Origin of the sequence: Lactococcus sp. AK05 (assembly GCF_041026685.1) — a bacterium.
Lineage (GTDB): Bacteria > Bacillota > Bacilli > Lactobacillales > Streptococcaceae > Lactococcus > Lactococcus lactis.
The window spans coordinates 1-115,057 of sequence record NZ_JBFTEI010000002.1; the positions used below are offsets into that span (position 1 = coordinate 1).

Sequence of the window (115,057 nt, forward strand, 5' to 3'; positions counted from 1 at the left end):
CCTCGTCTCTTGCGACAACTATTATATTCTATCAAACCTAACTAAACTTGTCAAGAATTAACTGTCTCTTTTACGACTTTTTTTATCTTACATCCGGAAAACCCCACGGTTGTCATGTTTTCTGGTCTACAGTTTTTATAACTGATATTCATAATTGGATCAATTTTTTCACTTATTATGATAAATCCATGAACTAAATCTCACTCAAAATTCGAATTAATAATAAAAAAATAAGTACCAGTAGTTACTGACACTTATTTTTTTATTATTATATGAAATTATTTTACTTTTGCTGTTGTTGCAATAACTTCTACTGCTTTTTTCATTGCAATATCATGTTTAAGCATATCAACTGGAAGAAGTTTTTCAACTTGTTCAACAGGCATGTTGTATTGACCAGCAAGATCTTCAATTTCTGCTTTTACTTCTTCATCTGAAGTTGTAAAGTTTTCAGCAGCAGCGATTGCTTCGATTACCAAGTTTGTACGCACGCGTTTGTCAGCGTCTGCTTCATATTGTTTATGAAGATCATCTTCAGAAGTTCCAGTAATTTGGAAGTACATTTCTGGAGAGATTCCTTGTTGTTGCATTCCACCAAGAAATTCGTTCATAGCGCGATGAACTTCTTCGTGAATCATTTCTTCTGGAATTTCTTTGATTTCGGCATTAGCAACAGCAGCTTCGATTGCAGCAGTTTCTACAGCATCATCATAAGCTTCTGCTTTTGATTCTTCAAGTTCTTTACGGAATTTAGCTTTAAGCTCATCCAAAGTTTCAACTTCTTCGTCAATATCTTTAGCAAGTTCATCATCAAGTTCTGGCAATTCTTTTGCTTTTACTTCATTAACAGTTGTAACAAAAAGTGCTTCTTTACCAGCAAGGTCTTCAGCTTGATAGTTTTCTGGGAATGTAACTTTTACTTCTACAGTTTCACCAGCTTTAGTTCCAACAAGTTGTTCTTCAAATCCTGGAATGAATTGACCTGAACCAAGTTCGAGGCTATGGTTAGAACCTTTTCCACCTTCAAATTCAACACCATCAACTGAACCAACGAAGTCAATAACAACGGTATCACCATTTTCAGCAGCAGTTTCTTTTACTACAAGTTCAGCTAAATTGTTTTGAGAGTTAGTCAAGCGTGTTTCAACTTCTTCGTCAGAAACTTCTTTTGTTGCTTCTACTTCAACTGTAAGGTCTTTGTAGTCACCAAGTGAAACTGTTGGTTTTACAACAACTTCTGCAGTCAATTCCCAGTCAGAGCCTTTTTCCATTTTTGCAACATCAATTTTTGGTTGTGCAACTGGTTCGATAGCAGCTTCTTTTACAGCTGCATCATAAGCAGTTGGAAGAACAGCGTTTAAAGCTTCTTCAAAAAGTGCTTCTTCACCGTACATTTTATTAAACATTTGACGGCTGATTTTACCTTTACGGAAACCAGGAACGCTAATGTTAGCTTTTACTTTATTAAAGGCTTTGTCAAGCCCAGTTTTAATTGTTTCTTGGTCAATTGAAAATGAGAGTGTACCTTTAGTATCACTAGTTTTTTCAAAACTTACAGTCATTTTTTTCTCCTTATTTTGAGCCTGAGCTCAGAAATTCATACCTTTCAAGAATAGCATAAAATCCGCTATATTTCAAGAAAGACTAGCTTTTTTGACTTATAAATCGTAATTTTTTAACAAAATAAAAGGCCTGATTCTTCCGAATCAAGTCTTTTATTATTTTGCAGGACTAAGTTTATCCATAACTTCTTTCCATAAATTATGGTTGAAAACGTTGGAAGGATTTCCTCCACCTAGAAAACCATAACCAACCATAAGTCCTAAAACGGCGGCAAGAACTAGTAGAACTATAACAAAAATAATAATAGAGAGTCTTAGTCCTAAAAATTTTATGGTTTTCTTAAACATTAGCCTTCTCCGTCTTCGTCTTCTACACGAATAATATCAGCTCCCAGAGCTTTTAATTTTTCATGGAATTTATAGTAGCCTCGGTCTAAATGACTTAATCTTCTAACAGTTGTTTGCCCTTTGGCAACCAATCCCAAAAGAATCAATGCAGCACTTGCCCGTAAATCTGTTGATTTTACCGCAGCACCTTGTAAATTTGAATTTCCTTGAATAAGGGCTGTATTTCTAGTAATATCAACTTCCAAACCCATACGACGCATTTCTTCCAAATGTTGGAAACGATTTTCAAATACTGTCTCTACCATCACTGATTCTCCCACGGCAACGGCTTGAGCAGCTGTCATTTGTGATTGCATATCTGTAGGAAATCCTGGGTGCGGTAAAGTCTTAACGCTTGTTGCTTTTAGTTTTTCAGGCCCAACAACTCGAAGACCAGATTCTTCTTGCCTAAAATTAACACCCATTTCGCTAAGTTTTGAAATCAATGGACGGTTATGTTCAGCAATCGCATCTTTGATTAAAACATCACCTTGTGTCATTGCGGCCGCAACCATGAAAGTTCCTGCTTCAATTCGATCTTGAACAACTGAATGGTTTGCCCCATGCATTTTTTCAACACCTTTAATAATAATTGTATCTGTTCCGGCCCCCTTAACATTTGCTCCCATTTTATTTAGGAGGTTTGCTAAGTCAACAATTTCTGGTTCACGTGCTGCATTTTCAAGTGTCGTTGTCCCGTCAGCTAGTGTCGCAGCAAGAATAAGATTTTGAGTAGCTCCTACTGATGGAAAGTCAAGATAAATATGAGCTCCTTTTAATTTATCAGCCTTAGCTTCAATATAACCAGCATTTTGAGTGATTGTTGCTCCCATTTGTTCAAAACCGCGTAAATGTAAATCAATTGGTCGAGATCCAATGGAACATCCACCTGGCATTGATACGCGTGCTTGTCCGTTGCGGGCTAAGATTGGTCCCATAACAACGATTGAGGCACGCATTTTGCTGACATACTCATATGGTGCTGTTGTTTTTATTTCCGAATTTGATTTAGCAATAATTTTCTTTGCTTCTTGGTCAAAGCTAATCGCAGTCCCAAGATGATTTACCAAATTATTCATCATAAAAACGTCACTTAAAATAGGGACATTAGTAAGTACAACTTCACCCTCACTAGCGAGTAATGTCGCTGCAAGAAGAGGAAGAACGGCGTTCTTCGCTCCTTCAATTTCAACTTCACCTTGAAGTTTTGTTTGCCCACCTTTTACAATTATTTTATCCATCATTTAAATCCTATTTTTCCTCTAAATTTTATTTTATATTTTTAGATTATAACACAAAAGTACCTTCCATTTTTCTGAAATATTTCACTCTGTTTATTTTTTGATGTATTTTTGTATTTCAGAAACTAAGTATGAGGGAGCAGTGAATACTCGCTCTCTACAGTTAAAATGGGGACTTTCACCCGAAATAGTCAATGTAACATAGCCAATTCTTTCAGCAATAATACTTCCAGCTGCATAATCCCAAGGTTGAAGACTACTGAAATAACCAATTATCTTTCCTTCCAGAAGCTGACCATAGCTGATACCTGCACTACCAATGATACGAACCCCTAAAGTTTGTTGGCTTAAATCTAACAAGCCTCCACTATTAGACCTATACATATAACTATTCACTCCAAGCAAACTTTGAGCCAAAGGTCTTTCTTTGAGTTCCAATTCTTTTTGATTACAAAAGGCTTTGTGGCTATCACACCAATAAAGTCTATCCTTCATGACATCTAGTATCAGACCAAATTTACCTACACCATACTCATAATAAGCAAGCATCACGGCAAAATTATCTTTTTGAACAATAAAATTTGTTGTTCCATCAATTGGGTCTAAGACCCAGAGATGCGGAATTTCTGAATCGAACTTTATTTTTTCTTCGTCTTCTTCGGCTAAAATTTTATCTTCCGGGAAATGATGGAGAATATTGGCTACTATTTGTTCTTGGACTTCTTTGTCAAAATTTGTCACTAAGTCATCATAGCGAGTCTTTTCAGTAATTTCCAACGGAGCAGCTATATTTTCTTTTAAGAAATTTCCAGCATCTCTTACCCAATCTTTAGCTAATTCAAGCCTTGTCAGCACTGACAAATCGTTTTCCACTAGCTTTTACCTCCTTGACTGCATGATAAAGTGAGTAACCACTGCTTAGTTCAAAATCACGCCCAAGCTGTTTTTCTTGCATTTTTGAGGGAACAATCTTTTTGAAAGCATTATAGGATTCTAAAAAAACTTCTTTTTCAACTTTGCTTTCATAAAATTTTTCAACTTGATTGAAAAAAGAGAGCACTTCTGTCATTTCAGTAGTACTCCAACTTAAATCAAGAGGATAATTATAATTTTCTTTCATGTTTCTCCTGCCCGTTCAGGCTAAAAAATCTATAAAATTCAGCAAAAATTTACTGACAGAATTGTTGTCAGTAAATTTTGCTGCCTAAATCTTAATCTATTGTACTTAACATTTCTGCTCGACGATATTCACGTGGCAAAAATGCACGAATTTCATCCTCGTTAAAGCCAATTTGTAGGTGTTTTGAGTCAGTAATAATTGGACGTCTTAATAGATTTGGAAATTCTGTTACCAAGTCTAATAATTCATTAATAGTCAAATTATCAACATCCACAGCCAATTTTTGAAAAACTTTTGACCGTGTCGAAATAATATCTTCTGTTCCATTTTCCGTTTTCGTCAAGATATGACGCAAATCGTTTGTTGTCATCGGTTGTGTCAAAATGTTGTGCTCTACAAAGGGAACCTTATGGCTTTGCAACCAAGCGCGCGCTTTACGGCAACTGGTACATGATGGCGACAAATATAAATCAATCACAGTCCTATTTCCCATCCTTTTAAAATTATCAGTAAGTTTATTTTTCTCCTCATTGGATAAAAACTAATTTACATCTGCTAAGTATTATATCAAAATTAATATCGCAAAAAAAGTAACGTTATGATTTTTAGCAATTATTTTCTTCTAAAAATTACAAATCACTCATTCATTTCTTCAAAAGTTTCTTGTAAATCTTCAAAATCAAGCAAATAAACTTCATAATTAGTGTTTTGTTTCATTTTTTCAACCATATATTTTAATTTTGTCTCATTTTCTTCATCGTAAAAAACAAAAGCTCCTTCGGTGTTTTCCAGTATAAAATCATTGTACTGGCGGAATTGGCTTGGACTTTCATAAGTTTCAAAAGCATATTTCACAAAATCTACTTGCTTGAAAGCTGCCAACTTAACTTGATTACTTTCGTTCCAATTTTGGCCATGTGTTTCAAAAGAAAAAATTGTCCCAATTTGAAAGTCATAATCTGTCTGAAGTTCCTTTGCTACTTCCAACGCCCAGTATTCAAAACCCAAATTACCTGTAAAAATAATCCAACGAAGGCCTTCCTCCAAAAAATTAATTAATTTTCTTCTGATTGTTTTTTTTATTATTGATACTTTTATGTCTTTTTCATTGAAAATACCTAGGTCAAAACTTGTATAACCCATGATTAGTAGTGAATTCATAAATATTTTCCCCTTGTAAAATTTATGTTATAATAGACATTATATAACTAACTGAGAATTTTATAAAGGTAGAAGACAGAATGGTTAATTATCCTAATGGAAGGTCGCGAGCTTACAGCACTGTTCCTAAGAAAAAAAAATCACTGACAGAGCTGTCAGTAACTAAAAAAAGCACCTCAAAAACCAAAGGGATGGTTGACTTCGGGAAGCGGGGAATGAATTTTGAAGCTGAAATTAATGCAACAAATGAGTATTATCTTTCTCGTGGACTTGCAGTTATCCACAAAAAGCCAACTCCAATTCAAATCGTTAAAGTAGATTATCCACAAAGGAGTCGTGCAAAAATTACAGAAGCCTACTTCAGGCAAGCATCAACCACTGACTATTCTGGAGTCTATAAAGGTCACTACATCGACTTTGAAGCAAAAGAAACACAGCAAAAAACTGTTTTCCCTCTAAAGAATTTCCATGAGCATCAAATTGTTCACATGAATAATGTTCTCGCTCAAGGGGGAATTGCTTTTGTCCTCTTGCACTTTGCAAGGCTAAATGAAACATATCTTCTTCCATCTTCGTGTTTGATTACCTTTTATTACGAAAAAGGCGGTTTAAAGTCAATTCCGCTTTCTCATATTCGCGAAAATGGCTATAAAATTGAAACGAACCACATTCCTAGAATTCCTTATCTAGAAATTGTGAATAAACTTTGTGAGGTACAGTAAAATTTCTACTAAATCTAAGAAAAATAAACAAAAAAAACGTACAAAACGCGGTTCCGCCAAATCTAAAATGTGGACGGCAGTAAAATTATTTTTAATTGCTTTCTTTTCTTTAATTATCCTAGCCCTAGCCGCTGGGGGCGCCGTTTTCGTTTATTATGCTAAGGATGCACCTGCACTCACTTTGGACAAACTTGAATCTAAACCTTCTTCTAAAGTTTATGACTCTAGCGAAAAAGTGGTGGCAACTTTAGGAGCTGAACAAAGAAATCTAGTTAAAACTGATAATATTCCAGTAATGTTGGTCAATGCGGTTACTTCTATTGAAGACCATCGTTTCTTCAATACTCGTGGAATTGACCCCATTCGTATTGCTGGAGCTTTTGTTAATAATTTAAAAGGTGGTTCTTTAAACGGTGGTTCTACACTTGATATGCAGCTCATTAAGCTTTCATTCTTCTCAACTGATGAATCAGACCAAACTTTGAGTGTTAAAATTCAAGAAGCTTGGATGGCCTTAAAATTAGACCAAAAATGGACCAAGGAGCAAATTTTTACAGCTTATGTTAATAAGGTTAATATGGCAAATGGTTATTATGGAATGGGAACTGCTTCCCAAGCCTATTATGGTAAAGATTTAACTCAGCTTTCAATCGCTCAACTTGCCCTACTTGCAGGAATGCCTCAAGCTCCTAATACTTACAATCCATATACTAATCCTACTTCTGCTAAATGGCGCCGTGACATGGTTATCCGTGCAATGCGTCGTTATGACAAGATTACACCGGAAGAAGAAAAGAAAGCTCTGGCTACCCCAATTGATGATGGGCTTCAAACTTTAAAACCAAGTGTAACTATTCCAAGTTATGCTGATAATTTCCTCAAACAGGCAATTGCTCAAGCTAAAACTTTGGCTGGAGATGATATTTTGACTGAGGGAGCTAAAATTTATACTACTCTTGATACAACAGCCCAACAAAATTTATATAACATTGTTAACACTGGTAACTATATCACTTATCCAGATGATACAATGCAAGTTGCTTCAACTGTTACCGATGTCAAAACAGGTGCTGTAATTGCACAAATTGGTGGTCGCAATCAACCAAGCAATGTTACTTTTGGCTTTAACCAAGCCGTGCAAACAGACCGAGATTGGGGTTCGACCATGAAGCCAATTGTTGACTATGGTCCAGCTTTTGAAAACAATATTTATACTTCAACTAATGATTATGTTTCTGATTCCCCAACTACTTATCCAGGTGGAACACCTTTAAAAAACTGGGATAATACTTATTTTGGTTCAATGACTGTCAAAAGTGCTCTGGCACTTTCAAGAAATATCCCAGCTGTAAAAACTTTAATAAATGTTGGACTAGATAATTCTAGTAAATTTGTTAACGGTTTAGGGATTAATTTGGATCCAATGCAATATTCTAATGCTATTTCTAGTAATACTAGCACGAAAAACGGTGGAGCAAGTTCCGAACAAATGGCTGCTGCATATGCTGCCTTCTCAAATGGAGGAATTTACACCAAGCCTTATTATGTTTCCAAAGTTGTTTTCCCTGATGGTCGAACAGTTGAGTACAAACCAGCTCGTTCACGGGCAATGCAAGCTTCAACAGCCTATATCATGACCAATATGCTCCAAAGTGTTTTAACTTTACCACTTTCTCAATCTGTAGGTTCTTATGCAGCTGTTCCTGGCTTAGCAGCTGCTGGGAAAACTGGTACATCTAACTATACAGATAGTGAAATGACTCAAATTAATGAAAAATATGGTTCTGTTCCAGGTTTTGCTGGCTCAATGGTTTCTCCAGACGAAAACTTTGTTGGTTATACTCCTCAGTATTCAATGGCTGTTTGGACCGGTTATTCAAATCGAATGACGCCAATTTATGGTACAAGTACTCAGATTGCAACCAAAGTTTTCTCATCTATGATGACTCAACTTACTCCTGATCCTTCATCTGTTGCGACATGGACAATGCCTGAGGGTGTTAGTCAAGAAGGAACTGCTCTTGTTAAGACAGATAGTTCTGGTCAAACAATAAGTCAATCCTCCGCTAATGATAACTAAATGAAAATTGAAAAAATTGTTAATAAAATTGCTCAGGAGAATACATATCTCCTGAGCAATTCTACTTCACATCTCATTATTGATCCTGGAAGTGATTCGTCAGCACTTCTTGAACGTCTTAAAATTACTGACAAAACAATCTCCGCTATTTTACTGACACACGCTCATTTCGACCACATTATCGGACTGAATGAACTAAGGAAACATTTTCCTGATGTTCCTATCTACCTTCATTCAGATGAAAAAGAATGGATGAAAAATCCTAAATTAAATGCATCACTCTTTTTCCTAGGAACTGCTGTGACTGGCCCTGAAGCTGATTATTTTTATGAAATTAATCAGTTTTACGATATTGGTGCTTTCAAGTTTCAAGTGCTCGAAACGCCGGGACATTCTATTGGTGGAGTAAGTCTGCTTTTTACATTGGAAAATGAGTCTTTTGTATTTAGTGGAGATGCACTTTTTAAGAATGCTATAGGACGCTGGGATTTACCTACTGGAAATCAAGCGCAACTTTTAAAATCAATTCGTGAACAGCTCTTCACACTTGATGAAAATACTCAAGTCTTTCCTGGTCATGGTCCAAAAACAAGTATTGGTACTGAAAAACAAAATAATCCTTTTTTCCAATAAAAAAAAGTTACTGATTCTATTGTCAGTAACTTTTTTATTTAAATTCTAATTGTTTGTCCTGGATGAATCATGTCATTAATTCCAAATCCATTGAGGGCTGCTAATTGGTCAGCTGTCATACCATTTGCTGTGGCAATTGAATAAATGCTGTCACCATTTTGAATTGTATAACTGTTTGAAGTCATTGTGTTTGAAGTTGTTGCACTAGTACTTACAGTTACTTGCAATACTTGTCCTACTTGAAGCATTGAATTAACATCATAAATTCCATTGGCTGACATCAGTGATGAAACCGTCATTCCATATTGTTCCGCAATCGAATATAAACTATCTCCCGATTTGACGGTATAAGTAGAACTTGACGATACATTGGAAGTTGTATTGGTACTTGTTGTAGTTGTAGTTGTGCTAGCACCAGCAACTTGCAAAACTTCTCCTACATGAATATCGTTCGCATTTTCTAAACTATTTGCTGACACAAGTGCATCAACAGTTGTACCATATTGAGCAGCGATTGCTGATAATGAATCTCCCTCTTGTACTTTGTATGTGCCAGCTGAATTTGTTGAGGCTGATGAACTAGTTGTAACAGCAGTTCCTCCTGATATTTCTCCTCCTTGGTCATAAACACTTAAACCAAGTTCAGAAATCACGCTATTCAATTTAGAAGCATAAGTTGGATCTGTGGCATAACGTCCTTCAAGCCAAGCTGTCGCATCTAAGTAAGAACTTGTATTTTCACGCCAAGCCCCAGAATAATATGATGAAGCACGTAACATTTTAGCTTGGGCAACACATGCGTCATAAACTGAGCTATAAGCTTGGAAGGGTTCAACAACATTTGTCATTGTTCCATTCAAATACTCTTGTGTTGGTAGATAAACAGGTGTGCCAGAAGTGTATTTAACTCCAAAAATATTATTATAATTGCTTGCTAAGGCACTTTGTCCACCACTTGATTCTAAAATTCCTTGGGCAATCATTACTGATGGATAAAGTCCGTAGTCATTTGCCACTGGTACCGCAGCGTTAATAATTTCTTGAACGGATGCAGCTTGTGCTTTAATCCCACCAAGACTTGCCAAAGCAACAATTGACGCACCAAGCGCTAATTTATGTTTCTGTTTCATCGAGTCTCCTCTTTAATATTAGATAATTTTTTGACTAAAATATGCCAATTGTATTTTTATTGTTACTTACTAGTATAAAAATTTTCTGGCGATTTGTAAAGTCTTTTCTTTATTATTTTTTAAATTTCACATCATAAATTTTTTTTAGAGCCATGATTATAATATTAGGAGGCAAATTTTTTTATTTGAGCTATAATAAAGTAAAAGGAGCGAAAAAATGACTAAAATTTATGATAACATTACTGAATTAATCGGACAAACTCCAATTGTTAAACTTCAACATGTTCCAGCAGAGAGTGCTGATGTCTATGTCAAACTTGAAGCTTTCAATCCTGGTGGTTCTGTGAAAGACCGGATTGCCCTTGCAATGATTCGGGCGGCTGAGGCCGACGGACGTTTAAAACCTGGTGGAACAATCGTTGAACCGACTTCTGGAAATACAGGAATTGGACTCGCCTTCGTTGGTTCTGCTTTGGGTTACAAAGTTGTCATTGTCATGCCAGAGTCATTCTCACTTGAACGTCGCAAATTGATTCAAGCTTACGGGGCTCAATTAGTTTTAACACCAGCTAGTGGTGGAATGAAAGCAGCAATTGCTAAGGCAAAAGAACTCTCAGAAACAGAAGGTTATTTTCTTGCCATGCAATTTGAAAATCCCGCAAATCCTGAAATTCATGAAAAAACAACAGGAGCTGAAATTATTGATGCTTTTGGGCCAACTGGACTTGATGCCTTTGTGGCAGGTGCAGGGACTGGTGGAACGATAACAGGAGTTTCGCATGCCCTCAAAAAAGCAAATCCAACTATCAAAACTTATGTTGTCGAAGCTGATGAATCTGCTATTCTCTCGGGTGAGGCTGCTGGTCCACATAAAATCCAAGGTATTTCTGCTGGTTTTATTCCTGGGAATCTTGACACTAAATCTTATGATGAAATCATTCGGGTCAAAGGAGATGATGCCATTTTAACGGCTCGTCATCTTGGAGGAAAAGAAGGATTTTTAGTTGGAATTTCTTCGGGCGCAGCCATTTATGCTGCCCTTGAAGTAGCTAAAAAATTAGGTAAGGGTAAAAAAGTGTTAGCGATTGCTCCTGATAATGGAGAACGCTACTTATCAACGGCTCTTTATGATTTTGAGTCTGAAAAATAAATAATTTTCACTGACAGAAAGTAAAAAAGTTACTGACAGAAATTTGAGAAGATAAATCAGCTAAAAAGGTTGACAAAATTTTCTGATTTTCCTGTCAGTATTTTTTATCTAAAATCCAAACAACATATTTTTATATTTCACTATTTTAGGGTAAAGTTATTTTGGGAGCGCTTTGCTCTTGGAAAATTTTAATAAGGAAAAAAACAATTTCATGAATAAATCAAAAATTTTTGCTTTCTCTGTAATTTCACTTTCTGCTGCCCTTTTACTGACAGCCTGTGGAAATTCTGTCAGTAAATCTGAAGATTCCGCTCAAGAAGCCAAATACAGCTTTGCAAGCAATATTTTAACCCTTGACACTAGCATGGCTGCTGACGTCAATTCCATTGATGTTCTTCTCAATGTTGATGCTGGACTTGTCCGTTGGAATCCCAAAGCGCAAGTTGTCAACGATTTGGCAAAATCAATTGACATTTCAAAAGATGGCAAAACTTATAATGTAACTTTGCGTGACGGTTTAAAGTGGTCAAACGGTGCTAAATTAAGGGCTGCTGATTTTGTTTATGGTTGGCAAAGAACCGTTGACCCAAAAACTGGTTCGCAATACGCATATGCCTTAACACCTGTTGCTAATGCCAGCGAAATAATGACTGGTAAAAAACCAGTTGATACTCTTGGAATTAAAGCTGAATCTGATACGAAATTAGTCATCACTTTAGCAACACCTACTCCTTACTTCAATAAATTGCTGACACTTCCAGCTTATTATCCTGTCAATGAAGCTTTCGTTAAAAAGATGGGAAATAAATACGGAACAAGTTCAGACACCAGTCTTTATAATGGTGCTTTCAAATTTGTCAAAGGAAAAAATAATTGGACTGGTTCAAATGAAACTTTTTCAATTGTAAAAAATGATCAATTCTATGACGCCAAAAATGTTAAGCTTTCTGGAGCAACTTATCAAATTGTAAATAATCCTAACACCGCTGTTAATCTTTTCAAATCTGGAAAACTTGACGTCGCTAATTTGGCCACTCCGGAATTAGTTTCTGCAAATAAGAAAAATAAAGATTATAAAGCACTAACTTCACCAAGAATTGATGTTTTAGAATACAATCAATCTGGTAAAGTTCCCGAACTTTCAAACTTAAAAATTCGTCAAGCTTTAAACTTAGCGACAAATAGAAAAAACTTGTTAGAAATTGCGGCGCCAAGTTTTTCAATTACGAATACAGTGACTCCTAAAAAATTAGATCAAGCACCAAATGGAGAAGATTTCGCAACTTACGCTGCCCAACCTTATAAATATGATGCCAAAAAAGCCGCTGAACTTTTTAATGAAGGTTTAAAAGAATTAGGAAAAACATCAATTACTCTTGAACTTGAAGGAGCAAATGACAATTCCTTTGCCAAGGCAGCGGTTGACTATCTTAAAGGCAATCTCGAAAAAGATTTACCAGGTTTAACCATTAATGAGAAACTCGTTTCTTCAGCTCAACGTCAAAAAGATGCTCAAAATAATAATTTCCAAATTCTACTGACAAGTTGGGGTGCAGATTACAATGAACCCTCTGATTTCTTGATGAATTTTGTATCAGGAAGTACAATGAATCATGGATTAGTCAAAAACCCTAACTTTGATAAAGCCTATCAAGCAGCGACTACAGCTCCTGACGTTCTGTCAGCTGATAAACGTTATGCTCATTATAAAGATGCTGAGAATGCACTATATGAGGCCGCTAATGTCAATCCCTTAGCCACTGAATCTGTTTCTTTATTATTAAATCCAAAACTTAAAGGAATTTCAACTTATAACTCAGCCATGATTTTTGATTTACGTCATGCTGAAATCACTAAATAATAAAAAAATTTACTGACAGATTTTTGTCAGTAAATTTTTTTATTCTGTCAGTAAATTTTAAACTTCACGACGAACATGTCCTGGCTCAAAAAGTTGTCCCCAAGTCATTGTCCCTAAAACTTTCTTATTGATGACCTGATTTAAACGACTAATGCTCACTCCATCAGTACTTGTTGAGTCATGTAGAATAAATCCTCCGCCAAGATAGATAGCCGCATGTTGCTCATCCTCACTTGCATCGTCAGCTGTAATTAATAAATCACCACGCGCCTTATCTGACCAATCTTCAGCCTCGCCAGTTTGAGCTAGCAAAGAGGTTGAAGCCGCAAATTGATAAACCAAAGATTGCCCGCCCAACCGGAACATTTGAGCAATAAAACTCGAACAATCAAATTCATTGGCAGCTACCGAAGCATCAGTGCGCCCTCCACCATAAACATATGGACTTTTTCCAACCAGTTTCATTCCTGATGAAATTGTTTTTTCAATCACTGAATTATCAGATTTCAATTGGCTGGCCACCGCTTCATAAGCTTTAACCACATCATCTTTACCCGTCTTTTTTGTGAAATAGTAATAATAACCATTATTTTTTTGTAATCCATAAACCATTTTTCCCGTTTGTGGACTGAAATAAACCGTTCCACCATCCAAAGTCATCAAACCTGTCTTCATCACACCTGTTGTTGAATCAAAATAATAATTATTCCCATTAATTTTTTGAAGACCAGTTAATTTTTTTGACCCAGAGTAAGCATAAGTCTCATTTGATTTATTAACCAATTTAATTGTTGAAGCCTGAACATCTTTACTATGATATATTTTAAAGCCAACAAAGAAAATTAGAAATGCTAATAAAGCTAGAATAAGTACTTTCCCTTGTTTACTCATTTTTTTAGAGCCATTTTTTTTATAATCTCTTGTTCTTTTTTCCATATCTAGTTATACCACTTCAAGTTTAATGATAACTTAATAAGAACAATTTAAGATTTGGGTAAGAAAAGTGATTTGAAATTATCTTCAAATCACTTTTATAAAATATTTAACCACTTACTTTTTCTAATTCTTGATAAATTTGTCGAAAAACAGTCAAAAATTGTTCAACTTCAGCCATATTATTCGTTGAATCAAGAGATATTCTGACCGCACTTGTTGCTAATTTTGAAGGGACATTCATCGCAACTAAAGTTCCAGCCGCCGCATTTTTCTTTGAAGAACAAGCTGAGGTTGTCGAAATATAGATTTCATGTTGTTCAAAAGCGTGAACAACGACCTCACCTCTAACCCCACGAATCCCAAAGGTCAAAATGTTAGGAGCAAAATTCTCCACTTTACTAAAAACATGAACTTTTCGATGCTTTTCTAACTCTTCTAAAATCACCTGCTTCATTGCTCGTACTTTTTGACGTTTAAAGTCATCATCATCTAAAGCTAAACGAAGGGCTTTAGAAGTCGCAGCAATTCCAGCTAAATTTTCTGTAGTCGAACGCCAATTATGCTCTTGACCTCCCCCATGTAAAAGTGGAGTCAATCTTTTCCCTTTTTTTGCAACAACAATTCCCACACCACGTGGCCCATGAAATTTATGAGCAGATAAAACCGCGAAATCTACCCGCTCTGTCAACCAAGCCTCTAATGGAATTTTACCAATGGCCTGTACTGCATCTACATGAAAAGAAATTGTTGGCTTATCAGCAAGTAGGTCAGAAATTTCGCCAATCGGTTGAATGGTTCCGACCTCATTATTGACTGCCATGATTGAAACTAAAATCGTTTCATCTCTAATCAATTTTTCAAGCTCAGAAACAATAACAAAACCATCCCCATCAACAGGTGCAAAATCAACTTCAAAACCTTGCGTTTTTAACCATTCTGCTGTATTTTTTACAGCTGGATGCTCTACATTAGAAACAATGATGTGATTACCATAAGGACGCTTTTCAAAAGCGACACCTTTTAAAATCCAATTATCTCCTTCAGTCCCTCCACTTGTAAAAAATATTTCTCGTGAATCGACTCCCAACAGTTCAGCAATTTGTCGTCTAGAAGCCTCTAATAATCTCGTCGCTGTTGTCCCCAAACCATGTAGACTTGACGGATTTCCCATAATTTTTGTTGCAACATCTGTATAAGTTCGTAAAACCATTGGATTAACTGCTGTTGTAGCAGAATTATCAAAATATATCATTTTTTATCCTTAATATTTAAAAATCAATCTTATTTTAACACAAAAAATACCGAAAAGTTTGACTAAAATATAAGAATGATGATTAAATTACCATAAAAAACTTTTGACATTCGCTATTTCTGTCTATTAAATCTTTTGACAATTCGCCGATTTCTGACGATTGAATAAAGATATACCAAAATAAAAATGAGCAACCAAGTAATAGTAAAACTCCAAATATGATGTTGCCACGAACTGTCGAGAATCCAAGCATTAACTAATAAGTAAACCCAGGCCAGCAAATAACTCGCTAAAACTTGACTAATAAATTCAAGCAAGGCAATTGTGACATATTCATCTATCAATTTAGACATGGCCCCCTGAACAAAACCATAAACAAGAATTAGAGTCATTGATTCAAAATCAATTTCTCCACCAAAATACAAAGTAAGCAAGACTCCACATACTATAGCAATGAAGGCACCTTTGAGTCCCGAAATTACATATTTCATTTTTTAGCTCCTTCTTCTAACTTCTTGTTGATATTTGCCAAGTATCTACGACTGACAGGCAACTTTTCATCTCCGATATAAAGCAATACTCCGTAAACAAAGTCTGTTTCCAAGCGCCTTATTTGTTCAAAATTAACCAGAGTATTTCTTGATATTTTAATAAAATTCAAAGCCAATTTTTTCTCATAAAAATAGAGAGGAGATCTTACTCTTATCACTCCATCCGTCATATGGAAATCTAGATAATTTTTTTCTGATTTTAAATATAAAATCTCTCTGATATTAACAATCTCAAAACCTTTATTTGTTGCCAAATAGAGTTTTTCGTTATCTATAGAAGACAAATCTTCTAAATGATATTCTTTTACAATAGCCGAAAATTCTTCTTGCCTTCGAGCAACAATGACAATTTCCGCTTCTTCTATATTAGGGTCAATTTGTTTTTTTAATTTCACTTTTTCATTATATAAATAAATACTCACTTAAACAATTATTTAACTGACAAAAGCTAAAGTATTTAGGCCTTTCTTCGATAAACTAATAGGGCTAAGAGACAAATCAATCCGACACTTAAAGATATTCTTGACCAATTTGGAACGACTGTATAGTTGGAAGTTAATGTATGGTTTAAATCAGAAAGTAGCTGAGTGAGGAAAAAATTGTCAGCAATCTTACGAATTCCTCCTGAAAGTTGTGCTAACGGAATCATCATTCCTGAAAAGAAGAAGGAAAGAAACATCAGAGGCATAGCAATCGCACTTGCTGTTGCCGTATTTTTAGCAAGAAGTCCAATAATCATTGCTAATAAACAAAATGGAATTGAATATAAATAAAGTTTTAGATAAAAAAGAATTAATAAACTCAACTTAGGAAACTCATAATCATAAGCATAATGAGCAACTACTAGAATAACAAGCGTTGAGCAAAAGATAATAATCATAAAACTAACAATTTGTGCAATAATATAAAATAATTTTTTTATTCCTCTTTGGACAAATAATTGATAAATTTTTCCAGACTGATAATCAGCAATTTGTACTGACAGTGAAGTCAAACTAGCTGATAGAACACTGTATAATAATATTGATGCAATATTATTTTCAATATAATGTGGTATGCTTTTTCCAAAACTTGATGAAAAAGCAAACATTAAAAATAAGGGAAAGATAAATACAAAGAAAATTTGTGAAGGATTCCGATAGCGTAAACGTAGTTCAAATGTAAAATATTTTAGAAATTTCATGATAATAGTTCCTCCAAGTTGATACGGTAAGTCTTTTGATATAAAACAAGTTCTTTATTGAATTCAATGATGGCTTGTTCAGCCAATTCCTTTGGTAATTTGTACTGTTTTTCTTTTAGTTTATAGGCTTCAAATTCTGGAACTTCTACTAAAAATTCAACAAAAGAAAATTCTTCTTGAATTAAATCTGATTTTTGTAAATCTGCAATAATTTTTCCATCTTTAAGAATGATAAATCGGTCGCATAATTGCAATGCTTCTTCTAAATAATGGGTTACCAAAAGTAAAGTTGAATTTTTCACTTTCAAATTTGAAGATAAAAATTTAAAAAGCTCTCCTCTGCTCTCACTGTCAAGACCCGTTGTAATTTCATCCAAAAAGAAATATTCAGGACTATTTTGTAGTGCAGATACTAAAAAGAGTTTTTGTTTTTGACCACCAGATAAATTTGAAAATCTTTGCTTTAAATAGGATTCCATTTTAAATTCTTTGACCAGTTTTAAACCATATTCTTTAGATTGTTCATCATTTGAAAACAAAGCTAAAACTTCACTGACTAAAGCATCAGGAGGTAAGGTCATATTTTGCATGATATAACCAGTATTATTGGAAGTCGGTTTCATTTTGCCATATTCAATTTTTCCTGAAGAAGCCTTGACATTTCCATTAATAATATTCATTAATGTTGATTTTCCCGCACCGTTATTACCTAATAAAGCAACCTTATCGCCAGCTTTTAATTCAAAATTGATATCATTTAGCACTTGATTGTTACCATAGGATTTTTTTATATTTTTTATTTTCATATTGCTATTTTAACTCAATCTATCAAAAGTACTGACCAAAAGTCTGGGATAAATTAGGCAATTTTAGGGATAAAAAAATAAGAGTTTTTTTCTCCTATCTTTTCCACTTTATTTATCTTTCAACTTTTTTAAAATCACTTAAATTAAGGTTGAAATAGTCATTACAATAATATTCAAAATCTCTGTCAGAGATTTTTTGCTTCTTGATGATTCTGGAATTTTCGCTGATGACTAAAAGGTCGTTAGCAATGGTAATTTGTCCACTGTCAGTAAATATAGATAACTGTGGTTCTTGTCTAAAAGGTGAATCTGGATGTTTTTCACAATAGAATGCTGCCATGATTAAATCTTTTTCAAACTCTACTTTCTCATGAAAGGCAAATACATCTTCCCATTCATGATTATTCCGCTTATACTGCATTATCCAGCCTTGAGAAGGTGCTGCCAGATATCTAAAATCAGAATAACCATCATTTTGAATTGTATTTTCTTCAAGAAGAAGGGCTTTGCGAGAAAGAGCAATTCTGATTCCAACGTCTGTAATATAAGCAGAATCCCCAAAATCTACCCGAATAATCCTATGTCGATTTAATTGTTCTTCTTTAGGTAAACCAATTAATCGAGTGTGATAAGAACTCACTTTATAGCCAAGAGCTTTTAGTAACCACTGATAAAGTGCATTCGTTTCAAAACAAAAGCCTCCATGTTTTCTTACAATAATTTTTTCATATAAATCTTGACCATTCAATGAAATTGCTTGTCCAAATAAAATATTTAAGTTTTCATAGGGAATATATTTTAAATGATTAAATTGTAAGGCATGTAAATTTTCTATAGTGGGTTCAATTGGATAAGACATATGCAATCTTTCCAAATACCTTTTTACTTGCTCTTCTGTCAGAACAAAATTTTCTTCTATCATTAATTTATCCTCTACATTTTCTTATGTTCTTTACGGTATTGATTGGGAGCAAGTCCATAGTGCTTTTTAAAAGATTTTATAAAATAAGGAGTATTCATCATTCCAACGGCACGCGCAATTTCAGAGATTGCTTCATTTCCTTTAAGCAATCGTATTCTTGCTTGCTCAAGTCTTATTCTTGTTAGTTCTTGCTGTGGAGTTAACCCTTTTATTTTTTTATAAATATGGCGAAGATAAGACGAAGAACCATGAAGTCTTTGTCCAAGCTCCTCAAGACTCAAGTCCTCATCATAATGATTTTTTAAAAGTAAATCAATCTCTTCTACCCAAACCTCATTTGGTACAATTTTATCCATTGGTCGACATCTTTTGCAAGGACGATAACCTTCTTCTAAGGCTTGCTCGCCTGCTTGAAAAACACTTACATTCTCTCTTTTTGGGAGTCTAGAGACGCAGGAAGGTCGACAAAATATTTTAGTCGTTGCTACGCCATACCATAATTTATTATCAAAGTTTTTATCATTATTTTTAATGATTTCCCAAGTTTCGTCAGTAATTTCCAAATGAAAACTCCAATTATTTTTTTAAATGTGCTTGCTCAAGTGTCAAAAGAGTTTTTTTCTTCTCTAGTCCACCAGCGTATCCTGTCAAGGAACCATCAGTCCCCACAACTCGGTGACAAGGGATAATGATTGAAAGTGGATTATGTCCAACTGCTCCACCAACCGCCTGTGACATATTTCTTTTTTTCTCTTCATTAACCTGAAGAAGATTTGATATTTCTTTATAAGTAATTAGACTACCATAGGGGACATCACTTAATATTTTGAGTACTTTTTTTCTAAATTCCGTTACTTCTGGTTTCAATTTTATTTTTTTAAAATCAGGGTTTTCTCCTTTAAAATAAGCGTCCAACCATTCTATAGCATTAATAATTGGAAGACTCTTATCCTCTTTTGCCTGATTTAAATCATAATTGGCCGCAAAGTATTTTTGCTCTTTAAACCACACTCCTAATAAATAAGTTTCATCACTTAAAAGCGTTATTTCTCCTAAAGGTGACTGATAGTTTTTTTTAGCTAACATTTTCCCCTCCTCTTCGTTCCGACTTTTTTATATTCAATAGTATAACAAAAAAATAAGGCAGAAAACATCACTATTTGGCTTTTTCATTTTTTTGAATATCATTCTTGATAAATGATATAATATAAAAAAAAGATTAAGGGTCTGACAATGAAAGTAATACTAAGAAAAGCACTCCCAGATGATTATGAGCAAATTGCTTTTGTTCACTATAAAGCCTGGTTAGAAACATACACTGAACTTCTCCCAGAAACTTTCTTAAAAAACAGAACGCTTGAATCAAGCATTAATATTTTTAAAAATAATCTTTGTTCAAATACAGTGGTTGCCATTGTTGAAGGCAAAATTATTGGTTTTTGCGGTTGGGGTCCTCTTCGGAATAATTCTTTTGAAGAAAACTTTGGTGAAATTCATGGAATATACTTACTTGACTCCTATAAAAAACATAAAATAGGTCGAAAAATGCTTGAATTCGCCTTAGAAAAACTTTCAACAAAGAATTATCCAAAAGTTGGTCTGTGGGTACTAAGTAGCAATGAAAATGCCATTCACTTTTACAAGAAACTTGGTTTTTCTGACACAGGAATTGTTAAGCAAGAAAATTTAGGGGAAATTATCACTGAATCTTTTTTTACAAAGGAAATCTAAAAAAGCATATCCCGGGATATGTTTTTTATTTTAATGACAGACAAAAAAAAACACCGTAAAATTACGGTGTTTAATGCTTAATAGCTATAATTATTTAACTGCGTCTTTCTGATATAAATATATTTGATTTTCATAAAGTATCCTAAAACATTGATACATAAGCCTTAATAGATTTAGAACATTTTTGAAAAAGCACCAGATTCATATAGAAGTTTAAGACTTATGCCCCTTTTATGCCCCTTTTATTTTATGGTTCTTGCTGGACTCGAACCAGCGACCGAACTGGTGATTCAGAAAGTAAAAAACCAGAATTTTTGCTGGACTTATATATTCAAAACTTTGCTTTATCCACATCAGTTGCTATATTTTGATTTTGAGTAGAAGCGATATATGCAACCCACTTTCCTCCACCTTCTGTTCCTGGCTCAACTGATTGAGCTAAGATTGTACCTTCCGGTAAGTCTGCTCTATACACTGAGTCTGACATTGAAATTACAAACGAGGCATCTTTCATGCTATCTTTAAGTGTATTAGCTTGGTCCATCGTCATTCCAACAAAATTTGGAACAATTTTTGGATCTATTTTTTGATTGAGATCTGCTTTAGGCGTCGCAGCTAACTGTTTTTTTAAATCTGTTTTGGAATCTTTCAAAATGGATTTTGCTGTATTTTCAGATTTTCTAGTTTCATTTTTTTTATCTGAATTAGAACATCCAACAAGAGACAGCAAGCATACACCTAGCAATAACGAATACGCAAGTTTTTTCATAAATATTTCTCCTTTAATTTATTTCATTATATCATATAAAACAAATAAAAAAGCCACTCCGAAGAATGGCTTGTGGCAGGCAGGACGAGCCAACCGTAACTCGCCCAAGCAAAATCTTCAAAACAATTTTTGAAGATTTGTAATGTTTTGTAAGCAATTACATTGTACGATATTATTCTCAGGTTGTCAACATAAAAAAGCGCCTATGGAGTAAGGCGCTTAGGAGTAAATTTATGAAAAAATTTATCATTGGTAATTGTATTATAGATTCAGTTGCTTAACTAGAACAAAAAGCCCTATTTAAGGGCAGACGTCATCTTATATAGGTAAGATGAATTTATTCTACTACTTTTTGCATTCGTTTTCAAATAAAAAACACCGTCACTTAGTCAAAACGATGTTCTCGGAGTTATTTATAACCTTATGTAAAAGGATAGAATTATTATACAATTTACTGTTTCCGTTGTAAAGAAAAACGCCCCGGAGGGCGAGATACTTCAATTCGAAATTTCAGGTTCTAATTCGTGATGCTCAATCAAATCTTCAAAATCTACATCTAATCTTAAAGATTCTCGTTTGGCAAACAAGATTTCTTGCAAAGATTTACCCTCCAAATTTTCAAAATCTGATAAACTAAAATCAAGTATAAAGGCTCCATCTTTTAATGCTATCTTTTTTATCAATCCTTTTGAGTCTCTTTTGCGTTCAGAACCACCAGTTAACCCATTTTTTGAAATAAATATCCCCTGATCTAGCTGGGACACTCTCATAAGACTAGCAAATTTCCCAATATAGGTGACTCCCACAGGTTTTGTGTAATTCTTACACTCTACCAAAAAATCTTCCTCTAAATAGTAATCAGTATTTTCCTTCATAAGAAAACCAACATCGGTCAATCTTAAAAATAAATCTATTTCATTGGTGTTTGTTTTTAAATTCCTCTTAGTATTATAAAGACCGTGTAAATTGAAAATTATGTTTGTTAGATCCTCTAAGGCATCACCAGCCTGCTTCATATTCTCAAAATTTCCTTGTCTTATCTTTGCTATAAGACTATTTATATCGTTGGACTGCTCTTTTGTATATATAAACTCTTTTTTTACTAAGCTTGCTTTACTTTGTAACAAGCTAACAAGCCCTATTATATCATCACTCATAATTATTTACTCTAAAAAATACAAATACATTTTTTTCCTTATCTATTATTAAATCTTCATATAATTCATCATTATATACAGAACTAGGAATATCTTTTAATTGTTTATATTCCTCAGGATAAAGGGTATCATCTATTTTAATCTGGTAACGCATTCCAACAATATTTAGTTCAATAAGTTTCTCAATCACATCCAGTGAGTCTTGTTCTCTTAGTTTTAACAAGCGTTGAACAGCAGATACATATAATTTACCATTTTTGATATTATCTAACTTTTGTAGAAAATTTTCAACGTCATGCTGGGGTAGCTTCTTCAGCTGTGTGATTTCCAATAGTGCTGTATTCTTTAAGCATGGATTTAACGACATCATTCATTCCCTGCCTTCCATTTCTATGGGTATAGTAATTTAACAAAGTATAGTCTCTAGTATGCTCCAAAACAAACTTTACAGTAACCCTTTTCGTCTTTATTATATTATCCCACATCAGTGTTACCCATGGGAAATAAGACATTTGTTCAGTGTCTTGTATGAATTCATTAAGGATTTGCGTGATTTGAGGAGAATTCTCGAATAAATCGCTATTTTCATCAATCAATTGTTTTAAATCACCTAGTATAGGTAAGATAATCTCTTCTGTTTTATTAGAATCCAATGTTGCTTCAGCTCCCGATGGCATTATCATTTTTTGAGCTGATGTTTGAGGCATATCTTCTTCGTGTATGTCTTTAATATTATATACTACCTCTGAAAAATCAATTGGTGTCAACGAAATAAGATAATTGCTTTGGAATTTACGAATAATTTCATCAATCTGGTTGGTAAAGAAATCGGTCATTCCCTGTCTAAAAGGGACCCCAACATTCTCAACATCTACTTCAACAAATTTTTCTCCATTTTCAATTTCCCAAAATTTTACTACAGTTGAATACGTTGTTTTAAAATATTCTAGAGTATTATTTCCTATCCCAATTGATCTCATTCCATCTAAAAATGAAGTATAGACCACGATATTTTCTGCTTCTATAACTTCTGTATTATCTTCATTTTTTTCTTGAATTGATTTTAAAATTTCTTGTATTGCTCTTTCATCCTCCAGTTGAAACAGAGCACCGTATTTAAAATTTTTTTCAAGTATAAATATTTTTTTAGATTCTAAATAAAAATCTTCATGAGTGTCTATAATTTTTTTCAAGAGCATATCAATATTTCCTTGTTGACTACTTTCTTGAATTATAGTTTCTACATCTTCTTTTATTGATTGAAATTTATCATCTTTCAAAAGCCTTTTTATAATTTTAAGATAGTAGTTTTTTACCCCTTTGGGCATAACATCAATTTCACCTAAAACGTATTCTTTTTTCATCCAATGTACACATACTTTCTTTAAAAGTTATTATAATTATATCACTAAGTATCACCATGGTAAACCCTAATAGGTTATTTTTTAGTTACAGCTCCTGTTTTTGCATCAATTTTAACATGGAACTCATCCTCAATTTCCGTCATGTACATGGTCGAAGTTGGTAGATTCATTCTAGCACCTTTATTTTGGTACTCCGCAAGCATGCGAGTAGTGTTAACATGGTTTACATCCAATCCGTTAGAAATGAACCAGTGTTTTGGTTTGCGATTTGCGTCTAGTCCTCTGATTAAAAACATTGTAATGTCTCCTTTATCTTCTGTTTTATTTTTATTATTTTGATTTGCATTATCTGAACCAGATAGTTTGGTCCATCCTTCAGTATCAATATAGAATACTGATTTATCAAGAGGCTGAAACCAATAATATCTTTTACTCTTTTTCAGTAAAACTACCTGAGGTCGCATTTTACGACTCTAGTCAATCAGACGATTAAATTTATCATGGGTTTGAACCATAACAAAAACAAATAGGGCATAGCCTTTTGTTTTAGGTCAGCGCACTTTTGTATTATCCTCAACTATCAGAAGTCTAGGAAAGTTCATATCATCCATGAGGGAGTATTTGGAAGTAAAGCCTATGGTATAAATATCTAAACTATTTTAGACAACTCTAAAAATTAACCCTCCCCCGTCATCTCTTTTAGGAGAACCGTATACCAATAGTTCCTCCCTGAGCAAAAAAGTGATTTTTCAAAACTTTTTTTCTGGAACAGAATCGCTCAACCACAACGATTACAAGGATAATTGACCCCTAAAAGTTATGTAGTAGAAAGAAGAAAATAGGCTAAAAACTCTAAAAAAAGGCTAAAAAGGGGAAACTATTCATAGAAAACAACCAAAAAAACCCTTAACCATGCCATTTACCGATTGTACCCCCCCTATGCAAAAATTTTCAAAAATTGAGTTTTTAAACAGGGAGCCACTATTGGTATACGGTATTCCTAAAAGCGATGACGGGGGGGGTATCTAAAAATTATAGAGAAAAAATGATATAATAGGGTTAGGTAAATTATTACTACTTTTCTTTATATCTGTCCGTGAAAATTCACGGGCTTTTTTTATTTTATTGAAAGTTCATTACCTTGTTTTATAATCTCTTTCACTTGTTTAATAGCTGGGTTCGTGTGGTTTCTAACAGTACGTTCGTTTAACAGATAACGGCTTGCAACTTCTGATAGTGTCAAGCGTTCCATGTATCGCAACCGTATCAACTCTATGTCATCATCGCTCAATGAATCAAACAGCTCTGTCATTGCGTTTAATATAAAGCGTTGTGGTATGAGTTGGTCTGTGTTGTCTATCCTATCGGTCCATGACTTCATAACGCCTGTAAGATATAACCTGATATTAAACTCTAGTTCATTCATAATATAATCCTCCAAACAAAAAAGCACCCCCACAATTAGAGATACTTTCCTGAACTTATTATACCACTGCCCATCTCTGGGACTTATGATAGTTCTATTATATCATGCTTTAGATATAATTTCCTTAGCTTTCTTCATGACTTTACCTGTCTTAGCTGTTATCTGATAAGCTGGCAATCCTGTGCGCTTTGTAGTCTCTGCGATACTTAATAACTCAACGTATCTCAAACATAATAGAGCTATGCTGTCAGTATCGACTGTATCAAATATATCATCAAGATCCTCCAATAATTTAAGAAGCCTTGGTAAGTTACCTGGTTCAGCTCCTATCTTTTCAATGTAAGATTTTCTGCTTTGAGCGCTTAGGTATAACGTTCCTCTAAGATACCACCTTATAACATCTTGAGGTCTCCCCCAATAATATCTAACCATCTATTTTTATATCCTTTCGTGCTATATTATAAATTCCTAGCGAGTAGGTGTTTTCGCGGTAACAGAGTAACAGACACCTATAAACGGCTTAACCATAAGGCTAAAGCTGTCACTTCTAACAGTAACGTGTTACCGATTCTCAGTAACACTTTTATTTTTTCTGACATTAACAATAAATACCTAGCCAATAAAGACTAGGTTTTTTTATTATAATCTAATCACTCAATCCGTCAAGATAAGCTCTTACTTTTTCTTTATACTTTCGTGTACGCTCGTCTTCAAATTGTTTGATAGAACGAGTGACATTGATAGAAGTATCATCATAAGCAGGTTTACTTACGACACTTATTTCTCCTAATGTTTGAAGTTGGTTGATTGTTCGGATAGGTTTACTTGCTCCTTGTTGCCATGAATCGCCACCGTCTGCCACGACAAAACCGAAACTCATACCTTTAAGGTTCCCAGCCTTAATATTGTTATAAACGTCATGGCCAACTGTTGTATCTGGCATATCCAAAACAAAATGCAAGCCGACTTTATCAATGCTTAACTTTAAAGTTCCTGCATCAACTCGCCCTAATACATTGGCGTAGTCGTGATTATATAAAGCTAATACATCGCTTAGGTCAACATTATTGAGCGCCGATGAAGAAATATACTCAATAAAAGGTGCATTAGGCACACTTGGCTTATTAAATACAATGGCATACCCTGCAATTTGTCCAATAAACCCTGCTTTTTTATTTGCGTCTCTGATTTCTAGTTTGCTATCAATTCCAAAATTAATTTCTGTTTTTTTAGTCATTTAATCCCCTAATCTAAATCAGTCAGGATTTTTTCAGATTTTAGAAATGCCATCAGTTCTTTTTCATATTGACCTGCCATTGCTCTAACAATTCCAAAGAAAAAGTTATTTTTGTGACTTCTGTTTTTTTGACCGATTAAATTATCTAATGCGCTTCTAGAAAAAACATTTGATTTTTCTAGTAAGTAATTTCCTGATTCCTGAAGGCGATAACGTTGGTCATCAACTTCCTTGTTATATTCCTTTAGTTTTTTCTTCGTATCTTTAGACACGGTACTTTTTAATAAATCTAGCTCAATGTCACTTAAATTATCTGCTTGGCTCAATGCTTCTCTAAGAGTGTCATCAACTTCTTGAGAACTCCAGAAAATATCAAGCTCTTTCTGTTCCTCCGCCAGCCGTTTTTCTAATGTTTCTAGTAATTGCTTAGCGTTATTCAATTCAGATAAGGCTTTGAGTGATTCATCAATATCATCATTTTGAGATTGATTTTCCATTTTTTCAATTTTGTTTTTTAATTCGGAAATTAATTGATTCGTTTTATCAACTTTTTGAGTAAGTTGTTTAGCTTGTTTTTCGAGTTTGTTTTTTGCTTTTTCAATATATTTTACTTGCATGTTATTTCTCCATTTTTCGTTATTTATTATTTATCGCCATTCCAAAGAACGCCCAACTTATCGCCTAATGTCGCGATGGCTTGATAAGTTTCTTGGTCTGATTTAAGTTGGTTATCAAAGTATTCTTTTAATGAGAGAAGATTTTCAACTGCTTTATTTCTCTCATTTTCAGCGATTGGAATTTCTAAGTTTTTTATTTTATCTTTCGCCATTTTATCCTCTATTTTCTATTGGTAAATATATATTATAATCGGAAGTACAGATAAAGCCTGTAACTCCTTGTGTTCATTGCGTTAATTGCTCTTTTTATAACTGAATTAAAACAACTGCTTTTGTTGGAGACCTTGCTCGCATTTTTACTCCTTTCTTATTCTTCTAATTCAAAGCCGATTAATTCTGCAATATTATCCAAAGCGTTGATATTCATATCAGCCAAATCTTTCGCTGTGATGACTGTACCGTCTGTGAACCGTGGCACTTCGTGGATATCCTCTTTAAACATGGAATGATTGAGTGCATGCAAGTCTTGGAGCTGTGCTTTGAGTGCAAGCTCTTTATCAGCGGTTGATGGACTAAAGCCAATTTCAGGAATGCCTAGCAAGTAAGCCAAAACATCTAATTCAACCGCTAGGGTATCAGCTAAGTCGTCTATACTTCCCTGACGCTCAAAGACCGCTTCTTTTGCGTTCATTAACACACGTTTGATGGTGGTGTTAAATTCTTTTGGCTCATTATTTTCTTCTTGTTCATGTAATTTAATTATTCTCATTATTTTCTCCTATTTTTTAGGGGGCATTTGATTTCATGGGGGCATTTATTAATGCCCCCTGAAAAGCTCAATAGTACCAACGTTTAACAAGTTTTGAAAGCGATATTTTCAAAGGGGGCATTTACTTTGAAAACTTTACTATGTGTCCGTGATAAGCAAGCCCTTTTTATAATTAACACTAACTATTATTTTACTAAGATATAAATGCCCTAATGCCCCTTAGTATATCTAAACCCTTATATAATAAGGGGTTTCGAAGGGGGCATTTATGGGGGGCATTTTAATTTTAGGGGCATTTAATTTGCCCCCCTATTTTCTTTTATAACCCCTTGTCCCCTTCCGTTTAGATTTTTGCCAGCCATTCTTATTATTCATCGAGTTCTTGAACTTAGAAACTATTTTTGCACTTCCCTTACCAGTCTCAATCCCCATTGCTTCCCAATAGAAATAAGTAGCCGTCACAAATTCTCTTGGTTTAATTTCCCCTCTAAACTCATGTTTAGGTGTTTCTCCAGATTGAAGAACAAAACCAATATAGGCTCTCCGCTCGTGCATCCTTGTATTATTTCCTTGTACTTTATAGAAATCTGTAGGAATCGGAATTTCAAGATACTGTTCAAGTAATTCTTCTTGTTCATCAAAATATTCATAATCTGACCGTTCCAAATTGAGTTGCTTTTCTTCTTCCTCTGAGAGTTTAAAGCTGAACCCTTTCTTGTAGTAGTGAACCATCTCGCCCCAAACTTGGCGGACTGTGGCATCATCTAAATCAGAAACAGGATGATATTTTTGTAACTCTTTTGAACAATGAACGGGAAGAAATCGCCTTGCCCCTGTTCTGTCTTTCTGATATTCTTCATGGTTGGTTGTCCGAGCAATGACAAAGTTTTTGGCATAATTTTCTACCTTTGTGCCATAGGGCGCCCTGAAAGACAAAACTGTTTGAGTGATAAACTTCTTTAAATCCGCAAAGGGTATTTTGTTACTGATTGCCATTTCATCATCATTCACAATCAAAGCACGTAACATCATGACTAACTGGTCTTTATCATCAAAATTTTTCATTGAATCTGTGTACCACCCTTGCCCCATTTTAGTAAGAAAGGTCGTCTTCCCTGAACCTTGGCCTCCTACCAAATCCAAAACAAAGTCAAACTTATCATACGGACGATAAACCTTGCTGACAGCCCCAACAAAAAACAGTTTGGTCATTCGTTCGGTTAAATCACTTTCTTTCGCCCCCAAATAATCAGGAAATAGACTTCTTGCACGTTTGACCTTATCCCAATTTTTGTAACAATCTTCCATGAAATCTTGAACAGGATTGTATTTATTTTCGTAAGCAATTTTATTAATCACATTGACTAAAAGCCGACTATCAAATAAAACATCATATTTTTCTTCAAAATGTTCAAGAATAGCCGTAATATAAACCTCTTTTAACCCATCATTCTCAATCTCTACTCCTTTCAACTTGAAAGGGGTTCTGATTTCTATTTCTTGTGTAAAAGAATTAAACACAAATTGATTTTTTAAAATGTTGTCATTTTCTATGGCGATTCGTATGTTTTTTAAAGAATTTACTTTGGGTTTACCATACTGATTGACGGCGAAATTTTCAGCTTCAAATTTAACTTTAACGATTTTATCGCTTTGAGGTGGTTTTTGTTCTGACTTCTTACTCTCTGCTTTTGCTTTTTCTTCCTCGTAGCTGTTAATCATATTTTGAAAATCATCATCTACATTAGTCACTCAACACCTCCCTTTCTTTTTCATCAAAATATTCATCCGCAAAACTTATAAAATCAGCCAGTAAGCCTTGTTTCTGAGTCCCGTCACAAGTCGCTTCAATTTCTGAAACAGCCCACATCATGAGATATTTATAGTTATAGCCGTGCTTCTTTCCTAAAATAATAAACTTCATCATGTTCTTACTATTCAAGAAGCCCTGGTGCATCACGATTTCATCTTTGAATTTCTCGAAGGCATTTTGTCGATAAACTGTAGCGACTTTTTCAGATTCGTCACGCTGCAGCTTATTAAGAAATTTCATAAATTTATTTGATGGATGCGCTGGATGTTTATAATGCACTTTTTTATAGCCTAGTTCTTGATACTTTGAGGTTAGAAAGTTGAAAATCTCCCAGTGTTGACTCACGCTGATATCAAGTACTGAATCAAAATGACCACTAAAACTCATATTATTGGGGACAAGATAAACATATTGATAGAAATCTTCTTTTTCTAAAATCAGTGTCTCTCCTGCCCCTTTCATTAGTTTTTTAGCTACTATTTTGTTTAAACGAATCGTTAGAAACTCCATAATGTCTCCTAATCAATCATTTTATCAAGCCATTCCAAATCGGCACGCCTGTAGCCTGAAACAGCATCATGAATCGAAAAGCCCATTTCTTCTTTTTTAGTGATTCCTGCCGTGCGTTCAGCTTCATCAGTTGGGATAAAATAGCCTAATCCGTCAATCGTACCAATGGCACAACGTTTCTTTTGTAAGCTAGAAATTCGACTTTGTAGGGTTCGTAAATCAACATTAAGAGATTGAGCCAATACTTCGCCTTTTACAGCTCGGTCAATTCCTCGATGTTCAGCAAGAAATTTTATAATGTTTTGGTCTAATGTCTGTAATTCTTTAAGTTTCATAGATTCCCCTCCGCTTCGTCATACGTTCCCCACATAGAAATAATGGTCTTGATAAAACTCTCTATATCTGTGCAGCCCCTAGCGTCCGCAATTAATACATTCAGCAAGATACTAACTGCTTCGAGATTTGAAATTTCATCAAACTGGGGTGTAACTGCCAGCAAGTCTTCGCCTTTGTATAAGGCTTCAATTGTAATATTTTTTATTTCAATATCTGGTTGAGCTTTCATCATTTCGTAAGCTTTCCCGCTCTCCATAAATTCAGAAAGTGCTTGTTGTTCATCATCACTCAAATTTTTTAATGTCATTTTTTATTTTCCTTTATCTGTAATTTCATAACAGCCAGCTCTTTACCTAAATTCGGCACTAGTTGCGTGCATAAGTTGCTTTTCACTCCGCTAGGTAAGATATTGCCTGTACTTACTTCAAACTGCTGTATTAAGTCATATTTAACCGCTTGTGCATTGTAAATTATCTTAAATGGATGTTTGCCTATCGGTCTAAAACTATTCCGTCCTTGCCGTTTTATAGCCGTGTAACCTTGGTGGTGTTCAATCATCTCGCCACCTCGTCAAAGAGACTGATTTCTCCACCGTCTTTTTCGCCCTCAAAGCGGACACCGTGCTTATATTTACGAACTTTAAAGCTATAATCAACTGCGCCTGTATTTGCGTTCAATGGGTCTATTTTTTCAATCTGCTTGTCTGTCAGCTCCGTATGATAGGCTTTTAAACTTCGCATGCCTAAGCTATCAATACCAGCCACATAGGGGCAAGCTCTAATAATATTTTTCATTTCTCAATCCTCTTTGCCTTGCCTCCGTCCTTAATTCCAAAATATCGTTCTAACTTGGCTTTAACCTCCGTATCTGAAAGTTCCTCTCTAGCGACAACGATATGTTGATAATCATTTAATAGTGGCTCGGTAGGATAATCAAGGCGAGAGATATGTAGTTCTTTGCCAATATCTAGGTTTTTCTTACCATGTTCAACTCCTGTAAGATACATGGCGTAAGCCACTTGTGAGCTAAAATCTACAGTGCCTACTAATTCATGAGTTTTTTCCTGTGCTAATTTTTGAGCATAAGTATTTTTCATTTTCCAAAAGTTATCAAAACGTGTATCATCTTCCGAAATAATTGGACGTCTTCGAAAATCCTTACGTTCTTTTCTCCCTCGATTGAGTGCAACAGTGTAAATTTGCCATGCAATCTTAAAGAAGTCAATATCTCGAGGTTCTTGTAAAGGTTCAACTCTATCAGAGCATTCACGACTGATTTTTTCTGATTCCATAGCTTCATGGAATAAATCCATAAATTCTTGGCTCATTTTTTCTTTTGATGTTGCTTTGTGCATTTCGTCTAATATTGATAATAAATTCATTTTCTTTCCCCTTAACCTTTCGTCATGTATCTAGCGTATGAAGTTACGTTTCTAAACGTGCGTTCTAATCCTTGTTTAGTCCAAACCGTCCAAGTATGAGTGCTTGGGTCAAACTGCACTTGTGAGCCTGTACGTATGCCGTGGGTTGGGTAAATTACATCAATTGTATTATTCATTTTGTTTTTATTCTCCAATTTGCTATAATTAGAGTAAGAAAAGCTTTGTGAGAGCTTGCCTTACTTATAGTTTAAAGTCGTTTATCTGGGGAGATAGCCGGCTTTTTTTGTTGTAATTGTGGATTTAATAGTTACTGTATCAAGAGGCATATTTCTTCCTATTTTTTGTAACTCTTATAACGAGTTGCTTCTTTCCACTCTACAAACTCTTTGAATATTTCTTTATTGATAAATACAAGTCCGTGAGTTGGATTGAGTACACCTTTTTTAAATTCAGGTCGATCTCTCATTTCAGCAAGCCAGGCTGTTAATGTGCCTTTTGATAAGCCTTGCCAGACTTCCATAAGGTGTTTTTTGTCACACCATTCTGCGTCTTCTGCATTTTCAACAGGTAGGTATGTTATTTTTGCGTATGGCATTGCATCTCCTTTCTTAACGCAATTTGAAATCATCAATTATTTTAAGAATGACTTGATGTGCTTTAGGTGATTGAAGATGGCCTGATAGAATATCAATCATCACATTTTTAGCTACTCCATACTTGGCTGCTAAACTCATTTTTTCAATTCCTGTTTCTTCAATGAATGAATTAACAAGTCTTAGTCCGTTGTCACTTGTTGGCATTTTATACCTCCGTATATATTTTTGTATAAGAAAAAGTTAGCATATTTGAATCTAGCTCTTGACATTTGTTGTTAAATATCCTACAATAAATGCATAGTTAAAACACCTAACAAAAGCTTTATAAAACATTCTTGGCGGAGCGTTTAAAGTGCTTTTTATAGGTCTATTTGCTAACCAAAAGGCTAACTAATCTCTACAAGAAATATTATAGCATATTTTCCTACATTGTCAATGATTTTGTTGGATATTTACCTATTTATTTTTCTTGTACCCTCTGAAAGGTTGATACAAGTGGATTTATATGAAAAAATAAAAGAGCTTGCAGCTCAAAAAAATATTTCAATTAGACAATTAGAAGAAAAACTTGGATTTGCTAACGCTACTCTTCGGCGTTGGAACAAAAATAAGCCAAGCGTAGATAAAATACAAGCAGTTGCAAAATATTTTAATGTAAGTGTGGATTATTTACTTGGAAATGAAGAATTAAAAAAGACCAATAAGCCAGTTGATTTAAAAAAAGTTATTAGTGAAAAAAAGCCTACCTCTTGGGATGACCCTAGAATAGACTGGAATGAGTGGGTTTCTTTTGATGGTGAACCTATCAGTGATGATGTGAAGAAAATGCTATTTGCAATTTACGGCGACAAGCTTACAGACTAATCGGAGGTCTCTATGAATAAACAGGAATTGATAGAGTACCTTCTTTTAGAAATGGAAAAATACAATATTCATATTACTTGTGATGATTGCTTTCCTAAAAATGCTATGGTTAATATCAAAAGAAAGTTGATGATCTATAATCCAACCAAAATATCTGCCTTTAAAATTGCTCATGAGCTTTCCCACGTTATCAATAAAGATATCTGCAGAGGTTCTGAGAATGATACAACAAATCTTCAAGAAGTTAGAGCAAATCGCGAAGCTGTTCTTCTTCTTTGGGAAATATTTGAGGCTAACGGGGGAAGCTACGAATATTTTAATGTGTTTGTAGATATAACAGAATCACCATTTGAACTAGCTGAATCAATCATCAAAAAAGAATATTTAGAGATGCATGAAGCTATCACTGAAATATTTGAAGATGAAATAAAAGTCAGTATTAATAAGCAAGAAATGCACGACTATATTGTAGATTACATTAGTTATTTTGATGTAATTGAATCTGTTAATATTTATCAATTTCTGGATCGTTATCATCTAAGCCATAATTTCTATAATATGGCAGAAAAAGAATTCCGGCTATTATTGGGAACTACTTAAATAAGTAAAACTACGAGCAATGTCTTGAACCTCGTTAAAAACTAGGTAAATCATTAACCCAAAACTTAACTGAATTATTAACCAAACCCTTAACTATTTTCTATATATTCATCTAACTTTCTAGCTAACTTTTATAAGCTTAGAATCTATAAGAACATCTATATAGAGCGATTCATTGTACTTCACATACAAAGTTTCCTATAAAATAAAGTTAGATATTCAGTAAGCTTTTGGGTTGACAAAACTTACAACAAATAATATAATCATAAGTAATCAATTTAAAAGGTGCGCCACAGTACCAGCAAAACCCGATTGCTTAATAGCTTTCGGGTTTTAGTGTTTTATAGGACAAAATATGACAGAAAAGATATTTAAAAGTATAACAGAACAAATTGAACTTCTTACTTCAAAAGGCCTCGATATCATTGATGAACCAGATGCAGCAAAAAAATTAAGTGATTTTGGATATTATGAAATTATAAATGGCTATCGTGAAACTTTTAGAAATGATGATAAAACTTACAAAGACGGTACGACATTTGACGATATATTTGCACTATATTATTTCGATTCCAAAGTTCGCTCAGCAACTATGTTAGCCTTAGAACATGCGGAATCTTTTCTCAAACAAAAACTTGCCTATACTTTGGCAGAGCAACACGGTTTGGAATTCGATAACTACATATCAAAAGATGTTTTTAAAAAAGGAGACCTTTTAAAATATCCTAACAAAAAGAAAAATCTTTATACTGCTCGTGATATATTTTTTAAAGAAATGAGAAAAATAAGGGATGATGATACTCATCCAATTAAGCACTATAGGGATGTACACGGGAACGTACCTCCTTGGATTCTTTTTAAAAAGATGTCTTTTGGTAATTTAAGATATGCCATTTCACTATTAAATTCTAAAGATAAGAAATTACTTATGAGACGAGTTTTTAAAAGTGATGTCCACGCATCTCTTAGTGATCAAGAACTGATAACTTTATTTTCTGAAACTATTGTAATGATACATGAATATCGGAATCGCGCGGCTCATGGGAGTAGAATGTATAATTTTTTCCCTGATTGTTCTTTCACCTACCTCCCCTTATTACATGATTCTGTAAATATATCTAAAACAAGTATTAGAAAGAAAAAATATAAATCATCGGGATTAAATTTACTTTTTTCTTCATTGGGGCTATGGGCGAATCATTATCCGACAGAAGTCTTTAAGATAAATTTAAAACTAGCATTCGAAGGCTATTCTAAAAAGTGGGGAGACCAAGTACCTCTTGTTTTGAAAGAAATGCAATTTCCCTCAGATTATTGTAATTAAAACAAAAAATCCGCCCAAACTTTGGACGGCGAGGACGGATTTAATATCAGATACAGTATAAACACTTCAAATGAAGCTATTTTACTGTACTCAATTTTAGCAAGAAAGTGAGTAAAAATCAAATGTGGATAGAAGATTTAGCGAATGGTAAGTACAAATATTTTGAAAGATATAGAGACCCATTGACAGAAAAATTAAAAAAGGTTTCTGTTACACTTGATAAAAAAACTCCACGAGCACAGAAAGTTGCACAGGCAGAACTCCTTGAAAAAATAGAATCTAAAATTAATAACAGTTCTACTTCCAATGCTAAATTTACAGATATAGCTGAAGAATGGTGGAGCTTTTATAAAAAATCTATAAAACAATCCTCCATTAGTGCTCTTCAAAGTTCTTTTAATTTTATAATTGATTATTTTGACAAGGAAATTAAAATATCAAATGTTACATCTAAAGTTATACAAAAATTTATAAATGATGCAGACTGTCCTCGTAGCAAGTTAGAACGCTCAAAATCAACCCTAAATCTTATATTTGATTATGCTGTTGATTTAGAATACATTGAATATAATCCAGCTCGAAAAGCTAAACTTCCAAAAAAGATTCAGACAGTAAAGGATTTAGAGAAAATACAAAATAAATACCTTGAACAAAACGAATTAAAAGCCCTACTTTCAGAACTGTACAGCAGGCCAAACACTCGTAGATTGGCCTTACTTGCTGAGTTCATGTCATTGAATGGATGTCGAATGGGAGAGGCGATAGCTTTAAAAAAAGAAAATTATAAAAGAAGTGAACGAAAAATAGACATTCACGGTACTTTAGATAAAACGGTTGGTTATTCAAAAGGAGTCAAAACAACTCCTAAAACCGCATCTAGTTTTAGAACAGTAGATTTGAGTGACCGAGAAATAGAGATATTAGACGAAATAATTGAACAAAATAATTTGTCCAAATCTGTAAGAAACGATTATAACGAAATGGGCTATATTTTCGTTTCTAAGCGTGGTATTCCGTTGCAGACAAACTCCTTTAACCTTGCAATTAAAAGAGCAAATTCTCGCCTTAAATCGCCAATAAACAAGAATCTGTCAAGCCATATCTTCCGTCATACATTAATAAGCTATCTGGCGGAAAACAATGTTCCCCTCAAAGCAATTGTCGATAGAGTAGGGCATAAGGATGGCGGTAAAACAACAACTGCTATATACACTCACGTTACCGAAAATATGAAATCTTCGATAATAGATATACTAAATAAAAAGAACTGAGCTTTTGACAGTTCTTTTATTTTATGCCCCTTTTGTGCCCCTTTTTCATTTAAAAAAAAACAAAAAGTACCACGAACTAGCGTGATACTTGATGTTTTATAGCTATAATTATTTAACTGCGTCTTTCAATGCTTTACCAGCTTTGAATGCAGGAACAACTGTAGCAGCGATTTTGATTGCTTCACCAGTTTGTGGGTTACGTCCTTCACGAGCTGCGCGTTCGCGAGTTTCAAAAGTACCAAAACCGATCAATTGAACTTTTTCACCTTTTGCAAGGAATTCAGTTACAACTTCACCAAAAGCATTAACTGCTTTTTCTGAATCTTTTTTAGTCAATCCTGTTTTTGCTGCAACTTCAGCGATAAGATCTTGTTTGTTAGCCATTTTAGAAATGTCCTCCATTTGTTTTTTACCTTAAACATAGGCAATTTTCATTTTAGCAAATCTTAGCCCAGTTTGCAAGTCAAAATGCCATTTTAATGCGTTTTTCAGGCTTTTTTCATGAAATCAAAGACAAAATTCCCTTTGGCTAAATCAATTTGATTTGCTTTAATATAAAGATTACCTGAGACATTTATTTTGGACAAATTAATGACCACTTGATTTTTCTTACTTTCAACTTGAACAAAGTCTGGCAAGTCATATGCCTTAACGATTTGCAGAACTTCCGAAGTTGGTAAACTCAAACTTCCAGCAGAAATATTTTGGACAGATAGACTAATTGAGCCATCTGAGAGTGCCAGAGGTTCAAAATAAATATAAAGTGGAATTTTGGTTCCAAAAAGTTTATAAGATGCTTCAAGAACTGCTTGTTGATTAGAAATATAAAACTTATAAGTCATTTCTTTAGTTTGATAGGTTTCTAAATAACTATTTATCAATTCATTGAGCTGCGAAGTCGTGCTCGTAATTTGAGCAACTTTTTGGTCTGAACGATTAGTTGAGTTTTGATTGAGAACCGTTTGGTCTCTTGGGCTAGTCACGCGAATGGCAATAAACACAACTCCAGCTATATTCAGAGCCAAAAGAATAATAAAGAGCCATTTCCAAATAGGACGTTTTTTAAGACCTTCTTCTTTTTCAGTTTTTGGCTTAGTGGAATTTTTTGTTTTTGATTTTCTTGTTTGATTTTCGTTATTTTCCATTTTGCTTCTCTATTCTACAAGTTTCATTTCTTCTTTTACTTTAATCACTCTTGTGGCTGATTGACTGATTTTTTTAGCAAAGTCTGGGTCTGCTTTTGCCTTTTGCAAAACTTCTGAGATCATTTCTGGAATTTGTGTAGGCTCATTTACTAAAACAAGGTCATTTCCTGCTGACAATGCTAAAACTGCCCTTTGACCAGGCGTCCATGATTGTACTTGGACAGCATTTGATAAATCGTCTGTAATAACCAAACCATCAAAACCTAATTGTTTCCGTAGTAAACCATCAACCATTTTGGATGAAAAAGCACCGGGAAGATTAGGGTCAATTTTATCATAAATAGCTGTTGCGGTCATAATCGAAGGTGTCCCAGAAGAGATTAAATCTTTGAAAATTTGAACAGATTCGCTATTGGAATTCGTTTGGTCATCTCTAACACCTGCACTGATATCTGTATTGCCTGTCACCGCTCCAAGCCCTGGAAAATGTTTAGCAGTTGTCAAAACCTTGGCTGCTTTCATGCCTTCCGTAAATGCTTGAGCATGGCTTATGATACTTGCTTTATCATAAGCATATTGGCGACTCCAATAGCCAATTGGAGCATTTTGTGGAGCAAAGTCGGCAGATAAAACTTGGTCAGCAACTGGTGCTAAGTCAAAATTAACTCCAGCTGCATAAAGTTCACTTCCCCAAGCTTGTGATTCCTTTTGTAATTTATCAGCTGTCCAACTTCCTTGAGTTAATCCATCAGGAATCTGTGAAAAACCCTGACCTTGGAGAACTTGAACATTTCCTCCCTCTTGGTCACAGGATATCAAGAGTTTGCGATTAGCCGGTGCTAAGCCTTGTAGTTTGTCAGTAATATCTTTCATTTCTGGGACACTGAGATTAGAGCGACCAGTCAAAATAATACTACCTACTTGATACTTTTCAATCGCATCAAAAGTTGCCTGATCATAGTTATTTGCTGGCATTCCTGTCATAAATAACTGTCCAACTTTTTGTTCCAAAGTCATCTGCTCAATATTTTTATCCATATTTTTTGAGGAAGTTGAACTCCTTTTAGTTTCTGACAATTGACTTTTCTTTTTTGTTTTAGACGATTCTTGTTCGTTTAAATGTCCCGCCAAACCAAGAACTCCTGACAAAATTAATGCACAACCAAGAACAAGACCTAGAAAAACAACTGGTTTTGCTTTTTTCTTTAAGCGCTTAGTCATTTTTGGTTGACCTCCTTATAACTTGCAAATACTGCATCAGCCATAAGTTGATAACCTACGTTATTTGGGTGAAAATGGTCTTCTGTATAAAGTAAATTATTGGAAACTGCATCAGATGTACTGCCAGATTCAACCGCTTGTTTATCTCCTGAACCCTTATAAAGTAAGTCATTGATTGGAATAAAATAAGTGTTCTTTTCTTGACTTACAACGCCGGCAGTCGCTGTATTCCAGCTATCAATCACATTCTGCATGACTGTAAGCTCAGGAAAATTAAGATAAAAAGGATTGTAAATTCCGAGAACATAAATCTGCGCTTTGGGATTGTCTTCGCGAATTTTATCTAATAATTTTTTCACTCGTGCTTGATAAAGTTTCTCTGGCTTAGTAAAATCTTTTTCTGTCATTGATGATAGTTTGCTGACATTATCACGAATGACTTTTAAGACGTCATTTCCTCCAATGGTAATCGTAATGATATCAGCCTTTTTTAAGCCGTCAGTAATTTTTTTACTTTTCATCATACGATTATAGATTTGAGTACTTGTATCTCCAGCTTTTCCAAAATTTTGACTACTGACAGAGCTATCTGTCTTATTTTCAATATCTTTGGCAAATAAAGGGACAAAACCACCTTGTCCTGTGGCATCTCCAACTCCTTCTGTCAGTGAATCTCCTAAAGCTGCATAAGTCAGATTTTTTGCTGACAGAGTTGAAACTTTTTTGTCAGCTGAAAATCGGTCCCCTGCCTTTGGAAAAACGAGCAAAAAGAAGCCCAAAATTAGCAAAATTGCCAGCAACAAGCCGGCAAATGTACGTATAAAATTTTTCATCATATTTTTAGATTTATCATTCATAATCAATCATAATTGCCCAAGCCCCAGGACCTGTATGAGTAGCAATTGTCGTGTTGGTATCTAAAATTGAAATAGGTTTTTCAACAAATTTTTGCAAAACTTCTTTTGCTTTTTGTGAAAATTCTAAACCTTGAGCATGAGAAATTCCAATTTCACGGATTTTACGTCCAGAACTACTAATAGAATCTGAAAGTTCTTCAAGCCATTTATAAAAAGTTTTACTTCCACGTCCACGTAAAAGAGTATTCAATTCGCGGTCTTTCAAAGTTCCAATGACGCGAACTTGTAAAAGACTTCCAAATAGTCCTGTCATTCGACTGACACGACCACCTTTAACCAAATTTTCTAATGTTGAAAATCCGATAAAAAGCTCTGTATTTTCTCGAATATATTTAATTTTTTCTAAAATTTCTTCTTTAGATGCTCCTGCTTTTGCTAAGCGCGCTGCTTCAACCACTTGGAATTTTTGTGCTTGGTCAGTAAAGTCACTATCAATGACCGTTACGTTACGACCTGAAAGCATTCCCCCTTGGCGTGCTGCTTCTACTGTTCCTGACAATGCTTCTGTTAAATGAATGGAGATAATCTCATCATCCTCAGCAGCAATTTTTTCATAAACTTCGGCAAAAACACCAACTGGTGGCTGACTTGTTTTAGGCAAGTTTTTTGATGCAGCCATTTTGACCATGAAATCTTCAAACTTCAAGTCGTCGTCTGAATACATTGTTCCATCGATCGTTACTGACAACGGAACAATAGTAATGTCAAGTTCACGAGCAATTCCTGGCTCAATCGTAATGGATGAATCTGTCACAATTTTTATTGGCATATTTACTATCTGAACTCCTGTTTTTCTCATAAGAGAAAGTCGGCGGTCCAATTCCTTTTCTATACAATTTGTGCTATCATATATTATAACAAATTTTCAGTTGGAAAGAGCAAAAAAGGTTGATAATATTATTTTTTTGATTCCAAAAATAAATTAAAAATTGCTCAAAAGCTGAATAAATCAATAAATTGGAGAGACCAAATGGAAGAAACACAAGGTTCAAAAACCTATCAGATTCTCAATGAGATTTTCAATGCAGTTACTCATGGAGCAGGAACTGGTCTAGCAATTGCAGCATTAGTTCTTCTTGTCATTAAAGGTGCCGCATCTGGTTCTGCACTTGAAGTGGTTGCTTTTACAATCTATGGAGCTTCGTTAGTCATTCTTTTTCTATGTTCAACTTTAGCGCACAGTTTACATTTTACTAAAGCAGTAAAAGTCTTTCGAGTTTTTGACCACAACGGAATTTTCTTTTTGATTGCTGGAACTTATACCCCTTACTGTTTAGTTGCTTTAAACAATTGGTTAGGTTGGATTGTTCTAGCAGTTATTTGGATATGTTCTATTTTAGGGATTGTTTTAACATCAATCTACTTACCAAAATGGGGTAAAACACCAAAATTATCAACTGTTTTATACGTCGTTCTCGGTTGGATGATTTTAATCGTCATTTATCCTTTATGGAATGCCCTGCATCCCGTAGGTTTTTGGCTTTTAGTCGCTGGTGGCGTTGTTTATTCTGTTGGAGCACTCATCTATCACTTTAAATTTCCTTTTGCCCATGTGGTATGGCACCTCTTTGTTTTACTGGCTGCAATGCTCATGTTCTTTTCTGTTTACCTTTATGTGGGATAAGATAAAAACCGTTCGGATGAACGGTTTTTTTATTTATAAATACCAGCTATAACATACCCTTCCAGCCTTTTTTGTAAAATCTCCGATTCTTCCACATAAATTTTTGTTTGGATTGTTTTTTTCAAATTTGAAAAGTGAAGAATCACTTGATGAGAGCCCGGAAATTCACGCAAAATTTGTGAAATTTTTTGATTATACTTCTCATCTTTTAAATTTAGCCAAAGTTTTCTATCCGTTTCCAAAGCTGGGCTTATTCGGTCAGCAACCATCTGTAATTCATCATTACGTTCTGTTACTTTTCCACTGATGAGATAAAATTTTCCTTGTTCAAGCTCACTTGAAAATTGACGATAAATTTCTGGAAAAAGTGTCACATCAAAATTTTCACGACTATCAGATACTGTTAAGAAGGCCATTGTTTGCCCCGTCTTTGTCCGATGCGTTCTAATGTAATGGATTTCAACCAAGATAGTCATTCGTCTATTTTTCACAAGTTGAACAAGTGGTGTAAAATTACCTTCAAATCTGCGAGCTAGATTTTGCAAAGGATGTGGTGTTACCCCAATTCCTAATAAATTTTTTTCAAAATCGTATTTTTCAGTTTCTGAATAATCTTCTGCCTCATGATAGGCAAAGCCCCCACCAGAACTTGCCATAAAAATATCATCACTATAATAGTTTAATAAATTAGCATGGTCAGCCAAATTATAAGCTAATTTCCCTCGATTTGAATCTGCATAATCAAAGGCTCCAATCTGAATCAAAGGGAGAATGTTTTCTTTTTTATGAAAATTATTAGGTAATTTTTCGACAAAGTCTGCTAAATCTTTATAGGGTTGATTTTCAACAATCCACTTTGCTAAATCACGAGAAATTCCTTGAATGTGAGCCAATCCTAAACGAATCTTTTTATTTTTTACAAAATCGCCAATTTTCATTATATTGATGCTTGGTTTTTCTATTTCAAACCCATTTTCTAACGCATCTAAAATCATTACTTCACGTTTGCGATCACGTAATTGAATTTCATAAAATTCATCAGGAAAATGTGCCTTAAAATAAGCAATTTGAAAAGCAAGTGCCCCATAAGCAAAACCGTGTGAACGGTTAAAACCATAATTAGCAAAACGTTCAATTAAGTCATAGATTTCTTCTGCTTTTTCTTTAGAATGGCCATTATGGCTTGCTGAATCTAAGAAATCTTCACGCAACTTTTCTAACTCAGACCCTTTTTTCTTAGAAATTGCTCGTCTAAGAAGGTCAGCTTTCCCAAGAGAAAAGCCAGCAAAAGCTTGAGCCACCTGCATAATTTGCTCCTGATAAATCATAATTCCATATGTTGGCTTTAAGATTTCACTAATAGAATCATCCACGGTAGGCACAATTTCTTTCCCATGTCGTCGAGCAACAAATTGTGGAATAAACTGTGATGGACCAGGACGGAAAATTGAAGTTGCATCAACAATATCATCAAATTTACTTGGGGCAAGATTTCTTAAAAAACGTCGCATTTGTGGATTTTCAAACTGAAAAATTCCCATGGTATTTCCAGCCCGAAAAAGGGCCAATGTGTCTTCATCTTCCAAATTTATTTTTAGTGGATCAACATCAATTTTTTGACGTCTTTTCACCAAATCACGTAATCTAGAAATTATTGTCAAATTACGTAATCCCAAAAAGTCAATTTTCAAAAGTCCAATTGCTTCAACATCTGGCGCCTCATATTGCGTCAAAGCCAAATCTTCTGACGGTTTTAATGATACATAATTCACCAAAGATTCTTCAGAAAGAACGACACCTGAAGCGTGTGTTGAAGTCTGACGGGGCATTCCCTCAATTCGTCTTGCAACTTCATAAATTCTTTTCAATTTTCCATTTTTTAACACTTCAGCTTTAAAACGTTGATTATTTTCATACTCATCAGCCAAAGTTCCAAAACGACGCACAAGCATCCGAGTCAAATTGGATAATTCAGCTTCAGTCATTCCAAAAGCTTTACCAACATCTCTAAGCGCCTGTCTTTTACCCAAAGTTGAAAAAGTAACAATTTGTGCGACATGGTCTGAACCATATCTGTTTTTCATATAGGCCAATAATTCAGCACGACGGTCATCTGGCATGTCAATGTCAATATCGGGCATGGCCACACGTTCTGGATTCAAAAAACGTTCGAAGAAGAGATTATGTTGAACAGGGTCAACTTGTGTAATTCCTAAAACATAGGCAACTAAAGAACCGGCCGCTGAACCACGCCCCATTCCACAATAAATTTCTTGTTCACGGGCATAACGCAACAAATCCGCGACAATCAAGAAATAGTCATCAAATCCCATTTGATGAATGACTGACAACTCTTTTTCTAAACGTTCTTGATAAACTGACAAATCTTGCAAATTTACTGACGAGACTTCTGTCAGTAAATTTTTTTCTTCAAGTCGAGCTGACAAACCTAAAGTCGCTTCTTCTCGTAAATGTTCAACTGCCTGTCTCTTCTTATCGAATCTAGGAAGCTCCAATTTTTCATCGAACTGATAAGCAATCTTTGCTGTTAATGCTGACAGATTTTTCAAAGCCTGTGGAAAATATTTCTGGAAGTAAGTCTCATAAGCTTCTGGTCTTTGAAGAAGTTCATTAGAACTGATTGTTAAACTTTCATCGAAAGAAACTCCATCACGCACTGCATGCAAAATTGCTAAAATTTCATTATCTGCAAAATTCAAATAGCGAATAGCAGGAAAAGGAAGTGTTGGTAAATTAAATTTAGCCCCTTTATCTGTCAGTTGATCAATCCCAATAAAAGCTTCATCAGCTACTGACGAAAGTTCTGTCAGCTCGCTCAAACTTCCGTAAGTTTCAGGGAGAATCAAGGCGATTCCTGATAAATGATTTTGAATATCAGAAAATTGACGGCGTCCATAGTTATGAAGCGTCGAAATCCGAAGTAAGTTTTTATAACCTTCAGTATCTTTAGCAATAAAAGAAAAAGCAATTGGTAAACCCCGCCATTCAAAATTTAGCTCAATACTAATAATGGGTTGCAAATTGAGTTTTTGAGCTTTTCTGACAAAACGAAAAGCAGCATGAAGATTCCCAACATCGCAAATTCCAACCGTTTGATAACCTAAACGGTGCGCTGTTTCCAAATAGTCATCAACTTTAACGACACTATCTAAAAAACTATATTCAGTTTTTATATTCAAGGGTGCAAACATATTTTCCTCCTTTCTTGCTAAAACGACTGGTATTTCTTAATTAAAAGATATTAATTTTATTATACTATATTTTAGCTTGAACTTGGGATAAGTTTAGACAAACCAAGAACAAAAAAAGCGTCAAATTTTAGTTATTAAACACAAACAAAAGTAATTTATTTTAACCGAAATGATATCAAAAAACAACCTAGCAGCTGAAAACGTCCAACATTTTTGACATTTTTTGATTTTAAAAACTGCTTTCATTCTTATTTTTAATTCGTTTTTATTACAAAAAGCTAAGATGTTTCATTTTTTTATTAATCGTAATAAAAAAATTAAAAAACTAAAAGAATCCTTTAACAACAGCATTTACAGCTTATATATTAGCAATTTGACGAGAACTTTTTTTTGCACTATAATGAGCAAGCCTTGTTTATTTATTACTAATTTTTAATTAAACAATCACTAAAACTAAAAATAGAATGGGAAAGGTGTAATGACAGTGCTAGTATTAGCTGGAACAATCGGAGCAGGAAAAAGCTCTTTAACTGAGATGTTGGCGGAGGAATTGAAAACACAAGCTTTTTATGAGAGTGTTGACGATAATAAAGTTTTGCCATTATTCTATGAGAACCCTCAAAAATATGCCTTCTTATTACAAATATACTTTTTAAATAAGCGATTTGATTCAATCAAAAGAGCCTTGTCTGATAATAATAATGTATTAGACCGCTCGATTTATGAAGATAGTCTGCTTTTTCATTTGAACGCCGATTTAGGACGAGCAGATGAAACGGAAGTCGAGGTTTATGATGACTTACTTAACAATATGTTGGAAGAAATTGATAGTTTATCTTTCAAAAAAAGGCCTGATTTACTCATTCATGTCAAAGTTTCTTTTGATAAAATGCTAGAAAGAATCAAAAAAAGAGGGCGTCAATTTGAACAATTGGAATACGATCCAAGTTTATATGACTACTATAAAGAATTAAATAGCAGATATGATACTTGGTTTGAAGCCTTTGATATTTGTCCCAAAATCCAAATTGATGGCGATAAATATGATTTTGTGGAGGATGAACAATCAAAAATTCATGTTTTGCAACAAATCAAAGAAAAATTAAAAGAAATTGAAGGAGAAAATAATTAATGAATGTCACCGTCTTTCTTTCTTCAAGAGATGGAAAAAATCCAATCTATAAAGATACAAGCGAAAAATTAGGAATATTACTTGCAAAATCAGGCCATACCCTCGTCTATGGTGGTTCCGAAGAAGGATGTATGGGAATGGTCTCAGATGCAGTCATTCGTCATCAAGGTAAAGTTATTGCCGTTTATCCTGATGGAATTCTCCCTTTAGAACCACCTCGTCAAAATGCCAGTCAACTTTATTTAACAAGTGGAATGGATGAGCGCAAACGTAAACTCATTGATTTAGGAGAAGCTTTTGTCATTTTAGCTGGTGGATTTGGGACAATGGAAGAAAGTTTTCAACTTTTAACTGAGATGTCTATCAACCAAACCGCTGTCCGCCCAGTCATTTTTGTTGGTCGAAAATTTTATCAACCTCTTTTTGACCTACTGCGCTTGCAACTTAAGGAAGGGATGATTTCTAAAGAAGTCATAGATGCCATTTCTCTTGTTGATACCGCCGAAGAAACCATAGAATTATTAGGAGATTTGAAACTTGAACAAGTTGTTTAATCAAGCAGTTAACGTTTACCTTGCCGCACCATTTTTTAGTGAAAGTCAAATAAAAAAAGTTGAACTTTTAGAAAATGCACTTTCAAAAAATAAAACAGTAGCAAACTTTTTTAGCCCAATGAGATGTCAACATCCTGAATCTTTACCACAAGAAGTTGAAGCTTTTACCCCTGAATGGGCCAAAGCGACAATGGAAAATGATGTAAATGAGGTAAATAAAGCAGATATCATCGTTGCAATTGTTGATTTCGATCATCAAGATACTGATTCTGGAACAGCTTGGGAGCTTGGCTACGCCATTGCTTTAGAAAAACCAACCTACCTTATTCGTTTTGAAGATACTATTCCAGCAAATATAATGCTCACTGAGCGAAATAGAGCTTTCTTCACCCAGATTGAACAAGTTGAAGAATATGATTTTTTAGAGTCTAAACCAATCCCATATAATGGAAAATACCAGTAGTCAAGAGATAAGTACCTGCTTATTTTTATCTTCTCCTTTATATATAAAATTTGAAATTTGTCATAATTTGTACTATACTATAGGCGGATAGAAAATAATGGAAAGAAGCGTAAATATGAAACTTATTGTCACACTTTTTTGGTCGCTTGCTCTTGGACAAGTTGTAGGTTATGTTGCAACTGCTCTTGCTGGCGTTCCAGACCCTGAACTTTGGACAACGATTATCTCGCTTATCTTTGGTCTTTTTGTATATCTTTTCCAAGCTGTAGCTGTGGAAAAAGAGGCTAAAGCAAACTAAATTACTGATATTTTATCAGGTTCTTTCGCTAAAAAGCGTTTGAAAATAAAAACTCTTGCTCTGCAAGAGTTTTTATTTTGGTCCTGAGGCTTGCAAATTTCTTAAAATACCTTATAATTTAATATGGACATATTTAAACTGTCCTTTAAAAACCTAAATGAAAGGAGAGCGCTCAAGCTTTGAAAGGTCGACCCAAACCCGCAATTATTATGATTACTTATTCTGTCAAATTGACCAAGAGTAGATTGGCGCTCTTCTTGTGCCAACTTTTTGATTTTAATTCAAAAAACTTGACCCATTTCACAAAATAAGAAATTAGATTTTACAAGCTTGAACCATGCTATAAAATGGCTCCAACTCCAATTAATAAAAATAAAGTCGTCTGTCTTGTTAACGGTCGTGTTCATCGCCGGTCAGGAGGAGATTTCCTTGAGAATCTCGACCCTAGCCTTCAAACCGTTATCATGCGCGATTACCCAGAAGCAACCAGTCATGATTTCATCTGTAATGAACATCAGGTTAAATTCCGTTTGGAGGTCTTAGATACCCTTTTTCATCTTGACCTGCAAAAAAACTTTACCGTTAATGATTTACTTAATGAAGAATTAACTAAGGCAAATTTTGAGATTCATGACGTGGAAGAACAACTTCAAACCCAAGAAACTATCGGTGAACGTGTGGCTGATAAAGTTACTGAATTTGTCGGTTCGTGGGCTTTCATTCTAACTTATCTTGGAATTTTAGTCGTTTGGATGTTTGTTAATGTCTCTGGTGTTTTCGGAGTCGAGTGGGATAAATATCCATTCATTCTCCTCAACCTTTTTCTATCGATTACGGCCGCAATGCAAGCCCCTTTGATTATGATGAGTCAAAATCGTGCTGCACACCATGACCGCTTGTCTGCTAAAAATGACTTCCAGGTCAATGTTAAATCAGAAAAAGGGGTAGCTGCCCTCCATGAAAAACTTGACCATTTGATGATGGATGATCAAGCTTCAAATATGCAAATTCAAAAAATTCAAACCGAAATGCTTGGAGATATTCAAATTCTTCTTAATGAAGTTTATCAACAAAACCAAGATATTCGTGAGCGTTTGGATGATGTCGAAGATCAACTTGATGATTTTGAAGAAACCTTTGATAGTTTTGAAGAAACTCTTGACAGTATTGAAGAAAATACTGACGATGAGGAAGAAGAAGGCGAAGGCATGGCTAATGCTGATTAAAAAAGTCTGTTCAAATGAACAGGCTCTTTTTTTAACTAAAATAATCTATTTTTTCCTGAATTTCACAGACTGATTGTTTGAGCTTTACTTCTTCTTCAAAGGTTAAGGGAAGTTTTACAAGGGCCTCTACTCCCTCTTTACCAATCAAAGCAGGGGTAGAAATATAGGATTTAAACTTTTCATCATAATGTGAACAGATAGCAATACTTTTAGCATCAGAAAGCACCAGATTCATCAGAGATACTGTTGCTGCAGCTATGGCAACATTAGTATAACCTTTCGTATTAAAGACAGCAAAGCCTCCTTGACGCGCTTTTTCTTCTAGGTCTTCTAAATCTAGATTTTTTTCTTTAGCAATCTCTAAAAAAGATTGTCCCCCAACTCTGACCGTTGACCAAGCGGTAAATTGTGAGTTTCCATGTTCTCCAAGGACATATCCTTCAATAGCCCGCCCATCAATCTTTAATGCTTTACTTACTTGTGCTTTCATTCTTGCAGTATCTAAATATGTTCCCGTTCCAATAATATGACTTTGCGGGAGGTTCAGTAATTGAGAATAGAGATTGACAATCACATCATTTGGATTAGTTGTTGCAATCAGAATTCCTTTGAAATTAATCCTATTTAATTGCTCAGAAACTTCTTTAATTTCTGGAATATTTGCTTTTAATTCTGTAAAACGGTCTCCGCCAGGTTTAATTAGTTCAATATGGCCTAAGGTCGATAAAATGATATCGGCATTTACTAAATCAGTATATTCTCCAACATAAATTTTGACATAGAACGGCAAAAGAGAAAGGGCATCTAGCAGGTCTAGAACCTCTGCTTCAGCTTTTTCTCTTTTTTTATCAATAATGACCAACTCATCTACAAGACCTCCTTGAACAATATCAAGAGCCACCGTTGCTCCAACATGACCACAACCAATTAGACCTACTTTACGCATCTTTTCACCCCTTTTTCTTCAGATTTAAATTGAATCTATTATAATACAAAAAGTATGGGAAAACAAGCTATATTTTAAATATTCTGATTATTTAAAACAAATAAAAAGCCTCCTAATCTCGGAGGTTTTTTAGCCTATATTATTTACTATTTTCAACCGCTACACGAATAAATTCTGTGTAGAGTTCTTCTGGACGGTTTGGACGTGATTGCAATTCTGGATGATATTGACATGCCACGAAGAATTTTTTATCAGAAAGTTCAACGATTTCAACCAAACGGTTATCTGGTGAAACTCCTGAGAATACGAAACCAGCTTTTTCAAAGTCTTCACGGAATTTGTTATTGAATTCATAACGGTGACGGTGGCGACGTTGAACCACTTCAGCATCATTGTAGGCTGCTTTAGCGCGTGAGCCATTTTTCAATTTAGCTGGGTAAAGTCCAAGGCGTAGTGTTCCACCCATGTCTTCAACATCAACTTGGTCACGCATAATGTCAATGACTGGATATTTTGTTTCAGGGTCTAATTCAAATGAATGAGCTCCTTCAAGTCCAAGAACATTACGAGCGAATTCAACTGCTGTCAATTGCATTCCAAGACAGATTCCAAGCATTGGAACGTCATTTTCACGCGCATATTTAATGGCTGCAATCTTACCTTCTGTGCCACGATGACCAAATCCTCCAGGAACAATAATCCCTGCAGCATCACCAACAAGTTCAGCAACATTTTCATCAGTTACATCATTAGCATTAACCCAGTTAATATCAACTTCGGCATCAGATGAATAACCTGCATGTTTAAGCGCTTCAGTCACTGAAATATAAGCATCTGGTAATTCTACGTATTTACCAACCAAAGCAATTTTTACTTTTTTCTTGAGGTTCATGACATGGTCAACCATTGCTGACCATTCTGTCATATCTGCTTTTGGTGCATCAAGTTTTAAATGGTCACAAACGATTTGGTCCATATTTTGTGCTTGAAGGTTCAATGGAATTTGGTATAAATGTTCAACATCAAGCGATTGAATGACTGCTTCTGGTGCTACGTCACAGAACATCGCAATTTTATCACGCATTTCTGTCGTGATTGGAACTTCACTACGTAATACGAGCATGTTAGCTTGGATACCATATTCACGAAGTGTCTTAGTCGCATTTTGGGCGATTTTAGTTTTCAATTCTCCAGCAGCACGCAAGTGAAGAATTGGAACAGTGTGAATGTACATGACGTTGTCAGCACCAACTTCGGCCTTCATTTGGCGTAAAGCTTCAATAAATGGCAAGCTTTCCATATCGCCAACTGTTCCACCAACTTCTGTGATAATGATATCTGCATCAGTTGTTGTTGCTGCACGTTTAATTTTTTCTTTCAACATGTTAGTCACATGCGGTACCATTTGGACAGTTGCTCCGAGATATTCTCCTTTACGTTCTTTACGAAGAATCTCACTGTAAACTTTACCGGAAGTAACATTTGAATATTTATTTAAATTGATGTCAATGAAACGTTCATAGTGACCAAGGTCAAGGTCAGTTTCAGCACCATCATCAGTAACAAAGACTTCACCATGTTGATAAGGGCTCATTGTCCCTGGGTCGATGTTAAGGTATGGGTCAAATTTTTGGACAGTGACTTTAAGCCCACGATTTTTAAGCAAACGACCGAGCGATGCCGCTACGATCCCTTTACCCATTGACGAAGTACCACCACCAGTGACGAAAATATACTTAGTTGACATCTAAATCTCCTCTAATCTTTTTACAAAACAGAAATAACTGGGAAAAACAAAAACAGCTCCCCAGAGGGGAGCCTACCGTTACTGATTTTTTATAATAAAAAACCAGTGCCCGAAAATAATTATATCTGATTTTTCCTTTTTTGTCAAAAGTCTGTTTTTTAATTTTTCATGAACCATTGTAATATCAGATTTTTTCTTTTTATTTGTATTAGAATCTATAAGCTTCACTTCTTTTTCAATTAAGAGCTTCTAAAAAATCTTCTTGTAAATTATTTTTAAATGCAATACCAAAATCTTCTAATACTTTTTGAAGCGCATATAGACTGTAAGCCACTTTATTTGGTCTCGCATTCTCTCCCATGTGCCCAATTCTTAAAACTTTACCTGCCAAATGATCAAATGATCCTGTGATCATCACTCGATAGTTCTCTCGCATTTTCCTTAAGATTTCTTGATCATTCAGACCTTCTGGCACTTTAATAACAGAAACGGTGTTTGAATAGCCATTCTGCAAATAAAGTTCCAAAGGAGAATTTTCAATTGCTTGTCTTGTCGCATGACCAATCATCGCATGACGTTTCAAAATTTCTTGGTCGGCAAGAAGATTATCTATCGCTTGGTCTAATCCATAGATATCAGAAATTGGCATGGTATATGGAAACCATTTTTTTTCATAATAATCTTTAAAAGTAAGGAGATTACAATAAAAACTTGCGATGGGGCTTTTTCTCTCTGTCATCGCTTGATAAGCTACTGTTGAAATAGATGCAATTGTTAAGCCTGGTGGAGCTGAAATCACTTTTTGAGAACCACCAAGAGCGATGTCAATTTGCCACTTATCAACTTGTAAATCTTCACCACCCATCGCCGCAACCGAATCAACAACGGTTAGAATTCCATATTTTTTTAAGAGAGGACAAATGCTTGAGAGGTCATTTAAGACGCCTGAGGGTGTATCACAATGAACGACTGTTGCATATTTAAAGTCATGGTCTTTTTCTAAAAATTTTTCTAGAATTTCTAAGGAAAATGCTTCTTTTTCTGAACTCTCCAGTAGAATTGCTTCACCCCCGTAAAGCTCAATGAAATCACTAAAGCCATGACCAAAAATACCATTATCAAGCACAAGTACGCGGTCACCTTTTTCGGTTAAAGAAGCACAAGCCGCTTCCAATCCTAAAATTCCTTCACCAGCTAAAACTCTGACATCGTTTTTGGTTTTTAAAAATTGAGCAAGTTTACTACAAGTTTTTTTGTAAAAGTCATAAAAGGCTAAATCAATATCCGGATTCGTTGTTGCCTTTGCTCTTGCTAATCGAACATTTTCAGCCACCTCAGTCGGACCTGGGGTCATGATTAACATCTCTTTCATTTATTTGTACCTCGCACGTTCTCCACCAATGAGTTTAGGACGTGATTTAAGAGCTGTTACATGTGCACCACCAAGTTCTCTTAAAATTGGACGGATGGGAATTTGGACGTGTTTTACGTGCATTCCGATACTAGTATCACCAATATCTAAACCGGCGTTGGCAACAATATGTTCTACCTCAACTGGAGATTTAAAGAGTTGGTAGGCGGCAACTTGACCACTTCCACCAGCGTGGAGTTGCGGAATCACAGAAACGATTTCCCAGTCTTTTTTTTCGGCTAATTCCTCTTCAATGAGTAAGGCACGATTAAGATGTTCACATGCTTGGACCGCCAGATAAATTCCTTTGTCTGACAATGTCTTGTGTATGACAGAAACAATGACCTGACCGATTTCACTAGAACTGGCATGGCCAATTAAACCACCATTTACTTCTGATGAAGATAAACCAAGAACAAAGACTTGACCAGCTTTAATTTCTGTTTGTTTTATGACATCATCGATAATGACTTGCGTGTCTTTTTTAAGCTTTTCTAAATCCATTTAAAATACCTGTCCTTTCAATGAGCGGGCTCAAGACTTTTGCTAAAGCAAAGCCAACCACAACTTGAATAATATTTACCCAAAGTCCCGCAATGGCTGAACCCCAGCCATACATTAATCCACCAACAATAAAATATCCTCCAACCATAAAGACAAGACTGAGCAAAAAGTTAAGCCATTTGTATCTTGTCAATCCTGCGAGATAGCCTTGCCCGCCATGAATAATTAAGCTGAAAAACATGTAGTTACTGTAGCCTGCAGTCAAATCAAGTAGAAAGGCTGCAAAGCCCCCAATTATTGCCGCCTCTCGTTTACCAAACAGAAAGACTGCTGTATAAATTCCGACATCCAAAAGGGTTAATATATTACCGGCTGAACCTGGAATAGGGAAGGTAAATAGGCGACCTAGAACAAAAGTGACTGCTGTCCAAATCGCAAGTAAAGTTAATTTTTTGATATTTCTGTTGTCCATGAGTTTCATCTCCTACTTTTCCTAGAAGTTTGGTTTACTTTTGGAAATTTATTTTTTATTTTGAAAAACACCATATTCATTTGCATTTTGAATGGCTTGATAAACGAAGTCTTTTGCATTCTTGACTGAATCTTTAAAGGGGTGATTATAAGCCATATTGGCCGCAATTGATGAAGCAAAGGTACAACCTGCTCCGTTGTTATTATTTTCTATAATCGGGCTTGATAATTCATAAAAAGCTTTTCCATCATAAGCAAGGTCAATGGCTTGTTTTTGGTCAAAGCGATTTCCTCCTTTGATGACGACATTTTTTGCTCCAAAATCATGCAAAAGTTTGGCTGCTTCTTTCATCTCTGATTTACTTTTTACTGACAGCCCTGTCAGTATTTCTGCTTCTTTGAGATTCGGGGTAATTACAGTCACCAAAGGAAAGAGTTGGCTGATGAAAAGGTCACGCATTTCATTGACCGAATAGTCAGCATTTTCTTTAAAAACAATGACTGGGTCTAATATAATTGGAGTATCAGATTTCACTGACAGAGCTGTCAGCCAGTTTTTGGTCAGTTCAAGTATTTCTTTATTGGGTAATAGTCCTATTTTTATGGCTGAAAAGTCCACATCGCTTAAACTTTCCAACTCTTCTTGAAAGAGTTCTTTTTCTACTGGATGAACAAAAAATTTATCTTCTTTGACAGTTACAATGCTTGTTAAGGCACAAAAGCCATAAAGTCCATTGGCTGCAAAAGTCGCTAAATCAGCTTGCATCCCGCCTCCGGATAGGATATCTGAACCTGCAATTGTTAGAATTTTTTTGCTTTCATTTAAATTCTTTGGCATCTTCTCTCCATTAATTTTACTGACAGTATCTTTTAGATGTCAGTATTTTCCGCATATTTGACTTCTTTCAAATATAAACCTTCAGGTGCTGCTGTTGGTCCTGCAAAATCTCTATTTTTAGAGGTCAATATTTTATCTATTTGGCTGACAGGCATTCGGTCATTACCAATTTTAATGACTGTTCCAACCATGTTTCGCACTTGTTTATACAAAAAGCCATTGCCACGAAAAATAAATTTGAAATTTTCTTCGTCAAGACGGATAATTTCTGCCTGATAAATCGTTCTTACTTTGTCATCAACTGATGAACCCGATGCTGTAAAACCTGTAAAATCATGTTCTCCAACCAACTTTGACATTGCTTCTTGCATCCGCTCAAAATTAAGTGGATAGCGAAAATAGGCTTTAGAACGTCTTTGAAATGGACTTCGTGTAATTGAATTTTCTAGATAATACTCATAGGTTTTTTCATGCTTTTGATATCTTGCATGCCAATCATCTGGGACAAGTTCCACTTTTTTTACTGCAATATCTGCTGGGGTTTGAGTGTCTAAACCAAATCGCAGACGTTCCAAATCACGAACTTTACCCTTTAAATCAAAATGAATGACTTGACCAAAAGCATGAACTCCAGAATCTGTTCGGCCTGAGCCTTGTAAAATAACTGGCTCAAAAGAATTTAACTTCGTCAGTATTTTTTCAATTTCTTTTTGAACTGTTCTTTGATTTGTTTGGCTTTGAAAACCTGCAAAATCTGTGCCATCATAGGCTATTGTGGCTTTGTATCTTGTCATTTTTCTATTATAGCACAATTTTTATTAGGACTTTATTTTCTTTTTTTATAATGGTTTATCCTTTTTTAATATGTATCTTTTAAATTGCTTTTCGTAAAAAAGTATAAAAAAATGCCCCACTACGAAGGTGGGACGAGGTTTGGCACCATGATCCGAGGGGGATTCGAACCCTCGACCGTTCGCTTAGAAGGCGAATGCTCTATCCAGCTGAGCTATCGGACCAAATTGTTTCTGTCAGTAAATTTTTAAGCTAAAATTACTGACAGAAACAAGTTTATCATATTCTCTTATTTTTTTCAATTATTGACTTGTACCGTAGCCATAGTTTCCTGTGTTTGTATCATCTGTTCCATAGCTAGATGTTGTACTATCATTACTATTATTATAGCCATCATTGTAAGTATTATCTTGTTGATAAGTAGAATCAGAACTCGATGTTGCCGTGGAATCGCTTGCTGAGCTAGAGGAGCCTGAACTTGAATCTGATTGAACTGAGCCACCACTTGTCGAAACATAATTCCCTGAATTTTTAGAATTCAAAGAAACAAGATTTCCTTGCGTATCAACACCATAAGTCACCGTTGATTTCCCTTTTTCAGTTACAGTAGCTGACGGAAGATAATAAAAAGGTGTTGTTCCTGAGCCAAAAACTGATTCATAAGTAATCAAACTGCTTGGCAAAGTGGTCACTGTTGATTCATCAAGCGATTTCTTCATGATATTTTGCATCGCGAGATAAATATCTGTTGGCATAAATTGATAAGAAGCACCATCAACCATTTCACCAACGCCTTCATATTGAATAGAAACTACTTTGTTAAAGCAATCTTTATAACCTAGTAATGAAGTAATTGTTGAGGCATTAATTGGGATATTAGTTCTAAAATCTTTTGAGGCTTCATTCAAAAATTGTTCATAGCGAGTGATATTATCTAAGGCTAAAATTTTCTTCATGAGTGCTGCAATGACTTCACGTTGGTGAGCCGCCCGACCATAGTCACCATTTGGTAAATGATGTCGGTCACGGGTATAAACTAAGGCTTGGTCACCATTAATATGTTGTTTTCCAGGTGGAACTTTCGCAGTATATTGCGGCTCTGTATCTGAAATATAGAGGGTTTGACCTGTGGTATTGTTAATATCAATCCCACCAACATTATCAACCATATTGACTAGCCCATCAAAATTGACTGTTGCAAAACTGTCAATATTAATACCAGTCTGAGCACTAATAGTTTTCATGGCATAACTTACAGCATTTTTTAAACCGTCAGAAGATGACCCTGAGTTATAACCTAAGGGATATGCTGCATTCATTTTTTGCTTAGAAACAATGTTTCCGTCAGCATCTAAAATGTTAGTCATCGTATCACGTTCAATTGAAACCATTGTTGTCGTGTGCGTTTTAGGATTAAGCGTCATCAGAATTTGTGAGTCAGAATTCCCATTCCATGAATCGGAAGTTCCACGCCCTTCGCCTCCTGTGTCAACCCCCATAAGTAGGATTGTTAGAGGTTCAGTTGCCTGAATGACTTGTTCTGTCTTTTTATTCCCAGCATTAGTGTAAGTCATTTTAAAGGCTTTTGTTGTACTGTTCAGAACGGTTAATGTATATCCGCCTGCAGCAATTGCCGTTACTAAAATAATACTTCCAAGCATGAGAAGTGTTTTTATCCAAAGCTTCATATTAGCATTATATCAAAATTCTGATTTTTCACAACAAAAAAAGAAAAATTAGATTTTAATTTTTCTTTAATTATATTTAATTTTACTGACAAAAGGGTCAACTATTAGTCAAAAAATAAAACATATTCGCAAACATCAATTAATTGCCCCTTTTCATCTCGGGCGCCCCATTTTTTGACATTTTCTAATTCAAAATCAAACTTTTCATAAAGATGACGTGCTTTTTTATTACGTGCTTGGACAGTTAATTCCAAACGTTTGATTGTTCCAACTTCTTCTACCCACTCAAGTGCATCTTCTAGTAGAATCGTCCCAATGCCATAGCCTTGATAATCTTCTGACACAGCGATAAAAAGTTCCGCAATATGACGTACTCGATAATGATAATCCGCCGTCAAATGCAAAATACCAGCAATTTCATCACCAACGAATGCAAGAAAATAAGCATTATTATCTTTCTCAGCTTGTTGATTTAAAAAGTCCGTCATTTCTGCTTCAGAGATTAAAATTCCTACTTCATCAATGGTCAAAAAATTACTTTCTGTTCCAACCTTATTGAGAAATTCAATGACTCTAGAACTGTCGGCGCCATTTGCTTCTCTAACAATTAGCTCTGTAGTCATAGGTTATTAACGAGCTCCTCATATCTTTTTCCATGTGGTTTCAAAATAATTTCACGCTCTTGATCGTTGACCAAATCTTTAGAATACTTATCAAAAATGACTTCCAGATAATTTTCTGGCAAATCATCGCCTAACATTTCGCCCCATTCAATGACCGAAACCCCATCACCGAATAAATAATCATCTAAATCAAAACTATCTGGGTCATCACCAATGCGATAAACATCCATATGATGGAGTGGCAAACGTCCTTCCAGACTTCTGACAATTGTATAAGTCGGACTTTTAACCATTTGATGAATATCTAAGCCTAAAGCCAAGCCTTTGGTAAAAGTTGTTTTTCCAGCCCCAAGCTCGCCAGTTAAAACAATAACATCTTGAGCCTCTAATTTTCTTCCCAATTTTTGTGCAAATTGTAACATTTCTTCTTCGTTAAATTTCATGATTTTATTATAACACATCCCCTAAGACACTATCTAACGTTTGCAACTGATGAATCTAAAAATAGTCAAACCTTAGAAAATTCCAGTGTTGCCACTTCAAAAAGTTTATCTCCTTCATTATCACAGTCTTTAAAATAAAAGCTGTCAGTAAATTTTACTGACAGTTTTTCAAAAATTTGGGCAAAATAAAAAACCTTAAATGGCTTTTTATCTTCTTCTGCGACGATATTCTTTTTGTTGTTTTTTATGATTTTTGAGCAATTCATCCGCCTGCATATTAATTTGCTGAGTTTCTGTCAGTACTTTTTCTTCATTTGGCGTTTTTTTAGAACTTACTGATGGCTCAGCTGTCATTGAATTTGAAGGAGTTTTCCCATTTTTAGAAACTTGTGCCTTACTGACAGGATTTTTCTTCTTGCCACGGCCACGCAAATGACGCACAAAGGCAATAATTCCCCCAATGATTGTGACTGATGCTGACAAACTGGTCAATGTCATCAAAAGAATATTGTTCCCTTTTGCATTATTGTTGACGGTTTCATTAATAATTGTGGTTGAATTTTTAGTTTCTTTTTGACTGCCAGAATTTTTATCTGTTGAACTGTCTCGATTTTCTACTACCGGAGGCGTTTGATTTTGCCCAACATTATCTGTCTGATTTTGAGCAGTTGTACTTGTTTGTGTTTGATTTTGACTTGTCGAATTCGTTCCTTCAGAGGAACTTGTATTTTGCGAACTACTGCTAGCTGAACTTGCTGAATTTGAGGTACTTGAAGTCCCTGTTGAGCTTTGAGCTGTTGCATCTCCTGAACTTGCTGAAGTCCCGGTTGCCGTTTCTCCATAAGCAATCGTTCCAAAATTAAGCAAGGATATCAGACCTATACTATAAATAATTTTCTTCATAATCAAATTCTATGATAGTTTTCTTAAACGAACTTAAAATTTATTAATGTAATAAATAAACAACGAGGTATTTTGATATTTCTTTCAACCCTTTTTTGGTACAATAAACTTATGAATAAATCAACGTTTTCTTTAAATGATACTGCATGGGTTGATTTTTATCAGCTCCAAAATCCTCGTCAAAACGAAAATTATACTTTTCCTGCTATTATTATCTGCCCTGGTGGTGGTTATCAACATATTTCACAAAGAGAATCTGACCCTCTTGCCTTAGCTTTTCTCGCCCAAGGTTATCAAGTGCTTCTCCTTAATTACACCGTGATGAACAAAGGAACAAACTATAACTTTTTATCACAAAATCTTGAAGAAGTTCAAGCTGTTTTTTCTCTGATTCATCAAAATCATAAAGAATGGCAAATCAATCCTGAGCAAGTTTTCTTACTTGGTTGTTCTGCCGGAGGACATCTGGCCGCTTGGTATGGTAATTCTGAACAAATCCATCGACCAAAAGGAGTTATTCTCTGCTATCCAGTAACTTCCTTCACTTTTGGTTGGCCTAGTGATTTGTCACATTTTAATTTTGAAATTGAAAATATCTCAGAATATAATATTTCGGAAAAAGTCACTTCCTCAACTCCTCCAACCTTTATCTGGCATACGGCTGATGATGAAGGTGTTCCTATCTATAACAGCCTTAAATATTGTGATCGACTCTCAAAACATCAAGTTCCTTTTGAAGCTCACTTTTTTGAATCTGGACCTCATGGTGTCTCTTTGGCTAATCGGACAACCGCTCCTTCTGATGCCTATTGTCTTCCGTCAGTGCATCGCTGGGTTTCTTGGGCTTCTGATTGGTTGGAAAGACAAATCAAAAATTAAAAATACCACTCAAAAGTGGTATTTTTTTATTGGTTTTATCTAATTTATTAATTACGAATCATTTTTGCTTTTGAAGCCAAACTTCTTTCAAAAATTCTAATGTATAGTGTGAAGTATCAGGCACAATGACGATATCATCTCCCAAATCTTCTGGGCGCCCTACACCAATTGGTAAAGCCCCTGAATCTTTGATGGCTTGAATTCCAGCTTGAGAATCCTCTAACCCAATTGATTCAGAGGGTGCAACACCCACTGCATGTGCTGCTGCAATAAAAATATCTGGTGCTGGTTTTGATGCTGCAACTTCAGCCGGATCAGCAATTGCATCAAAATATCCAGTTAAATTCATTCTCTCTAATAAAAATGGACCATTCTTAGAAGCCGACGCTAAAGCAATTTTGATTTTATTTGAACGTAAATCTTTGAGTAATTGTAAAATTCCAGGATAGACATCGGCTGGCGACACATCCTGAATCATTTTCACATAGTTATCATTTTTTCTCTTAGCAAGTTCTTTAAATTCCTCAGCTGATACTTTTTTATCAGCTAAATCTAGAATTTTCTGAAGCGAGTCTTCTCGTGAGACCCCTTTTAATTGCTCATTAAATTGGCGGTCAACACCATTAATGCCAATTTCTTCAGCCAAAGCTTTCCAAGCTCTAAAATGATACTCTGCGGTATCTGTAATTACACCATCTAAATCAAACAATACTGCTTTAAACATCTTTTTACCTTCTTTCTCGTCATTTTAAAAATATATTTTTAAGCAATGACTTTCCAAAATTACTGACAGAAATTCTGTCAGTAACTTTTTTATTAAAAAATAATTGTAAATCCTTGTATCAAAACTTTATTAAGAGTAAAACCATTTATTTTAAATCAAATTTCGTCTGCACTCCGGCTTTTAATTGAACCTCATCATCATAAACTTTGGTCAGTAAATCCGCCGACGCTGTCAGTAATAATTGTCCATTTTCAATCAAAATTTCAACTTTAGTTCCTCTAAAAATTTGACTAAATTTCAATTTTGTCCAGCTTTTTGGTAAATAAGGAGCAATTGCAAATTGGCCATCTCGCAGACTCAGACCAGCAAATTCATTTTGAATCACCTCGAGCGTTTCGCCCATGACCCCAATATGAACCCCTTCGGCCGTTGTTCCCCCTTGAATATCATAATAATCACTGCCAATTGCTGTAATCAAGAAATCCAACGCTTCATCAAAATCCCCTAATATCACATCAATCCCAGCAAAAACCGGACGTGAAGTCGTTGAACCGTGAACAGTCCTAGCAAGATAATAATCACGGTTGACTTTCAACCAATTTTCGGGCAACTCATAAGCCAATTGTTTGACCAACTTAGTCACATGCTCCTGACCCAAATTGTAGATTAACATCAGCGTATCAGCCTGTTTAGCCACTTGATATTCGTCAGGCGAAATGCCTTCGGCCTTCATCAAACGGTCAATGCGATGAATATCCCCATATTTTGCTTCATAAGCTGCAAAGTCGACTTCCTTAAGCTCAAAATATTTAGCATATTGCGCAATCACACCATTTTCATCAATATCTAGATACAGTTTTTTCCGAACTTTTTGAGCTTTTTCAAGTAATTCCTTAGGAATTTCAAATCCTTTTTCTGATAATTCTGTCAGCCAATTTAATTGCCAAGTGAGCATTAAATTAGTATAGGCATTATCACAGATTCCCCCTTCTTGCCCAGGATAGGCCTCATGATATTCATCAGGTCCCATGACCCCATCAATATGATAACGGCCGTCATCTCCTAATTCGGCTTTATTTAACCAAAACTTTGTCGTTTCAATGATTAAATCTAAACCACCGTCAGTCAAAATGCTTTCATCTTCTGTCAGTTGTGAGTAAATCCATAAATTATATACAATGGCTAAACTAACATGCCTTTGACGCCGGCTATTATCTGGTTCCCATTCATTATTTACTGTGTTCAAATGAACAAATTGCGATTGTTCATCACCAATTAAGCCGGACTGCCAAGGAAACATAGCTCCTTTTTCTCCATCAACCTTCGCATTTTCCTGCGCTGCGGTCAATCGATTGATTCGGTACAAGAGCAAATCACGCGCCGTTTCTGGCTCATTAGCCGCATAGTAAGGAAGAACAAAAATTTCATCCCAAAAGATATGGCCTCGATAGCCTTCACCAGTCAAGCCACGTGAACCTACTGATGCATCTAAAAACTGGTTAGCACCATGCTGTGCCGCTTGACGAATATGGAAAATGTTCATTCTGACCATTCTTTGTAAATCTTCATGGTCTGATTCGATAACAATATCGGCATCTGACCAAACTTTTTCCCAATAATTCGCATTATTTTCTTGAATTTTACTGACAGAAGTTGCTGACAGCTCTGTCAGTACAAACTCAACAGGATTTTTACTTTCATAAGAACTTGCAATGACAATCGTTTTGTCAAACTGAACTTCTTGATTCTTTTGTAAGTCAATTTCGATTGCTTCTGCTAAAATCTCATCATTCTCAGAATCTATCTTTTGGAAAGCCAATCCATTCAAAAATGATTTAGAAGCAATTGCAAGTTCAATTTCACTTGTTCTTGTTTTAGCAACCAAAAGTCCTTTGGAAATTTTTGTTACTTCAAATTCTTTACTATCAAAAGCCCGATAACGTTCAACATTTTGATTTAAAACTGAGCCATCAGTAAAAGTTTCAATTCTTAATTTACAAGAGAAGTCAGCAATAATTTCACCAACAAAACCAAAATCATGAAAATTAATCGGATCTACAAACTTTGTTGTTACTAAAGTCAAATTTCCTTTGGCCAATTTCACCTGATAACGTTCAATTTGCAAAGCATTTTTAAAATCAATTGTAGCTTGCTTTTCAACTGCCGCTTCAAAATCAACCAATTCACCATCAATATATACTTTTATTAATTGAGGATTTGGCCAATTTACCATATCTTCATTAATGACATCATGTCCTGCGACTTCTGTACTCGTCCGGTTGAAGACACCAGCTACGTACAAACCAGGATAATGATTGTCAGAACAAGTTGACCATAAAGGCGCACCTCGAAGCCCTAAATAACCATTTCCCAATGACATTAAAGATTCTTGACCATAAGAACGTTTCCCTACTTCTTTTTTATCATATTGGATTATCCAATCTTTTTCAGTCATTTTTCCCCCTCATATAAAACTAAAGGAAGCAGAATTTATCAGCACTGCCTCCAACTGAGTTTATTAATTATTTAACTGCATCTTTAAATGCATTTTTTTGTTCAACGCCTTCTCCCATTACATCTGTATCTTTATAACCAAAGAACCAAACCAATAGGAAAGTTGCAACCGCACATACCGCAGTCGCGATCCAGAAGAGCATCAAGTTACCCGCAGGAGCGTGATGTGTCAAAGGATTAGAAATGAAGTTAGGGAAACCAATCAAAGAACCTGAGAATCCAAACATTTGTAATCCGCCAAATCCAGCAACACCTGCACCAATCGCGGCACCAATTGAAGACATGATAAAGACACGCACATATTTCAAATTAATCCCATACATTGCCGGTTCAGTTACCCCACAAAAGGCTGAAATTGCTGCTGGAGCAGAAAGTCCTTTAAGGTCTGCTTTTTTAGATTTAAAGAAGACAGTCAAGGCACCAACCCCTTGAGCGAGCATTGTGAAAGAAACAATCATATTGAGTGAACTTGCTCCAGTAGCCGCCAATTCTTGTGAAATAAGTGGAACAACCAACCAGTGCAACCCAAAGATAACCAAACATTGATACAAACCACCAACGATGATACTTGCAATTCCTAAATTCAATGACAAGATATGATCAATCACAAATGACAATCCAGAAGAAATTGTAGAAATAACTGGACCTACCAAAAGTAAAACAATTGATGCGGTAATAAAGAAAGTAATCATTGGTTGGAAAATTGGACGCAAGGCAAGTGGTAAAACTTTTTTCAACCAAGCATTCAGTGGTTTAGCAATTGCCACGGCTACAATGATTGGGAAAATGGTATAAGCATAGCTTGGCAAAGCAACGGGGATTCCAAAATAACTTGTATTAAAAGTTACTCCAAGGAAATTTGCAACAGGAGCAGCTGCTTCAACAACAACATTTTTACCTGCCGCATTCGTTCCAACATGCGCATTTACCAAGTTAGTAATCCCTGGATTAATCATAAATCCGCCGACTGCAGCACCAATAAATTGTAAAACAGTATCTTTAGGTGCCAATTGTTTTGCCGCTGAAAAACCAACCAAAACAGGTAAGAAGTAAAAGGGCGTCATTGCCAGTGTTGAAATAATGACATAAGTTGAACTTGCAGGATCAATCACTTCGATTAAGCGATTTCCCTTAACAAAGATACTAAGTAAACCATTAATCATCCCACCAGCTGCAAGTAAACCAATAATAGGAATCATTGACCCAGTAATTGTTCCAATGACCACTTGGAAAGCATGAACAATCGGATTTTGTTTTTTACCATTAGCTGGTGCTGTTGCAGCTACTGCTTGTGCCGTTGCCTCATCATCAACTACCGCATCACCAAGTTGTTCAACAACTTCATCATAAACATCCTCAACCGCTTGTCCAATAACCACTTGATATTGATTCAAGTTTGAATTATAAACGGCACCTGCCACACCAGGTAAGGCTTCAATTGCCGCTGTATCGGCTTTATCTTTGTCCTTTAAAGTGAAACGAAGACGAGTGATACAATGAATAACTTTTGTGACATTTTCAGCGCCACCTACATTTGCGATAATATCAGTCGCAAGTTGTGAATAATTTGCCATAAGTTCTCCTTTTGCTTCATTATCTATGAAGCAGTTCATAATATAAAATAATAATTGACGAGTTTAATAGTCACAAAATCTATATCCAAAGTTCTCGTCATCTTTGCGCTATAAATTTATTGGTTGATATTTTTACTTACTTAACACTTGCCTGACCTAATTCATCACGTGCATTGGCTGAACCATATTTAACCTCAAAGCCAGATAGGACATCTTTAGTATTTGTAAAAATAACCATTGTTGTTTTATCCAAACCAGCAGCTTCAATCTGCCCCCAATCAACAGTTCCTAGCTCATCACCACCATTAACAATATCATCCACTTTAACTTTAATTTTAAATGGTGCTCCTTTAAGAGCTACTGTATCAATACCGAGATGTAAAAGAATATCTAAGCCATCAGCACGTTTAAAACCAATTGCATGTCCCTGAACCAAAGTTACTTTTGCAGAAACTGGAGCAAAAATTTTATTTTCTTTGGGCTCAACTGCAAAACCATCACCCATTATTTTCTTTGAAAATACCGGATCGTTTACTTTTGAAAGTTCAATAACTTCTCCAGAAACTGGATTATATAGCCCTTTATCGTCTTTCAATTCTTTCTTTTTTCCTATTCCAAACATAAGAATCTCCTATCTTTTGAAGTTGTACGTACAAGTTAACAAAATCATTGTATCATATAAAAACGTTTTCAGCAAGCGGTAACAATTATTTTTATGATAAAATATAAAGTATGAAGAAATATGAAGTGATTTTGCAAGATTTAGAAAAAAAGATTTTTAACGATATCTATAAAACGAACGATATTCTTCCGAGTGAAAATGAGCTCTCTGTTAATTACGAGAGCAGTCGTTCAACAGTCAGACAGGCTTTAAAAATTTTAGAAGAGAAAGGGCTTATTCAAAGACGACATGGCTATGGTAGCATTGTCCTCGCTCATGATAGGCTCCTTTTCCCTATCTCTGGCTTAACTTCATACAAAGAACTACAAACCTCTATGGGTTTCCATAGTGAAACTGAGGTCATTCGCTTTGAAAGACTTGAAATTAACCCTAAAATTTCAGAAACAACTGGTTTTGCCGTTGGGGAACACGCCATAAGTATTCTCAGAAGGCGCAAAGTAGATGGCAAGTTTTCAATTTTAGATTGGGATCTATTTTTAGAAAAATATTCCGAAGGTTTAACTCCAGAACATGCTAAAATTTCAACCTATGACTACTTAGAAGATAATTTAGGGCTTGACATTGCCTATGCTCAAAAGGAAGTCACGATTGATTTTGCTTGCGAAGATGACTTTAAATACCTTGACTTAAATCCCAAAGACCATCATGTCGTTTCTGTCAAATCCCATGTTTATCTTGCTGATAATACTCTTTTTCAGTATACTGAATCTCGACATCAAGTCGACCGCTTTCGTTTCACAGAATTCGCTAGACGACAAAAAAGATAAAAAAAGCTCTCCCAATAAGGAGAGTTTTTACTTGATAATAAAAAGCAAGAACAAAATCAGTTCTTGCTTTTTTTCTTTATTTTACACCAATTTCTGCTTCAACAACTTCAACAATGGTATCTACAACATGATTGACCTCTTCATGAGTTGGCGCTTCAGCCATGACACGCAAGAGTGGTTCAGTTCCTGAAGGGCGAACTAAAATACGACCTTTCCCATTCATTGAAGTTTCCATTTCTGAAATTACTTTTTGAATCGCTGGCACATCCATTGCTGATTTTTTAGCTGCATTATCTTTTACCCGAACATTAACTAATTTTTGTGGATAAATCGTAACTTCACTTGCTAATTCAGATAAAGATTTGCCAGTTTCACGCATCACTTTCAACAATTGAATGGCTGAAAGTTGACCATCTCCTGTTGTGTTGTAATCAAGGAAAATCATATGACCCGATTGTTCACCACCGAAGTTGTAATTATTTTTCTTCATTTCTTCAACAACATAACGGTCACCAACGGCTGTAATCACTGAATTAATCCCTGCTTCTTCAAGCGCTAAATGGAATCCAAGATTAGACATCACAGTTGTTACTAGCGTATCTTGAGCCAATTTTCCTTGTCCAAGAAGATATTTCCCAACGATAAACATAATTTTATCGCCATCAACAATTTCTCCATTTTCATCAACGGCAATCAGGCGGTCAGCATCACCGTCAAAGGCAAGTCCGAGGTCACTTCCTGTTTCGACAACTTTTTTAGCCATCGCTTCAGGATGAGTTGAGCCTACTTTTACATTGATATTGAGTCCATCAGGATTTTCACCAATAACTGTCAAATTCGCTTCTAAATCAGCAAAAACGGCACGAGCAGAAGTATAAGCTGCACCATTAGCGGTATCAAGAACAACCTTATAGCCTTCAAAATTACCTTCTGCTGTTGTTTTTAAGAAAGCTTGATATTTACGAACACCTTCGATATAGTCATGCAGCATTCCTAAGCCTTGAGCAGATGGACGTGACAATGTGTCTTCTTCAGCGTCAATCAATGCTTCAATTTCAAGTTCTTTTTCATCCTCTAATTTATAACCATCACCACCAAAGAATTTAATTCCATTATCAAGTGCTGGGTTATGGCTGGCTGAAATCATGACCCCAGCAGAGGCACCATCTTTTTTAACTAAATATGCTACACCTGGTGTTGCAATGACTCCTAAATCATAAACTTCAATCCCAACAGACAAAAGTCCTGAAATCAAACTGCTCGCAAGCATTTGTCCAGAAATTCGTGTATCGCGACCAACATAAACTTTTGGTGTACCTAATTCATGTTGACTAAGGACATAGCCACCAAAACGACCAAGTTTAAAAGCCATCTCCGGCGTTAATTCAACATTTGCTTCCCCGCGAACACCGTCTGTTCCGAAATATTTACCCATTTTTTCTTGTCTCCATTTTTATTATTTTTATTTGACTCTGAAAATTTATCCACTTATTTTTACAGGTGTTAATGTTACTTCAACTTCTTGTGGATCAGCACTTACTCCTGTTGCACGTATAGGAACAGTTACTTTCGTTTCTTTTACAACTCCAGAGATATCCACTAATGCTTCAACCTCGTTGATTGCTTCTAAAGCACTTTTTTCTCCTGAAAGAGTAACTGTTTTATCAGATACTTTTGTCTTAATAGATGATAAAGTCTTATCAAGCGTTCCTTTTTGTGTCACTTTAACCGGCACATCTTTAGTTAATTTATTTACTACAACTTTTAAATGAGTCGTTGAAGGTTCAATTTGTGCTGGAAGAATTTTACCTGTGCTGTCTACGGCATGAAGAGTGACTGTGCCTGAATAATTTTCATTTAAATTAACATCATTTGGTAATGCAGCTTCAATTGCTTGAATTTTTTTGATGCTCTCTTCCCCGGCAGTCACTTTTACCTTTTCATCACTCACTGAAAGTGAATCAATTGTAAAACCTTCTGGCAATTGAGTTGAATCAGCTTTTGGTGTTACTTCAAACTCTTTCTTCACTTTGTCTTCTAAAGTGATATTCATTGTTTTAGGTTCAATCGTTGCCGTTACCCCGCCAGGCAGTTGTTCAATCCGAATTGGTACATCAAATTTTCCTGTTCTTAGTTTGGTCAAATCAACACTTAAAAAGAAATTTCTTGTGTCCGAATTTTCTTCATTAGTGATAGACAAGCGATTATATCCAGAAAGATGAACCGTCGCAGTGCTATTATAACCACTAACGAAATATTTATTAGAATTATATTTTAATTCTACTGGAACGTTATTGATTGTGGCTGTGTAAACTTCTCCAGACTGATTAGTTCCTTGATTACGGATGGATGTTGCATTAGCATTAAAGAAAAGGACAATCGCAAAGAAAACAGAGGCAAGGATATAAAATGTTTTGGAATTAAAAAATTTATTTGCCATCTTTCTTTCCTCCTGCTTTATTTTTTCTATTTTTTCCTGTTCCTTTTTCATTTTTTTCAACTTTAGGAACTAAAATGGCCACTAGAATATCATGAAATTTTTCTTTGGAAATATCCGCGAAAAATTCTCCATTGTGAGCAATTGAAATTCCACCAGTTTCTTCGGAAACCACTAAAATTAAAGCATCTGAGACTTCAGAAAGTCCAATTGCAGCACGGTGTCTAGTCCCAAATTGTTTTGAAATCCCCGATTTTTCGGTCAAAGGAAGATAGGCAGAGGTTACAGCAATTTTGTTTCCCTGAACAATGACCGCGCCATCGTGCAAAGGTGTATTTGGAATGAAAATATTAATAAGTAATTCGCTAGTAATATCCGCATCTAAACGAATCCCTGTACTTACAAATTCATTTAAATTTTGCCCTTGCTCAATCGCAATCAAAGCGCCAATTTTTCGCTCAGACATGTAAGCAAAAGATTTCTCGTAAGCTGAAATATGCCCATCAGGGCTACTTTTTCTCGTTGGTGTAAATAATGTGGTTGTTCTTCCTAAGCTTTCAAGCGCTCGCCTAATTTCAGGCTGAAAAATGATAACTCCGGCGATAACCCCATAGGTAATAACTTGGTTGAGTAACCACTCAACTGTTGTAAGTCCAATAAGTCCGGCAATAATTCTGATAAAAATGAAAATAATCACACCACGAACAAGCGTCATTAATTTTGTTCCTTGTACAAACCTAATCGCTTGATAAAGGAAAAAACTGATAATTGCAATGTCTAATATTGCAATAGCAATTCGCAGAGGTGATTCATTCAATTCAAAAATCTTTTGCCAAAACTCAAGGTTAAAAAATTGATTGAAGTCGGTCAAAAGTCCCCCTCCTTTTATATTGTTAGTCTAATTATACCAAAATTTTAAGTGAACTGCTTTATTCCCAAATAAAGATTTATCATCTTGTTCTTATTCCCTTAATCTATCTGTAATTTTTACATTAGCAAAACTGTAATTTTTAGCTGACGAGAATAAAAAAGTTACTGACAAAAATTCTGTCAGTAACTTTTCATTAGTAAGAATATATTATTTTTTAGCCTCACGTTCTGCTTTACGAGCAGCTCGTCTTGCTTCACGGTCAGGATCAAGTGGACGTTTCTTACGTTCTTTTGGCAGAGTAGCTTCTATAGTCCCCTCTGATTCAGGATTTTTTTTCGCCAGTGCTTTTGCTTCACGTTCTAAAAACTTATCTAAATCTCCTGATGTTCTAGCATAACGCATAAATCGTTTACGAGAATCTTTGGCAGCTTTAGCATACAAACTTTCTGCATGTTCAGCATCAACTTTTAATAGATTACCAAAACGAGATTGTGTCAATAAGAAATCTCTAACTTTACTAAAATCAGGTTTTTTGAAATCAAGAATCATCGGATTTTTACCCAAATCTTCAAGAAGAGGATTATAGCGATAAAGTTGCCAGTAACCAGAATTCACGGCTTCTTTTGCTTCATCAAGTGCTAAATGTATTCCTCCATATAAACCATGTGAAATACATGGAGTATAAGCAATAATGACTGATGGACCTTTAAATTTTTCAGCTTCATCAAAGGCGCGGATTGTTTGCATCATGTTTGCTCCAGAAGCAATCTGAGCCACATAAACATCTCCGTAGGTCATTAGCATCGCTCCTAAATCTTTTTTCGTATTAGATTTACCGCCAGCAGCAAATTGTGCAATTGCTGAAGCTGGAGTTGCTTTAGAAACTTGTCCCCCTGTATTAGCGTAGACTTCGTTGTCCATAACTAAGATATTAACATCAGCACCTGAAGCTACAATATGATCTAAACCGCCAAAACCAATATCATAGGCCCAACCATCTCCACCAAATATCCATTGGGTTGGTTTTACAAATTGATCTTTTTGTTTATATATTTCATCCAACTTAGCTGAGTTGAAGTGTTCAGAAGCAAGCATTCCCTTCATTTTTTCGGCTCTTGCTCGTGTTCCTTCTGAATCTTCTAAGTATTCTACCCAGTCTTTCGCCAATTTTTGCAAATCATCTGACATTTCTGGCAAGGCTTCAAGGACTTGGGCTGCTAATTTTTGACGTCTGGTTTGAGAAGCTAACCACATTCCATATCCGTATTCCGCATTATCCTCAAAGAGTGAGTTTGACCATGCAGGGCCTTGTTCAAACTCATTTGTTGTATATGGTGTTGCTTGTGTTCCACCATAAATGGCTGAACAGCCAGTTGCATTGGAAATCATCATTCGGTCACCAAACATTTGTGTCAATAATTTAATATATGGTGTTTCACCACAGCCTGAGCATGCTCCTGAAAATTCAAAAAGTGGTTTTTCAAATTGACTAGCGGCAATTGTACCTGGACGAGCTAGATTTTCTTTTGTTTTAAGGGTTTGCGCAAAAGCCCAATTGACAGATTCTTTTTCTTGGCCTTCATAAGGAATCATTTTTAAAGCTTCACCCTTTTTAGGACAGGCTTCAACACATAATCCACAACCTGTACAGTCTTCAACAGAAACCTGAATCCGATATTTTAAGCCGTCAGCTCCTTTATAATCCATAACATGGAAACCTTCTGGCGCTTGATTCCATTCGTCTTCGTCGACTAAAAATGGTCTGATGGCAGCATGAGGACAAACAAATGAACATTCATTACATTGAATACAAGCTTGGGCATTCCATTCGGGAATTTCTAAGGCAATTCCCCTTTTTTCAGAAGCACTTGTTCCCAATGGTTCATCCCCAAAAGTCATTTTGTTATCGACTAAGGTTTGTACCGAAAGTTCATCACCCTCAAAGGCATTGGTTTTATTTACAATTTCAAAAACATATTTTTTACGAGAACTTTCTGTCGTAAGAACTTTCGTTCTTTCCTCTTGAATTTCAGCCCAGCTTTCTGGAATCTTTACTTCATGCAAGCCGTTCAAAGCAAGTGCCATTGCATTCAAATTTTGTTCAACAATGGTTGGTGATTTCTTTGCATATTTTTGAGCATCTTTTTTCAGAATCTCATAGGCTTCATCAAAAGGCATAACATGAGCCAATTTGAAAAAGGCGACCTGCATAATCGTATTAATTCTGCGTTCCATTCCGGTTTCATGAGCAATTTTCATGGCATCAATCGTATAAAATCGAATTTGATTTTCGGCAATGAATTTTTTCATTTCATTCGGAAGATTTTTTGAAAGTTGTTCTAGATTCCAACTTGTGTTTAATAGAAATAGGCCTCCAGCTTTCAAGCCTTTGGTCAAGTTATATTTACGTACATAAGTCATGTTGTGACAAGCAACAAAATCAAGTGTAGCTGTCATATATTCAGAAGTAATTGGCGAATCACCAAAACGTAAATGTGAAATGGTTAATCCACCTGATTTTTTTGAATCATATTCAAAAGCGGCTTGAACATATTTATCAGTATGGTCACCAATAATTTTGATTGCTGCTTTATTGGCGCCAACTGTTCCATCTGAACCAAAGCCCCAGAATTTTGCTTGAAATGTATCTGCTGGTGTTAAATCAAGGACTCTTGAATTTGTCAGAGACAAGTTTGTAACATCATCATTAATTCCGATTGTAAACATACGTTTTGGTTGTGCTTTGACTAATTCATCAAAAACACTGACGATGTGTTCTGGACGAGTATCTTTTCCACCAATTCCATAGCGGCCACCAATCACTTGTTTAACATTAGAATTGAAAAGCGCTGATTGAACGTCAAGGAAAAGAGGTTCTCCATTTGAACCCGATTCTTTTGTACGGTCTAAGACCGCTACTGATTTGACTGTCTTTGGTAATTTTTCAAGAAAGTTTTCCAATGGAAATGGACGATATAAGTGAACATTGATAAAACCAACTTTTCGGCCTTGTCCATTTAAATAATCAACTGTTTGCTCAATTGTCCCAGCAACAGAACCCATAGAAACAATGACTTCTGTCGCATCAGGTGCGCCATAATAATTGACTAAATCATAATCTGTCCCACGAAGTTTATTGATTTTTCCCATGTACTTTTGAACGATTTCAGGAAGAGCTTCATAGTAAGAATTGACCGTTTCCCTTTGTTGGAAATAGATATCTGCATTTTGATTTGTCCCTGAAACTGTAGGATGATCAGGGTTCATTGCACGGTCACGAAAATCAGCTAATTTTTCTTGATTAACCATTGGTAATAAATCTTGATAATCAATAACATCAATTTTTTGAATTTCATGAGAAGTTCTAAAACCGTCAAAGAAATTCAAGAAAGGAACTGAACCTTCAAGTGTCGCTAAGTGGGCAACTGCTGACAAGTCCATCACTTCTTGAACAGATGACTCTGCTAACATGGCAAACCCAGTTGTTCTGGCTGACATCACATCAGACTGGTCTCCAAAAATATTAAGCGCCCCAGCCGCTACGGCACGAGCTGCGACATGAATAACTGCTGGCAAAAGTTCACCAGCCATTTTATACATATTTGGAAGCATTAAAAGGAGCCCTTGCGAAGCGGTATAAGTTGTCGCAAGCCCTCCTGCTTTAAGAACACCGTGCATGGCACCTGCTGCACCGGCTTCTGATTGTAGTTCTGTAATTTTTACTGTTGAGCCCCAGATATTTTTACGACCAGCAACTGACCACGCATCAGTATAATCTGCCATTGGTGAACTTGGGGTAATTGGATAAATTACGGCAATTTCTGAAAAGGCGTAAGCAATATGTGCTGCCGCCATGTTTCCGTCCATTGTTTTTTTCATTTTTTTCAAACCTTCTCAGGAGAGCATTTATTCGACATTTTTACGGCATAAAGAGCGGTGTCGGTGTTCTTTATGTGATTTAGTACTAAATCGAAAAAGACGAGAGCTTTCCTAATAATATTATTTTGACTAAGTTAATTTTAGCATTTTAAGCCTGAAAAGTTGAAGCTGCTTAGTGTCAATTATCTTTGACATTATCGTTGAAAAGCCTTTATTTACAAGACCTATCAGTAATTTTTTCACTTACAAACTAAAAAAGATTCTATCAATTAATGACAAAATCTTTAGAGATAAGAGGGCGTAAATTTTAGTCAATGATGCGATGTTCAGTTTGAGCATCAAAGAAATGTGATTTGTTTAGGTTCAAAGCCACTGTAATTTTTTCTCCTGGATTGCGGAAATCACGCGCTTCAACACGAGAAACAAATTCAGTTGAACCAGCTCTAAGATATAGCATAGTTTCTGCTCCAAGAAGTTCAGAAACGACAACTTCAGCTTCAATTGTTTGATTGGGATAGGCTTGTTGTGCCAAATTGCTTGCTTGAATGTCTTCTGGACGAATTCCAAGAATCACTTCTTTTCCTTCATACCCTTGTTCTTTAAGCAATTTTGCTTTTCCTTCTGGAAGGTCCATATTCAAACCTTCATTATTTGTTAATTTTCCAGCAGCAACTTTGACATTAAAGAAGTTCATCGCAGGACTACCGATAAAACCAGCAACAAATTTATTAGCAGGTTCATTATAAAGCTCTTGTGGTGTTCCGATTTGTTCAACACGGCCAACTGTCCCTGTTTTATCAGAGTTTGGTGATGATGACATAATAACAATACGGTCAGCAAGAGTCATCGCTTCAGTTTGGTCATGGGTTACATAGATTGTTGTCGCTCCAATTCGACGGTGAATTTTTGCAATTTCTGTACGCATTGAAACACGAAGTTTAGCATCCAAGTTTGACAAAGGTTCATCCATGAGGAAAACTTTGGCATCACGGACAATCGCACGTCCCATTGCTACCCGTTGACGTTGCCCACCTGATAAGTCAGCAGGTTTACGGTCAAGTAAATCAGAAAGACCAAGAATTGTTCCAGCTTCTTCAACACGACGTTTAATTTCATCTTTTTTGAACTTACGAAGTTTCAAACCAAAGGCCATGTTATCAAAAACGGTCATATGTGGATAAAGCGCATAGTTTTGGAAAACCATGGCAATATCACGATCTTTTGGTGCGACATCATTCATGATTTTACCGTCAATTTTAAATTCACCTTCGGTAATATCTTCAAGACCAGCGACCATTCGCAATGTTGTTGATTTACCACAACCTGAAGGACCAACGAATACAATGAATTCTTTATCTTTGATATCAATGTTGAAATCTTCAACTGCGTATTGCGTCGCATTGGGATATTTTTTGTAGATTTTGTCTAAACTGAGTGTTGTCATTTTTTCTCCTCTAATAACATTTGTTCTTTAATATTATTCTACTGTAAACGTTTTCTATTTTCAATCAGTGATTTGCCTAAATTAATTGTACAAGTTGCACATTTTACTGACAGAATTATTAATGTAGCTGACAATTCTCTTAGCCTCAACTAAAATGCTCCTATTCGTCCCATTTCACTGACAGAAAAAAGTTACTGAGAAATTTGTCAGTAACTTTTTAATCTTCTTCATCTTCGTCTTTAATTTTATTGGCTTCTTCGGCAAATTTTTGCGCAACTGCTTCTAATGCCAAGGTTTCTTCGTCTCCAATGTAATGGTCATCGTTGATTTCATCAAGGTTTACATACATATCCAAATGACCTTTGAGATTATCAAATTGAACTGGAGCATCTCCACCGTATTCTCCATCTAAATTAAGAAGAATTTTTTGACCACCTAAGGCTTCAATTTCTATTTTACTTGTTTTAATGTATTCCAAATTAACATCATCCAAATGTTTTCCATTAGCTACAATCGCAAGTAAAGCAATAAGTTCAAATAGATTATCTGTTTTCACCAAAATCAGTGTGAAAAGTCCATCATCTAATTTAGCATCAGGTGCAATCTTTTCAAAGCCACCAACTGAATTAGTAAGTGCGGCAAAGAACATTGAAATATCACCCTCAAATACGCCTTCATCATGAACAACACGAACCGGTGCTTTACGCACACGGGGTAAAAGTTCTGCACCCTTTGCTAAATAGGCCAAATAACCAAAAGCCGTTTTTAAATGACTGGGAACACTGTAAGTAAGTTCTGTCAAACCGCCCCCAGCAGCGATATTAATAAAATACTGTTCATCTTGTGTTTCTCTGATTACAGCATGACCGACATCAATATTTAGAATTTGATTTTTACCAATAATTTCAATCGCTTCAAGTGGTTTTCCTCTTGGAATTTTTAAAGCCCTAGCAAAGTCGTTTGTTGTTCCCGTTGGAACAATAGCTAATTGAGGACGTTTCTCAAAAGGAGAAATTCCAGCTACAACTTCATTGATAGTCCCATCACCACCCGCCGCAATAATTAAATCAAAGCCAGCTTCTGTTGCTCTTGCCGCCTCTTTTTTTGCAGAATCTTGTTCTGCTGTTGTTTGATAAGCACTGGCCTCATAACCATATTGCTCTAATTTATCCAAAATATCTGCAATATGTTTTTTTATAATTTCTTGACCCGATGTCGGATTGTAAATCAATCTCGCCTTCATCATTTTCTCCGAAACCTTCTCTCATCCATTCTTAAAAAATAATTTACTGACAAACTCCCAAAAGAGTGACACATAAATTGAACCAAGGTTCAAATTTCTGTCAGTAAATTTATGCTCTCACTAAAGTTTGTCAGTAATATTCAATACAAATTAGTTTATAAATCAAGCAAATCTTGCTCTGACCAGATTTCAATTCCTAAGTCTTGAGCTTTTGTCAGTTTGCTACCTGCTTCTTCTCCGGCGACTACCAAATCCGTTTTCTTAGAAACAGAACCAGAAACATTTGCTCCCAACGCTTCCAATTTTTCTTTTGCTTCTGAGCGCTTCAAAGTCGTCAATTTACCTGTTAAGACAACTGTCTTACCTGACAATATTCCTTCAACGTTAACAGCACCTAAATAATCAAAATTTAAACCAGCATTTTCAAGTTCATCCAGTAAAATTTTTGCTCCGTCAGTTTCAAAATAAGAAACAACAGCCGTAGCAATGACTCCACCTAAAGACGGAATTTCAGAAATTTCTTCTTCTGTTGCTTTAGAAAGCACTCGAAGATTAGCAAAACGCTCCATAAGTAATTTAGCCGCTTTACCACCAACATGACGAATTCCTAAACCAAACAATAATTTTTCTGCCGAATTTTCACGACTTTGCGCAATTGCTGACACAATTTTTTGAGCCAAAGTTTCTTTGACCTTATCTAATGTCAGTAAATCTTCAATCGTCAATTGATATAAATCAGCAACATCAGCCACCAATTTTTTATCAAAAAGTTGTGAAATGACTGATGGGCCTAAGCCCACAATATTCATAGCATCGCGACTAGCAAAATGAATTAGTTTTTCTCGAATTTGCGCCGGACACAAGGGGTTAACACAGCGTAAAGCCACTTCATCTTCAAAATGAATTAACTCCGAACCACACTCTGGACATTCCGTTGGAATTTCTAAGCTTTCAAGACCTTCTGGCCGTTTATCCAAAAGTACTTTCCCAACCTTCGGAATAATATCCCCTGCCTTATAAATCAAGACATGATCGCCAATACGGATATCTTTTTCTTCAATATAGTCTACATTGTGCAGAGTTGCTCGAGCAACCGTTGTCTGTGCTAAAAGAACCGGGGTCATATTTGCCGTTGGGGTGACAACTCCTGTCCGACCGACAGTCCAGTCAACAGACAAAATTTCTGTTTCTGCTTGTTCAGCTGGAAATTTATAAGCAATCGCCCAGCGCGGTGCCTTAACCGTAAAACCTAATTCCTCTTGCTCAGCAAGATTATTAACTTTTACAACAACCCCATCAATATCATAGAGGAGTTCGTCACGCAGACGTGTAGCCTCTTCAATAAATTCCCAAATTTCATCCATATTTCGAGCAAATTTACGTTCAGGATTGACTTGGAAACCAAGTTCTTCAAAATATTCTAAGACTTCTTCTTGAGTGTCATTGGTTGCTGGACTTGCTTCTTGATAAAGGAAAGTTGCAAGACCACGTTTGGCAACTATTTTTGTATCAAGTTGACGTAAAGTCCCAGCTGCCGCATTTCTTGGATTAGCAAAAGGAGCTGCTCCTTCAAGTTCACGCTCTTTGTTCAGTTTAGCAAAATTCTTACGTGGAAGATAAGCTTCACCACGTACCACAATATCAATTGCTTCTTTAAGCTTTAAAGGAACATCTTTGATTCGTTTCACATTTTCTGTGATATTTTCACCCGTTGTTCCATCGCCCCGAGTTGCTGCAGTCACAAGCAAACCATTCTCATAATAAAGAGACAATGAAAGACCATCAATTTTTAATTCACAAATATACTCTGGATTAGCAATTTCCTTGCGGACTCGTTCTTCCCAAACTGCTAATTCTTCACGCGAAAAAACATCCCCTAAACTATAGAGATTATAAGGGTGTCTAAATTTAACAAATCCGTCTAAAATAACCCCACCTGTTCGGTGCGTTGGAGAATCCGCTCTAGTTAGTTGTGGATTTTCAGCCTCCAATTTTACCAATTCTTGATAGAGTCGATCGTACTCACTGTCTTCTACCGAAGGCTCATCTAAAGTATAATATTCATAAGCATACTGATTTAATTTTTCCGTAAGCTCTTTAATTTTTGACTCGATATTCATAGCTCCTATTTTAACACAAAAGACCAGTCAGTATGATTACCGAAGCACATCAAAAAGGCAAATTTCTATTAAAAAAATGATGTAATTTAAAACAAAAAAACTTGCTTTTCCAAGCAAGTATCTTTTTTATTAAGGCGACGGTCGGATTTGAACCGACGATTAAGCTTTTGCAGAGCCATGTGTTACCACTTCACTACGCCGCCACAACATTAACTATTATAGCGGAAAAATAAATTTATGGCAAGCATGAGCTCACTCTACTTCCTGTTAAATCATTTAAATCAAGACTGATAGGCTTTAATAATCATTTACTGATATCAAATCAATAAATGACAACTTGAGCTAAGCAATCTCATACCCTTTAATTTCCAATTTTATAATTTGCTTCAGTATCGATAAAGACCAAATCCCGCTGAACATTTTCTCTGCTGACAACATGAAATCTTCCTCCATCTTTTTGAATCAAAAAATCGCCAACCAAAGCCAAATCTCCTGAAATTGACTCAAAATTTAAAACGTTTTTATTCCATTCATTCCAAGAAAGGCGTTCTTGTTCAAAAGCCTGTCTAACCCATATTTCACGAATTGGTCGATGCGAAATTTTCCAGACTTCTACAAGCTGTCCTCGATATTTTGCTTGCATAAAACCCCTTTCTGTCACTCATGAACTTCTCAGTAAAGATATTTTAGCAAAATGAATAAATTTGTCAAAAATTATTTTGAATTTCAATCATTGTTTTTTTCATATTGGAAACGTTTTTTACAGAAAAATAACTTATAATCTGATATTTTTACTTTATTCGACTCTAAAGTTCACTAAAAAATCAATAAAATACACAACCGTATCCTTTATACTACTTTTCCCATTATTGAAGTGTTTTCTTTACATTCCAATAAAAACAAAAAGACACTTTCGTGTCTTTTTGTATTAAAGTTCTTCTCCATTTGTCTCAATAACTTTTTGATACCAAGTGAAAGAATCTTTTTTTGAACGTTTTAATGTTCCATTCCCTTCGTTATCCTTATCTACGTATATGACGCCATAGCGTTTTTTCATCTCACCTGTACCAGCTGAAACAAGGTCAATAAAGCCCCATGGAGTATAACCCATTAAATCAACTCCATCATAATCCACAGCATCTTTCATTGCTTCTATATGTGCTTTTAAATAATCTACTCGATAAGGGTCGTGAATACTTCCATCAGCTTCAACTTCATCTACAGCACCAAAACCATTTTCAACAATGAAGAGTGGTTTTTCATAACGTTCATAGAACCAATTCATTGCATAACGTAATCCTAAAGGATCAATTTGCCAGCCCCATTCAGAAGCTTTCACATATTCATTTTTGACTAAATCTTTATCTTCATTGTAATCAAAAGTAGGAGCTTTACCATGGTCTTTAATTGCAAAACTCATGTAGTAAGAAAAACCAATATAATCTACTTTTCCTTCTTCCAATGCTTTCAAATCATCATCAAGAATATCAAGTTTAAATTCCTTACGGTCAAAATAGGCTTTTAAATAGCTTGGGTAGTGTCCGCGAACATGAACATCTGCAAACCAATAGCGACGTTGCATAGCAACGGTTGAAGCCATCATATCTTCTGGTTTACAAGTTGCAGGATAAATCGGACACATGGCAATCATACATCCAATTTGGAAATCTGGATTAATTTTATGTCCCAGAGCGACAACTTTGGCAGAAGCAACCAACTCATAATGGGCCGCTTGATACATAATTTCTTCACGTTCTTTTTCGCTTGCTCCTTCTGGAAATTTTAAACCAGAGTTAGTAAATGGTGCAAAATCACGCAAATAGTTTGCTTGGTTATTGATTTCATTGAAAGTCATCCAATATTTAACTTTATCTTTATAACGATTCATTACGACTTCTGAAAAATGGACAAAGAAATCAATGAGTTTACGATTACGAAAGCCACCATATTCTGTCACTAAGTGATAAGGAAGTTCAAAGTGAGAAAGAGTAATTACAGGTTCAATCCCATGTTTTAAACACTCATCAAATAAATCATCATAGAATTGCAGCCCTTCTTCATTAGGCTCTGCTTCATCTCCATTTGGAAAAATACGAGTCCATGCAATGGAAGTTCTAAAACAATTTAAACCTAGTTCATCAAAGAGTGCAATATCTTCTTTGTAGCGATGATAAAAATCAATAGCTTCATGATTCGGATAATTTTCTCCCTCAATTACCCCATCTGTGATTTTTCTCTCTACTCCATTGCTCCCTGCTGTCATGACATCAGCAACAGAAACTCCCTTTCCGCCGGCATTCCATCCTCCTTCAAGTTGATGTGCAGCAACTGCTCCTCCCCAGAGGAAGTCTTTTTTTAAAGTCATAATTTCTCCTTTTAATTTTTTAGAATTAACATTTTTAATAAGATAAGCTCAAGAATTCTTGAGCTCATCTAAAATTTGCTATTATTCAGCAGCATTAATTTCAGCTTCTGTTTCAGCTTCTTCTTTAAGAAGAATATTGTCATAAGCTTTGGCAAATGGCCAGTAGAGAAGTGTTGTCAATGCAAGGATAATAACTTGCCAAACCATACCTTGCCAGCCACCTACAAGGTATCCTGAAAGGACTGCAGGTGTTGTCCATGGAACATAAGCTCCGTTAAATGGTGGAATGATTCCTAGATAAATCACTAAGTAAGTCAAGATTCCTGAAATCAATGGTGCTAAGATAAATGGAATTGCAAGAATAGGATTTAAGACAATAGGAAGACCAAAGAGAATTGGTTCATTAATATTGAACACTGCAGGTCCAATTTCCATACGTCCTAAAGTTTTACCTTGAACTGATTTTGCACTTACTAAGAGGAAGATAACCAAACCAATGGTCAAACCAGAACCAGTAACTGTCAAGTATTGGTCCATGAATGATTGTGTAACGATGTGGGCTCCGTTTGAAAGACTGAGATGTCCTGCTTTATAGAGGGCAGCATTGTCAGCAGAGTTGGCTTGAAGCAATGGTCCCATAATCCCACCGATGATTGTCGCTCCGTGAACACCGAACCACCAGATAAATACTGGCATAAAGGCAATAACGAAGACGCCGACAGGACCATCAGTTACGTGTTGTAATGGAGTTTGAATCCATTTATAAACTAATTCAATGAAAGTTGTGTTGAATCCGATTGTTGTAATTCCGTGAACAACTCCAGCTAAGGCAATGATTGCTCCTGCAGGAACAAGTGAAGTGAATGATGCCGCAACGTTTTCTGGAACTTGTTCTGGCATTTTAATTGTGATGTTACGACGCATAAAGCCAGTGTAAATCCAACCGACTAAGAGTCCGACGATGATTGAAAGAACCATCCCTTTCCCACCTAACCAAGCTCGGTCAATTACTCCCCCTACTTGATAAGCAGTTGAAACTTTAGTTGGGTCAGTAACAGATGTTACTTGATGAATTGTGTCTGGTTGCAACAAGATGTGAACGATAATACCAGTTAAACCAGCAGGAACTCCTTCATAACCTGCATCGCGAACCCACGCGTAAGCAATACCGAATACGGCAAGCAAGGCCATAATACCAAATGAAGCATTATTAATTTGTAAAAAGAGTGGGCCCAATTTGATTTTGTTCATGAAGTCTTGGCCTGCTTGGAATGGCAGTTGACCAAGAATCAAGAATACTGAACCAATAATGATAAATGGAATAGGATAAATCATACCATTTTTGATTGCCGTGACTGCACGGGTATTCAAAAATTTCATCATTGGAGGCATGATTTTGTTTTGAATAAAATTGTTCATGGTTGAACAGTCTCCTTTACTTTTTTTGATGAACTGGTTTCACGTTCATCTTTTCTACATTTTCATTATAACACTAAAGAGCAAAAGAAAGAAAGCGGTTTCTTGTTTTTCCAAAACTTTGGTTCTGTACCACTCGTGAAGACTAATGTGCCAAAATTGTCATATAAGTTTCCTTTAAGGTTGCGAAAATTAGCCTTGCAAATTATATTTGTTATCTCAATTTAACTTTTTTTATTTTATCTATCAAACGATTAGGAACGGCTGAGCAGATAAAAAAGCCAATTTGGCTTTTTAATTTGATAATTGATAAACCAAATCTGTTAAACGCTCGGTCAAATAAACTGTTGGTAATTGACTCGTCAAATCATAATGCGTATTGATTCGGTGTTCATTAATTCGATAAGTAAGGACAAAATCGCTCAGTTCAGCAATACTTGAATTCAATTTTGGTGTGATACATGAAATATAGACATCTTTATTAGAGCGCAGACTGGTCAGTACTTCAATGATTTCATTCGTTTCCCCAGAGATGGATAAAGCAATTACTAAAGTGTTGGTTGTATTTTGTAATTTTGAAGCAATTGGATAAGTCACATCACTAAATGAAAAGGTATTAATTCCAACTCCCGCTAATCTTCTGGCTGCATAATCGCAAATTAAACCGCTGGAACCTACTCCTGTAAAAATGATATTGTCACTTTCAATGACTCGATGTGCCAGATTATCCAAACGTTGTTCAATATCGTTAGAGAAAATATCTAGTGAAAAGGGAATTGCCGTATTTGAGCTTCCTTTTTCCAATTCTTTTTTATCAATAATGTACTCTTTAAAATCTGTATATGAATCATAACCCATTTTATGAATGAGACGCATGACGCTAGAAGTTCCAACATGTGCTTCCAGAGCAATGTCACGGACTCGCATATAAGGAATTTTATCAACATTATCTCGTAAATAACTATAACAAGTTCTTTCTGTGTAGGTTAATTTTTGAAAGTCAACATTTCCAAAAAAACTCATCATTCTCTCCTTTCTTCTTTAAACTTTTTGGTTAGAAAAAAGTTGCGTCTCCGCAACTTTTAATCTTGCTTTTCTAATAAGCTAGGAGCTATATTATTTGTTTTCAAGTGCTTGCAGGCGTTGTTCTTGACCGACAACTTCTACAGCAAGGTCTTTAAAGGTAATCGCATTCATTAAGTGGTCTTGAGCATGAACCATGTAAAGATTCCAACCAATTTTTTCGCCTTGAGCTAAACGTGTCAAAAGGTCAGTCTGAACGTCATGTGCTTCACGAAGTTGTTCGCTCGCTTCGTTTAATGAACTTTCAGCTTCGGCAAATTCACCAGCTTTGGCTTGTTGAATGGCTTGGAAGGCTAAACCTTTGGCATTTCCTCCACTCATGATAATGCCCATTACAACACCCATGTAGTCATCACTTGTTGGATTCTCGTATTTATCAGTCATTTCTTATCTTCCCATTTCTCTTTGCTTAGATTTTTACATAGTAAAAGAGCTTTCGCTCTTTCACAAGTTTGAAATTTTCAAACCTTAATTCATCAAGTTTTCAGCTGCTGCAAGAACTTTATCTCCGCGCATCATTCCATAATCTTGCATTTTGATAACGTCCATTGGCACACCAGCGATTTCAGCTTTTTTAGCAACTTCACCTTTCATGAAGGCAACTTGTGGGCCTAAAAGAAGAACGTCAGGTTTTGGTGAGCCTGTTCCGGCAAGCATGTTATCAATATCCGCTGTTGATTTTGCGAAAATTTCGTAATCTTTCCCGTTATCTGCTGCTGCTTTTTGCATTTTTGATACCAAAAGTGATGTTGACATACCGGCTGCACATGCAAGTGCAATAACTTTATCTGCCATAATTATTTCTCCTTATTCTTAACGTTTTATAATTTAACGTTCTTTATAAAAATAATTATAACGTTTTCATTTTCATAATGCAAGCGTTATCTATTTTTTGAAAGTGCTTTATAATTTTTATTAATTAGTTTGTTTTTCGCTTTACAGCAAGCTTTAGACGACTTTTATGTCATAAAATAAAAAAGCTACACTCAAATAGTAGCTTTTTGAAATATTTGTTTCTCTTTTTGGAACAAATTTATTATTTTTTAAGATGATAATCAATCGATTTATGAGCTAAAATTTCTAAAATAGCTAGTACTGGGAGTTGCGTGGTCAGATTTCCTAGAGGATACTGTTTGGACCATTCGTTAACAAGATTGTACGAGAGTTGATAATCAGCAAGTTTAGCAACGGTGCAATCTTCATTATTTGTAATCGAAATAATTTTTGCTCCGCCCGCTTTAAACTCCAATTCTTTATTAACAACTTGTTCTGTTTCACCTGATACAGACATGATTACTGCCACAACATTTCCCATTCCCTGAACTTGAACAGCTTGAAATGGGTCAGAAATAACGAAGCTTCGTAATCCAGTATTTACAAAATATTTAGTAGCATACTCACTTAATGAACCAGATGTTCCTAAGCCTAAAAACACGGTATAATCAGCTTTAGCAATCATTTGTGCAGCATTATTGAGTTTTGCCTGATAATTATCTGTATTCATTCGACGTAAAAACATGTTGAATTCAAGCATATTATCATAATGTTGCTCTTCTGGTGTTTTTTCTTTGAGTTGATTTTTGAGGTAAAATTTTAAATCAGACCAACCTTCAAAACCAAGTTTTGTACATAGTCGGACAATTGTCGAAGTTGAAACATGGGCTTGACTTGCTAAATCACGAATCGTCATTTGTTGGACTTCTTCAGGTGATTTAATGATAAAATCAAAAACTAGCGTTTCAAGCTCGTTAAGTTTACTGATTTGTTCGGGTAGAAACATCATTTTTTACTCTCCGTATTTGGAAATATTTAGCTCCGCCACAAATTCTTTTAAAAATTTACTGACAGAATCATTGTTTGAAAGGATTTGCCAAATTTTAGCAAAACTGTCAGTAAAAATTACTGACAGCTTTTATCCTTATAATAATTGAAATTTTCTTAGCCTTTTCCAAAAACGAAAGCATAGATTAAGCCAAGAATTTCATGACCATAATAATTAGGATAATAAAGAAGATTTTTGACTTTTGTCTTTGCAGCAAAGCCTTCTACTTTTACACCTTCTTGTTTTGCTAGATACAAGGCTCGGTAAAGATGAAAATCGCTAGTGACGATCACAGTTTTTCCGTCAAAATATTTTTTGGAATAAGCGATGTTTTCTGCAGTATCACTCGCCTTATCTTCACTAATAATTCTGTCAGCCCTAATATGATGAGTTATCAGATAATTTTTCATACTAAAAGCTTCACTAACAGGCTCGTCAGCTCCTTTTGCTCCAGACACAATAATTTTGGCTTGCGGATTATTCTTAGCAAGCAAAAGTGCTGCATCTAGCCGCTCTTGAGTAATCTTGGCTGGTTTTTTATTTTGATTTATTCGTGAGCCAAGGACTAAAATTGTTTTAATGTCTGTGGAGTTTTCAGCAGTTCTGTCAGTAAATTTGCTAAAAATCAAAGCAAGACAAATTACTGAAATCAAAAGAATTAGACCGACAAAAGCGCCTATAATCTTAAAAATTTTTTTCATTAATTAGAAGCTTTGTTTACGAGAATCACGTGTTTTACGGGCATTTTTATTACGCTCAGCACGGCGTTTTTTCTTGTTATCTTCTTCAATTTGCCATTTAATTGCTCGTTTATAACCTGGTTTAACGTGTTTTTTACCTTTTTTTAGGGCACCAATGGTTTTTGTTGAAATTTCATCTTGTTTTTTCGTCCGTTTTTCACGACGGTCACGGTCATAAGAATCAACAATTTCACCATCTTTAATAGCTTTTGGTTGGAAAGTAACACCCATTTTTTCAATCTCACGAATACTTGAATCATCAGAAGGACTATAGAGTGTAATGGCTGTTCCTTGTAATCCATTACGGCCAGAACGACCCACTCGGTGAACAAAGAAAGTTAAATCTTTTGGAATTTCATCATTGATAATGTGTGATACACCTTCAATATCAATTCCACGCGCGGCAATATCGGTTGCCACAACATATTGATAATCCAAATTTTTAATTGAATTCATGATACGTTTACGTTCACGTGGCGGGACATCACCATGAATTTTTGCAACTTTAAGTCCGTTACTTGTCAAGAAATGATGAATGTCATCAACACGACCTTTGGTATTGGCAAAAATCATAGCCATGTAAGGATTCGTTGCTTTTGTCAATTGGAGCAAAAGTTGGTTATGTGAACTTCCTTTGGTAGAAACAAGCCAATTTTCGATTGTATCTGAAATTACTGTCTTATTGGCGATTTTTTGCATGACAGGATTATGCAAATATTTTTTCAAAAATGGTTGAAGTTTTTGAGGAATAGTTGCTGAGAAAACAAGCATTTGCACGCGTTTACCAAAGCTTGAAGCAATTTGGTCAACATCTGCCAAAAATCCCATGTCAAGTGTCATATCTGCTTCATCGACAACAAAAGTATTAGCAGTATGCACAATTAAAGCATTAGATTTGATTAAGTCATGGATTCGACCTGGTGTTCCAATTACGACATGTGGTTGTGATGATTCCAATTTTTTGATTTGACGGGCCTTATCAGTCCCACCGACAAAGTTTGAAACACGAAGCTTGTCATTAACTTTTGTAAATTCTTGAGCGGCTTTGTAAATTTGAGTAGCTAATTCACGTGAAGGAGCCGTAATGACTGCTTGCACTTCATCAAGATCAGTATCAATTTTTTGGAAAATTGGGAGTAAAAAAGTGTGTGTTTTTCCTGAACCAGTTTTTGATTCCCCTACCAGGTCACGGCCTGAGAGAACAATTGGAATCAATTTTTCTTGTACTTCAGTTGGTTTTTCAAATTTGATATTCTCTAACGTTTGGTTAATATAATCTTTAAAATTAAAGTCTGTAAATTTCATTTTTTTCTTTCATTTGTTGAGGATTATTCGTTTCATTTAAAAAATGACGAATCTCTGTTTTGCTGATTTATCCATGGAAGGGACTTTTTTCTATTATATCAGAAAAAAAACATTTAAGGAACCTGTCTTTACCCCTGTGACAGACTTATTCTTGATAAACCGCCTTCATTTCTGTCAGTTGTTTTACATAACTTTCTATAAGTTCTTGGGGTTCTTCAATGACCATCTGATTCCCGTAAGAACAGAGATAATGGGTCATATAATCTAACTCGTCAGCATGATAACCACCGATAATATAAGGAATTCCTGCCACTTCTTCTAGTTGCATATTCGGATAATGATGTTTGAGATAAAGCTCTTTACCAAATTCTGTCAGCCTGCAGCGAAATGGAATATTATGATATTCTTTTTCATATATGTCTTGTATTTTTTTTAATTCAGATAATTTTTTCGTTTGACGTCCATCATCAATCATTTCGACATTAAACATATAATCACAACGATAAGTTCCCCATTTTTCATGATTAACATCATAAGCGCTGCAAATCCATAAGCCATTTCGATAAAATATTTCGTAAATTTGAAGCTCAATTTCTTGTATTTTATATTGTGAATAAGTCATTTTGACAATTTTCTCTGACAGAATCGCTGTCATCAGCAATTTTAAATCAGTCACTTTACTGACAGGTGCAATTCCGTAAAAATTGACTACTGTCAGCATTTTGCTGATATATTCTTGTTGACTTTCAGGGAGAGTTGCTGACAATTTTTGCCGAACATGTCGATAAGATTTTTCAAAAGGTGTACTTGATAATAATTTTAGGGCATCTAAGGCAAAGAAAATGGCTTCAATTTCTTCATCATTAAAATACACTGGTGTCCATAAACCTTGATTAATCAGCTTATAGCCACCATATCTCCCGTTTTCAGTGTAAAAAGGCAGACCCATTGCTTCTAATTCTTCAACATCTCGCAGAGCTGTTCTTTTGGAAATTTGAAATTCCTCCATTAAATCTTTGAGCTGAAATCCCTGTTTATTTCCTAAAAAGATAAGTTCTTGATTTAATCGTTCTGCTTTTTTCATCAACATTTTCCTTCATTTTTAAAGGTGCCTTATTTTGGCACCTTTATGCTTTATACTTATTTTATCAAAAGAAATGAGGAATTATCGTTGAAAACTTTATTAATTAATGCCCACCCCGATTTTAACACTCCAAATCACTTTTCTAATCAACTTCAAGAATTATTTTTGGCCAAGTATAAAAGTCAATTTTCTGAGAATGAATTGACCGTTTTTAATCTTTATGACCTTGATACCAACTTACCAAGAATCGAGCAAAATCAACTTTTAAAGATCTGGAATAAAAAAATAGCTGACGAAAAATTATCAGCCGACGAACTTAAAATAGCGCAAGTTTCTGAGCAATTACTGACACAATTTAAAGCACATCATCGCTTGGTCATTGTTTCTCCATTGCATAATTTTAATATTACATCTCGTCTTAAAGATTACATTGACAATATTCTCATTGCTCGTGAAACTTTTAGATACCTTGATTCCCCTGATGACAAAGGAAAATTATCAACTGGACTGATGACTAATGATTACAAAGCACTGCTACTTTTTGCTAGTGGGTCAATTTATAATGACCACGAATTTTATCAAAACCTAGATTTTGCACCACAATATCTCAAAATGATTTTTTCAGAAATCATGGGATTTTCAGATTTTGAAATTGTCCGTGCTGAAGGCACCGCCATTTTACCTGAAAATCAAATTCTTGATTTAGCAAAAGAAAATTTGGACGAAGCTTTAAAAAAATTTTACTAAAAGTTACTGACAGCTAACCTCAAATAAAATGAGAGTAAATTATAAATAAAAAGTTACTGACAGAAATTCTGTCAGTAACTTTTTATTTTCCATTATTCATTAACTTTACTTTTTAAAACCTTATGTTCAAGCTTGCTAGGCCAGAAACTTGAAGTTTCAAAAAGATTTGATTCTTCAAAAAGTTCTTCTGAGCTAAATTTATCACCAACTTCATTTGTTCTTAAAATTTTAGCAACTTTAAAGGCACAGATGACTAATAATACAGCCACACAAAGTAAGAAAATGACTGACAGACTTCCTTGAATCATTGTATTACGCATGGTTGCTTGCGCATTCGTTAATGCTAGACCAGATAATTTACCAGAAGCCACTTGGGCTTTTGCTGCTGAATAAGAAGCAAAGTAACCAATATTGACATCACTTGAAAAGATTTTTTGCCAACTGGCCGCAAAAGTTACACAAACATCCCAAACTAAAGGAAGTGCTGGAATCCAAACCCATTTAAGATAGCCCTTACGGATAACCATGACACAAACAATAGCCAGAGCTACCGCCGCAATTAATTGATTAGAAATCCCAAAGAGCGGATACATGATTTTTATTCCACCATTCGGGTCAGAAACACCCATCAAAAGCAAAGCCCCCCAAACTCCAACAATCACTGCTGTCGTTATAATTTTACTAGGTAACCAATCATCATCACCTAAGCGACCTAATTTTTTGAAGCCACGCAGAGCATCATTAAGTAAATAACGAGTCGATTTTGTTGCCGCTGAAACAGCTGACAGGATAAAGAGCGCCTCAAACATAATCGCAAAATGATACCAGAATCCCATCATATTTGTCCCACCAATAAGTGGGACCTTATGTAGAATATTTGACATTGAAACGGCTAAAGTTGGTGCACCACCAGTCCGTGAAACGATTGATTGCTCACCTACATCTTTTGCCACTTGCTCAAGTGCTTTTTCACCAGTCGTTCCTTCCCAGTCAATACTGAGTTTTGAACCATCAGGCATCATGGCTACATTTGGAATTGCTTTGGCAGCATTATATTCGGCACTTTTATCTGCTTGATAACTTGAAGCTGCGAGTTTTTGAATACTAGCTTGAGGGGTATTCATAGAATAATAAATTCCAGGATTAAGAGAAATCGCAGCGACTAAAGCAATAATAGCAACAAATGATTCAAAGAGCATCCCACCATAACCAATCATTCGCGTTTGTGACTCTTTAGCAATCAAATGAGGCGTTGTTCCAGAAGACATCATTACATGGAAACCAGACAAGGCTCCACAGGCAATCGTAACAAATAAGAAGGGAAAGAGGGAACCAGCAAAAGCAGGACCATCTGTATTATGTGCAAAATTAGTCAGAGCTGGAATCGTAACATCTGGACGCACACCAACTACAGCTATTGCTAAAACAGCAATTGTACCAATTTTCATAAACATGGATAAGTAATCACGAGGCGTAAGTAAAATCCAAGCGGGGATAATGGCTGCAATGAAAGTATAGCCCATGACCCACCAAACTAAAGCAGTTGGCGAAAGCATGAAAATATGCGCAAATGAAGATTCTGAAACCCAACGGCCACCAAAAATAGCAACTAAAAGGAGAATAAAACCAATCGCTGAAATTTCATTCACATGCCCTGGGCGAATATATTTCAAATAAATTCCCATTAACAAGGCAATTGGGATGGTCATCCCAATCGAAAAGACTGCCCAAGCAGAATTTGCCATCGCCGTCACACAAATCAAAGCTAAAACAGCAAGAACAATCATTGTCATGATAAACACAATAAATGAAGTCAAGCCACCAGCAAATCTGCCAACTTCATCATGAGCCATTGCCCCAATAGATTTTGCTCGACGACGATGAGAATACCAGAGAACGAGCATATCTTGTACCCCTCCGGCAAAAATAACTCCGAAAATAATCCAAATTGTCCCTGGTAAGTAACCCATTTGTGCCGCTAAAACTGGTCCAACCAAAGGCCCAGCTCCAGCAATTGAAGCAAAATGGTGACCGAATAAAACAACTCGGTTGGTTGGGTCAAATTCTTTTCCGTCATTATGGCTTTCCGAAGGGGTCGCCCGTAAATCGTTTGGACGCATAATCTTACGTTGAATATATAAAGCATAAAAACGATAGCCAATCAAATAAGAACATACTGCTGCAATAACAAACCAAATCGCATTAATCGTCTCTCCTTGAGCCAGAGCAATCAACGACCAAGCAAGACCGCCTAGTAAAGCGACCGCCACCCAAATGATAATTGATAGAAGACTGGGTTTTGGTAAATGTTTTTTCCAATCTTTCATTGTTTCTTGAAAATTTGCCTGCTTTAAATCTTTAATTCCGACAATTTTTCCTTGTTTATTCCGCAACAAAAATAGCTCTTCTTCTTCGGTAAAGTTTGAAGAGTTTCCAATATCTTTCATAATCCTCTATCCCTATGCACTTATTAATGCATTTGACCTTCCATAATTTTTAGAACTAAATGTAACCGATTACAATAATATTTTAGCACTATTTAATCAAAAATATAAACATTTATGTTTAAAAAAATCTCCTTAAAACATCTTTTTGTAAAAATAAGATAAATTTCCAAAAGAATAGTCTAACATTAAAAAAGGTTTCTGTAAAATAAAAAAAGGCTCTCCTTAAAGGAGAGCCTCATTCATCATTTTATTTTGCTTTAGCATAAAGTTCGTTAACTTTATCCCAGTTTACAAGATTAAAGAATGCTTCAATGTAATCAGGACGTACATTGTGATATTTAAGATAGTAAGCATGTTCCCAAACATCAAGTCCTAAAACTGGTGTCAACCCTTCAGAAATTGGATTATCTTGATTTGCAGTTGATACAACTTTCAATTTTCCAGCTTCATCAACAACTAACCAAGCCCATCCTGAACCAAAACGACCTGTGGCTGCAGCTTTAAATTCTGTTTTGAAAGTTTCAAAACTACCAAATTCTTTCGCAATTGCATCCCCAATTTCGCCGTCAGCATGGTTTTCAGAACCGTCAGTGTTTGGACGAAGCCAAAGCCAGAATTGACTATGGTTCAAATGACCACCACCATTATTACGAACAGCTGTACGAATGTCTTCTGGAATTGCTGACAAATCTGCCAATAATTCTTCAAGGCTAAGGTCATCAAGTTCATTATGTTTTTCAATTGCTGCATTAAGATTATTCACATAAGTTTGATGATGTTTTCCATGATGCAAACGCATTGTTGCTTCATCAAAGAAAGGTTCAAGCGCATTTGGCGCGTATGGAAGTTCAGGTAATGTAAATGCCATAGTAATTTCTCCTTTTAAGATGTGAACCCATTTTGAAGTCTTAATACTTTGGTATTTTGACTAGATTGAGAATGAATTCAGTTAGTTTATTTTTTTAATTCTATTCTCATTATAGTCGTTTTTGAAACCATTGCCAAATGATTTGATTTGTAATTTATTATTTTCTTTGTTGGATAAAATTAAGCATATTAGTCGAGTAAAGGAGCTCAACCTTTCGACATTCTTCAATATTTTTTGAACCAGTTAAAACAAATAATTTATTCAAATCTTGTTTCCATTGTTCAATAACTTCTTCTACTTTTTCAGGCCCTGTTTGCATAAGATTTTTCAAGATAAAACCAGCAGAACTTGACAAATCAGCCCCTAAAATTAAAGATTTAAAAATCTCTTGAGCCGAAGTAATTCCACCTGTTGCAATCAAACTTTTTCTATTATCAGCCATTTTAGCTTCTAAAAGACTCTCAAGCGTTGACAAACCAAATTCATCCAAGTTAAAACCATTTTTACTCCGTTTACGTTCAATCCAAGCAAAATTAGTTCCGCCAGCTCCCCCAATATTTATTCCTGAGACAGCTGTTTTTGCGAGTGCTTTAAAGGTTTTTTGTGAAATTCCAAAACCGACCTCTTTGACAATGACTGGAACTTCTAATTGACTTGCAATTTCATTAATGTTTTCTAACCAATAAAATTCACGGTCTCCTTCATCCATTGGCAATTCTTGCGCTGTATTGACATGGATTTCTAACGCATTTGCCTCAATCATATCCACCGCTCGCTTGGCATTTTCTAGAGAATGACCTGCGCCGATATTGGCAAAAAGAAAACCAGAAGAGTGTATTTTACGAACTTCACTGAAACCAGCAGCTAGTTCTGGAAATTTCAAAGCAATCGATTGAGAACCGACCGCCATAGCTAAATGCTGATTCTTCGCAATTTCTGCTAATTGACGGTTGATTTTATCTGCTCGCTCTGTTCCACCAGTCATAGCTTCAATATAAAAAGGAAATTCAAAATTCTGTCCAAATACTTCTGATGAAAAGTTGATTTTTTCAGTAGATAATTCTGGCAAACTATTAGGAATGATTCGACTATCAGAAAAAGTCAGGCCCGAGGTCTGATTTTTTTCTTCACGCCAATATTTATAAGCTAACGATATGTGTTCATCTTTGCGATGTTGATGGATTTCTTTTTCAGTTTTCATCAGTTATTTCTCAATTCATTAAAATCTAACTCTGCTTTTTTTAGCAGACTTATCTCAGTTATTTTTTTGAGCAACCTTAAATTTTTCAAGATTGATTCCATATTCCGATAATTTATTTTGGACTTCAGCAATAGCTTGGGTATTTTGAGCAAATAAAATAATATTCTCCCCAAAACCAGCCCCAGAGATTTTAGCAGCAAATTCAGGATAGCTATTGAGTAAGTTTAAAGCAATAGCTAATTCTTTAGTCATATAGCCTTCTGGAATATTCTCCAAAAGCAAAAGTTGATTTTCTGATAACTTTTCTTTGAATAAAGCAAAATCTTGAATGTCAATCGCCGTTGCCAATTCAATGACCAGCTCATTTGAAGCTTGATAAAATTCATCAGAAAGCTTTATTTTTATTTTTTCACTCGTTTTTGCCGCTTTTCCTGTTTGAACCACATAAGTTGCCCAAGGAATTTCGAGAGGTATGACTCGCTTATGATTTTGATAAAAAACAGAACCACCATACATAATAGCAGCAATATCGCCCATTGAACCTGAGCCTTGAACTTCAAAATGCGTTTTTGCGGCAATTTCAAAACGTTTTTCAAGTGACAACTGCAAATCAAAAAACTGATTGACTGCATTAACTAGACCACAAACGACTGAAGCACTTGAGCCGTAGCCTTTTTTATTTTCACCAAAGCCTAAATCACTGACAATCTCAAGATAAATTTCTGGAGATGAAGATAAAATTTTACTGACAGATTTTTTTTCAAAGCTGTCAGCAGCTGACAAAGTATTTTTTAAAGCTGTCAGTGCAAAATTCCACGGATTTTCTTTAGTAAATTCAATTTTAGACAAAGAAAATTCAAAATCAGACAGTCCAACATTTGTTTTGAAAATTGATTTCCCTGTAGTAGCTGAAATTCTTACTTCAAAATTTGTTTCAATTGTTGTGATAAGGGCGAGATTTCCTTCTTTTGTGACTGAATATTCCCCCGCAAAAAAAAGTTTTCCTGGCACTTTGATTGTCATTTTCTTCTCAGAGATATTCATAAGCGCCCCCAGCACGTGCGATATCAAAAGTTAATTCTGGAAATTCCGCTTGTAATTTAGCTAAGAGAATTTTTTCAGTCGCGTGGTCAGTAATAATTTTGACGTTTGGACCGGCATCAATAGTCACAAAAGCAAGAAATCCTGATTGATAAGCCTGATTCACAAAGTCAATCACGCGTCTTGTTTCTTGCGTGAAATAATCAAAAGGTTGGTTAGAAAGACGATTTTGTTCATGCATGCCTAATGCATTATCCTGAGCAATTAGACCAACTTTTTCAATATCAGCATTTAAAATGGCCTGCTTCATTTCTTCCAGTTGAATGGCTGATTTTTCGACCCAAGCACTGTAAGTTGGTGCAGTTTGTGCCAATTGCATGCCCTTAGTTGACGACATTTTTTTCTTTTCAGCAGAGATTTCGGCAACAATCATTGAAAGACCAATATCTTCGTTGTAAAAAGATTCCGCAAAGGAAGATTGATGATTTTCTCCTTTATTCCAAACTGAAAAATTTCCAAAAATTGACCGAGAAGCTGACCCTGAACCGCGTCTAGCTATTCGTGACATTTCTGAATCATCTTTTTCTAAATCTAAAAGCCCAAACATAGCAGCTGTCAGAGCAGCAAAACTTGAAGCACTTGAAGCCAAACCAGCAGCTGTTGGCACATGATTTTCTGATTGAATCATTACTTTAGGGAAATTTCCATATTGTCCACGCATCATTTCCAAAAATTGACTGACACGGCTGCTATCTGCCACTTCAGAATTCAAAATCAAGGAATCAGACTCATTGTCAGTAAATTCAACAGAGGTTGTTGTATAAAATGGCTCCAGAGTCATTGACAAAGAAGAGGTTGTTGGAATATTTAGAGCGATATCTGCTTTTCCCCAATATTTAATCAAGGCGATATTTGTATGCGCCCTTGCAGTAACAATATTTTTCATGAAACTATTATATCAAAAATTTGATTCTTTCTTCTCTCCTATCATTTCAATAAGTTATTTTTTACACTAAAAAATACATTTTTTCAGACTAAATGATGAATTTACAGCCAAAAGAGAAACAAAAACTTGATTTTCAAGAGGAAATTTTATAAAATTGTCAGGTACGTTTTTGTATTCATAATTATGATATTGGAAAAAGTTTATCGAATTTTTCCTTCGATAAGACTTTAATTTAACCAAAATATGCTAATTTGCAGTTCACATTTTCAAAATGAGAAACTAATCTAGCAGGAGAATTGTTAATAATGACTATCAATAAAATGGGGACGGGAATTGCCCATTCCAAACTAATCTTAATTGGAGAACATTCCGTTGTATATGGTCAGCCAGCAATTGCCTTACCTGTAACAATTCTTAAAACTACAGTGACAATTACCTCATCAAAATATGGCCAATACATTGAAAATAACGAATTTCGTAGAAGACTTGATTTAATGGGAGATGAATTTGAAGGAATTCGTCAACTCATTATGCGCTTACTCTCTAAATTTCATTCATCAAAAATGCCATTCTCTTTAGAAATTGATTCAAATATTCCTCAAGGACGTGGCTTGGGAGCTTCTGCTTCATTGGCAACTGCCATTATCAGAGCTTTTTATGATTTCTTTGATGCTGAACTTCCGCAAAAAGATTTACTCTTTTATGCCAACTTTTCAGAAAATATTACTCACGGAAAATCTTCTGGAATTGATGTGGCAACTGTAAATTCTGAACACCCTTTGTGGTTTATTAAAGACAGCACAATTGAACCCTTTGAACTCAATCTTCATGGTTTTATCGTGATTGGCGATACTGGTGTTCACGGCTTTACAAGTCAAGCCATCAATATTGTTCGCGAAAAACTTGTTGAAGAAAAAGAAAAAACACAAGATTCAATTAATCATTTAGGTCAATTAGCGACCGATTCAAAAGATTTTTTGATGACAGACAAACTCAAAGAATTTGGTCATGTCATGAATAAAGCTCACGAAAGATTATCTGATTTGGGAGTTTCTCATCCACGTCTAGATAATTTAGTCGAAACTGCTCGTAAAAATGGTGCACTTGGTGCTAAATTAACTGGTTCAGGGCTAGGTGGTGTCATGGTTGCTCTTGCTGAAAATGAAAAAGATGCTATTCGTATCAGTCAACGTCTTCTAAAAAATGGCGCTAAAAATACTTGGATTTACTCTTTTTAAGATGGTTGATGACCATCTTTTTTTGTTATAATGAATCTATCAATTTGCACTAAGGATAACTTATGGAAAATCAATACGAAATTCTTCAATCACTCATCGAAAAAATGGAAATTGTTACTGTTGGCTCGGCTGTCAGTAAAACAAAGCTAAATCGTAAAGAAATCATTGATTTTGTACGTTCACAACATTCTTTAAGAATTTTTGATGAGGAAAATCAAAAATGGATTAACGAAAATGTTGACGGACACTGTTAAATTTTACTGACAGAAATTTTAATCAATCAAAAATATAAAAAAGTTACTGACAGACTGCCTGTCAGTAACTTTTTACTTATAAGTCATGAAATTCTGCATATAATTCTTGACGATTTAGACCTCGTTCTTTAGCAATTTGTTTAATGGCAACATTGGGTTTTATATTTTGTTCAACTAAAACTTTAACTGCTTCGAGCGCTGTCAATTCTGGCTCTTGAACTTCTTGAGCCACTTCATCCGCTCCTGAAATAATAATTAGACATTCCCCTTTTATTGGTTGGTCCGTTAAAGATTCTAAAACCTCTGAAATCTTACCACGACGATATTCTTCATAAATCTTCGTTAATTCGCGAACTAAAACAACTTCTCTATCCCCATAAATTTCCTGCATGTTAGCCAAAGTATCCCCAACTCTAAAAGGACTTTCATAGAAAATTTGTGTTTCTGGATAAGAAAGCTTGCTTTTCAAGAACTTTTGCTGCTCCCCTTTTTTTCTAGGAAGGAAACCATAAAAAATATGAGGTTGAGGAACTAATCCTGAGGCAATCAAGGCAGTAATTCCTGCTGAGGCACCAGGAAGAGCGATAACATCAATTCCTTCATCAATTGCAGCTAAAACTAAATCATGACCTGGGTCAGAAATTGAAGGCATTCCAGCATCAGAAACCTGTGCAATAGATTGTCCTTTTTTCAAAAAATCAATTAATTTAGGAATTTTTTCTTGGGAATTATGTTCATGAAACGACTCTTGCGAAACTTTAATTTCAAAATGATTTAAAAGACGCAAAGTATTTCGCGTATCTTCTGAACAAATCAAATCTACAGTTTTCAAAGTTTCAAGAGAACGTAGAGTCATATCTTGCATATTGCCAATTGGTGTTGGAACCAAATAAAGACTTCCAGCAGTTTTTAGGCCTTTAAATGACCGTTGAATACTAAATTTATTTTCCATCAGCGATACAAAAGCTCCAAACAATCTAAACAAGATTCCCCTTCAGCCAATCGTTCTGCATAATGCAGATGACAAACATGGAAACCTTCATTAAAAATTTGAATCAAGTTAGGATTTGGCTGGTCTTTAGGCGTTTCTTTTTTAACTTCTTTTTTCTCAAATTCTGCCAAACGGTCACGCAATTTTTCTAATTCCATGCGTAAGGTTGCATTTTCAGTCATTGATGATTCAAGCACTTGGCGAATTCCTGAAATTTGCGTTAATGTGGTATTTAATGTATTTTCAAGTTCGCCCAGTTGGTCGAAAACATCATATTTATCAGCCATGATTCACCTCAATTTCTGCAAGTTCAAAATCCTTGCTATATTCTCCAAAGCGGATTTTTACTCTATTTTTTAAAACATTTAAGCCAACAACTTTTCCTTTTCCTTCTGAAGTAGTTACAAACTCACCAAAATCTGGGAAAAGTTGTTGGGCTTCTTTATAAAAACTATCTTCATAAGTTAAACAGCACATCAAACGACCGCAAAGACCGTTCAATTTATTTTGTTTCAAAGATAGATTTTGATTTTTGGCCATTTTGATTGAAACATTTGGAAATTCATAAACAAACTCAGAACAGCACAAAGGACGCCCACAAGGTCCAAGTCCACCATGAATTTTCGCCGCATCTCTTGGCCCAATTTGGCGAAGTTCAATCCTAATTCTAAAAGTTGTTGCCAACTCACGCAAAAGCAATCGAAAATCAACACGATTCTCTGCCGTAAATGAAATAAAAAGTTGCATTTGGTCAAAATTATAAGCAACATCAATAATTTTCATTTCCAAACCTTGTTCAATGACAAGTTGGCGAACTTTATCTTTGGCTTTTTTAGAACGTTGTTCAAGTTTTGCAATAACTTGGAGATCATCCTCATTTACTTCACGCACAATCGTGTGGTGAATTTCAAGATTAGCTTCTTCAGAAATTTCACGTACAATTTTTCCGTAAAAGTTTCCCTTATCTGAACGAAGGATAACTTCTGTTTGTGGAGCATGTTCTATATCACTTATTGCAAATACATTTGATTCGCCATGTGCAAATTTTATTTCATAAATCATAATATTCTCCTGATATAAGATTTTTCAATCAAAGGATAAGTTTGACAAGTTTCATAAAACAATAAAGGTTAAACTTGACTCAAATCGGACATTGCTTTTCCACATTTTTATTGCCTGAAATGTTTTTAAAAGTTCCTGACTCATTCTTTCTTGATTAAAAAGTTGTAATAAAAGTTCAAACGCTTGATTTTGTTTTTCTTTGTCATCAAAAATTTCGACTAATTCTTTCAAATACAAGAATGCCTCGTCAGCAGATGTTTTTAAAAGTTTTACAAATTGTTGAAGTCTTTGAAGTCCTTCGTTAAACCAGCTCTGCTGAGCTAATTCTAATGCTTTGTCAGTCGAATTACAGATTTCCGCAAGAAGTTCTGCTTGTGTTTTTAAAATACCATTCTTTTCCAAAAAATCTTGTAAGTATTGAACGTTTTTTTGAAAATTAATAATTTGTGTCCGTGATTTTATTGTTTGTAAAATCATATTTTCATTGTCTGTCAATAAAAAAACAACAATTTCTGTTTCTGGTTCTTCAATTGATTTCAATAGAGCATTTGCTGCATTAGGATGCATTTTTTCAGCTTCCTTAATTAAAAGCACTTGTTGATTTCCCTCATAACCAGATTCATTGAAAACCTGTATCAGCTCCCGAATTTGTGCTGTTTTAATCGTTTGTCCATCAGGTTCAACGATATGTAAGTCGGTAAATTCTTGTTGTGCAACAAGACGACAGGAACGACAATGACCACAAGGCAAAGCATTTTCAGGATTCTCACAAAATAAGGCTTGACTCAGCCAGATTGCTAATTCAAAAGAACCAAATCCCCCTGAAAATAAATAAGCATGACTTAATTTTCCATGTTGCAAAATCGTTGAGAACTGCTTATAAAGTTGAGGCTGAATATCTTTTATTTCCACAAGAAACCTTTCTAAATATTTACCAAATCTAGTCTAAATAACAAAATAAAAAAAACTATTTAACATCCTCATTTTTTGAAAAATGTAAGTATTTTTTAGCATTCTTAATTTTGCTGACAGATTAAATTGTCTTTAAAATTCACTGACAAATCTTTTTTTGAAAACGGAAAGTGTGTCAGCTACCACTTTTTCTAAAGGTTGACTTGCATCTATTTTTACAAAACGCTCAGGTTCTTTTGCAACAATCTCCAAATAACCTTCACGAACTTTACGATGCATCTCAGCTCTTTCCAAATCTAAACGATTTACCTCATCAGCTCGATTTTTCATAATTCGCTCAAGGGCAACATCCGTATCAACATCAAAATAAAGCGTCAAATCAGGCTTCAAACCATCTGTTGCAAAATAATTAAGCCAATCAACAACTTCGACACCCAAATCACGGCCGTATCCCTGATAGGCGACAGATGAATCAATAAATCGGTCAACAATAACAACTTTACCTGCTTGTAAAGCTGGCAACATTTTTTCTTGCATATGTAAACGGCGCGCCGCCGCAAAAAGCATTAACTCAGTTTTAGAATCAATCTCTGTATTCTTTGGATCAAGAATAATTTGGCGAATTTCTTCCGCTACTCGAACACCACCTGGTTCACGAGTTGGGACAATTTCACGCTTCATTTTTTGGATTTCAGGTAAAATTTCTTTTAAAACCGTTGTTTTTCCTGCTCCATCGGGTCCCTCAAGGGAAATTAAAATTCCATTCATAGCCTCTATTATACCAAAAAAACAAACATTTTATCTTTTTTCTAAAAATAATAGGGTCTCTTTTTGCGTAATTTTACTAAAAATTGTATAATATAACTGAAACAGCTTACTTGATTTGTTAATTCAAATAAATACGAGTAACATTCAATAAAAAATTTTCCACTTGAAAGGACAACTATGAAAAAAATTCTTGTTGTTGATGATGAAAAACCAATCTCAGATATCGTAAAATTTAATTTAACCAAAGAAGGTTTTGAAGTCTTTACAGCTTTTGATGGTGAAGAAGCTCTTGAAACATTTAAAGAAGTACAACCTGACCTTATTTTACTTGATTTGATGTTACCTAAACTTGATGGTCTTGATGTTGCACGTGAAATCCGTAAAACTTCTGATACTCCAATTATTATGGTGTCAGCTAAAGATAGTGAATTTGACAAAGTAATTGGTCTTGAACTTGGTGCTGATGATTATGTCACAAAACCATTCTCAAACCGTGAACTATTAGCTCGTATTAAAGCAAACTTGCGTCGTATCAATGTCGCGCCTGCTGAATCTACTGACAATGTCAAGAAAGAATTGATTATCGGAAACCTCCGTATCAATCCAGCACACTATGCGGCTTATAAAAATGATAAACAACTCGACCTTACACACCGTGAGTTTGAATTGCTTTACTACCTTGCTCAACACCTTGGCGAAGTGATCACTCGTGAAAACCTTTTGGAAACCGTTTGGGGTTATGACTACTTTGGAGATGTTCGTACAGTTGACGTTACTGTTCGTCGTTTACGTGAAAAAGTTGAAGATACTCCAAGCCGTCCACAATACGTTTCAACACGCCGCGGGGTTGGCTACTACATGAGCAACCCACATGATTAAATTTTTTAATTCAATGATTTTTAAAGGAGTAGTTGCCCACCTACTTCTTTTTGTCATCCTTTTTATGAGCAGTTTTGATTACAATTTTGCTCATTTAAGTACTTTTATTGGTTATTACTTATTTTCACTCGTCTTTGTTTTAGTCTTTCTCAATCAGCAACATCGCATGATTGTGAATGTTTCTAAACAGATGAATGACATAAAAAATGGCTATTTAAATCGTGATAAAATCCCAAAAGGGACAAGTGAAATCAATGAATTATATGATGAAATTTTAAAACTCGGTGAAGATATTGTTCGCACACAGAACAATCTTGAAAATCAGCGTAATCAATTAGATAGTATTCTCGCATATATGGTTGATGGCGTCATTGCCACCGATCGGCGTGGAAATATTATTATGGCCAATAAATCAGCTTTGCACTATTTGAATACAGATAATGATCTCTTGATGCAAAAAAATATTGTTGAAGTTTTAAAAATTACTGACCAATATAATTTTTATGATTTATTAGAAAAAGAACCTGAAATAACTATTGAGACACATGATTCTGGGAATGAATCCATTTCGCTCCACATTAAATTTGCCCTCTTTCGTCGTGAATCTGGTTTCATCTCAGGAATTATTGCCGTCTTACATGATATGACTGAACAAGACAAGGCCGAACGAGAGCGCCGTCTCTTTGTTTCCAATGTTTCTCATGAACTCCGAACTCCGCTCACCTCAGTAAAAGCCTACTTGGAAGCACTAGAAGACGGAGCCATTGAGGATAAAGAAACAGCTTCATCCTTTATTAATGTTTCACTTACTGAAACTAATCGGATGATTCGAATGATTTCCGACCTTTTGACTTTATCAAGAATGGATCAAGACCGAATCGTTCTTAATAAAGAAATGATTAATTTAATTGCCTTCTTAGACTATCAAATTAACCGTTTAGACCAAATTTTAGAAACCGAATCAAACGATTTAATCTCTTCTAATTTCACTCTAGTCAGAAAATACTCTGAACAGCCCATCTGGGTCGAAATTGATACCGATAAAATTGCTCAAGTCATTGACAATATCATCGGAAATGCAATTAAGTATTCACCTAAAGGTGGAACTATTACAATTTCCGTTGAAAAACGTGAAAGTGATGTTCTAATCTCCATCAGTGACCAAGGAATGGGGATTCCAAAATCTGATTTACTTAAGATTTTTGACCGTTTCTACCGAGTTGATAATGCTTCAAGAAATTCAAAAGTTGGGGGGACAGGTTTAGGCCTTTCCATTGTCCATGATATTGTTAAAATACATGGCGGAACAATTTTTGCAAGCTCCGAAGGAGAAGGAAAAGGAACGACCTTTAGTTTCACTCTTCCATATTCTTTAGAAGCCGCAGATGACTGGGATGATGGTACTGATGAGTTTGAATTTGAGGATAATGAATAATTTCCCCTAAAAAGAGTCCATACATATTTGTGGACTCATTTTTTGAATAAACCTAGACTTTTAACACAAAAAACTCTCTTAAGCTAATGAATTACCTGATAAATTTATTTTCAAATAAAATATAAAAGCTCATGGCAATCCCACTATTTTTCTGCTACAATAGACTGTATGACTGAACAAAATGGCTTTAAATATTCCATTTTAGCCTCTGGTTCAACAGGAAATTCTTTTTACTTAGAAACTCCAAAGAAAAAAATTCTTGTTGATGCCGGACTATCTGGAAAAAAAATAGAAAGTTTACTATCAGAAATTGACCGTGACATTCATGATATTGATGCTTTATTAATTACCCATGAACATAGTGACCATATCAAAGGGATTGGTGTTTTAGCAAGAAAATATGGTATTGACCTTTATGCAAATGAAGATACTTGGTCTGAACTAGATAGTAAAAATGCTTTAGGAAAAATCCCTGTTGAACAAAAACATCTGTTTGAAATGGGAAAAACAATGACTTTTGGTGATATTGATATTGAATCTTTCGGCGTGAGTCACGATGCTATCGCACCACAGTTTTATCGTTTCATGAAAGATAACAAAAGTTTTGTTATGCTAACTGATACAGGTTATGTATCCGATAGAATGCGTGGAACCATTGAAAATGCAGATGCTTATCTTATGGAATCAAACCATGACATTGAGATACTCCGCATGGGAGCTTATCCTTGGCGGACAAAGCAACGTATCCTAAGTGACCAAGGCCACTTATCTAATGAGGACGGCGCTGAGGCTGCTTTTAGTATTCACGGTAATAAGACAAAACGAATCTTTCTAGGGCACTTGAGTTTAAATAATAATATCAAAGAACTTGCTCATCTTACTATGGATGGTTACTTACAGCAACATGATGTCGATACCAAAAAGGACCTGAAGATCCTTGATACTAGTCACGAACATGCTAGTCAACTTTACGATATTTAGTTACTCAACAGCAAATAAAAAAAGAACCCTAAGGGTTCTTTTTTTATTACATCATACCACCCATTCCCATGCTAGGGTCCATTGGAGGCATAGCTGGAGCAGCTGGTTCTGGCTTATTAGCAACTACTGCTTCAGTAGTCAAAATTAAACCAGCAACAGAAGCCGCGTTTTGCAAAGCTGAACGAGTTACTTTTGCGGGGTCAACAATCCCTTCTTCAATCATATTAACCCATTGACCAGTTGCAGCATTGAATCCTGTACCTACTTCTTCTGAACGAAGTTTATCAATGATAACTGAACCTTCATATCCTGCATTGGCAGCAATTTGACGAACTGGTTCTTCAAGAGCACGGCGAACAATGTTAATACCTGTTTGAATATCTCCTTCTTCTGAAAGTTTATCCAAAGCAGCAATAGCATTAACAAGTGCTGTACCACCACCAGAAACAATACCTTCCTCAACGGCTGCACGTGTTGCATTAAGTGCATCTTCAATCAAGAGTTTCATTGCTTTGAGCTCTGTTTCAGTTGCAGCACCAACTTTAACAACTGCAACACCACCAGCTAATTTTGCAAGACGTTCTTGTAATTTTTCACGGTCAAAATCAGAAGTTGTTTTTTCAATTTGCGCTTTAATAATAGCTACACGATCAGAAATAGCATCAGCAGAACCAGCACCTTCAACAATTGTTGTGTGGTCTTTATCCACAGTTGCTTTAGCTGCTTGTCCTAAAGCTTCAAGAGTAGCATCTTTAAGATCAAGACCAAGTTCTTCAGTAATTACTGTACCACCTGTCAAGATAGCCAAATCTTCCAATTGAGCTTTACGACGATCACCAAATCCTGGTGCTTTTACAGCTACAACATTGAAGACACCTTTAATCTTATTAAGAACAAGCGTTGGCAATGCTTCTCCATCAACATCATCAGCTACAATAAGAAGTGGACGATTTGTTTTCAAGATTTGTTCAAGGAGCGGTAAAATTTCTTGAATGTTTGAGATTTTTTTGTCGGTAATAAGAATATAAGGATTATCTAATTCAGCAACCATTTTTTCTGTATTAGAAACCATATATTGACTCAAATATCCACGGTCAAATTGCATTCCTTCAACAACATCGAGTTCAGTTTGCATCCCTTTTGATTCTTCAATGGTGATAACCCCGTCAGAACCTACACGTTCCATTGCATCAGAAATATACTCACCCACTTTTTCACTACGTGATGAAACGGTAGCTACTTGCGCAATTGCTGATTTATCGTGGACAGGAATTGCCATCTCTTTAATTGACGAAACAGCTGTTTCAGCAGCAAGTTCAATTCCTCGGCGAATACCAACTGGATTTGCACCTGCGGTAACATTTTTTAAACCTTCACGAACGATAGCTTGTGTCAAAACTGTCGCTGTTGTTGTACCGTCACCTGCGATATCATTTGTTTTTGAAGCAACTTCTGAAACAAGTTTAGCTCCCATATTTTCAAAATGATCTTCAAGTTCAATCTCTTTGGCAATCGTTACACCATCGTTTGTAATTAAAGGTGATCCATATGATTTTTCAAGAACAACATTGCGACCTTTTGGTCCAAGGGTTGTTTTTACTGTATCAGCAAGAATATCAATCCCACGCATCATCGCTGTTCTAGCATCACTTGAAAATTTAATATCTTTTGACATTTTAGCTCCTTTTTAAGAATATATTTTTAATTTTATAGATTTTAAGATAGACAAAAGACAACCAAAAAAATGATTGCTTTTATAATTTTACTCTACAATTGCAAGAAGGTCTGAATCTTTGAGAATCAAGAATTCCTCACCATCCATTTTTACGGTCGTTCCAGCAAATTTTTCAAAAATTACTGTGTCCCCTACTTTTACGAGTGGAGAAATCAGTGTTCCATGATGATTTGTTTTCCCTTCACCGACGGCAACAACTTCAGCTGTTTGAGGTTTTTCTTGGGAAGCGCTTGTTAACACAATTCCACCCATTGATTTTTCCTCTTCTTCTTTTACACGTAAAACTACGCGATTCTCTAAAGGTTTCAACATTATATTTTCCTCCATTTTTTATTTTTTAGCACTCTTATTAAACGAGTGCTAACATATTCTTATTTTATCTCAATGGTCAGATTTAGTCAAGAGAAAACATTTAGATTTTATGAAATAAATTAGAAAGGGAGTTCTTCCGCATCAAGTAAGGTTTCTTCAGTCTTTATAGCGCTTTCTCGTAAAGCGATTGTTGCCCTACTTTCAAGTAAATCATAACTCAGTCCTAAGATTTCTGTGACATAATGTTTTTGATTTTGCTTATCCGTATAATTTCTAGTTCTAATTTCTCCTTCAATTGAAATAAGACTTCCTTTTTTTGCGTAAGAAACTAAAGTTTCTGCAGATTTTCCCCAAATAATAATTGAAATAAAATCTGCCTCTCGTTCTCCTTTTTCATTTTTGAAACGGCGATTGACTGCTAAGGTCACACGGACATATGATTTATCATTTGTTGTTTTTGAAATTTCTGGCGCACTGGTTAAGCGTCCAATTAACATGGTTTTATTCATAATAAAATCCTCCTAACTTTTTATACGTAAAGTTAGGACATTTGTCACAAAAAAAATAAAAAATCTATCAATTGATAGATTTTTATGGTTTATTTTGCATTTAAAGCTGCAACAGTCATGTAATTATATGGACTATTGAAGTGTGGTAAGAAGAATAAATCAAGTAAGGCTAATTCATCAATCGTTTTCTTTTCTTGAATAGCTAAACTAAACATATTAATATTTCCTGCAATTATTTCACTCTTGCTAGCAAGTTGAGCACCAATAATTCTGCGACTTTTTGTTTCATAAACGATACGAATTTTCACACTATCATTATTTTCATGAAGGAACCATGCTTTTTGCTTATCTTCAAAATCACTAAATGAAACTTCTAGGCCGATTTTTTTCGCAGCTTTAACCGACAAGCCCGTAGAAGTCATATTGTAACCAAAAATAGAGATTCCATTAGAACCTTGTACACCAACAGACTCTATTGATTTTCCTCCAATATTATGACCAGCAACAATCCCTGAGCGAACAGCGTTTGAGGCAAGGGCAATGTAGGTGAAGTCTTGTAAAGCATTAGAATAGATTGTGGCAACATCTCCTACAGCATAAACATCTGGGTCACTACTTTGTTGATGTTTATCCACTTTGATTGCTCCATTTTTAAAGGTTTCTAAATGTTCACCAGCCAATGCACTATTGGCTGTAAATCCAATACAATTAATAACGAGGTCAACATCATAAGTTGATTTATTAGTTACAATCTGTGATACATGACCTTTTTCATTTGCCTTAAACTCTTGAGCCAATTCCCCAAAATGGAGTTCAATTCCATGTTGGGCAAGATTTTCATCCATTCCTTTAGCAAACTCTTCATCATAATATGAAGCAAGTGAAGTACTTTCTGCATCAAAAAGTAGAACTTCTTTTCCACGACGTTTGGCAGCTTCAGCAATTTCTGTCCCAATATAACCAGCACCAATCACAGCAATCCGTTTCACATCATTCTTAGCAAACTCTTCGTCAATGGCTTGCCCTTCTTGAAAAAGTTTTAAAAAATGAATGCCTTTAAGATCTTTTCCTGGCAAGTTAGGAATAATTGGACGTGAACCTGTTGCCAGAACGAGTTTATCATAACTTTCTGTAATCTTTTCTCTAGTTTTTGACTTGGCATAAATCATTTTATTAGTAAAGTCGATTTCTGAAACTTCTGTTTCTGTTAATATCTTTACTCCCTTTTTTTCAAAATCTTCTGCTTTGGCATAAAACAGCTCATCTGGTTTTTCAATTTGTCTTCCGACCCAAATAGCTGTCCCACACCCCAAGTAACTCATATTACTGTTACGGTCAATCATAACAATCTCATGGCCTGGATATTGATCAATTAATGTATTTGCTGTAGCAATGCCTGCGTGGTTCGTACCGATAACTACGATTTTCATGCTAATAATTCTCCTTTAAATGTAAAATTCTTTTTACATTATTCAGTTTAGCATAAGTCCTTCTATTTTCTTTTGTAAGCGCTTGTGAACATTGTGAAAAATTTATTTTATTTTTTTTAGATAAAAAAACTGCCAAAATAAACTATTTTGACAGTTTTATTATTATGCTTGCCACATTGTTTCTGAATCAAAAGCTTTACCAGCGGATAAATCTGATGATAATTCAATGATTCCACGAACCTCAGGAGCATTTGGTAATTCAAGTTCACGAGCTGAACAAAGCATTCCGTAAGATTGAACACCACGAAGGGCTCCTGGGAAAATCAATGAGCCGTTAGGCATCATAGCACCAGGTAAAGCAGCAACTGTTTTTAAGCCAAGAGCTGCGTTTGGAGCACCACAAACAATTTGTACTGGATCGGCAAAACCAACATTAACTTTACAGATATGTAAATGGTCTGAATCTGGATGATCTTCCATTTCAACAATTTCAGCGACAACAAATTTGGGTTGTGCATCGTGAACAAGAACATCGCTAAATCCTGATTTACCAAGCTCTTTGTTCAACGTTTCAATATCATCAGATGATAAGACGACTTGACCATTTCCTGACAAATTAGCCAATAGAGATTTCGCTTCAAAAATATTCCAAGCAACCGTCGCTCCAGTTTCTTCAATAAAAACACGAGCTACTTTTCCCTTACGTTCGAAGTTTACTTTTTCTCCCTTATCATTTGCAGTGATAAGCATTAAAACGTCACCGACATTTGTGTTGTATGTTGCAATCATTTTCTTATTTTTCCCTTTTAATTTCTTAACTTTGATTATTATAGAATATAATCCTTAATATATCAACGCTTATCCTGCGATGATACTATTTCGCACTCGCTAAGAAAGTATTGACTTCTTCTTTTGTTTTACGTAATTTATTTACTAGACGAGCTTTTTCTTTGCCATCCTCAATCACGACAAAACTTGGAATTCCCATAATTCCCCATTCAATCGCAAGATCCATATATTCATCACGGTCTACTTCAACAAATTTAAAGTCTGGATTTTCTACTTCAATTTCTGGCATTTTTGGCTTAATAAAATTACAATCCCCACACCAACCAGCCGTGAAAAAGAAGACTGTCTTTTCCGGTCCTTTTACAAGTTCGGCTAAATTTTCAATATTTTCTGGAATAATCATTCTACATTCTCCTTTTATTTCTAAATGAATACTAAGTTTTCTTACAGAATTACTTCATTTTTTTCAAAGACTTCTAAAGTTTTAGCATTGATTTCAAAAGTGATTGCCTTATTTTCACTGACAAGCCCTCCCTCAAAAAGAGCACCCGTAGTTGGCTCCTCAAAAATCCAAAAAGCGTCTATTTTTCTTGTTGAAAAATGTTGTCGAGCTCTGTCAGTAAGTTCATGAATCACTTCTTCTTTCATAGTTTTATAGCCATGATAAGCAACGTGAGCAACTGTTGCACCCGCAATAATTCCCAAACCAAACTTTAGTATTTTTTTCATATGGAAATTTTAACATATTTCTTGGTATAATTATAGTGTAAATCATCAAATTTTTGCTGACAAATCTGTCAGTAAATTTTTCAGTATTCCGGAGGAGAAAAATGGAACTATTCGACAAAGTAAAAGCACTGACAGAAATTCAAGCGACTTCTGGTTTTGAGGGACCTGTTCGTGACTATTTAAAAACACGCATGATTGCTCTTGGTTATCAACCAGAATTTGATGGTCTTGGTGGTATATTTGTCACTAAAACTTCAAAAGTAGCAAATGCCCCACGTATTATGATTGCAGCCCACATGGATGAAGTTGGCTTTATGGTCAGCTCAATCAAAGCTGACGGAACATTCCGGGTCGTTCCACTTGGCGGTTGGAATCCTTTAGTTGTCTCTGGACAACGTTTTACATTATTCACACGTACAGGTAAAAAAATTCCTGTCGTAACTGGTGGGCTTCCTCCACATCTTCTTCGTGGAACTGGTGTTACTCCTCAAATTCCAGCCATTTCTGATATTGTCTTTGATGGAGCTTTTGAGAATGCTGCAGAAGCTGCAGAATTTGGAATCGCTCAAGGTGATGTAATCATTCCAGAAACTGAAACAATTCTCTCTGCTAATGGTAAAAATATTATTTCTAAAGCTTGGGACAATCGTTACGGTTGTTTAATGATTCTTGAACTTCTTGAATTTTTAGCTGACAAAGAATTACCTGCTACATTGATTATCGGAGCCAATGTTCAAGAAGAAGTTGGCCTTCGTGGAGCCAAAGTTTCTACAACTATGTTCAAGCCTGATTTGTTCTTTGCTGTTGATTGTTCACCTGCTAGCGATACGTTTGGTGATGACAACGGTCGTCTTGGAGAAGGGACAACGCTTCGTTTCTTTGACCCAGGTCATATTATGCTCCCTGGAATGAAAAATTTCTTGCTTGAAACTGCTGATAATGCTAAAGTTAAAACCCAAGTTTATATGGCTAAAGGTGGAACTGATGCAGGTGCTGCCCATTTAGCTAATAATGGAGTCCCTTCAACAACGATTGGTGTTGTTGCTCGTTATATTCACAGTCATCAAACAATTTTCAATATTGATGATTTCAATCAAGCACAAACTTTCTTGAGAAATATCGTAACATCACTTAGTACTGAAAAAGTAGCTGAAATTAAAAACTATTAAATTTAAAAAACAAATGAAAAAATCACTAGGAAGCCTATCCTAGTGATTTTTTCTATTTTATTGACCAAAGTTATAATTAGGCAGTATCTTTTTCCAACCAGCAGCTATATCACTTGCCGAACCACCAATAGAAAAATCATATGTGGTTGTAGGGGCACCAGACTTTGTAGCCCAGAAGCTTGTCGTAGTGTCTCCACCGAGATTAACCTCTTGTGTCTTACCATTTGATAATTTAACATTAACTTTCCCTGGTTTTTCACCCGTAGAAACTAATACTTTACTCTTAGTCACATTTGGATCACTATTAGGGTCAGTAAATTTTTGACCAGGTCCGAAAATATTTGGATCGGCAGCATTAATTGCGTTCACCAAATTAGCTGTAAATTTTGCGTTATTAATAAAACCTGAATTCTGAGACATTGCGGAATTGTCATCATGACCAGCCCAACTACCAAGTGTCACTGAAGGTGTCGAAAGCATCATCCAAACGTCTGTGTAATTATCAGTTGTTCCTGTTTTACCAGCCCATTGAACATTAGTTGCAAGAGAAGAATTAAGGCTTTGTAACTCACCATAAAACTTACTTGTTTTTTGAGATTTGATAGCATCTTGAAGCATATATTCCATAATGGTAGATGTTGCTTCAGAATATACTTGAGTTCCCCCAGTAGTTTGATGTTGATAAATTACATTTCCTGTATCATCTTTGATACTATCAACAATATACCATGGTTCATATTTTCCGCCATTGGCTAAAGTTTGATAACCATTCGTATGTTGAACTACCGTTGGATCAATTCCTCCTCCAAGAGGAAGTGACTCTACAGAATAATCTGCAACATCATATCCCATCTTCGTCATGTAAGGTTCAACAGATTTTCCTTTATTCAAAATCGTTTGGTAGGTCCAATAAGCAGGAATATTATAAGAAACATTCAAGGCTTCTGAAAATGGCATCATCTCCGTTCCCTTATTGCCGACGTGTTCGATGTCTTGCCCACTCGAATATTTTGCGGGATAGTTAGATAGAACACTTGCAGAACCCATCAAGCCCATGTCAATTGCCGGTCCATAAGCTAGTATTGGTTTGATTGAAGAACCAGGTGAACGTTTAGTATCAAAGGCATGGTTTACTTGGCTTTGTGAGAAGTCTAATCCACCAATAAAGCCATAAACAGCCCCTGTTTTATTATCCATTAAGACATTACCAGTTTGAATAAGACCCGTACCGTCTTGCATCAAACCACTGTAATTAGTTACGGCATTTTGCATTGCATCATATACTTGTTGATTGATAGTTGTAGTTACTGTATAACCACCGTTTTGCAATGACTGTTCAGCTAATTCTCGATAACGTTGTTTAGTACTATCATTTCCTAAATCAGTTGCCGAAACTTTATCTCGCTTAATCAAATAATTATAGATATCAGTAATTGCTTCATTATAAACAACATTATATAAATAACCATGTTCTTGTGATTGAGCTACTCCTGGTTGTAAAAATTCTGTTGAAATATCATAAGCTTTATATTTCTTGTAATCAGCTTCTGAAATATAGCCCCCACGATAAAGATAAAACAAGACTTCTTTTTGACGTTCAAGACCGTAACTCATGTTTTCTTTTGACTTTAGAGAACCATCAGCCGCATAAGGAGAATACACGATAGGACTTTGTGGCAACCCAGCAATAAAAGCAGCCTCAGGTATTGTTAAATCCTTAGCAGATTTTCCAAATATACCAAGAGCAGCTTCTTGAATCCCTGCAATATTTTGTCCTTTATTATTTCGCCCAAAAGGTGAGACATTTAAATAATCAGTCAAAATTTGGTCTTTACTCAAGTAGCTATTAAGTTTAAGAGCATAGACAATTTCACTAGCTTTACGTTGGAAGGTAACACTATCTCCTAAAACTTGTTGTTTAATTAACTGTTGGGTAAGGGTTGAACCACCAGAACTTGTGCCACCACCTACTGAACCAAGAATTCCACGAACAACTGCCTTAGGAACCACGCCCTTATTCGTTTTAAAGCTATCATCTTCTGTTGCAATTAAAGCATTTTTAACATTAGGAGAAATCTCGTCACTTTTGACAGTAACACGCACCAAATCACTAGAGATATCCGAAATTGCTTGACCATTACTATAATTAATGACAGAAACGCCATGAATATCATTAATTTTTGCAAGCATTTCAGTTTTATCTGGTGTCTTCGTTTGCTCAACCAATCGAGCGAAATAGCCTACACCTGTCGCCGCACCAAAGACACCCACTAAAGCAAAAATTATTCCAAAAATTACAATTAGGCCGCGGACCACCTTAAAAGTGATTGACCAACCCGATTTTTCATCATTATCTTTAGGATTTTTGGACAGAGACTTCCTTTGTTTCCGCCGCTTATTTTCCATTTTTTCTTTTAAACGCGCACGTGCTTCTTCTTGCGAGTCAATTGAGGATTTTTTCATGCCTTTATTATATCAAATTTAAAATAATTTTTCGCCACTTTCAGAATTTTTTTTATTAATTTGTTATAATGTAAAACAGTGCTGTTAATTTTTTTACTTTTTATCCAAAGTGGACAGCTCAATCATTATAGAAAGGATTTTTTTATGAACATTTTTGACGAACTTAAAGCACGTGGTTTGGTTTTCCAAACAACGGACGAAGCTGCGCTTTCTAAAGCGCTGACGGAGGACATGGTTTCCTATTATGTAGGATATGACCCTACCGCTGATTCCCTTCATTTAGGTAATCTTGTACTAATTTTGACAATGAAACGTCTACAAATGGCTGGACATAAACCTTATGCGCTTGTTGGTGGTGCAACTGGTTTGATTGGTGATCCTTCTTTCAAAGATTCAGAACGTTCACTTCAAACAAAAGACACTGTAACAAAATGGTCTGGAAAAATCCGTAGTCAGCTTGAGCGTTTCCTGGATTTTGAAAATGGTGAAAATAAGGCAGAAATGACCAATAACTACAACTGGTTTGAAAATCTGACTTTTATTGATTTCCTCAGAGATGTGGGTAAACATTTCACCGTTAACTACATGATTTCTAAAGACTCTGTAAAATCACGGATGGAAAGTGGAATTTCTTATACAGAATTTGCTTACCAAATTATGCAAGGTTATGATTTCTACGAATTGAACCAATTGCACAATGTTACTTTACAACTTGGTGGTTCTGATCAATGGGGAAATATGACTGCTGGAACAGAGCTTTTACGTCGTAAAGCGAACAAGCAAGGTCATGTTATTACTATTCCATTAATTACAGATTCAACTGGTAAAAAATTCGGTAAATCAGAAGGAAATGCAATTTGGCTTGACGCTGATAAAACATCTCCTTATGAAATGTACCAATTTTGGCTTAATGTTGATGATGCAGATGCTGTAAAAATGTTGAAAATTTTCACCTTCCTTTCATTAGAAGAGATTGCTGAAATTGAAGAACAATTTGAAGCAGCTCGTCATGAGCGTTTGGCCCAAAAAGTTTTGGCTCGCGAAGTTGTCAGCTTAGTTCACGGAAAAGCAGCTTATGAACAAGCAGTTAAAACATCAGAAATCTTATTTGGCGGCGGAGATTTGCGTCAATTAGATGCTAAATCAATCTTAACTGGTCTTAAAGCAGCTCCACAACATCAAGTTACTGATGATGAAGATTTAACTTTAGTTGAACTTTTAATCTCTGCTGGAATAGCTCCTTCAAAAAGACAAGCTCGTGAAGATATTACAAATGGTGCGATTTATATCAATGGTGAACGTGTTCAAGCACTTGATTATGTTATTACAGATTCAGATAAAATTGAAAATCGTTTAACTGTCATTCGTCGTGGGAAAAAGAAAAACTTCGTTTTGACTTATTAATAAAACAAAAATTCTGTTCTAAATGGGGCAGATTTTTTTATTAAAAAATTTGAGCATTGCTCTTTCTTTTAGACCACAATATGTTATAATAACTGTACTGAATATGTTTTTAGGTGATCAAAATGATAGATAAAAAATTTGAAGATAAGTTAAATAAATTGCGTGAGATGTACATCAATAAACGTCCTGAAGAATCTGAAAAACTTGATGATAGTAAGAAATTTGAAGCTTTCATGGCCCTTTCGGATGAAGAAAAAGAAGAAAAGCTCAACGCTAAACTTGAACTACTTACTGATAAGCTCGTTACCCTTGATGAAAAATTAGGGGATTTGTTGGCTAAAAATGCAAGTGCCGATGATATTTCTGAGCTTAAATATTATATTGATGCAGTTAAAAATAAAAAATTAATTCTTGAACAAAAACTTGAATTAATTAAAAATGGTGAGTTTGATGCTGCTCGTAAAGAACGTGTAAAACGTCAACTCACTGATTTGGAACTCAAACGTTGTAAGGCGCTTTTAGGTAAAAAAGACTGCTCAAAAATCAATGAAAAAATTGCTTTAAAGAAAAAAGCAATTAATCGTTTGAGATAAATTAGTAGATTAGGTACGGTAGAGCTAGCTTTGATAGCTCTACTTTGTACTTTTTGGCGCTCATTAATCCATTACACAGAAAGGACTCTATGCTCCATATTATTTTTTATGTCATTATTTTCCTTTTGGTATTAGTTTTTTCAAATGTCCTTAACAAAGTTTTCCCAAAACTTGCCCTCCCTCTTATTCAAGTGGTTTTAGGACTTATTTTGGGCTTTTTTGGTGCTGACGAGGTTTTACATGTCGCACCTGAATTTTTCTTAGGATTTATTATTGCTCCTCTTCTTTTTAGAGAGAGCGAGGAAGCTGATGTCAAACATATTTTAAAACATAGTAAAATTATTTTAGTTTTAATTTTCCCTCTTGTCTTCATTACAACCCTTGGATTGGGTTTGATTTCTAATTGGATTTACATGGGATTACCTTTAGCTGCTTGCTTTGCCTTAGGAGCAAGTCTCGCTCCTACTGATGCTGTAGCTGTTGGAGCTTTATCAAAAAATTTCTCTTTCCCTCGTCGGGTTATGAGTGTTTTACAAGGCGAAGGTTTGCTCAATGATGCTTCCGGAATTATTTCTTTTCAGATTG

At 35.3% G+C, this 115,057-nt stretch carries 121 protein-coding genes and 2 tRNA genes (1 of these 123 cut by a window edge); 28 read left to right on the forward strand and 95 right to left on the reverse strand.

The features are described 5' to 3' along the window. Positions 1-278: 278 nt before the first annotated feature. The 7 genes from tig to AB6B24_RS04530 all read right to left on the reverse strand — a co-directional run bounded on the left by tig (position 279) and on the right by AB6B24_RS04530 (position 5,471). Positions 279-1,562 (reverse strand): trigger factor, encoded by a 1,284-nt coding sequence (gene tig, locus AB6B24_RS04500; protein ID WP_311804062.1) that lies wholly within the window; start codon positions 1,560-1,562, stop codon positions 279-281. A gap of 156 nt (positions 1,563-1,718) precedes the next feature. Next, positions 1,719-1,910: a DNA-directed RNA polymerase subunit beta gene (locus tag AB6B24_RS04505; RefSeq protein WP_003131739.1), complete on the reverse strand. Its 192-nt coding sequence runs from the start codon at positions 1,908-1,910 to the stop codon at positions 1,719-1,721. Beyond that, positions 1,910-3,190, reverse strand: a complete 1,281-nt coding sequence (gene murA / locus AB6B24_RS04510; RefSeq protein WP_311802248.1) for a UDP-N-acetylglucosamine 1-carboxyvinyltransferase — start codon at positions 3,188-3,190, stop codon at positions 1,910-1,912. Before murA ends, AB6B24_RS04505 begins: the two co-directional genes overlap by 1 nt. A 93-nt stretch (positions 3,191-3,283) precedes the next feature. Further along, the gene (locus tag AB6B24_RS04515; RefSeq protein WP_311804061.1) at positions 3,284-4,063 is read right to left on the reverse strand and encodes an inositol monophosphatase family protein; all 780 of its coding nucleotides are present in this window, start codon (positions 4,061-4,063) and stop codon (positions 3,284-3,286) included. Further along, positions 4,029-4,310: a UPF0223 family protein gene (locus tag AB6B24_RS04520; RefSeq protein ID WP_003131743.1), complete on the reverse strand. Its 282-nt coding sequence runs from the start codon at positions 4,308-4,310 to the stop codon at positions 4,029-4,031. Before AB6B24_RS04520 ends, AB6B24_RS04515 begins: the two co-directional genes overlap by 35 nt. A 91-nt stretch (positions 4,311-4,401) precedes the next feature. Further along, positions 4,402-4,788 (reverse strand): transcriptional regulator Spx, encoded by a 387-nt coding sequence (spx, locus tag AB6B24_RS04525; RefSeq protein WP_010905435.1) that lies wholly within the window; start codon positions 4,786-4,788, stop codon positions 4,402-4,404. Between the two features lie 158 nt (positions 4,789-4,946). Next, the gene (locus tag AB6B24_RS04530) at positions 4,947-5,471 is read right to left on the reverse strand and encodes a DUF1273 domain-containing protein (protein WP_010905434.1); all 525 of its coding nucleotides are present in this window, start codon (positions 5,469-5,471) and stop codon (positions 4,947-4,949) included. 80 nt (positions 5,472-5,551) lie between these two features. Between AB6B24_RS04530 and recU the strand changes: the two genes are divergently transcribed. The 3 genes from recU (at position 5,552) to AB6B24_RS04545 (ending at position 8,906) form a co-directional block, all read left to right on the forward strand. Next, entirely contained in the window at positions 5,552-6,193 is a 642-nt protein-coding gene (gene recU / locus AB6B24_RS04535) for a Holliday junction resolvase RecU (RefSeq protein ID WP_311804060.1), read from the forward strand. Between the two features lie 67 nt (positions 6,194-6,260). Beyond that, on the forward strand, positions 6,261-8,273 hold the full coding sequence (locus AB6B24_RS04540; protein WP_311804065.1) for a transglycosylase domain-containing protein: 2,013 nt from the start codon (positions 6,261-6,263) through the stop codon (positions 8,271-8,273). After that, entirely contained in the window at positions 8,274-8,906 is a 633-nt protein-coding gene (locus AB6B24_RS04545) for an MBL fold metallo-hydrolase (RefSeq protein ID WP_021464851.1), read from the forward strand. 38 nt (positions 8,907-8,944) lie between these two features. Here AB6B24_RS04545 and AB6B24_RS04550 read toward each other — a convergent pair whose 3' ends face one another. After that, positions 8,945-10,036 carry a LysM peptidoglycan-binding domain-containing protein gene (locus tag AB6B24_RS04550; RefSeq protein ID WP_311804059.1) on the reverse strand — a complete coding sequence of 364 codons (1,092 nt, stop codon included), beginning with the start codon at positions 10,034-10,036 and terminating at the stop codon, positions 8,945-8,947. A 217-nt stretch (positions 10,037-10,253) separates the two neighbouring features. Between AB6B24_RS04550 and cysK the strand changes: the two genes are divergently transcribed. Both cysK and AB6B24_RS04560 read left to right on the forward strand, forming a co-directional pair. Beyond that, positions 10,254-11,186, forward strand: coding sequence for a cysteine synthase A (cysK, locus tag AB6B24_RS04555; RefSeq protein ID WP_003131750.1), 933 nt, complete (start codon positions 10,254-10,256; stop codon positions 11,184-11,186). A 211-nt stretch (positions 11,187-11,397) separates the two neighbouring features. After that, positions 11,398-13,047 carry a peptide ABC transporter substrate-binding protein gene (locus tag AB6B24_RS04560; RefSeq protein ID WP_311804058.1) on the forward strand — a complete coding sequence of 550 codons (1,650 nt, stop codon included), beginning with the start codon at positions 11,398-11,400 and terminating at the stop codon, positions 13,045-13,047. Between the two features lie 57 nt (positions 13,048-13,104). Here AB6B24_RS04560 and AB6B24_RS04565 read toward each other — a convergent pair whose 3' ends face one another. The 9 genes from AB6B24_RS04565 to AB6B24_RS04605 form a co-directional block, all read right to left on the reverse strand. Beyond that, complete coding sequence (locus AB6B24_RS04565; protein WP_311804057.1) at positions 13,105-13,983, reverse strand: NlpC/P60 family protein; 879 nt, start codon at positions 13,981-13,983, stop codon at positions 13,105-13,107. 106 nt (positions 13,984-14,089) lie between these two features. Further along, positions 14,090-15,235, reverse strand: a complete 1,146-nt coding sequence (locus tag AB6B24_RS04570; protein WP_311802027.1) for a cysteine desulfurase family protein — start codon at positions 15,233-15,235, stop codon at positions 14,090-14,092. A 113-nt stretch (positions 15,236-15,348) separates the two neighbouring features. Next, entirely contained in the window at positions 15,349-15,726 is a 378-nt protein-coding gene (locus AB6B24_RS04575) for a DUF3021 family protein (RefSeq protein WP_038599340.1), read from the reverse strand. Beyond that, positions 15,723-16,181 (reverse strand): LytTR family DNA-binding domain-containing protein, encoded by a 459-nt coding sequence (locus AB6B24_RS04580; protein WP_029344892.1) that lies wholly within the window; start codon positions 16,179-16,181, stop codon positions 15,723-15,725. Before AB6B24_RS04580 ends, AB6B24_RS04575 begins: the two co-directional genes overlap by 4 nt. Positions 16,182-16,243: 62 nt before the next feature. Continuing rightward, the gene (locus AB6B24_RS04585; RefSeq protein WP_023163807.1) at positions 16,244-16,969 is read right to left on the reverse strand and encodes an ABC transporter permease; all 726 of its coding nucleotides are present in this window, start codon (positions 16,967-16,969) and stop codon (positions 16,244-16,246) included. Then, positions 16,966-17,775 carry an ABC transporter ATP-binding protein gene (locus tag AB6B24_RS04590; RefSeq protein WP_047205703.1) on the reverse strand — a complete coding sequence of 270 codons (810 nt, stop codon included), beginning with the start codon at positions 17,773-17,775 and terminating at the stop codon, positions 16,966-16,968. The genes AB6B24_RS04585 and AB6B24_RS04590 overlap by 4 nt, the downstream gene beginning before the upstream one ends. Before the next feature lie 112 nt (positions 17,776-17,887). Continuing rightward, positions 17,888-18,697 carry an arylamine N-acetyltransferase gene (locus tag AB6B24_RS04595; protein ID WP_311804056.1) on the reverse strand — a complete coding sequence of 270 codons (810 nt, stop codon included), beginning with the start codon at positions 18,695-18,697 and terminating at the stop codon, positions 17,888-17,890. Positions 18,698-18,708: 11 nt separating this feature from the next. Then, positions 18,709-19,260, reverse strand: coding sequence for a bifunctional transcriptional activator/DNA repair enzyme AdaA (locus AB6B24_RS04600; protein WP_311804054.1), 552 nt, complete (start codon positions 19,258-19,260; stop codon positions 18,709-18,711). Positions 19,261-19,273: 13 nt separating this feature from the next. Then, positions 19,274-19,783, reverse strand: coding sequence for a methylated-DNA--[protein]-cysteine S-methyltransferase (locus AB6B24_RS04605; RefSeq protein WP_311804053.1), 510 nt, complete (start codon positions 19,781-19,783; stop codon positions 19,274-19,276). Between the two features lie 147 nt (positions 19,784-19,930). On the opposite strand from AB6B24_RS04605, the gene AB6B24_RS04610 reads away from it, so the two are divergent. Then, positions 19,931-20,428 carry a GNAT family N-acetyltransferase gene (locus AB6B24_RS04610; protein ID WP_311804052.1) on the forward strand — a complete coding sequence of 166 codons (498 nt, stop codon included), beginning with the start codon at positions 19,931-19,933 and terminating at the stop codon, positions 20,426-20,428. Between the two features lie 331 nt (positions 20,429-20,759). Here the strand turns inward: AB6B24_RS04610 and AB6B24_RS04615 are convergent, their stop codons facing one another. The 20 genes from AB6B24_RS04615 to AB6B24_RS04710 all read right to left on the reverse strand — a co-directional run bounded on the left by AB6B24_RS04615 (position 20,760) and on the right by AB6B24_RS04710 (position 32,607). Continuing rightward, entirely contained in the window at positions 20,760-21,197 is a 438-nt protein-coding gene (locus AB6B24_RS04615) for a PASTA domain-containing protein (protein WP_369164238.1), read from the reverse strand. Positions 21,198-21,694: 497 nt separating this feature from the next. After that, on the reverse strand, positions 21,695-22,354 hold the full coding sequence (locus AB6B24_RS04620; protein ID WP_369164239.1) for a restriction endonuclease: 660 nt from the start codon (positions 22,352-22,354) through the stop codon (positions 21,695-21,697). After that, positions 22,347-22,685 (reverse strand): hypothetical protein, encoded by a 339-nt coding sequence (locus AB6B24_RS04625; RefSeq protein WP_369164241.1) that lies wholly within the window; start codon positions 22,683-22,685, stop codon positions 22,347-22,349. The genes AB6B24_RS04620 and AB6B24_RS04625 overlap by 8 nt, the downstream gene beginning before the upstream one ends. Further along, positions 22,648-23,718 (reverse strand): hypothetical protein, encoded by a 1,071-nt coding sequence (locus AB6B24_RS04630; RefSeq protein WP_369164243.1) that lies wholly within the window; start codon positions 23,716-23,718, stop codon positions 22,648-22,650. The genes AB6B24_RS04625 and AB6B24_RS04630 overlap by 38 nt, the downstream gene beginning before the upstream one ends. A gap of 74 nt (positions 23,719-23,792) precedes the next feature. Further along, positions 23,793-24,182: a hypothetical protein gene (locus tag AB6B24_RS04635; RefSeq protein WP_369164245.1), complete on the reverse strand. Its 390-nt coding sequence runs from the start codon at positions 24,180-24,182 to the stop codon at positions 23,793-23,795. A 653-nt stretch (positions 24,183-24,835) separates the two neighbouring features. Further along, the gene (locus AB6B24_RS04640) at positions 24,836-25,144 is read right to left on the reverse strand and encodes a sigma factor-like helix-turn-helix DNA-binding protein (protein WP_369164246.1); all 309 of its coding nucleotides are present in this window, start codon (positions 25,142-25,144) and stop codon (positions 24,836-24,838) included. Between the two features lie 102 nt (positions 25,145-25,246). Continuing rightward, positions 25,247-25,576: a hypothetical protein gene (locus AB6B24_RS04645; RefSeq protein WP_369164248.1), complete on the reverse strand. Its 330-nt coding sequence runs from the start codon at positions 25,574-25,576 to the stop codon at positions 25,247-25,249. Between the two features lie 214 nt (positions 25,577-25,790). Next, positions 25,791-26,381, reverse strand: coding sequence for an HK97 family phage prohead protease (locus AB6B24_RS04650; RefSeq protein WP_369164249.1), 591 nt, complete (start codon positions 26,379-26,381; stop codon positions 25,791-25,793). Between the two features lie 8 nt (positions 26,382-26,389). After that, entirely contained in the window at positions 26,390-26,998 is a 609-nt protein-coding gene (locus AB6B24_RS04655; RefSeq protein WP_369164250.1) for a hypothetical protein, read from the reverse strand. Positions 26,999-27,024: 26 nt separating this feature from the next. Continuing rightward, the gene (locus AB6B24_RS04660; RefSeq protein ID WP_349709735.1) at positions 27,025-27,210 is read right to left on the reverse strand and encodes a hypothetical protein; all 186 of its coding nucleotides are present in this window, start codon (positions 27,208-27,210) and stop codon (positions 27,025-27,027) included. A 155-nt stretch (positions 27,211-27,365) separates the two neighbouring features. Continuing rightward, positions 27,366-27,767 (reverse strand): hypothetical protein, encoded by a 402-nt coding sequence (locus AB6B24_RS04665; protein WP_104141472.1) that lies wholly within the window; start codon positions 27,765-27,767, stop codon positions 27,366-27,368. Positions 27,768-28,076: 309 nt separating this feature from the next. Then, entirely contained in the window at positions 28,077-29,519 is a 1,443-nt protein-coding gene (locus AB6B24_RS04670; RefSeq protein ID WP_104141471.1) for a VapE domain-containing protein, read from the reverse strand. Continuing rightward, on the reverse strand, positions 29,512-30,090 hold the full coding sequence (locus AB6B24_RS04675; protein WP_104141470.1) for a hypothetical protein: 579 nt from the start codon (positions 30,088-30,090) through the stop codon (positions 29,512-29,514). Before AB6B24_RS04675 ends, AB6B24_RS04670 begins: the two co-directional genes overlap by 8 nt. 8 nt (positions 30,091-30,098) lie before the next feature. Next, positions 30,099-30,425, reverse strand: a complete 327-nt coding sequence (locus AB6B24_RS04680) for an HTH domain-containing protein (RefSeq protein ID WP_369164252.1) — start codon at positions 30,423-30,425, stop codon at positions 30,099-30,101. Continuing rightward, on the reverse strand, positions 30,422-30,733 hold the full coding sequence (locus tag AB6B24_RS04685) for a hypothetical protein (RefSeq protein WP_369164253.1): 312 nt from the start codon (positions 30,731-30,733) through the stop codon (positions 30,422-30,424). Before AB6B24_RS04685 ends, AB6B24_RS04680 begins: the two co-directional genes overlap by 4 nt. Continuing rightward, the gene (locus AB6B24_RS04690) at positions 30,730-30,984 is read right to left on the reverse strand and encodes a hypothetical protein (RefSeq protein WP_369164254.1); all 255 of its coding nucleotides are present in this window, start codon (positions 30,982-30,984) and stop codon (positions 30,730-30,732) included. The genes AB6B24_RS04685 and AB6B24_RS04690 overlap by 4 nt, the downstream gene beginning before the upstream one ends. Beyond that, complete coding sequence (locus tag AB6B24_RS04695; RefSeq protein ID WP_369164255.1) at positions 30,981-31,220, reverse strand: hypothetical protein; 240 nt, start codon at positions 31,218-31,220, stop codon at positions 30,981-30,983. The genes AB6B24_RS04690 and AB6B24_RS04695 overlap by 4 nt, the downstream gene beginning before the upstream one ends. Further along, a complete protein-coding gene (locus tag AB6B24_RS04700; protein WP_369164256.1) occupies positions 31,217-31,807 on the reverse strand; it encodes a hypothetical protein in 591 nt (196 codons plus the stop codon). Before AB6B24_RS04700 ends, AB6B24_RS04695 begins: the two co-directional genes overlap by 4 nt. 334 nt (positions 31,808-32,141) lie before the next feature. Next, the gene (locus tag AB6B24_RS04705) at positions 32,142-32,402 is read right to left on the reverse strand and encodes an excisionase (protein ID WP_349709749.1); all 261 of its coding nucleotides are present in this window, start codon (positions 32,400-32,402) and stop codon (positions 32,142-32,144) included. A gap of 13 nt (positions 32,403-32,415) precedes the next feature. After that, the gene (locus AB6B24_RS04710; protein WP_003131488.1) at positions 32,416-32,607 is read right to left on the reverse strand and encodes a hypothetical protein; all 192 of its coding nucleotides are present in this window, start codon (positions 32,605-32,607) and stop codon (positions 32,416-32,418) included. A gap of 291 nt (positions 32,608-32,898) precedes the next feature. On the opposite strand from AB6B24_RS04710, the gene AB6B24_RS04715 reads away from it, so the two are divergent. From AB6B24_RS04715 to AB6B24_RS04730, 4 genes are all read left to right on the forward strand, one after another. Continuing rightward, positions 32,899-33,267 (forward strand): XRE family transcriptional regulator, encoded by a 369-nt coding sequence (locus AB6B24_RS04715; protein ID WP_021037765.1) that lies wholly within the window; start codon positions 32,899-32,901, stop codon positions 33,265-33,267. A gap of 12 nt (positions 33,268-33,279) precedes the next feature. Continuing rightward, positions 33,280-33,867, forward strand: coding sequence for a hypothetical protein (locus tag AB6B24_RS04720; protein WP_369164258.1), 588 nt, complete (start codon positions 33,280-33,282; stop codon positions 33,865-33,867). A gap of 355 nt (positions 33,868-34,222) precedes the next feature. Further along, on the forward strand, positions 34,223-35,191 hold the full coding sequence (locus tag AB6B24_RS04725) for an Abi family protein (protein ID WP_098403145.1): 969 nt from the start codon (positions 34,223-34,225) through the stop codon (positions 35,189-35,191). Between the two features lie 122 nt (positions 35,192-35,313). After that, on the forward strand, positions 35,314-36,462 hold the full coding sequence (locus tag AB6B24_RS04730) for a site-specific integrase (RefSeq protein WP_023188962.1): 1,149 nt from the start codon (positions 35,314-35,316) through the stop codon (positions 36,460-36,462). Positions 36,463-36,570: 108 nt separating this feature from the next. Here AB6B24_RS04730 and AB6B24_RS04735 read toward each other — a convergent pair whose 3' ends face one another. The 5 genes from AB6B24_RS04735 to AB6B24_RS04755 form a co-directional block, all read right to left on the reverse strand. Then, positions 36,571-36,846, reverse strand: a complete 276-nt coding sequence (locus AB6B24_RS04735) for an HU family DNA-binding protein (RefSeq protein ID WP_010905402.1) — start codon at positions 36,844-36,846, stop codon at positions 36,571-36,573. 104 nt (positions 36,847-36,950) lie between these two features. Continuing rightward, the gene (locus AB6B24_RS04740; protein ID WP_153241676.1) at positions 36,951-37,607 is read right to left on the reverse strand and encodes a YpmS family protein; all 657 of its coding nucleotides are present in this window, start codon (positions 37,605-37,607) and stop codon (positions 36,951-36,953) included. Positions 37,608-37,616: 9 nt separating this feature from the next. After that, the gene (locus AB6B24_RS04745) at positions 37,617-38,828 is read right to left on the reverse strand and encodes a glycoside hydrolase family 3 protein (protein WP_311804051.1); all 1,212 of its coding nucleotides are present in this window, start codon (positions 38,826-38,828) and stop codon (positions 37,617-37,619) included. Continuing rightward, positions 38,825-39,685 carry an SGNH/GDSL hydrolase family protein gene (locus AB6B24_RS04750; RefSeq protein WP_311805181.1) on the reverse strand — a complete coding sequence of 287 codons (861 nt, stop codon included), beginning with the start codon at positions 39,683-39,685 and terminating at the stop codon, positions 38,825-38,827. The genes AB6B24_RS04745 and AB6B24_RS04750 overlap by 4 nt, the downstream gene beginning before the upstream one ends. After that, a complete protein-coding gene (locus AB6B24_RS04755) occupies positions 39,678-40,514 on the reverse strand; it encodes a DegV family protein (protein WP_014570388.1) in 837 nt (278 codons plus the stop codon). The genes AB6B24_RS04750 and AB6B24_RS04755 overlap by 8 nt, the downstream gene beginning before the upstream one ends. A 201-nt stretch (positions 40,515-40,715) precedes the next feature. Here AB6B24_RS04755 and AB6B24_RS04760 point away from each other — a divergent pair, with 201 nt between their 5' ends. Next, positions 40,716-41,369 (forward strand): hemolysin III family protein, encoded by a 654-nt coding sequence (locus tag AB6B24_RS04760; protein WP_021464201.1) that lies wholly within the window; start codon positions 40,716-40,718, stop codon positions 41,367-41,369. 29 nt (positions 41,370-41,398) lie between these two features. Here the strand turns inward: AB6B24_RS04760 and AB6B24_RS04765 are convergent, their stop codons facing one another. Next, positions 41,399-44,581: a DNA polymerase III subunit alpha gene (locus AB6B24_RS04765; protein ID WP_369164259.1), complete on the reverse strand. Its 3,183-nt coding sequence runs from the start codon at positions 44,579-44,581 to the stop codon at positions 41,399-41,401. Positions 44,582-45,059: 478 nt separating this feature from the next. Between AB6B24_RS04765 and AB6B24_RS04770 the strand changes: the two genes are divergently transcribed. From AB6B24_RS04770 to AB6B24_RS04790, 5 genes are all read left to right on the forward strand, one after another. Next, the gene (locus AB6B24_RS04770; RefSeq protein ID WP_029344874.1) at positions 45,060-45,713 is read left to right on the forward strand and encodes a deoxynucleoside kinase; all 654 of its coding nucleotides are present in this window, start codon (positions 45,060-45,062) and stop codon (positions 45,711-45,713) included. Further along, a complete protein-coding gene (locus AB6B24_RS04775) occupies positions 45,713-46,267 on the forward strand; it encodes a TIGR00730 family Rossman fold protein (protein ID WP_003131507.1) in 555 nt (184 codons plus the stop codon). Before AB6B24_RS04770 ends, AB6B24_RS04775 begins: the two co-directional genes overlap by 1 nt. Then, complete coding sequence (locus AB6B24_RS04780) at positions 46,251-46,730, forward strand: nucleoside 2-deoxyribosyltransferase (RefSeq protein ID WP_311802037.1); 480 nt, start codon at positions 46,251-46,253, stop codon at positions 46,728-46,730. The genes AB6B24_RS04775 and AB6B24_RS04780 overlap by 17 nt, the downstream gene beginning before the upstream one ends. A 115-nt stretch (positions 46,731-46,845) precedes the next feature. Continuing rightward, positions 46,846-47,028, forward strand: a complete 183-nt coding sequence (locus tag AB6B24_RS04785) for a YjzD family protein (RefSeq protein ID WP_003131510.1) — start codon at positions 46,846-46,848, stop codon at positions 47,026-47,028. 347 nt (positions 47,029-47,375) lie between these two features. Continuing rightward, a complete protein-coding gene (locus tag AB6B24_RS04790) occupies positions 47,376-48,254 on the forward strand; it encodes a DUF1003 domain-containing protein (protein WP_311802038.1) in 879 nt (292 codons plus the stop codon). Between the two features lie 31 nt (positions 48,255-48,285). Here the strand turns inward: AB6B24_RS04790 and AB6B24_RS04795 are convergent, their stop codons facing one another. The 12 genes from AB6B24_RS04795 to AB6B24_RS04850 all read right to left on the reverse strand — a co-directional run bounded on the left by AB6B24_RS04795 (position 48,286) and on the right by AB6B24_RS04850 (position 58,620). Next, a complete protein-coding gene (locus tag AB6B24_RS04795; protein WP_081213390.1) occupies positions 48,286-49,200 on the reverse strand; it encodes an L-lactate dehydrogenase in 915 nt (304 codons plus the stop codon). Positions 49,201-49,339: 139 nt separating this feature from the next. Further along, entirely contained in the window at positions 49,340-50,947 is a 1,608-nt protein-coding gene (locus tag AB6B24_RS04800; protein ID WP_003131516.1) for a CTP synthase, read from the reverse strand. A 235-nt stretch (positions 50,948-51,182) separates the two neighbouring features. After that, entirely contained in the window at positions 51,183-52,319 is a 1,137-nt protein-coding gene (locus AB6B24_RS04805) for an alanine--glyoxylate aminotransferase family protein (RefSeq protein WP_195935809.1), read from the reverse strand. Then, entirely contained in the window at positions 52,320-52,862 is a 543-nt protein-coding gene (locus tag AB6B24_RS04810; protein WP_021464300.1) for a TIGR01440 family protein, read from the reverse strand. Then, entirely contained in the window at positions 52,843-53,343 is a 501-nt protein-coding gene (locus AB6B24_RS04815) for an ECF transporter S component (RefSeq protein ID WP_003131521.1), read from the reverse strand. The genes AB6B24_RS04810 and AB6B24_RS04815 overlap by 20 nt, the downstream gene beginning before the upstream one ends. A gap of 39 nt (positions 53,344-53,382) precedes the next feature. Beyond that, positions 53,383-54,171, reverse strand: coding sequence for a bifunctional hydroxymethylpyrimidine kinase/phosphomethylpyrimidine kinase (locus AB6B24_RS04820; RefSeq protein WP_311802039.1), 789 nt, complete (start codon positions 54,169-54,171; stop codon positions 53,383-53,385). A gap of 32 nt (positions 54,172-54,203) precedes the next feature. Continuing rightward, a complete protein-coding gene (gene truA, locus AB6B24_RS04825; RefSeq protein WP_311802040.1) occupies positions 54,204-54,965 on the reverse strand; it encodes a tRNA pseudouridine(38-40) synthase TruA in 762 nt (253 codons plus the stop codon). A gap of 148 nt (positions 54,966-55,113) precedes the next feature. Beyond that, a tRNA-Arg gene (locus AB6B24_RS04830) sits at positions 55,114-55,187 on the reverse strand. 78 nt (positions 55,188-55,265) lie between these two features. Beyond that, a complete protein-coding gene (locus AB6B24_RS04835) occupies positions 55,266-56,651 on the reverse strand; it encodes an LCP family protein (protein ID WP_058219179.1) in 1,386 nt (461 codons plus the stop codon). 104 nt (positions 56,652-56,755) lie between these two features. Further along, positions 56,756-57,274 (reverse strand): GNAT family N-acetyltransferase, encoded by a 519-nt coding sequence (locus AB6B24_RS04840; RefSeq protein ID WP_311802091.1) that lies wholly within the window; start codon positions 57,272-57,274, stop codon positions 56,756-56,758. Further along, complete coding sequence (gene tsaE / locus AB6B24_RS04845) at positions 57,271-57,735, reverse strand: tRNA (adenosine(37)-N6)-threonylcarbamoyltransferase complex ATPase subunit type 1 TsaE (RefSeq protein WP_015425869.1); 465 nt, start codon at positions 57,733-57,735, stop codon at positions 57,271-57,273. Before tsaE ends, AB6B24_RS04840 begins: the two co-directional genes overlap by 4 nt. Before the next feature lie 189 nt (positions 57,736-57,924). Further along, entirely contained in the window at positions 57,925-58,620 is a 696-nt protein-coding gene (locus AB6B24_RS04850; RefSeq protein WP_017864144.1) for an ATPase, read from the reverse strand. A gap of 111 nt (positions 58,621-58,731) precedes the next feature. Here AB6B24_RS04850 and AB6B24_RS04855 point away from each other — a divergent pair, with 111 nt between their 5' ends. Continuing rightward, positions 58,732-59,499, forward strand: a complete 768-nt coding sequence (locus tag AB6B24_RS04855) for an alpha/beta hydrolase (RefSeq protein ID WP_003131528.1) — start codon at positions 58,732-58,734, stop codon at positions 59,497-59,499. 58 nt (positions 59,500-59,557) lie between these two features. On the opposite strand, the gene pgmB is transcribed toward AB6B24_RS04855, so the two are convergent. The 4 genes from pgmB to AB6B24_RS04875 form a co-directional block, all read right to left on the reverse strand. Then, complete coding sequence (gene pgmB, locus AB6B24_RS04860; RefSeq protein ID WP_012897250.1) at positions 59,558-60,223, reverse strand: beta-phosphoglucomutase; 666 nt, start codon at positions 60,221-60,223, stop codon at positions 59,558-59,560. 145 nt (positions 60,224-60,368) lie between these two features. Continuing rightward, on the reverse strand, positions 60,369-62,678 hold the full coding sequence (locus AB6B24_RS04865) for a glycoside hydrolase family 65 protein (protein ID WP_311802094.1): 2,310 nt from the start codon (positions 62,676-62,678) through the stop codon (positions 60,369-60,371). A gap of 67 nt (positions 62,679-62,745) precedes the next feature. After that, on the reverse strand, positions 62,746-64,311 hold the full coding sequence (locus AB6B24_RS04870; RefSeq protein WP_025016545.1) for a PTS transporter subunit EIIC: 1,566 nt from the start codon (positions 64,309-64,311) through the stop codon (positions 62,746-62,748). Positions 64,312-64,447: 136 nt separating this feature from the next. Continuing rightward, the gene (locus AB6B24_RS04875) at positions 64,448-64,933 is read right to left on the reverse strand and encodes a PTS glucose transporter subunit IIA (RefSeq protein WP_015425865.1); all 486 of its coding nucleotides are present in this window, start codon (positions 64,931-64,933) and stop codon (positions 64,448-64,450) included. A gap of 110 nt (positions 64,934-65,043) precedes the next feature. On the opposite strand from AB6B24_RS04875, the gene treR reads away from it, so the two are divergent. After that, complete coding sequence (gene treR / locus AB6B24_RS04880) at positions 65,044-65,760, forward strand: trehalose operon repressor (protein WP_311802095.1); 717 nt, start codon at positions 65,044-65,046, stop codon at positions 65,758-65,760. Between the two features lie 76 nt (positions 65,761-65,836). Here treR and glmM read toward each other — a convergent pair whose 3' ends face one another. The 18 genes from glmM to AB6B24_RS04970 form a co-directional block, all read right to left on the reverse strand. After that, positions 65,837-67,195, reverse strand: a complete 1,359-nt coding sequence (glmM, locus tag AB6B24_RS04885; RefSeq protein WP_201248538.1) for a phosphoglucosamine mutase — start codon at positions 67,193-67,195, stop codon at positions 65,837-65,839. A 45-nt stretch (positions 67,196-67,240) separates the two neighbouring features. Then, positions 67,241-68,200, reverse strand: coding sequence for a CdaR family protein (locus AB6B24_RS04890; protein ID WP_311802096.1), 960 nt, complete (start codon positions 68,198-68,200; stop codon positions 67,241-67,243). After that, positions 68,190-69,068, reverse strand: coding sequence for a diadenylate cyclase CdaA (cdaA, locus tag AB6B24_RS04895; RefSeq protein WP_311802097.1), 879 nt, complete (start codon positions 69,066-69,068; stop codon positions 68,190-68,192). The genes AB6B24_RS04890 and cdaA overlap by 11 nt, the downstream gene beginning before the upstream one ends. A gap of 207 nt (positions 69,069-69,275) precedes the next feature. Beyond that, positions 69,276-72,947 (reverse strand): pyruvate:ferredoxin (flavodoxin) oxidoreductase, encoded by a 3,672-nt coding sequence (nifJ, locus tag AB6B24_RS04900; protein WP_311805286.1) that lies wholly within the window; start codon positions 72,945-72,947, stop codon positions 69,276-69,278. Between the two features lie 307 nt (positions 72,948-73,254). After that, positions 73,255-74,391, reverse strand: coding sequence for an ABC transporter ATP-binding protein (locus AB6B24_RS04905; protein ID WP_021468525.1), 1,137 nt, complete (start codon positions 74,389-74,391; stop codon positions 73,255-73,257). 217 nt (positions 74,392-74,608) lie between these two features. Next, positions 74,609-75,637 carry a diacylglycerol kinase family lipid kinase gene (locus AB6B24_RS04910; protein ID WP_029344861.1) on the reverse strand — a complete coding sequence of 343 codons (1,029 nt, stop codon included), beginning with the start codon at positions 75,635-75,637 and terminating at the stop codon, positions 74,609-74,611. A 152-nt stretch (positions 75,638-75,789) separates the two neighbouring features. Further along, positions 75,790-77,754: an NAD-dependent DNA ligase LigA gene (ligA, locus tag AB6B24_RS04915; RefSeq protein ID WP_311802098.1), complete on the reverse strand. Its 1,965-nt coding sequence runs from the start codon at positions 77,752-77,754 to the stop codon at positions 75,790-75,792. A 132-nt stretch (positions 77,755-77,886) separates the two neighbouring features. Continuing rightward, positions 77,887-77,957: transfer RNA gene (locus AB6B24_RS04920), tRNA-Cys, on the reverse strand. Positions 77,958-78,115: 158 nt separating this feature from the next. Then, positions 78,116-78,415: a hypothetical protein gene (locus tag AB6B24_RS04925; protein ID WP_311802099.1), complete on the reverse strand. Its 300-nt coding sequence runs from the start codon at positions 78,413-78,415 to the stop codon at positions 78,116-78,118. A 267-nt stretch (positions 78,416-78,682) separates the two neighbouring features. After that, entirely contained in the window at positions 78,683-80,119 is a 1,437-nt protein-coding gene (locus AB6B24_RS04930; RefSeq protein WP_311802100.1) for a 6-phospho-beta-glucosidase, read from the reverse strand. Between the two features lie 81 nt (positions 80,120-80,200). Continuing rightward, positions 80,201-81,538: a PTS sugar transporter subunit IIC gene (locus AB6B24_RS04935; RefSeq protein WP_021464433.1), complete on the reverse strand. Its 1,338-nt coding sequence runs from the start codon at positions 81,536-81,538 to the stop codon at positions 80,201-80,203. A 291-nt stretch (positions 81,539-81,829) separates the two neighbouring features. Then, complete coding sequence (locus AB6B24_RS04940) at positions 81,830-82,561, reverse strand: MurR/RpiR family transcriptional regulator (protein WP_012897241.1); 732 nt, start codon at positions 82,559-82,561, stop codon at positions 81,830-81,832. 90 nt (positions 82,562-82,651) lie between these two features. Next, positions 82,652-83,002, reverse strand: coding sequence for a PTS lactose/cellobiose transporter subunit IIA (locus AB6B24_RS04945; protein WP_003131552.1), 351 nt, complete (start codon positions 83,000-83,002; stop codon positions 82,652-82,654). A gap of 84 nt (positions 83,003-83,086) precedes the next feature. Beyond that, positions 83,087-83,413, reverse strand: a complete 327-nt coding sequence (locus AB6B24_RS04950) for a PTS sugar transporter subunit IIB (protein ID WP_003131553.1) — start codon at positions 83,411-83,413, stop codon at positions 83,087-83,089. Between the two features lie 241 nt (positions 83,414-83,654). After that, positions 83,655-84,401: a MurR/RpiR family transcriptional regulator gene (locus AB6B24_RS04955; RefSeq protein WP_010905323.1), complete on the reverse strand. Its 747-nt coding sequence runs from the start codon at positions 84,399-84,401 to the stop codon at positions 83,655-83,657. Between the two features lie 155 nt (positions 84,402-84,556). Then, on the reverse strand, positions 84,557-85,141 hold the full coding sequence (locus AB6B24_RS04960; protein ID WP_311802101.1) for a YdcF family protein: 585 nt from the start codon (positions 85,139-85,141) through the stop codon (positions 84,557-84,559). Positions 85,142-85,144: 3 nt separating this feature from the next. Then, positions 85,145-86,485: a DEAD/DEAH box helicase gene (locus tag AB6B24_RS04965; protein WP_003131558.1), complete on the reverse strand. Its 1,341-nt coding sequence runs from the start codon at positions 86,483-86,485 to the stop codon at positions 85,145-85,147. A gap of 145 nt (positions 86,486-86,630) precedes the next feature. Further along, on the reverse strand, positions 86,631-87,569 hold the full coding sequence (locus AB6B24_RS04970; RefSeq protein WP_047205672.1) for a YafY family protein: 939 nt from the start codon (positions 87,567-87,569) through the stop codon (positions 86,631-86,633). Positions 87,570-87,656: 87 nt separating this feature from the next. Between AB6B24_RS04970 and AB6B24_RS04975 the strand changes: the two genes are divergently transcribed. Beyond that, positions 87,657-88,316: an NAD(P)H-dependent oxidoreductase gene (locus tag AB6B24_RS04975; protein WP_311803995.1), complete on the forward strand. Its 660-nt coding sequence runs from the start codon at positions 87,657-87,659 to the stop codon at positions 88,314-88,316. Between the two features lie 92 nt (positions 88,317-88,408). On the opposite strand, the gene AB6B24_RS04980 is transcribed toward AB6B24_RS04975, so the two are convergent. The 5 genes from AB6B24_RS04980 to mvaD all read right to left on the reverse strand — a co-directional run bounded on the left by AB6B24_RS04980 (position 88,409) and on the right by mvaD (position 94,819). Then, positions 88,409-90,763 (reverse strand): carbon starvation CstA family protein, encoded by a 2,355-nt coding sequence (locus tag AB6B24_RS04980; RefSeq protein ID WP_311803993.1) that lies wholly within the window; start codon positions 90,761-90,763, stop codon positions 88,409-88,411. Between the two features lie 247 nt (positions 90,764-91,010). After that, complete coding sequence (locus AB6B24_RS04985) at positions 91,011-91,631, reverse strand: superoxide dismutase (protein WP_311803992.1); 621 nt, start codon at positions 91,629-91,631, stop codon at positions 91,011-91,013. Between the two features lie 157 nt (positions 91,632-91,788). Then, positions 91,789-92,832, reverse strand: coding sequence for a type 2 isopentenyl-diphosphate Delta-isomerase (gene fni / locus AB6B24_RS04990; protein WP_311802104.1), 1,044 nt, complete (start codon positions 92,830-92,832; stop codon positions 91,789-91,791). A 54-nt stretch (positions 92,833-92,886) separates the two neighbouring features. Next, positions 92,887-93,876, reverse strand: a complete 990-nt coding sequence (locus AB6B24_RS04995; RefSeq protein WP_311803991.1) for a mevalonate kinase — start codon at positions 93,874-93,876, stop codon at positions 92,887-92,889. Beyond that, the gene (gene mvaD, locus AB6B24_RS05000) at positions 93,863-94,819 is read right to left on the reverse strand and encodes a diphosphomevalonate decarboxylase (RefSeq protein ID WP_311803990.1); all 957 of its coding nucleotides are present in this window, start codon (positions 94,817-94,819) and stop codon (positions 93,863-93,865) included. The genes AB6B24_RS04995 and mvaD overlap by 14 nt, the downstream gene beginning before the upstream one ends. A 305-nt stretch (positions 94,820-95,124) precedes the next feature. Here mvaD and mvk point away from each other — a divergent pair, with 305 nt between their 5' ends. Both mvk and AB6B24_RS05010 read left to right on the forward strand, forming a co-directional pair. Further along, complete coding sequence (mvk, locus tag AB6B24_RS05005) at positions 95,125-96,057, forward strand: mevalonate kinase (RefSeq protein ID WP_003131564.1); 933 nt, start codon at positions 95,125-95,127, stop codon at positions 96,055-96,057. Positions 96,058-96,119: 62 nt separating this feature from the next. Further along, positions 96,120-96,311, forward strand: coding sequence for a hypothetical protein (locus AB6B24_RS05010; protein ID WP_003131566.1), 192 nt, complete (start codon positions 96,120-96,122; stop codon positions 96,309-96,311). Positions 96,312-96,387: 76 nt separating this feature from the next. Here AB6B24_RS05010 and rsmI read toward each other — a convergent pair whose 3' ends face one another. The 5 genes from rsmI to tmk form a co-directional block, all read right to left on the reverse strand. Beyond that, positions 96,388-97,263, reverse strand: coding sequence for a 16S rRNA (cytidine(1402)-2'-O)-methyltransferase (rsmI, locus tag AB6B24_RS05015; RefSeq protein ID WP_311803988.1), 876 nt, complete (start codon positions 97,261-97,263; stop codon positions 96,388-96,390). Next, positions 97,263-97,589 (reverse strand): DNA replication initiation control protein YabA, encoded by a 327-nt coding sequence (yabA, locus tag AB6B24_RS05020; RefSeq protein WP_003131570.1) that lies wholly within the window; start codon positions 97,587-97,589, stop codon positions 97,263-97,265. The genes rsmI and yabA overlap by 1 nt, the downstream gene beginning before the upstream one ends. Continuing rightward, positions 97,582-98,364, reverse strand: a complete 783-nt coding sequence (locus AB6B24_RS05025) for a stage 0 sporulation family protein (RefSeq protein ID WP_311802107.1) — start codon at positions 98,362-98,364, stop codon at positions 97,582-97,584. Before AB6B24_RS05025 ends, yabA begins: the two co-directional genes overlap by 8 nt. Before the next feature lie 51 nt (positions 98,365-98,415). Next, entirely contained in the window at positions 98,416-99,276 is an 861-nt protein-coding gene (locus tag AB6B24_RS05030; RefSeq protein ID WP_195935752.1) for a DNA polymerase III subunit delta', read from the reverse strand. 132 nt (positions 99,277-99,408) lie between these two features. After that, positions 99,409-100,044 (reverse strand): dTMP kinase, encoded by a 636-nt coding sequence (gene tmk / locus AB6B24_RS05035; RefSeq protein ID WP_311803986.1) that lies wholly within the window; start codon positions 100,042-100,044, stop codon positions 99,409-99,411. A gap of 177 nt (positions 100,045-100,221) precedes the next feature. Between tmk and yycF the strand changes: the two genes are divergently transcribed. The 3 genes from yycF (at position 100,222) to AB6B24_RS05050 (ending at position 103,339) form a co-directional block, all read left to right on the forward strand. Further along, entirely contained in the window at positions 100,222-100,923 is a 702-nt protein-coding gene (gene yycF / locus AB6B24_RS05040; RefSeq protein WP_021464268.1) for a response regulator YycF, read from the forward strand. Then, entirely contained in the window at positions 100,916-102,358 is a 1,443-nt protein-coding gene (locus AB6B24_RS05045) for a cell wall metabolism sensor histidine kinase WalK (protein ID WP_010905315.1), read from the forward strand. The genes yycF and AB6B24_RS05045 overlap by 8 nt, the downstream gene beginning before the upstream one ends. A 168-nt stretch (positions 102,359-102,526) precedes the next feature. Beyond that, positions 102,527-103,339: an MBL fold metallo-hydrolase gene (locus AB6B24_RS05050; protein ID WP_003131583.1), complete on the forward strand. Its 813-nt coding sequence runs from the start codon at positions 102,527-102,529 to the stop codon at positions 103,337-103,339. A gap of 46 nt (positions 103,340-103,385) precedes the next feature. On the opposite strand, the gene groL is transcribed toward AB6B24_RS05050, so the two are convergent. The 7 genes from groL to AB6B24_RS05085 form a co-directional block, all read right to left on the reverse strand. Continuing rightward, positions 103,386-105,014 (reverse strand): chaperonin GroEL, encoded by a 1,629-nt coding sequence (gene groL / locus AB6B24_RS05055; RefSeq protein ID WP_058206244.1) that lies wholly within the window; start codon positions 105,012-105,014, stop codon positions 103,386-103,388. Between the two features lie 87 nt (positions 105,015-105,101). Continuing rightward, complete coding sequence (gene groES, locus AB6B24_RS05060) at positions 105,102-105,386, reverse strand: co-chaperone GroES (protein WP_003131589.1); 285 nt, start codon at positions 105,384-105,386, stop codon at positions 105,102-105,104. Between the two features lie 119 nt (positions 105,387-105,505). After that, the gene (locus tag AB6B24_RS05065) at positions 105,506-105,895 is read right to left on the reverse strand and encodes a single-stranded DNA-binding protein (RefSeq protein ID WP_010905314.1); all 390 of its coding nucleotides are present in this window, start codon (positions 105,893-105,895) and stop codon (positions 105,506-105,508) included. An 89-nt stretch (positions 105,896-105,984) separates the two neighbouring features. After that, on the reverse strand, positions 105,985-107,325 hold the full coding sequence (nox, locus tag AB6B24_RS05070; protein ID WP_058219163.1) for a H2O-forming NADH oxidase: 1,341 nt from the start codon (positions 107,323-107,325) through the stop codon (positions 105,985-105,987). A gap of 162 nt (positions 107,326-107,487) precedes the next feature. Further along, on the reverse strand, positions 107,488-108,114 hold the full coding sequence (gene ytpR, locus AB6B24_RS05075; RefSeq protein WP_003131594.1) for a YtpR family tRNA-binding protein: 627 nt from the start codon (positions 108,112-108,114) through the stop codon (positions 107,488-107,490). Positions 108,115-108,199: 85 nt separating this feature from the next. Beyond that, positions 108,200-108,517 carry a thioredoxin family protein gene (locus tag AB6B24_RS05080; RefSeq protein ID WP_003131595.1) on the reverse strand — a complete coding sequence of 106 codons (318 nt, stop codon included), beginning with the start codon at positions 108,515-108,517 and terminating at the stop codon, positions 108,200-108,202. A gap of 41 nt (positions 108,518-108,558) precedes the next feature. Beyond that, positions 108,559-108,843, reverse strand: coding sequence for a hypothetical protein (locus tag AB6B24_RS05085; protein WP_311803985.1), 285 nt, complete (start codon positions 108,841-108,843; stop codon positions 108,559-108,561). A gap of 101 nt (positions 108,844-108,944) precedes the next feature. Here AB6B24_RS05085 and pepA point away from each other — a divergent pair, with 101 nt between their 5' ends. Then, a complete protein-coding gene (gene pepA / locus AB6B24_RS05090) occupies positions 108,945-110,012 on the forward strand; it encodes a glutamyl aminopeptidase (RefSeq protein WP_311803984.1) in 1,068 nt (355 codons plus the stop codon). 57 nt (positions 110,013-110,069) lie between these two features. Here the strand turns inward: pepA and AB6B24_RS05095 are convergent, their stop codons facing one another. Continuing rightward, positions 110,070-112,475, reverse strand: coding sequence for a transglycosylase domain-containing protein (locus tag AB6B24_RS05095; protein ID WP_311803983.1), 2,406 nt, complete (start codon positions 112,473-112,475; stop codon positions 110,070-110,072). Positions 112,476-112,619: 144 nt separating this feature from the next. On the opposite strand from AB6B24_RS05095, the gene tyrS reads away from it, so the two are divergent. From tyrS to AB6B24_RS05110, 3 genes are all read left to right on the forward strand, one after another. After that, positions 112,620-113,879 carry a tyrosine--tRNA ligase gene (tyrS, locus tag AB6B24_RS05100; RefSeq protein ID WP_003131599.1) on the forward strand — a complete coding sequence of 420 codons (1,260 nt, stop codon included), beginning with the start codon at positions 112,620-112,622 and terminating at the stop codon, positions 113,877-113,879. Between the two features lie 122 nt (positions 113,880-114,001). Continuing rightward, positions 114,002-114,472: a hypothetical protein gene (locus AB6B24_RS05105; RefSeq protein ID WP_042230071.1), complete on the forward strand. Its 471-nt coding sequence runs from the start codon at positions 114,002-114,004 to the stop codon at positions 114,470-114,472. An 89-nt stretch (positions 114,473-114,561) separates the two neighbouring features. Continuing rightward, positions 114,562-115,057 carry the 5' portion of a sodium:proton antiporter gene (locus AB6B24_RS05110; protein WP_195935743.1) on the forward strand. Its footprint extends 1,547 nt past the window's final position, so 496 of the gene's 2,043 nt are visible here — the first part of the coding sequence; its start codon is at positions 114,562-114,564; its stop codon lies beyond the right edge, outside the window.

Excerpts from the sequence above, each read along its gene's own strand:
- tig (WP_311804062.1), bottom strand. The coding sequence starts at position 1,562 with ATGACTGTAAGTTTTGAAAAAACTAGTGATACTAAAGGTACACTCTCA.
- AB6B24_RS04505 (WP_003131739.1), bottom strand. The coding sequence starts at position 1,910 with ATGTTTAAGAAAACCATAAAATTTTTAGGACTAAGACTCTCTATTATT.
- murA (WP_311802248.1), bottom strand. The coding sequence starts at position 3,190 with ATGGATAAAATAATTGTAAAAGGTGGGCAAACAAAACTTCAAGGTGAA.
- AB6B24_RS04520 (WP_003131743.1), bottom strand. The coding sequence starts at position 4,310 with ATGAAAGAAAATTATAATTATCCTCTTGATTTAAGTTGGAGTACTACT.
- AB6B24_RS04530 (WP_010905434.1), bottom strand. The coding sequence starts at position 5,471 with ATGAATTCACTACTAATCATGGGTTATACAAGTTTTGACCTAGGTATT.
- recU (WP_311804060.1), top strand. The coding sequence starts at position 5,552 with ATGGTTAATTATCCTAATGGAAGGTCGCGAGCTTACAGCACTGTTCCT.
- AB6B24_RS04540 (WP_311804065.1), top strand. The coding sequence starts at position 6,261 with ATGTGGACGGCAGTAAAATTATTTTTAATTGCTTTCTTTTCTTTAATT.
- AB6B24_RS04545 (WP_021464851.1), top strand. The coding sequence starts at position 8,274 with ATGAAAATTGAAAAAATTGTTAATAAAATTGCTCAGGAGAATACATAT.
- AB6B24_RS04550 (WP_311804059.1), bottom strand. The coding sequence starts at position 10,036 with ATGAAACAGAAACATAAATTAGCGCTTGGTGCGTCAATTGTTGCTTTG.
- cysK (WP_003131750.1), top strand. The coding sequence starts at position 10,254 with ATGACTAAAATTTATGATAACATTACTGAATTAATCGGACAAACTCCA.
- AB6B24_RS04560 (WP_311804058.1), top strand. The coding sequence starts at position 11,398 with ATGAATAAATCAAAAATTTTTGCTTTCTCTGTAATTTCACTTTCTGCT.
- AB6B24_RS04565 (WP_311804057.1), bottom strand. The coding sequence starts at position 13,983 with ATGGAAAAAAGAACAAGAGATTATAAAAAAAATGGCTCTAAAAAAATG.
- AB6B24_RS04570 (WP_311802027.1), bottom strand. The coding sequence starts at position 15,235 with ATGATATATTTTGATAATTCTGCTACAACAGCAGTTAATCCAATGGTT.
- AB6B24_RS04575 (WP_038599340.1), bottom strand. The coding sequence starts at position 15,726 with ATGAAATATGTAATTTCGGGACTCAAAGGTGCCTTCATTGCTATAGTA.
- AB6B24_RS04585 (WP_023163807.1), bottom strand. The coding sequence starts at position 16,969 with ATGAAATTTCTAAAATATTTTACATTTGAACTACGTTTACGCTATCGG.
- AB6B24_RS04590 (WP_047205703.1), bottom strand. The coding sequence starts at position 17,775 with ATGAAAATAAAAAATATAAAAAAATCCTATGGTAACAATCAAGTGCTA.
- AB6B24_RS04595 (WP_311804056.1), bottom strand. The coding sequence starts at position 18,697 with ATGATAGAAGAAAATTTTGTTCTGACAGAAGAGCAAGTAAAAAGGTAT.
- AB6B24_RS04605 (WP_311804053.1), bottom strand. The coding sequence starts at position 19,783 with ATGTTAGCTAAAAAAAACTATCAGTCACCTTTAGGAGAAATAACGCTT.
- AB6B24_RS04610 (WP_311804052.1), top strand. The coding sequence starts at position 19,931 with ATGAAAGTAATACTAAGAAAAGCACTCCCAGATGATTATGAGCAAATT.
- AB6B24_RS04615 (WP_369164238.1), bottom strand. The coding sequence starts at position 21,197 with ATGAAAAAACTTGCGTATTCGTTATTGCTAGGTGTATGCTTGCTGTCT.
- AB6B24_RS04620 (WP_369164239.1), bottom strand. The coding sequence starts at position 22,354 with ATGAGTGATGATATAATAGGGCTTGTTAGCTTGTTACAAAGTAAAGCA.
- AB6B24_RS04630 (WP_369164243.1), bottom strand. The coding sequence starts at position 23,718 with ATGAAAAAAGAATACGTTTTAGGTGAAATTGATGTTATGCCCAAAGGG.
- AB6B24_RS04635 (WP_369164245.1), bottom strand. The coding sequence starts at position 24,182 with ATGCGACCTCAGGTAGTTTTACTGAAAAAGAGTAAAAGATATTATTGG.
- AB6B24_RS04640 (WP_369164246.1), bottom strand. The coding sequence starts at position 25,144 with ATGAATGAACTAGAGTTTAATATCAGGTTATATCTTACAGGCGTTATG.
- AB6B24_RS04645 (WP_369164248.1), bottom strand. The coding sequence starts at position 25,576 with ATGGTTAGATATTATTGGGGGAGACCTCAAGATGTTATAAGGTGGTAT.
- AB6B24_RS04650 (WP_369164249.1), bottom strand. The coding sequence starts at position 26,381 with ATGACTAAAAAAACAGAAATTAATTTTGGAATTGATAGCAAACTAGAA.
- AB6B24_RS04655 (WP_369164250.1), bottom strand. The coding sequence starts at position 26,998 with ATGCAAGTAAAATATATTGAAAAAGCAAAAAACAAACTCGAAAAACAA.
- AB6B24_RS04660 (WP_349709735.1), bottom strand. The coding sequence starts at position 27,210 with ATGGCGAAAGATAAAATAAAAAACTTAGAAATTCCAATCGCTGAAAAT.
- AB6B24_RS04665 (WP_104141472.1), bottom strand. The coding sequence starts at position 27,767 with ATGAGAATAATTAAATTACATGAACAAGAAGAAAATAATGAGCCAAAA.
- AB6B24_RS04675 (WP_104141470.1), bottom strand. The coding sequence starts at position 30,090 with ATGGAGTTTCTAACGATTCGTTTAAACAAAATAGTAGCTAAAAAACTA.
- AB6B24_RS04680 (WP_369164252.1), bottom strand. The coding sequence starts at position 30,425 with ATGAAACTTAAAGAATTACAGACATTAGACCAAAACATTATAAAATTT.
- AB6B24_RS04685 (WP_369164253.1), bottom strand. The coding sequence starts at position 30,733 with ATGACATTAAAAAATTTGAGTGATGATGAACAACAAGCACTTTCTGAA.
- AB6B24_RS04690 (WP_369164254.1), bottom strand. The coding sequence starts at position 30,984 with ATGATTGAACACCACCAAGGTTACACGGCTATAAAACGGCAAGGACGG.
- AB6B24_RS04695 (WP_369164255.1), bottom strand. The coding sequence starts at position 31,220 with ATGAAAAATATTATTAGAGCTTGCCCCTATGTGGCTGGTATTGATAGC.
- AB6B24_RS04700 (WP_369164256.1), bottom strand. The coding sequence starts at position 31,807 with ATGAATTTATTATCAATATTAGACGAAATGCACAAAGCAACATCAAAA.
- AB6B24_RS04705 (WP_349709749.1), bottom strand. The coding sequence starts at position 32,402 with ATGCCATACGCAAAAATAACATACCTACCTGTTGAAAATGCAGAAGAC.
- AB6B24_RS04710 (WP_003131488.1), bottom strand. The coding sequence starts at position 32,607 with ATGCCAACAAGTGACAACGGACTAAGACTTGTTAATTCATTCATTGAA.
- AB6B24_RS04720 (WP_369164258.1), top strand. The coding sequence starts at position 33,280 with ATGAATAAACAGGAATTGATAGAGTACCTTCTTTTAGAAATGGAAAAA.
- AB6B24_RS04725 (WP_098403145.1), top strand. The coding sequence starts at position 34,223 with ATGACAGAAAAGATATTTAAAAGTATAACAGAACAAATTGAACTTCTT.
- AB6B24_RS04730 (WP_023188962.1), top strand. The coding sequence starts at position 35,314 with ATGTGGATAGAAGATTTAGCGAATGGTAAGTACAAATATTTTGAAAGA.
- AB6B24_RS04735 (WP_010905402.1), bottom strand. The coding sequence starts at position 36,846 with ATGGCTAACAAACAAGATCTTATCGCTGAAGTTGCAGCAAAAACAGGA.
- AB6B24_RS04740 (WP_153241676.1), bottom strand. The coding sequence starts at position 37,607 with ATGGAAAATAACGAAAATCAAACAAGAAAATCAAAAACAAAAAATTCC.
- AB6B24_RS04745 (WP_311804051.1), bottom strand. The coding sequence starts at position 38,828 with ATGACTAAGCGCTTAAAGAAAAAAGCAAAACCAGTTGTTTTTCTAGGT.
- AB6B24_RS04750 (WP_311805181.1), bottom strand. The coding sequence starts at position 39,685 with ATGAATGATAAATCTAAAAATATGATGAAAAATTTTATACGTACATTT.
- AB6B24_RS04755 (WP_014570388.1), bottom strand. The coding sequence starts at position 40,514 with ATGCCAATAAAAATTGTGACAGATTCATCCATTACGATTGAGCCAGGA.
- AB6B24_RS04760 (WP_021464201.1), top strand. The coding sequence starts at position 40,716 with ATGGAAGAAACACAAGGTTCAAAAACCTATCAGATTCTCAATGAGATT.
- AB6B24_RS04765 (WP_369164259.1), bottom strand. The coding sequence starts at position 44,581 with ATGTTTGCACCCTTGAATATAAAAACTGAATATAGTTTTTTAGATAGT.
- AB6B24_RS04770 (WP_029344874.1), top strand. The coding sequence starts at position 45,060 with ATGACAGTGCTAGTATTAGCTGGAACAATCGGAGCAGGAAAAAGCTCT.
- AB6B24_RS04775 (WP_003131507.1), top strand. The coding sequence starts at position 45,713 with ATGAATGTCACCGTCTTTCTTTCTTCAAGAGATGGAAAAAATCCAATC.
- AB6B24_RS04785 (WP_003131510.1), top strand. The coding sequence starts at position 46,846 with ATGAAACTTATTGTCACACTTTTTTGGTCGCTTGCTCTTGGACAAGTT.
- AB6B24_RS04790 (WP_311802038.1), top strand. The coding sequence starts at position 47,376 with ATGGCTCCAACTCCAATTAATAAAAATAAAGTCGTCTGTCTTGTTAAC.
- AB6B24_RS04795 (WP_081213390.1), bottom strand. The coding sequence starts at position 49,200 with ATGCGTAAAGTAGGTCTAATTGGTTGTGGTCATGTTGGAGCAACGGTG.
- AB6B24_RS04800 (WP_003131516.1), bottom strand. The coding sequence starts at position 50,947 with ATGTCAACTAAGTATATTTTCGTCACTGGTGGTGGTACTTCGTCAATG.
- AB6B24_RS04805 (WP_195935809.1), bottom strand. The coding sequence starts at position 52,319 with ATGAAAGAGATGTTAATCATGACCCCAGGTCCGACTGAGGTGGCTGAA.
- AB6B24_RS04810 (WP_021464300.1), bottom strand. The coding sequence starts at position 52,862 with ATGGATTTAGAAAAGCTTAAAAAAGACACGCAAGTCATTATCGATGAT.
- AB6B24_RS04815 (WP_003131521.1), bottom strand. The coding sequence starts at position 53,343 with ATGAAACTCATGGACAACAGAAATATCAAAAAATTAACTTTACTTGCG.
- AB6B24_RS04820 (WP_311802039.1), bottom strand. The coding sequence starts at position 54,171 with ATGCCAAAGAATTTAAATGAAAGCAAAAAAATTCTAACAATTGCAGGT.
- truA (WP_311802040.1), bottom strand. The coding sequence starts at position 54,965 with ATGACAAGATACAAAGCCACAATAGCCTATGATGGCACAGATTTTGCA.
- AB6B24_RS04835 (WP_058219179.1), bottom strand. The coding sequence starts at position 56,651 with ATGAAGCTTTGGATAAAAACACTTCTCATGCTTGGAAGTATTATTTTA.
- AB6B24_RS04840 (WP_311802091.1), bottom strand. The coding sequence starts at position 57,274 with ATGACTACAGAGCTAATTGTTAGAGAAGCAAATGGCGCCGACAGTTCT.
- tsaE (WP_015425869.1), bottom strand. The coding sequence starts at position 57,735 with ATGTGTTATAATAAAATCATGAAATTTAACGAAGAAGAAATGTTACAA.
- AB6B24_RS04850 (WP_017864144.1), bottom strand. The coding sequence starts at position 58,620 with ATGAAGAAAATTATTTATAGTATAGGTCTGATATCCTTGCTTAATTTT.
- AB6B24_RS04855 (WP_003131528.1), top strand. The coding sequence starts at position 58,732 with ATGAATAAATCAACGTTTTCTTTAAATGATACTGCATGGGTTGATTTT.
- pgmB (WP_012897250.1), bottom strand. The coding sequence starts at position 60,223 with ATGTTTAAAGCAGTATTGTTTGATTTAGATGGTGTAATTACAGATACC.
- AB6B24_RS04865 (WP_311802094.1), bottom strand. The coding sequence starts at position 62,678 with ATGACTGAAAAAGATTGGATAATCCAATATGATAAAAAAGAAGTAGGG.
- AB6B24_RS04870 (WP_025016545.1), bottom strand. The coding sequence starts at position 64,311 with ATGGCAAATTATTCACAACTTGCGACTGATATTATCGCAAATGTAGGT.
- AB6B24_RS04875 (WP_015425865.1), bottom strand. The coding sequence starts at position 64,933 with ATGTTTGGAATAGGAAAAAAGAAAGAATTGAAAGACGATAAAGGGCTA.
- treR (WP_311802095.1), top strand. The coding sequence starts at position 65,044 with ATGAAGAAATATGAAGTGATTTTGCAAGATTTAGAAAAAAAGATTTTT.
- glmM (WP_201248538.1), bottom strand. The coding sequence starts at position 67,195 with ATGGGTAAATATTTCGGAACAGACGGTGTTCGCGGGGAAGCAAATGTT.
- AB6B24_RS04890 (WP_311802096.1), bottom strand. The coding sequence starts at position 68,200 with ATGGCAAATAAATTTTTTAATTCCAAAACATTTTATATCCTTGCCTCT.
- nifJ (WP_311805286.1), bottom strand. The coding sequence starts at position 72,947 with ATGAAAAAAACAATGGACGGAAACATGGCGGCAGCACATATTGCTTAC.
- AB6B24_RS04905 (WP_021468525.1), bottom strand. The coding sequence starts at position 74,391 with ATGACAACACTCAGTTTAGACAAAATCTACAAAAAATATCCCAATGCG.
- AB6B24_RS04910 (WP_029344861.1), bottom strand. The coding sequence starts at position 75,637 with ATGATGAAGGCGAGATTGATTTACAATCCGACATCGGGTCAAGAAATT.
- ligA (WP_311802098.1), bottom strand. The coding sequence starts at position 77,754 with ATGAATATCGAGTCAAAAATTAAAGAGCTTACGGAAAAATTAAATCAG.
- AB6B24_RS04930 (WP_311802100.1), bottom strand. The coding sequence starts at position 80,119 with ATGACTTTAAAAAAAGACTTCCTCTGGGGAGGAGCAGTTGCTGCACAT.
- AB6B24_RS04935 (WP_021464433.1), bottom strand. The coding sequence starts at position 81,538 with ATGAACAATTTTATTCAAAACAAAATCATGCCTCCAATGATGAAATTT.
- AB6B24_RS04940 (WP_012897241.1), bottom strand. The coding sequence starts at position 82,561 with ATGATGAGTTTTTTTGGAAATGTTGACTTTCAAAAATTAACCTACACA.
- AB6B24_RS04945 (WP_003131552.1), bottom strand. The coding sequence starts at position 83,002 with ATGACTGATAAATACGAGAATCCAACAAGTGATGACTACATGGGTGTT.
- AB6B24_RS04950 (WP_003131553.1), bottom strand. The coding sequence starts at position 83,413 with ATGGCAGATAAAGTTATTGCACTTGCATGTGCAGCCGGTATGTCAACA.
- AB6B24_RS04955 (WP_010905323.1), bottom strand. The coding sequence starts at position 84,401 with ATGATGTTTCTACCCGAACAAATCAGTAAACTTAACGAGCTTGAAACG.
- AB6B24_RS04960 (WP_311802101.1), bottom strand. The coding sequence starts at position 85,141 with ATGAAAAAAATTTTTAAGATTATAGGCGCTTTTGTCGGTCTAATTCTT.
- AB6B24_RS04965 (WP_003131558.1), bottom strand. The coding sequence starts at position 86,485 with ATGAAATTTACAGACTTTAATTTTAAAGATTATATTAACCAAACGTTA.
- AB6B24_RS04970 (WP_047205672.1), bottom strand. The coding sequence starts at position 87,569 with ATGAAAAAAGCAGAACGATTAAATCAAGAACTTATCTTTTTAGGAAAT.
- AB6B24_RS04980 (WP_311803993.1), bottom strand. The coding sequence starts at position 90,763 with ATGAAAGATATTGGAAACTCTTCAAACTTTACCGAAGAAGAAGAGCTA.
- AB6B24_RS04985 (WP_311803992.1), bottom strand. The coding sequence starts at position 91,631 with ATGGCATTTACATTACCTGAACTTCCATACGCGCCAAATGCGCTTGAA.
- fni (WP_311802104.1), bottom strand. The coding sequence starts at position 92,832 with ATGAAAACTGAAAAAGAAATCCATCAACATCGCAAAGATGAACACATA.
- AB6B24_RS04995 (WP_311803991.1), bottom strand. The coding sequence starts at position 93,876 with ATGAATATCTCTGAGAAGAAAATGACAATCAAAGTGCCAGGAAAACTT.
- mvaD (WP_311803990.1), bottom strand. The coding sequence starts at position 94,819 with ATGAAAAATATTGTTACTGCAAGGGCGCATACAAATATCGCCTTGATT.
- mvk (WP_003131564.1), top strand. The coding sequence starts at position 95,125 with ATGACTATCAATAAAATGGGGACGGGAATTGCCCATTCCAAACTAATC.
- AB6B24_RS05010 (WP_003131566.1), top strand. The coding sequence starts at position 96,120 with ATGGAAAATCAATACGAAATTCTTCAATCACTCATCGAAAAAATGGAA.
- rsmI (WP_311803988.1), bottom strand. The coding sequence starts at position 97,263 with ATGGAAAATAAATTTAGTATTCAACGGTCATTTAAAGGCCTAAAAACT.
- yabA (WP_003131570.1), bottom strand. The coding sequence starts at position 97,589 with ATGGCTGATAAATATGATGTTTTCGACCAACTGGGCGAACTTGAAAAT.
- AB6B24_RS05025 (WP_311802107.1), bottom strand. The coding sequence starts at position 98,364 with ATGATTTATGAAATAAAATTTGCACATGGCGAATCAAATGTATTTGCA.
- tmk (WP_311803986.1), bottom strand. The coding sequence starts at position 100,044 with ATGAATGGAATTTTAATTTCCCTTGAGGGACCCGATGGAGCAGGAAAA.
- yycF (WP_021464268.1), top strand. The coding sequence starts at position 100,222 with ATGAAAAAAATTCTTGTTGTTGATGATGAAAAACCAATCTCAGATATC.
- AB6B24_RS05045 (WP_010905315.1), top strand. The coding sequence starts at position 100,916 with ATGATTAAATTTTTTAATTCAATGATTTTTAAAGGAGTAGTTGCCCAC.
- AB6B24_RS05050 (WP_003131583.1), top strand. The coding sequence starts at position 102,527 with ATGACTGAACAAAATGGCTTTAAATATTCCATTTTAGCCTCTGGTTCA.
- groL (WP_058206244.1), bottom strand. The coding sequence starts at position 105,014 with ATGTCAAAAGATATTAAATTTTCAAGTGATGCTAGAACAGCGATGATG.
- groES (WP_003131589.1), bottom strand. The coding sequence starts at position 105,386 with ATGTTGAAACCTTTAGAGAATCGCGTAGTTTTACGTGTAAAAGAAGAA.
- AB6B24_RS05065 (WP_010905314.1), bottom strand. The coding sequence starts at position 105,895 with ATGAATAAAACCATGTTAATTGGACGCTTAACCAGTGCGCCAGAAATT.
- nox (WP_058219163.1), bottom strand. The coding sequence starts at position 107,325 with ATGAAAATCGTAGTTATCGGTACGAACCACGCAGGCATTGCTACAGCA.
- ytpR (WP_003131594.1), bottom strand. The coding sequence starts at position 108,114 with ATGATTGCAACATACAACACAAATGTCGGTGACGTTTTAATGCTTATC.
- AB6B24_RS05080 (WP_003131595.1), bottom strand. The coding sequence starts at position 108,517 with ATGATTATTCCAGAAAATATTGAAAATTTAGCCGAACTTGTAAAAGGA.
- AB6B24_RS05085 (WP_311803985.1), bottom strand. The coding sequence starts at position 108,843 with ATGAAAAAAATACTAAAGTTTGGTTTGGGAATTATTGCGGGTGCAACA.
- pepA (WP_311803984.1), top strand. The coding sequence starts at position 108,945 with ATGGAACTATTCGACAAAGTAAAAGCACTGACAGAAATTCAAGCGACT.
- AB6B24_RS05095 (WP_311803983.1), bottom strand. The coding sequence starts at position 112,475 with ATGAAAAAATCCTCAATTGACTCGCAAGAAGAAGCACGTGCGCGTTTA.
- tyrS (WP_003131599.1), top strand. The coding sequence starts at position 112,620 with ATGAACATTTTTGACGAACTTAAAGCACGTGGTTTGGTTTTCCAAACA.
- AB6B24_RS05105 (WP_042230071.1), top strand. The coding sequence starts at position 114,002 with ATGATAGATAAAAAATTTGAAGATAAGTTAAATAAATTGCGTGAGATG.